At 68.1% G+C, this 115,343-nt stretch carries 100 protein-coding genes, 4 tRNA genes and 3 pseudogenes (2 of these 107 only partly in view); 74 read left to right on the top strand and 33 right to left on the bottom strand.

What is annotated here, in order from left to right:
- Positions 1-723, top strand: partial view of a cytochrome c biogenesis protein ResB gene (resB, locus tag CPY97_RS12755; protein WP_231923957.1) — the 3' portion only. It extends 957 nt beyond the left edge of the window; 723 of the gene's 1,680 nt are visible here — the last part of the coding sequence; the start codon falls outside the window, past its left edge; the stop codon is at positions 721-723.
- A 23-nt stretch (positions 724-746) separates the two neighbouring features.
- Positions 747-1,739, top strand: a complete 993-nt coding sequence (gene ccsB, locus CPY97_RS12750; RefSeq protein ID WP_231924102.1) for a c-type cytochrome biogenesis protein CcsB — start codon at positions 747-749, stop codon at positions 1,737-1,739.
- Here ccsB and CPY97_RS12745 read toward each other — a convergent pair.
- Positions 1,736-2,758: an o-succinylbenzoate synthase gene (locus CPY97_RS12745; protein ID WP_096423152.1), complete on the bottom strand. Its 1,023-nt coding sequence runs from the start codon at positions 2,756-2,758 to the stop codon at positions 1,736-1,738. The genes ccsB and CPY97_RS12745 overlap by 4 nt on opposite strands.
- Positions 2,759-2,800: 42 nt before the next feature.
- On the opposite strand from CPY97_RS12745, the gene CPY97_RS12740 reads away from it, so the two are divergent.
- From CPY97_RS12740 to CPY97_RS12730, 3 genes are read left to right on the top strand one after another with little or no spacing between them, the layout of a single operon-like run.
- On the top strand, positions 2,801-3,718 hold the full coding sequence (locus tag CPY97_RS12740; protein ID WP_096423151.1) for a 1,4-dihydroxy-2-naphthoyl-CoA synthase: 918 nt from the start codon (positions 2,801-2,803) through the stop codon (positions 3,716-3,718).
- 57 nt (positions 3,719-3,775) lie between these two features.
- Complete coding sequence (locus tag CPY97_RS12735) at positions 3,776-4,930, top strand: AMP-binding protein (protein ID WP_096423150.1); 1,155 nt, start codon at positions 3,776-3,778, stop codon at positions 4,928-4,930.
- 9 nt (positions 4,931-4,939) lie between these two features.
- Positions 4,940-5,923 carry a 1,4-dihydroxy-2-naphthoate polyprenyltransferase gene (locus CPY97_RS12730; protein WP_096423149.1) on the top strand — a complete coding sequence of 328 codons (984 nt, stop codon included), beginning with the start codon at positions 4,940-4,942 and terminating at the stop codon, positions 5,921-5,923.
- A 14-nt stretch (positions 5,924-5,937) separates the two neighbouring features.
- Here the strand turns inward: CPY97_RS12730 and CPY97_RS12725 are convergent, their stop codons facing one another.
- Positions 5,938-6,264 (bottom strand): DUF4229 domain-containing protein, encoded by a 327-nt coding sequence (locus tag CPY97_RS12725; RefSeq protein ID WP_096423148.1) that lies wholly within the window; start codon positions 6,262-6,264, stop codon positions 5,938-5,940.
- A 91-nt stretch (positions 6,265-6,355) separates the two neighbouring features.
- Between CPY97_RS12725 and CPY97_RS12720 the strand changes: the two genes are divergently transcribed.
- The 3 genes from CPY97_RS12720 (at position 6,356) to CPY97_RS12710 (ending at position 8,882) form a co-directional block, all read left to right on the top strand.
- Positions 6,356-6,736 carry a PLD nuclease N-terminal domain-containing protein gene (locus CPY97_RS12720; protein WP_096423147.1) on the top strand — a complete coding sequence of 127 codons (381 nt, stop codon included), beginning with the start codon at positions 6,356-6,358 and terminating at the stop codon, positions 6,734-6,736.
- Positions 6,699-8,438 (top strand): 2-succinyl-5-enolpyruvyl-6-hydroxy-3-cyclohexene-1-carboxylic-acid synthase, encoded by a 1,740-nt coding sequence (gene menD / locus CPY97_RS12715; protein WP_096423146.1) that lies wholly within the window; start codon positions 6,699-6,701, stop codon positions 8,436-8,438. The genes CPY97_RS12720 and menD overlap by 38 nt, the downstream gene beginning before the upstream one ends.
- Before the next feature lie 156 nt (positions 8,439-8,594).
- Positions 8,595-8,882 carry a hypothetical protein gene (locus CPY97_RS12710; protein WP_096423145.1) on the top strand — a complete coding sequence of 96 codons (288 nt, stop codon included), beginning with the start codon at positions 8,595-8,597 and terminating at the stop codon, positions 8,880-8,882.
- On the opposite strand, the gene CPY97_RS12705 is transcribed toward CPY97_RS12710, so the two are convergent.
- Positions 8,879-9,355: a hypothetical protein gene (locus CPY97_RS12705; protein WP_150129274.1), complete on the bottom strand. Its 477-nt coding sequence runs from the start codon at positions 9,353-9,355 to the stop codon at positions 8,879-8,881. The two genes, CPY97_RS12710 and CPY97_RS12705, sit on opposite strands and share 4 nt — an antisense overlap.
- Before the next feature lie 316 nt (positions 9,356-9,671).
- Between CPY97_RS12705 and CPY97_RS13335 the strand changes: the two genes are divergently transcribed.
- Both CPY97_RS13335 and CPY97_RS12700 read left to right on the top strand, forming a co-directional pair.
- Complete coding sequence (locus tag CPY97_RS13335; protein ID WP_150129273.1) at positions 9,672-10,202, top strand: hypothetical protein; 531 nt, start codon at positions 9,672-9,674, stop codon at positions 10,200-10,202.
- A gap of 402 nt (positions 10,203-10,604) precedes the next feature.
- Entirely contained in the window at positions 10,605-11,429 is an 825-nt protein-coding gene (locus tag CPY97_RS12700; protein ID WP_096423143.1) for a PPK2 family polyphosphate kinase, read from the top strand.
- An 8-nt stretch (positions 11,430-11,437) separates the two neighbouring features.
- Here CPY97_RS12700 and CPY97_RS12695 read toward each other — a convergent pair whose 3' ends face one another.
- Positions 11,438-12,643, bottom strand: coding sequence for an isochorismate synthase (locus tag CPY97_RS12695; RefSeq protein WP_096423698.1), 1,206 nt, complete (start codon positions 12,641-12,643; stop codon positions 11,438-11,440).
- Between the two features lie 152 nt (positions 12,644-12,795).
- On the opposite strand from CPY97_RS12695, the gene CPY97_RS12690 reads away from it, so the two are divergent.
- From CPY97_RS12690 to CPY97_RS12680, 3 genes are read left to right on the top strand one after another with little or no spacing between them, the layout of a single operon-like run.
- Positions 12,796-13,563: a demethylmenaquinone methyltransferase gene (locus CPY97_RS12690; protein ID WP_096423142.1), complete on the top strand. Its 768-nt coding sequence runs from the start codon at positions 12,796-12,798 to the stop codon at positions 13,561-13,563.
- 29 nt (positions 13,564-13,592) lie between these two features.
- Positions 13,593-14,675: a polyprenyl synthetase family protein gene (locus tag CPY97_RS12685; RefSeq protein WP_096423141.1), complete on the top strand. Its 1,083-nt coding sequence runs from the start codon at positions 13,593-13,595 to the stop codon at positions 14,673-14,675.
- Positions 14,676-14,723: 48 nt separating this feature from the next.
- The gene (locus CPY97_RS12680) at positions 14,724-16,073 is read left to right on the top strand and encodes an FAD-dependent oxidoreductase (RefSeq protein ID WP_096423140.1); all 1,350 of its coding nucleotides are present in this window, start codon (positions 14,724-14,726) and stop codon (positions 16,071-16,073) included.
- Here the strand turns inward: CPY97_RS12680 and CPY97_RS12675 are convergent.
- The 5 genes from CPY97_RS12675 to CPY97_RS12655 form a co-directional block, all read right to left on the bottom strand.
- Positions 16,060-16,593: a hypothetical protein gene (locus tag CPY97_RS12675; protein ID WP_096423139.1), complete on the bottom strand. Its 534-nt coding sequence runs from the start codon at positions 16,591-16,593 to the stop codon at positions 16,060-16,062. The two genes, CPY97_RS12680 and CPY97_RS12675, sit on opposite strands and share 14 nt — an antisense overlap.
- A gap of 412 nt (positions 16,594-17,005) precedes the next feature.
- Positions 17,006-17,410, bottom strand: a complete 405-nt coding sequence (locus CPY97_RS12670) for a DUF1801 domain-containing protein (protein WP_096423138.1) — start codon at positions 17,408-17,410, stop codon at positions 17,006-17,008.
- 14 nt (positions 17,411-17,424) lie between these two features.
- Positions 17,425-18,903: a cardiolipin synthase gene (gene cls / locus CPY97_RS12665; protein ID WP_231923955.1), complete on the bottom strand. Its 1,479-nt coding sequence runs from the start codon at positions 18,901-18,903 to the stop codon at positions 17,425-17,427.
- A 42-nt stretch (positions 18,904-18,945) separates the two neighbouring features.
- Entirely contained in the window at positions 18,946-19,434 is a 489-nt protein-coding gene (locus CPY97_RS12660) for a YajQ family cyclic di-GMP-binding protein (RefSeq protein ID WP_096423137.1), read from the bottom strand.
- Positions 19,427-20,479 carry a LacI family DNA-binding transcriptional regulator gene (locus tag CPY97_RS12655; RefSeq protein ID WP_096423136.1) on the bottom strand — a complete coding sequence of 351 codons (1,053 nt, stop codon included), beginning with the start codon at positions 20,477-20,479 and terminating at the stop codon, positions 19,427-19,429. The genes CPY97_RS12660 and CPY97_RS12655 overlap by 8 nt, the downstream gene beginning before the upstream one ends.
- A gap of 151 nt (positions 20,480-20,630) precedes the next feature.
- Here CPY97_RS12655 and CPY97_RS12650 point away from each other — a divergent pair.
- The 3 genes from CPY97_RS12650 (at position 20,631) to CPY97_RS12640 (ending at position 22,884) form a co-directional block, all read left to right on the top strand.
- Positions 20,631-20,715 (top strand) — tRNA-Tyr (locus CPY97_RS12650).
- 86 nt (positions 20,716-20,801) lie between these two features.
- Positions 20,802-21,626, top strand: coding sequence for an inositol monophosphatase family protein (locus CPY97_RS12645; RefSeq protein ID WP_197702233.1), 825 nt, complete (start codon positions 20,802-20,804; stop codon positions 21,624-21,626).
- A gap of 193 nt (positions 21,627-21,819) precedes the next feature.
- Complete coding sequence (locus tag CPY97_RS12640; protein ID WP_096423135.1) at positions 21,820-22,884, top strand: M23 family metallopeptidase; 1,065 nt, start codon at positions 21,820-21,822, stop codon at positions 22,882-22,884.
- Between the two features lie 75 nt (positions 22,885-22,959).
- On the opposite strand, the gene CPY97_RS12635 is transcribed toward CPY97_RS12640, so the two are convergent.
- Complete coding sequence (locus CPY97_RS12635; protein WP_096423134.1) at positions 22,960-24,672, bottom strand: glycoside hydrolase family 13 protein; 1,713 nt, start codon at positions 24,670-24,672, stop codon at positions 22,960-22,962.
- A 275-nt stretch (positions 24,673-24,947) separates the two neighbouring features.
- Here CPY97_RS12635 and CPY97_RS12630 point away from each other — a divergent pair, with 275 nt between their 5' ends.
- The 6 genes from CPY97_RS12630 to CPY97_RS12605 all read left to right on the top strand — a co-directional run bounded on the left by CPY97_RS12630 (position 24,948) and on the right by CPY97_RS12605 (position 31,190).
- A complete protein-coding gene (locus tag CPY97_RS12630; protein WP_096423133.1) occupies positions 24,948-26,195 on the top strand; it encodes a sugar ABC transporter substrate-binding protein in 1,248 nt (415 codons plus the stop codon).
- Positions 26,196-26,326: 131 nt separating this feature from the next.
- Positions 26,327-27,958: an ABC transporter permease subunit gene (locus CPY97_RS12625; protein WP_173826892.1), complete on the top strand. Its 1,632-nt coding sequence runs from the start codon at positions 26,327-26,329 to the stop codon at positions 27,956-27,958.
- A 1-nt stretch (position 27,959) separates the two neighbouring features.
- A complete protein-coding gene (locus CPY97_RS12620; protein ID WP_096423131.1) occupies positions 27,960-28,952 on the top strand; it encodes a sugar ABC transporter permease in 993 nt (330 codons plus the stop codon).
- Between the two features lie 37 nt (positions 28,953-28,989).
- Entirely contained in the window at positions 28,990-30,933 is a 1,944-nt protein-coding gene (locus CPY97_RS12615; RefSeq protein ID WP_231923954.1) for a glycoside hydrolase family 13 protein, read from the top strand.
- 77 nt (positions 30,934-31,010) lie between these two features.
- Positions 31,011-31,082, top strand: a tRNA-Thr gene (locus CPY97_RS12610).
- 31 nt (positions 31,083-31,113) lie between these two features.
- Positions 31,114-31,190: transfer RNA gene (locus CPY97_RS12605), tRNA-Met, on the top strand.
- A gap of 404 nt (positions 31,191-31,594) precedes the next feature.
- On the opposite strand, the gene CPY97_RS12600 is transcribed toward CPY97_RS12605, so the two are convergent.
- The gene (locus CPY97_RS12600) at positions 31,595-32,278 is read right to left on the bottom strand and encodes a hypothetical protein (RefSeq protein ID WP_096423130.1); all 684 of its coding nucleotides are present in this window, start codon (positions 32,276-32,278) and stop codon (positions 31,595-31,597) included.
- 379 nt (positions 32,279-32,657) lie between these two features.
- Here CPY97_RS12600 and CPY97_RS12590 point away from each other — a divergent pair, with 379 nt between their 5' ends.
- Genes CPY97_RS12590 through CPY97_RS12575 form a run of 4 tightly spaced genes read left to right on the top strand, consistent with a single transcriptional unit; the run spans position 32,658 to position 35,606 of the window.
- The gene (locus CPY97_RS12590; protein WP_096423129.1) at positions 32,658-33,575 is read left to right on the top strand and encodes a hypothetical protein; all 918 of its coding nucleotides are present in this window, start codon (positions 32,658-32,660) and stop codon (positions 33,573-33,575) included.
- A 32-nt stretch (positions 33,576-33,607) separates the two neighbouring features.
- Positions 33,608-34,057: an FAS1-like dehydratase domain-containing protein gene (locus CPY97_RS12585; RefSeq protein WP_096423128.1), complete on the top strand. Its 450-nt coding sequence runs from the start codon at positions 33,608-33,610 to the stop codon at positions 34,055-34,057.
- Positions 34,054-34,473, top strand: a complete 420-nt coding sequence (locus CPY97_RS12580) for a MaoC/PaaZ C-terminal domain-containing protein (protein ID WP_096423127.1) — start codon at positions 34,054-34,056, stop codon at positions 34,471-34,473. The genes CPY97_RS12585 and CPY97_RS12580 overlap by 4 nt, the downstream gene beginning before the upstream one ends.
- Positions 34,470-35,606, top strand: a complete 1,137-nt coding sequence (locus CPY97_RS12575) for a UDP-N-acetylmuramate dehydrogenase (protein ID WP_096423126.1) — start codon at positions 34,470-34,472, stop codon at positions 35,604-35,606. Before CPY97_RS12580 ends, CPY97_RS12575 begins: the two co-directional genes overlap by 4 nt.
- A 3-nt stretch (positions 35,607-35,609) precedes the next feature.
- On the opposite strand, the gene CPY97_RS12570 is transcribed toward CPY97_RS12575, so the two are convergent.
- The 3 genes from CPY97_RS12570 to CPY97_RS12560 are packed head-to-tail and all read right to left on the bottom strand — an operon-like array spanning position 35,610 to position 38,511.
- Positions 35,610-36,419: an ABC transporter permease gene (locus CPY97_RS12570; RefSeq protein WP_096423125.1), complete on the bottom strand. Its 810-nt coding sequence runs from the start codon at positions 36,417-36,419 to the stop codon at positions 35,610-35,612.
- Positions 36,416-37,297 carry an ABC transporter ATP-binding protein gene (locus CPY97_RS12565; protein WP_161494136.1) on the bottom strand — a complete coding sequence of 294 codons (882 nt, stop codon included), beginning with the start codon at positions 37,295-37,297 and terminating at the stop codon, positions 36,416-36,418. Before CPY97_RS12565 ends, CPY97_RS12570 begins: the two co-directional genes overlap by 4 nt.
- A gap of 5 nt (positions 37,298-37,302) precedes the next feature.
- Positions 37,303-38,511 carry a pyridoxal phosphate-dependent aminotransferase gene (locus tag CPY97_RS12560; RefSeq protein WP_096423123.1) on the bottom strand — a complete coding sequence of 403 codons (1,209 nt, stop codon included), beginning with the start codon at positions 38,509-38,511 and terminating at the stop codon, positions 37,303-37,305.
- Between the two features lie 151 nt (positions 38,512-38,662).
- On the opposite strand from CPY97_RS12560, the gene CPY97_RS12555 reads away from it, so the two are divergent.
- The 5 genes from CPY97_RS12555 to rplA all read left to right on the top strand — a co-directional run bounded on the left by CPY97_RS12555 (position 38,663) and on the right by rplA (position 41,328).
- Positions 38,663-38,735, top strand: a tRNA-Trp gene (locus CPY97_RS12555).
- 44 nt (positions 38,736-38,779) lie between these two features.
- Positions 38,780-39,052, top strand: a complete 273-nt coding sequence (secE, locus tag CPY97_RS12550) for a preprotein translocase subunit SecE (protein WP_096423122.1) — start codon at positions 38,780-38,782, stop codon at positions 39,050-39,052.
- Between the two features lie 43 nt (positions 39,053-39,095).
- On the top strand, positions 39,096-40,031 hold the full coding sequence (gene nusG / locus CPY97_RS12545) for a transcription termination/antitermination protein NusG (RefSeq protein ID WP_096423121.1): 936 nt from the start codon (positions 39,096-39,098) through the stop codon (positions 40,029-40,031).
- Positions 40,032-40,130: 99 nt separating this feature from the next.
- Positions 40,131-40,559: a 50S ribosomal protein L11 gene (rplK, locus tag CPY97_RS12540; RefSeq protein ID WP_096423120.1), complete on the top strand. Its 429-nt coding sequence runs from the start codon at positions 40,131-40,133 to the stop codon at positions 40,557-40,559.
- Between the two features lie 79 nt (positions 40,560-40,638).
- On the top strand, positions 40,639-41,328 hold the full coding sequence (gene rplA / locus CPY97_RS12535; protein ID WP_096423119.1) for a 50S ribosomal protein L1: 690 nt from the start codon (positions 40,639-40,641) through the stop codon (positions 41,326-41,328).
- 105 nt (positions 41,329-41,433) lie between these two features.
- On the opposite strand, the gene CPY97_RS12530 is transcribed toward rplA, so the two are convergent.
- Positions 41,434-42,396 carry an NADP-dependent oxidoreductase gene (locus tag CPY97_RS12530; protein ID WP_331716213.1) on the bottom strand — a complete coding sequence of 321 codons (963 nt, stop codon included), beginning with the start codon at positions 42,394-42,396 and terminating at the stop codon, positions 41,434-41,436.
- Between the two features lie 327 nt (positions 42,397-42,723).
- Complete coding sequence (locus tag CPY97_RS12525) at positions 42,724-43,905, bottom strand: ROK family transcriptional regulator (RefSeq protein WP_096423687.1); 1,182 nt, start codon at positions 43,903-43,905, stop codon at positions 42,724-42,726.
- Between the two features lie 191 nt (positions 43,906-44,096).
- Here CPY97_RS12525 and CPY97_RS12520 point away from each other — a divergent pair, with 191 nt between their 5' ends.
- The 11 genes and pseudogenes from CPY97_RS12520 to CPY97_RS12470 form a co-directional block, all read left to right on the top strand.
- Positions 44,097-45,140 (top strand): zinc-dependent alcohol dehydrogenase family protein, encoded by a 1,044-nt coding sequence (locus CPY97_RS12520; protein ID WP_096423118.1) that lies wholly within the window; start codon positions 44,097-44,099, stop codon positions 45,138-45,140.
- 88 nt (positions 45,141-45,228) lie between these two features.
- Positions 45,229-46,584 (top strand): ABC transporter substrate-binding protein, encoded by a 1,356-nt coding sequence (locus CPY97_RS12515; protein WP_161494135.1) that lies wholly within the window; start codon positions 45,229-45,231, stop codon positions 46,582-46,584.
- A gap of 101 nt (positions 46,585-46,685) precedes the next feature.
- Positions 46,686-47,516, top strand: coding sequence for a carbohydrate ABC transporter permease (locus CPY97_RS12510; RefSeq protein ID WP_161494134.1), 831 nt, complete (start codon positions 46,686-46,688; stop codon positions 47,514-47,516).
- A 68-nt stretch (positions 47,517-47,584) separates the two neighbouring features.
- A complete protein-coding gene (locus CPY97_RS12505) occupies positions 47,585-48,373 on the top strand; it encodes a carbohydrate ABC transporter permease (RefSeq protein ID WP_161494133.1) in 789 nt (262 codons plus the stop codon).
- 29 nt (positions 48,374-48,402) lie between these two features.
- On the top strand, positions 48,403-49,266 hold the full coding sequence (locus CPY97_RS12500; RefSeq protein ID WP_096423114.1) for a sugar phosphate isomerase/epimerase family protein: 864 nt from the start codon (positions 48,403-48,405) through the stop codon (positions 49,264-49,266).
- Positions 49,247-50,116, top strand: a complete 870-nt coding sequence (locus CPY97_RS12495; protein ID WP_096423685.1) for a sugar phosphate isomerase/epimerase family protein — start codon at positions 49,247-49,249, stop codon at positions 50,114-50,116. Before CPY97_RS12500 ends, CPY97_RS12495 begins: the two co-directional genes overlap by 20 nt.
- Positions 50,113-51,240: a Gfo/Idh/MocA family protein gene (locus tag CPY97_RS12490; RefSeq protein WP_231923953.1), complete on the top strand. Its 1,128-nt coding sequence runs from the start codon at positions 50,113-50,115 to the stop codon at positions 51,238-51,240. Before CPY97_RS12495 ends, CPY97_RS12490 begins: the two co-directional genes overlap by 4 nt.
- Positions 51,241-51,253: 13 nt before the next feature.
- A complete protein-coding gene (locus tag CPY97_RS12485) occupies positions 51,254-52,264 on the top strand; it encodes a sugar phosphate isomerase/epimerase family protein (RefSeq protein ID WP_096423112.1) in 1,011 nt (336 codons plus the stop codon).
- A 226-nt stretch (positions 52,265-52,490) separates the two neighbouring features.
- Positions 52,491-53,234: a response regulator transcription factor gene (locus tag CPY97_RS12480; RefSeq protein ID WP_096423111.1), complete on the top strand. Its 744-nt coding sequence runs from the start codon at positions 52,491-52,493 to the stop codon at positions 53,232-53,234.
- Positions 53,234-54,661 (top strand): sensor histidine kinase, encoded by a 1,428-nt coding sequence (locus CPY97_RS12475; RefSeq protein WP_096423110.1) that lies wholly within the window; start codon positions 53,234-53,236, stop codon positions 54,659-54,661. The genes CPY97_RS12480 and CPY97_RS12475 overlap by 1 nt, the downstream gene beginning before the upstream one ends.
- A 30-nt stretch (positions 54,662-54,691) precedes the next feature.
- A pseudogene (locus CPY97_RS12470) lies at positions 54,692-55,327 on the top strand (NAD-dependent epimerase/dehydratase family protein); the annotation flags it as partial.
- Here the strand turns inward: CPY97_RS12470 and CPY97_RS12465 are convergent.
- Positions 55,302-56,738: an NADP-dependent isocitrate dehydrogenase gene (locus tag CPY97_RS12465; RefSeq protein ID WP_197702232.1), complete on the bottom strand. Its 1,437-nt coding sequence runs from the start codon at positions 56,736-56,738 to the stop codon at positions 55,302-55,304. The pseudogene CPY97_RS12470 and the gene CPY97_RS12465 overlap by 26 nt on opposite strands.
- A 347-nt stretch (positions 56,739-57,085) precedes the next feature.
- Here CPY97_RS12465 and rplJ point away from each other — a divergent pair, with 347 nt between their 5' ends.
- Complete coding sequence (rplJ, locus tag CPY97_RS12460) at positions 57,086-57,601, top strand: 50S ribosomal protein L10 (protein ID WP_096423107.1); 516 nt, start codon at positions 57,086-57,088, stop codon at positions 57,599-57,601.
- Between the two features lie 52 nt (positions 57,602-57,653).
- Positions 57,654-58,046: a 50S ribosomal protein L7/L12 gene (gene rplL / locus CPY97_RS12455; protein WP_096423106.1), complete on the top strand. Its 393-nt coding sequence runs from the start codon at positions 57,654-57,656 to the stop codon at positions 58,044-58,046.
- A gap of 152 nt (positions 58,047-58,198) precedes the next feature.
- On the opposite strand, the gene CPY97_RS12450 is transcribed toward rplL, so the two are convergent.
- A complete protein-coding gene (locus CPY97_RS12450; RefSeq protein WP_096423105.1) occupies positions 58,199-59,215 on the bottom strand; it encodes a LacI family DNA-binding transcriptional regulator in 1,017 nt (338 codons plus the stop codon).
- Between the two features lie 358 nt (positions 59,216-59,573).
- Here CPY97_RS12450 and CPY97_RS12445 point away from each other — a divergent pair, with 358 nt between their 5' ends.
- The 4 genes from CPY97_RS12445 to CPY97_RS12430 all read left to right on the top strand — a co-directional run bounded on the left by CPY97_RS12445 (position 59,574) and on the right by CPY97_RS12430 (position 64,909).
- Positions 59,574-60,950, top strand: coding sequence for an ABC transporter substrate-binding protein (locus tag CPY97_RS12445; RefSeq protein ID WP_096423104.1), 1,377 nt, complete (start codon positions 59,574-59,576; stop codon positions 60,948-60,950).
- Between the two features lie 104 nt (positions 60,951-61,054).
- The gene (locus tag CPY97_RS12440) at positions 61,055-62,038 is read left to right on the top strand and encodes a carbohydrate ABC transporter permease (RefSeq protein WP_096423103.1); all 984 of its coding nucleotides are present in this window, start codon (positions 61,055-61,057) and stop codon (positions 62,036-62,038) included.
- Positions 62,035-62,991, top strand: a complete 957-nt coding sequence (locus CPY97_RS12435) for a carbohydrate ABC transporter permease (protein ID WP_096423102.1) — start codon at positions 62,035-62,037, stop codon at positions 62,989-62,991. The genes CPY97_RS12440 and CPY97_RS12435 overlap by 4 nt, the downstream gene beginning before the upstream one ends.
- Before the next feature lie 46 nt (positions 62,992-63,037).
- On the top strand, positions 63,038-64,909 hold the full coding sequence (locus CPY97_RS12430) for an ABC transporter ATP-binding protein (protein WP_096423101.1): 1,872 nt from the start codon (positions 63,038-63,040) through the stop codon (positions 64,907-64,909).
- Here the strand turns inward: CPY97_RS12430 and CPY97_RS12425 are convergent.
- Together CPY97_RS12425 and CPY97_RS12420 are read right to left on the bottom strand one after the other, a co-directional pair.
- Positions 64,906-65,604, bottom strand: coding sequence for a DUF305 domain-containing protein (locus CPY97_RS12425; RefSeq protein ID WP_096423100.1), 699 nt, complete (start codon positions 65,602-65,604; stop codon positions 64,906-64,908). The two genes, CPY97_RS12430 and CPY97_RS12425, sit on opposite strands and share 4 nt — an antisense overlap.
- 2 nt (positions 65,605-65,606) lie before the next feature.
- Positions 65,607-66,353, bottom strand: a complete 747-nt coding sequence (locus CPY97_RS12420; protein ID WP_096423099.1) for a DUF3105 domain-containing protein — start codon at positions 66,351-66,353, stop codon at positions 65,607-65,609.
- 77 nt (positions 66,354-66,430) lie between these two features.
- On the opposite strand from CPY97_RS12420, the gene CPY97_RS12415 reads away from it, so the two are divergent.
- The 18 genes and pseudogenes from CPY97_RS12415 to CPY97_RS13765 all read left to right on the top strand — a co-directional run bounded on the left by CPY97_RS12415 (position 66,431) and on the right by CPY97_RS13765 (position 87,590).
- Entirely contained in the window at positions 66,431-67,819 is a 1,389-nt protein-coding gene (locus CPY97_RS12415) for a cystathionine beta-synthase (protein ID WP_096423098.1), read from the top strand.
- 8 nt (positions 67,820-67,827) lie between these two features.
- Positions 67,828-68,988, top strand: a complete 1,161-nt coding sequence (locus tag CPY97_RS12410; RefSeq protein ID WP_096423097.1) for a cystathionine gamma-synthase — start codon at positions 67,828-67,830, stop codon at positions 68,986-68,988.
- Between the two features lie 112 nt (positions 68,989-69,100).
- A complete protein-coding gene (locus CPY97_RS12405; protein WP_096423096.1) occupies positions 69,101-70,135 on the top strand; it encodes a LacI family DNA-binding transcriptional regulator in 1,035 nt (344 codons plus the stop codon).
- Between the two features lie 193 nt (positions 70,136-70,328).
- Positions 70,329-71,042 carry an L-ribulose-5-phosphate 4-epimerase gene (locus CPY97_RS12400; protein WP_096423095.1) on the top strand — a complete coding sequence of 238 codons (714 nt, stop codon included), beginning with the start codon at positions 70,329-70,331 and terminating at the stop codon, positions 71,040-71,042.
- Positions 71,039-72,670 carry an FGGY-family carbohydrate kinase gene (locus tag CPY97_RS12395; RefSeq protein ID WP_096423094.1) on the top strand — a complete coding sequence of 544 codons (1,632 nt, stop codon included), beginning with the start codon at positions 71,039-71,041 and terminating at the stop codon, positions 72,668-72,670. Before CPY97_RS12400 ends, CPY97_RS12395 begins: the two co-directional genes overlap by 4 nt.
- Before the next feature lie 3 nt (positions 72,671-72,673).
- On the top strand, positions 72,674-74,209 hold the full coding sequence (gene araA, locus CPY97_RS12390; protein ID WP_096423093.1) for an L-arabinose isomerase: 1,536 nt from the start codon (positions 72,674-72,676) through the stop codon (positions 74,207-74,209).
- A gap of 160 nt (positions 74,210-74,369) precedes the next feature.
- Positions 74,370-75,437, top strand: a complete 1,068-nt coding sequence (gene chvE, locus CPY97_RS12385) for a multiple monosaccharide ABC transporter substrate-binding protein (protein ID WP_096423683.1) — start codon at positions 74,370-74,372, stop codon at positions 75,435-75,437.
- Between the two features lie 112 nt (positions 75,438-75,549).
- On the top strand, positions 75,550-77,079 hold the full coding sequence (gene mmsA, locus CPY97_RS12380) for a multiple monosaccharide ABC transporter ATP-binding protein (protein WP_096423681.1): 1,530 nt from the start codon (positions 75,550-75,552) through the stop codon (positions 77,077-77,079).
- 71 nt (positions 77,080-77,150) lie between these two features.
- Positions 77,151-78,326, top strand: coding sequence for a multiple monosaccharide ABC transporter permease (gene mmsB, locus CPY97_RS12375; protein ID WP_173826914.1), 1,176 nt, complete (start codon positions 77,151-77,153; stop codon positions 78,324-78,326).
- 107 nt (positions 78,327-78,433) lie between these two features.
- Positions 78,434-79,852 (top strand): GH1 family beta-glucosidase, encoded by a 1,419-nt coding sequence (locus CPY97_RS12370; RefSeq protein ID WP_096423091.1) that lies wholly within the window; start codon positions 78,434-78,436, stop codon positions 79,850-79,852.
- Positions 79,853-80,024: 172 nt separating this feature from the next.
- Complete coding sequence (locus tag CPY97_RS12365) at positions 80,025-80,534, top strand: hypothetical protein (RefSeq protein WP_096423090.1); 510 nt, start codon at positions 80,025-80,027, stop codon at positions 80,532-80,534.
- A gap of 98 nt (positions 80,535-80,632) precedes the next feature.
- Positions 80,633-81,211, top strand: a complete 579-nt coding sequence (locus CPY97_RS12360; protein ID WP_096423089.1) for an HhH-GPD-type base excision DNA repair protein — start codon at positions 80,633-80,635, stop codon at positions 81,209-81,211.
- 214 nt (positions 81,212-81,425) lie between these two features.
- Complete coding sequence (locus CPY97_RS12355; RefSeq protein WP_096423088.1) at positions 81,426-82,655, top strand: multidrug effflux MFS transporter; 1,230 nt, start codon at positions 81,426-81,428, stop codon at positions 82,653-82,655.
- A 43-nt stretch (positions 82,656-82,698) separates the two neighbouring features.
- A complete protein-coding gene (locus tag CPY97_RS12350; protein WP_096423087.1) occupies positions 82,699-83,364 on the top strand; it encodes a phosphatase PAP2 family protein in 666 nt (221 codons plus the stop codon).
- Between the two features lie 96 nt (positions 83,365-83,460).
- A complete protein-coding gene (locus tag CPY97_RS12345; protein WP_096423679.1) occupies positions 83,461-84,741 on the top strand; it encodes a saccharopine dehydrogenase family protein in 1,281 nt (426 codons plus the stop codon).
- Between the two features lie 10 nt (positions 84,742-84,751).
- A complete protein-coding gene (locus CPY97_RS12340) occupies positions 84,752-86,005 on the top strand; it encodes a D-arabinono-1,4-lactone oxidase (protein ID WP_096423086.1) in 1,254 nt (417 codons plus the stop codon).
- A 78-nt stretch (positions 86,006-86,083) separates the two neighbouring features.
- Positions 86,084-86,893: pseudogene (locus CPY97_RS13770) on the top strand (ABC transporter transmembrane domain-containing protein); the annotation flags it as partial.
- A gap of 76 nt (positions 86,894-86,969) precedes the next feature.
- A complete protein-coding gene (locus tag CPY97_RS13765) occupies positions 86,970-87,590 on the top strand; it encodes an ABC transporter ATP-binding protein (RefSeq protein ID WP_331716234.1) in 621 nt (206 codons plus the stop codon).
- Positions 87,591-87,612: 22 nt separating this feature from the next.
- On the opposite strand, the gene CPY97_RS12330 is transcribed toward CPY97_RS13765, so the two are convergent.
- From CPY97_RS12330 to CPY97_RS12310, 5 genes are all read right to left on the bottom strand, one after another.
- Positions 87,613-89,670 carry a beta-galactosidase gene (locus CPY97_RS12330; protein WP_161494132.1) on the bottom strand — a complete coding sequence of 686 codons (2,058 nt, stop codon included), beginning with the start codon at positions 89,668-89,670 and terminating at the stop codon, positions 87,613-87,615.
- A 41-nt stretch (positions 89,671-89,711) separates the two neighbouring features.
- Positions 89,712-91,226 carry an alpha-N-arabinofuranosidase gene (locus CPY97_RS12325; protein ID WP_096423084.1) on the bottom strand — a complete coding sequence of 505 codons (1,515 nt, stop codon included), beginning with the start codon at positions 91,224-91,226 and terminating at the stop codon, positions 89,712-89,714.
- A gap of 73 nt (positions 91,227-91,299) precedes the next feature.
- The gene (locus CPY97_RS12320) at positions 91,300-92,178 is read right to left on the bottom strand and encodes a sugar phosphate isomerase/epimerase family protein (RefSeq protein ID WP_096423083.1); all 879 of its coding nucleotides are present in this window, start codon (positions 92,176-92,178) and stop codon (positions 91,300-91,302) included.
- A complete protein-coding gene (locus CPY97_RS12315) occupies positions 92,175-93,386 on the bottom strand; it encodes a dihydrodipicolinate synthase family protein (RefSeq protein ID WP_096423082.1) in 1,212 nt (403 codons plus the stop codon). Before CPY97_RS12315 ends, CPY97_RS12320 begins: the two co-directional genes overlap by 4 nt.
- Before the next feature lie 9 nt (positions 93,387-93,395).
- Entirely contained in the window at positions 93,396-94,535 is a 1,140-nt protein-coding gene (locus tag CPY97_RS12310; RefSeq protein WP_096423677.1) for a Gfo/Idh/MocA family protein, read from the bottom strand.
- Between the two features lie 388 nt (positions 94,536-94,923).
- On the opposite strand from CPY97_RS12310, the gene CPY97_RS13850 reads away from it, so the two are divergent.
- Positions 94,924-99,054: a hypothetical protein gene (locus CPY97_RS13850; RefSeq protein ID WP_096423081.1), complete on the top strand. Its 4,131-nt coding sequence runs from the start codon at positions 94,924-94,926 to the stop codon at positions 99,052-99,054.
- Positions 99,055-99,153: 99 nt separating this feature from the next.
- On the opposite strand, the gene CPY97_RS12300 is transcribed toward CPY97_RS13850, so the two are convergent.
- On the bottom strand, positions 99,154-100,197 hold the full coding sequence (locus tag CPY97_RS12300) for a LacI family DNA-binding transcriptional regulator (RefSeq protein WP_096423080.1): 1,044 nt from the start codon (positions 100,195-100,197) through the stop codon (positions 99,154-99,156).
- 159 nt (positions 100,198-100,356) lie between these two features.
- On the opposite strand from CPY97_RS12300, the gene CPY97_RS12295 reads away from it, so the two are divergent.
- The 6 genes and pseudogenes from CPY97_RS12295 to CPY97_RS12270 all read left to right on the top strand — a co-directional run bounded on the left by CPY97_RS12295 (position 100,357) and on the right by CPY97_RS12270 (position 106,563).
- Entirely contained in the window at positions 100,357-101,439 is a 1,083-nt protein-coding gene (locus CPY97_RS12295; protein ID WP_096423079.1) for a Gfo/Idh/MocA family protein, read from the top strand.
- Positions 101,424-102,155, top strand: a pseudogene (locus CPY97_RS12290) (PmoA family protein); the annotation flags it as partial. The gene CPY97_RS12295 and the pseudogene CPY97_RS12290, both read left to right, overlap by 16 nt.
- A gap of 94 nt (positions 102,156-102,249) precedes the next feature.
- Complete coding sequence (locus tag CPY97_RS12285) at positions 102,250-104,199, top strand: beta-galactosidase (RefSeq protein ID WP_231924100.1); 1,950 nt, start codon at positions 102,250-102,252, stop codon at positions 104,197-104,199.
- A 166-nt stretch (positions 104,200-104,365) separates the two neighbouring features.
- A complete protein-coding gene (locus CPY97_RS12280; RefSeq protein WP_096423078.1) occupies positions 104,366-105,463 on the top strand; it encodes a glycerate kinase in 1,098 nt (365 codons plus the stop codon).
- Positions 105,464-105,548: 85 nt separating this feature from the next.
- Positions 105,549-106,184 carry an FMN reductase gene (msuE, locus tag CPY97_RS12275; RefSeq protein ID WP_096423077.1) on the top strand — a complete coding sequence of 212 codons (636 nt, stop codon included), beginning with the start codon at positions 105,549-105,551 and terminating at the stop codon, positions 106,182-106,184.
- 13 nt (positions 106,185-106,197) lie between these two features.
- A complete protein-coding gene (locus CPY97_RS12270; RefSeq protein ID WP_161494131.1) occupies positions 106,198-106,563 on the top strand; it encodes a winged helix-turn-helix domain-containing protein in 366 nt (121 codons plus the stop codon).
- 16 nt (positions 106,564-106,579) lie between these two features.
- On the opposite strand, the gene CPY97_RS12265 is transcribed toward CPY97_RS12270, so the two are convergent.
- From CPY97_RS12265 to CPY97_RS12235, 7 genes are all read right to left on the bottom strand, one after another.
- The gene (locus CPY97_RS12265; RefSeq protein ID WP_096423075.1) at positions 106,580-107,950 is read right to left on the bottom strand and encodes an NtaA/DmoA family FMN-dependent monooxygenase; all 1,371 of its coding nucleotides are present in this window, start codon (positions 107,948-107,950) and stop codon (positions 106,580-106,582) included.
- Between the two features lie 51 nt (positions 107,951-108,001).
- Positions 108,002-109,174 carry an acyl-CoA dehydrogenase family protein gene (locus CPY97_RS12260; RefSeq protein WP_096423074.1) on the bottom strand — a complete coding sequence of 391 codons (1,173 nt, stop codon included), beginning with the start codon at positions 109,172-109,174 and terminating at the stop codon, positions 108,002-108,004.
- The gene (locus CPY97_RS12255; RefSeq protein ID WP_096423073.1) at positions 109,171-110,181 is read right to left on the bottom strand and encodes an aldo/keto reductase; all 1,011 of its coding nucleotides are present in this window, start codon (positions 110,179-110,181) and stop codon (positions 109,171-109,173) included. Before CPY97_RS12255 ends, CPY97_RS12260 begins: the two co-directional genes overlap by 4 nt.
- Complete coding sequence (locus CPY97_RS12250; protein WP_096423072.1) at positions 110,178-111,329, bottom strand: acyl-CoA dehydrogenase family protein; 1,152 nt, start codon at positions 111,327-111,329, stop codon at positions 110,178-110,180. The genes CPY97_RS12255 and CPY97_RS12250 overlap by 4 nt, the downstream gene beginning before the upstream one ends.
- The gene (locus CPY97_RS12245) at positions 111,326-111,991 is read right to left on the bottom strand and encodes a methionine ABC transporter permease (RefSeq protein ID WP_096423071.1); all 666 of its coding nucleotides are present in this window, start codon (positions 111,989-111,991) and stop codon (positions 111,326-111,328) included. Before CPY97_RS12245 ends, CPY97_RS12250 begins: the two co-directional genes overlap by 4 nt.
- Complete coding sequence (locus CPY97_RS12240; RefSeq protein WP_096423675.1) at positions 111,984-113,012, bottom strand: methionine ABC transporter ATP-binding protein; 1,029 nt, start codon at positions 113,010-113,012, stop codon at positions 111,984-111,986. Before CPY97_RS12240 ends, CPY97_RS12245 begins: the two co-directional genes overlap by 8 nt.
- Positions 113,013-113,103: 91 nt before the next feature.
- A complete protein-coding gene (locus CPY97_RS12235) occupies positions 113,104-114,105 on the bottom strand; it encodes a MetQ/NlpA family ABC transporter substrate-binding protein (protein ID WP_096423070.1) in 1,002 nt (333 codons plus the stop codon).
- A gap of 206 nt (positions 114,106-114,311) precedes the next feature.
- Between CPY97_RS12235 and CPY97_RS12230 the strand changes: the two genes are divergently transcribed.
- On the top strand, positions 114,312-115,343 hold the 5' portion of the coding sequence (locus tag CPY97_RS12230) for a sodium/glutamate symporter (protein ID WP_096423069.1). 189 nt of this gene lie beyond the right edge of the window; the window shows 1,032 of its 1,221 coding nt (coding positions 1-1,032); its start codon is at positions 114,312-114,314; its stop codon lies beyond the right edge, outside the window.

Raw genomic sequence — 115,343 nt, 5'->3', positions numbered from 1 at the left:
GGCAACGGCTTCGCCCCGGTGATCACGGTGCGCAATGCGGACGGCGATGTCGTCTTCGACGAGTCGGTGGCGTTCCTTCCGCAGGACAGCAACCTCACGAGCCTCGGCATCATCAAGCTGCCCGATGGTTTGCCCGACCAGGTTGGCATGATCGGCTTCTTCTACCCGTCGGCGATCCAGCTCGACAGCGGAGCCCTGGCGAGCATTTGGCCGCAGCCCGACAACCCCGTGGTCACCCTGAACCTGTTCGTCGGCGACCTCGGCCTCGACGATGGCGTGCCCCGCAACGCCTACGCGCTCGATGTCGACGATCTCGAGCAGTTGACGGGCGGCGAGACGGGCAACGACTCGATCATCCTGGGTCTCGGGCAGAGCGCCGAGCTGCCGAACGGCTGGGGCACGGTCGAGTTCACCGCGCTGCCGCGCTTCGTCTCGATTGACTTCCACCATGACCCGACGCAGGCGGGGGTGCTCATCTCGAGCGTGCTGGCTATCGCCGGACTCATCGTGAGCCTGTTCGTGCCGCGTCGACGCATGTGGATCGCCGCGGAGCAGGGGGCAGACGGCCAGGGCGTGCGCCTGCGGTACGCCGGGCTCGCGCACGGGGACGACCCGAATCTCGATGACGCGGTCGACCGCCTCGCCACCGAGCACCTTAGCGGTCTCGGCGGAGCACTCAGCCCCGTCGACGAGCGCGCTCTCGCCCCGGCATCGTCCCAGTAACCGCGAATTACCATGGAGTCGTGATGGAAAACCTCGCCAGCCTGTCGCTCGTCGCCGTCTATTCGGCCATGGGCGTCTACACCCTCGCCTTCATCGCCTTCACGCTCGACCTCGCGAGGCGCTCGGCCGAGGCCCCCGTGCCGGCTGCCGCCCGCGTGGCCGCCCGCGCCACCCAGACCTCGTCGGTCGCCGCGGGTTCCGGCGGAACCGCCGTTCTCGATCGTGAGGATGCTCTGCTCCCCGAGGCGAGGGACGGCTCGCGCGGCGGGGCCACCGTCTACCAGCGCGTCGCCTTCGCTCTCGCGATCATCGGGTGGGTTCTCCACCTCGCTGCCACGCTGACGCGCGGCCTGGCGGCCGACCGCGTGCCGTGGGCGAACATGTTCGAGTTCGGCCTGACGGCGACCGTCGTCGGCATGGGAACGTTCCTCGGCGTGCAGTTGTGGAAAGACGTGCGCTACCTCGGCGCCTACATGACCGGCTTCACCGTGCTCTCGCTCGGCATCGTCACCGTCAACTTCTACGTCGACGTCGTACCGACACACCCGGCACTCCAGTCGGCCTGGCTTGTCATCCACGTGCTCGTTGCCGTGCTGGCGACTGCCTTCTTCGCGATGGGTGCGGGGCTTTCGGTCATGCAGCTGCTGCGTCACCAGCGCGAGGTGCGGAAGTCCGCGGGCCTGAGGTTCCTCGACACCCTGCCCGGCGCATCCACGCTCGAATCGCTCGCGTACCGCATCAACGTCGTCGGCTTCGTGTTCTGGACCTTCACCCTCGTCGCCGGTGCCATCTGGGCCGAGCGTGCGTGGGGACGATACTGGGGCTGGGACACGAAGGAAGTCTGGACCTTCATCATCTGGGTGCTGTTCGCGGGCTACATTCACGCCCGGGCAACGCGCGGCTGGCGTGGCAACCGCTCGGCGTGGCTGGCGATCATCGGCTTCAGCTCGGTGATCTTCAACTACACGATCGTGAACCTCTACTTCGAGGGCCTGCACAGCTACAGCGGCCTCTAGGTCGCACCGACGGCGAGCAGCTCGCGGCACCGGGCGATGCGGGCGCGCCACCATGCGGCGCGGCCGTCGGGAGCGGCGAGGCGGGCAAGAGCATCCTCGTCGATGTCGATGGGCGCGACCGGAATCGTGCCGTCCGTCGGAATGAGCGGCGTGCGCGTGACGTCGCTCAGCAGCAGCGCCGCGGTGCCGAGCCCGCAGTCGAACGGCAGCTCGGGTAGGCGGGCCGCCAGGGCGGCGCCCATCGCGAGGCCGACGCTCGTGTCGAGGGCGCTCGAGACGACGGCCGGCAGCCCCGCCTCGGCCACGATCGCGAGGGCGCGGTCGATACCGCCGAGCGGCGCCGCCTTGATCACGACGAGGTCGACCGCCTCGGCACGGGCCACGGCGATCGGGTCGCTCGCCTTGCGCACGCTCTCGTCGGCGGCGATGGGCACGTCGATGCGGCGGATGCGGCGGCGCAGCTCGGCGAGCTCGGCGACGCTCGCGCAGGGCTGCTCGACGTACTCGAGGTCGAAATGCTCCAGTTCGCGGATCGCGTGCTCGGCCTCGTCGACGTTCCAGGCACCGTTCGCGTCGAGGCGGATCCGACCCGCGGGGCCCAGCAGCCGACGCGTCTCGCGCACCCGGTCGATGTCGTCGGCGAGCGTCTGCCCGCGCTCGGCAACCTTGATCTTCACGGTGCGGCACTCGCCGAACCGGCTGAGCACGGCCGGGACGCGGTCGAGCGGTACCGCAGGCAGGGTCGCGTTCACGGGAATCCGCTCGCGCAGAGCGGGGGCCGACGGCGATGACCAGCCGGTCGCGATCGCGGCGGCGAGCCACGTGGCGGCCTCCGCGTCGTCGTACTCGACGAAGGGGCTGAACTCGGCCCAGCCCTGAGGTCCGCGAAGCAGCACCGCCTCGCGGTGGTCGAGCCCGCGGAACCGCGTCGCGAGCGGGATACGCACGACGTGGGCGTCGGCGAGAAGGGCGTCGACCGTCGGGAGCTCGTGCCCGTCATCCCGCGTCGGTGCGTCCATCTGCTCAGTCTGGCACTCGGGTGGCGGTCGTAGGCTTGCGGCATGGCCGACGCTGCGCAGGTATCTGAGACGTTCGACCCGTCGCGCTGGGTGGTCGCGCCCGGCTTCGACGACCTGACCGACCTGACGTACCACCACGACACGTCCGGACGTATCGCCCGCGTCGCGTTCGACCGGCCCGAGGTGCGCAACGCCTTCCGCCCGCACACGGTCGACGAGCTGTACCGGGCACTCGACGATGCGCGGCAGAACCCCCGCATCGGCGTCGTGCTGCTGACCGGCAACGGCCCGAGCCCGAAGGACGGCGGGTGGGCCTTCTGTTCCGGTGGTGACCAGCGCATCCGCGGGCGGGCCGGCTATCAGTACGCCGAGGGGGAGACGGCCGACACGGTCGACACCGCGCGCGCCAGCAGGCTGCACATCCTCGAGGTGCAGCGGCTGATCCGCTTCATGCCGAAGGTCGTCATCGCGCTCGTCCCCGGCTGGGCCGCCGGCGGCGGACACTCGTTGCACGTCGTGTGCGACATGACGATCGCGAGCCGCGAGCACGCCCGCTTCAAGCAGACCGACGCCGACGTCGGATCCTTCGACGCCGGCTACGGCAGCGCGTACCTGGCCAAGCAGGTCGGCCAGAAGGTGGCGCGCGAGATCTTCTTCCTCGCTCGTGAGTACGACGCCGAGCGGGCGTACGAGATGGGCACCGTCAACGCCGTCGTGCCGCACGCCGAGCTGGAGGCCGTCGGGCTCGAGTGGGCAGAGACGATCCTCACCAAGTCGCCGACGGCGATCCGCATGCTGAAGTACGCGATGAACCTCACCGACGACGGGCTCGTCGGCCAGCAGCTGTTCGCGGGGGAGGCGACGCGGCTGGCGTACGGCACCGACGAGGCGGTCGAGGGGCGCGACTCGTTCCTTGAGAAGCGAGCGCCTGACTGGTCGCCGTTCCCCTGGCAGTACTGACGCGCATCCCCAGCCGCCCGCGAGCGACCGACCAGCGGCGCGCGCTAGCGTGACCGTGTGACTCGCCCGCTCGCCGTCGTCGACTCGGCCGACCCACTCGCCTGCCTTGCGGCCCTGCGCCACGCGCTCGCGGGCGACGGGCCCGCCGTGCTGTTCCGCGGCGGCGGGGTGAACCCCGTGCACACGGCCCCGCTCGAGGTCGAACAGCGCATCGCGCTCGTGGTTGAGACGAGCGGCACGACGGGCCGCCCGAAGCGCGTCGCGCTCAGCGCCGACGCCGTGCTCGCGAGCGCCGCCGCGTCGACCGGCGCGCTCGGCGAACCCGGTCAGTGGATGCTCGCCCTCCCCGTCCACTACATCGCCGGCAGCAACGTGCTCGCCCGCTCGCTGGCCTCCGGGGTCGACCCCGTGCCGATCGCGCCGGGCCGAATGGGCGCGGCTGACGTGCTCACCGCCATCGGCCGCTTCACCGAGAAGCACCGCTACACGGCGCTCGTTCCCGCGCAGCTCAGTCGGCTGCTCGACGAGGCCGACGAGAACGCCGAGGTGGCGGCGGCGCTCGCCGGATTCGACCGCATCCTGGTCGGCGGCCAGGCCACCCCCGCGGCGCTCATCGACCGGGCCCGCGCGCACGGATGGGCGATCACGCGCACGTACGGCTCGAGCGAGACCTGCGGCGGCGTCGTCTACGACGGAGTGCCGATCGGCCAGACCGAGGTGCGCATCGCCGACGGCCGGGTCGAGCTCGGCGGGCCGACCCTCGCCGAGTACTACCTCGGCGACCCCGAGCGCACGGCCGACGCCTTCGTTGAACATGACCAGCAGCGCTGGTACCGCACCGACGACGCTGGCGAGGTCGTCGACGGCGTGCTGCGCGTCACGGGCCGCATCGACGACGTGATCGTCTCCGGTGGCGTGAAGGTGCGTCTCGCCGCGGTGGAGCGCCTGGTGCGGGAACAGCCGGGCCTCGCCGACGCGGTCGTTGTCGCCGGTCACCACGTCGAGTGGGGCGAGGTGCCGGTGGTCGTCACGGCGGCGCGCCCCGATCGGGATGCACTCCGTCGCGTCGTCGGCGCAGCGCTCGGCCCCGAGGCTCGCCCCGACCGCATCGTCACGGTCGGCGCCCTGCCGCTGCTGCCGAGCGGCAAGCCCGACCGGCTGGCGGCGGCGCGCCTCGTGGCGGGGGCGGGCGCCGGTTCGTCCGGCTCCTAGAATCGGCCCGTGGCGAAGAGCACCCCGAAGAAGCGCGCGGCGAAGGCAGTCTCCCGGAACTCGGCGGCGTCGACGCGCCGGAAGACCGACCCCTCGCGCAGCGGCAACCCCGCGGCGGTGCGCCCGGCGACGGCCCGCGACTGGGTCGGCGGTGCGCGCCCGCGCACGCTGACCCTGGCGCTCGCCCCGGTCATCCTGGGCTCGGCGGTCGCGCACTGGTTTTCTGCCTTCGATCCGGTGTTGGCGGGCCTGGCGCTCGCCGTCGCCGTGTTTTTGCAGGTCGGCGTGAATTACGCCAACGACTACAGCGACGGGGTGCGCGGCACCGACGCGGTGCGCGTCGGCCCGAGCCGGCTCACCGGATCCGGCGCGGCGAAGCCCCGCACGGCACTGACCGTCGCGCTCGTGTTCTTTGGCCTCGCGGCGGTCGCCGGCCTCGCGATCGTCGTGCTCACCCAGCTGTGGTGGCTGATCGCCGTGGGTGCCGTCGCGATCGTCGCCGCCTGGTTCTACACGGGCGGGACGCGCCCGTACGGCTACGCGGGCCTCGGCGAGCTGGTCGCGTTCCTGTTCTTCGGGCCGGTCGCGGTTGTCGGCACCACGTTCATCCAGACCGGTACCGCCCCGCTCGAGTCGTGGATCGCCGGCGTGCAGCTAGGCCTGTTCGCGGCCGCGATTCTGCTCGTCAACAACATCCGCGACATCGACCAGGATGCCCAGGTCGGCAAGCGCACGTTGGCGGTGCGTTTCGGGTCGGTGCGCTCCCGCATCGTGTTCGTCGTGCTGCTGGCGCTGCCCTTCGCGGGGCTGGCGTGGTTCCTCATCCTGTTCCCGGCGGCCCCACTGGCGTTCTTCACGCTGCTGATCACGATGCCGGTGAGCCTCATCGTGGTGACGGCGCGCACCCCGCGGGAGTTGATCCTCGCCCTGCAGTTGACGAGCCTCGCGGCGCTCGTGTTCGCGGCAGCACTCGGCGCGGCGATCGCGTTCTAGGCCGCAGCGCTCACTCAGCGGGGCGTTTCGGCGGGGCCCGCACCGGGCGTCTCACCGTCGAGCAGCGCATCCTCTTTGGCCGTGTCGTCGTCGACCTCACCTCGGTTCGCGCGGGCGCGCCGCTCGGCGATGTCACTCGCGACGGCCGCGCGCAGCTTCGCGAAGAAAATGTAGGAGGTCGCCAGCGAGATGAGCGCGGCCGCGAGCGCGGCAATCATGTAGTGCGCGAACCCGGCAATGCCCATTGATTGCAGGGGCAGCCGCAAGAAGACCGCGAGGAGCGCGAACAGGGCGGCGAAGATGCCGAAGCGAAGCAGGCTGTAGACGATCCAGGGGCGCACGCGACTAGTCTACGGACGCGCCCCCGAGCATCCACCGGGCGCCGAGGGCGCACTCACGATGCATCCAGCGCTCGTGCGTACACTCCAGAGCATGGTCAGGTTCATCATCATCGGCGGTGTGGTCGCGGTCGCGTTCACTATCTACGCGCTCGTCGATGTGCTGATGACGGAGCGGTCGCGTGTGCGCGGTGTGGCGAAGCCCGCGTGGGCGCTGATCACGGTGTTGCTGCCGGTGATCGGTGGCGTGCTGTGGCTCACGATCGGCAAGGCGAAGCGCGGCCCGCGACGCATGGCCCCACCCACGGCGCCCGATGACGACCCCACGTTCCTGAGCTCGCTCAGTGCGGAGGAGATACAGCGCCGCGCCGAGCAGGACGAGCGTCTGCGCCGCCTCGAGCAAGAGCTGGCCGACCTGGAGGCGGAGGACGACGACGATGACGACGACACCCCCCGCGCCGGAACAGCCAGCTAAGGCCCCCGCCAGCCCGGCCGCAGACGCGGCCGTGGCGCTCCTTCACGGGATGCACGCCCTCGGCCTCGAGCATGTGGTCGTGAGCCCCGGGTCGCGCTCTCAGGCGCTCGCGCTCGCCGCCGCGGCGCTGGATCGCGCCGGGCTCATCACCGTGCACGTGCGCATCGACGAGCGGGTGGCGGGCTTCACCGCCCTCGGCCTCGCCGTCGAGACCGGCAGGCCGGTCGCCGTGATCTGCACCTCGGGCACGGCGGTCGCGAACCTGCACCCCGCCGTCCTGGAGGCGCACCATTCCGGCGTGCCCCTCATCCTGCTGACGGCCGACCGGCCGGCCGAGCTGCGCGGCATCGGCGCCAACCAGACGACAAACCAGGTCGGCATCTTCGGCGACATGGTCGCCGCCGACTGGGACATTCCCGCCCCGACCGGTGCCCCCGGAGAACTCGACGAGGTGCGCGACCTCGCCGAGCTGGCCCTGCGCGCGGCCGCCGACGGCCCCGTGCACCTGAACCTCGCGTACCGCGAGCCGCTGAGCGGAAGCGAGCCGAGCATCCCCGAGACTGTGGCGACCCTCGGCGACGATGACGTCGACGGGGATGCTCACCCGCTCTGGCGGCGCACCCTCGGCCCCGAGGTGGTCGATCTCGAACCCGACGACGCGACCATCGTCGTCGCCGGGCACGGCGCCGGCCCCCGCGCCGAGGAGCTCGCCGTGGCGCTCGGCGCCCCGCTCATCGCCGAGGTCTCGAGCGGTGCCCGCTTCGGCCGGCACGCCGTTGTCGCCTACCGCGAGGTGTTGCGCGGCCCGCACGGCGAGGCGGTAGGACGCGCCGTCGTGCTCGGCCACCCGACGCTGAGCCGCGAGGTTCCGCAGTTGCTCGAACGCGACGACGTCGAGGTGATCGTCGTGCGCGCACCCGGCGCCGACGCCTACAACCCCGGCCACCGCGCCCGCGTCGTCGACGACGTGCGGGTCATCGGGAAGCCCGACCCGCAGGCGGTGCGCCGCTGGGTGGGCGGCTGGGTCGCGATGAGCCGCGCCGTGCTCGAGTCGACGGCGCCCGACGACCCGGCGCCCGACCTCGAGCAGTCCGCCTCGACCGACATGAGCGTGCGCCTCGCCTTCGCGAAGGCGGAGGCCGCGATTCTGCGCCAACGCGTCGACCGGCGGATGCTCGCGAAAGCCGTGTGGGCATCCACCTGGCCGCATGACCGCCTCGTCATCGCCGCGTCGCGCCTCATTCGCGAGGCCGACCGGCTGGTGCCGGGCAAGAACATTCGCGTTCACGCGAACCGCGGCCTCGCCGGCATCGACGGCACGATCGCGACGGCGACGGGCATCGCCCTCGCCGCCCGCGACGCCGCGCCCCAGACCGGCACGACCCGCGTGCTGCTGGGCGACCTCGCGCTCATCCACGACGCCGGCGCCCTGCTCGTGCCCCTCCCCGAGGGGGTACGCGTGCACCTGTTCGTCGGCAACGACCGCGGCGGCACGATCTTCGACCAGCTCGAGGTGGCCGCGACCGCGAACCCCGACGACTACGAGCGCGTCATGCGCACCCCCCACGCGATCGACATCGCCGCACTCGCGGCGGCCGGCGGCTGGGCCTACCGGAAGGCCGCCACCCGCGCCGATCTCGACGACGCCCTCACCGCCCCCGAGCCCCTGCTCGTCGTCGAGGTGCCCTTCGACGATGAGTGAGGCCGTAAGCACGCTCTTCGACGCAGCCCGCTTTGCCTAAGCCGCGACGCGAGCCCGGCTCCGCCCGCAGTCGCCGACGACGCTGTAATCTCCTTGCTGAGCGAAAGTCGACAGACGATCAATGAAGTTGTCCATACCGATTCGAAGTGCGGGCCAATGACGAAACTCCTTGCAGGCACTGCGGTGCTCTTCGGCTTATCGGTCTTGGGCTACACGATGGTCGTGGTTGTCACCGGCATTTTCCGGGCGAACGGCATGGACTTCTGGCCAGGCACTAGTGCTGACAACAACTGGCCGGCAGCCGTGGGATACGCGTCTCTCGCCGCCATGCCGCTCACCGCGGCGCTGTGCGTGCTGCTGCTGATCAGCATCGGCATCCGGGCCGCACTTCGTCATCGGCACGACCAGGACCGTGACGACCGCGCGCCCGCGGGCCGCGGCTAGAGCGGCGCCGTCGCCGCCCACCCAATGGCGGCGAGCAACGCAATAAGCGAGGCCGTCGCGACCTGATTGCGCACGTAGACGCGGTCATCGCTGCGGCGGAGCAGGTCAACCTCGTTCCACTCGATCGCGCTCGCGATGGCGATTGCGATCACGCCGAGCAGCGGAAGCGTAGCGGCGATGACCCCGAGGCCGAGCCCGGACATGGCGAACCCCACGCTCGCCGCTTCCAATGTCGTTCCCGACAGACCGGTCACTGATCCGGAGCCTGTGATTCCGAGCGCCTGACGGTATCGCACGACACGGGCGATATCGGTCGATGACAGCTTCCGCCTGCTCGCGTGCGAGGCGAGGAGAGCCGAGTGCAAGAGCTGTTCATTCACCGACACGGTCAGTTGCTCGGCCGTGACGGGCCTAAACGCGGCGAGCATCACGATGGTTTCCTCGCCATCAGCAAGGGCGGAATCGATCGACAAGAAGCCAACGCGAAGGTTCCAGCCTCGCATCCGTGGCCGCAAGCTCTCTAACAGCAGCTGCTCCCCCCGATGATCGCCATCTGTTCCCGAGGGAGCTTCACGGGCGGAAGCGACCGTAGAGATCGAGGGTGGAGGCGCGGGCCTGAGCGGCCCGGGCGGAAGCTTCACTATCCGATTTGCAGCCGACGCGCAATCTTCTCGCCTCGTTGCGCCCAGTCCGGACCCGCAAATCGTTGACGATGGCGCGACCCTTCTCACGACGACCACCCTCCTCGACGGAGATGTTGCGACCTACGAACTCGAGCTATCCGAGGACGTGCAAGGTGCAACGATTCGTGGCGCCACTGACACCACAACTGTTCTGCTCACCGGTGAACACGGCCAGCTTGTGGGCGGCGTTGTCGATGGCGGTTCGACTGATGCAGAAGGCAACCCAGTGGCGACCGAGATCGTCATCGATGGCACAACGATCACCCAGATGGTGGCTCCGGGTCAGTCACCGACTTACCCTGTGTATGCGGTCGCCGCCGCAAGTACGGTTTGGTACTCCTGGGTTAACGTCGTCACAAATCTTCCGCGTGGGTACAGAGTAGACGCGAATCCTACGGCGGCCGGCCGCAAGCAGATTGCCTGGAACCTGCACTCGCCTCACGTGGACCACGTGCGTGCTCACCTTACTTCACAGGGAAAGATCGGATTTTGGAACTGGAACATTGAGCAACAATTCGTATGTCACGTCGTGGGTGCATACTTCCCGCCTGGGGTCTACAACATGGAGTCATGGCAACCAGCGCTTTCATGGCAGTCGATCGCAAACCCCTGGGACCGCTGCAACAGAATCAAGTAGGCACGAGATGAAAAAGCTACTAGTTGGATGTTTGGGAATTCTTGGTTTGTCGGTGTTGACATTCGCCATCGTAGCGGGCCTCACCAGCATCTATCGAGCAAACGGCACTGAATTTTGGCCGGGAACAGACACTGACACAAACTGGCCAGCAATAGTGGGATTTGCTTCCCTAAATGTAATGGCGGTTAGCGGCGGCCTCAGTGTGCTGTTGCTGATCGTCATCGGTATCCGCGCGGCACTTCGTACCCGGCACCATAAGACCTAAGCCACCGTCTCGTACTGCGTGGGCGAGAAGCGCATGTACCTCGCCCACGTTGCGGGTTGCGTTTTCCCGGCGCCAAGAGGAGCGTGCCGCCGACAACGCCCTCGACGCGAGCCACCCGGCCGCGTAGCGTCGCACGCATGATCGAACTGCTGCGCGCCGACGCCCTGACCCGCCTCGCCGACCGCGACCCGAACGCGACGCCCGGCTTCGACGGTGACAAGGCTGCGGGGCAGGAGGCACTCGCGGCCGGCGTTGACCACCTCAGCAATCTGCAAGAGCGCCTGTTCGCGGCCAGCACCGCGGGCGAGCGACGCCGCGTGCTGCTCGTGTTGCAGGGCATGGACTCGGCCGGCAAGGGCGGCATCGTGCGCCACGTCGTCGGCTCCGTCGACCCGCAGGGCGTGCACCTCGCCACCTTCAAGAAGCCGACCGAGAAGGAGCTCAGCCACCACTTTCTCTGGCGCATCGAGCGTGAGTTGCCACCCGTCGGCCGCATCGGGGTCTTCGACCGCTCGCACTACGAAGACGTGCTGATCGGGCGGGTGCGCGAGCTCGCGCCGGCCGCCGAGATCGAGCAGCGCTACGACGACATCGTCGAGTTCGAGCGACGCCTCGAGCGCACGGGCATCAGCGTCGTGAAGGTCATGCTGCACATCTCGGCCGACGAGCAGAAGGCGCGGCTCACCGAGCGCCTCGAGCGCCCCGACAAGCACTGGAAGTACACGACCAACGACATCGCCGAACGGATGCTGTGGGACGACTACCAGCGTGCCTACGAGCTTGCGATCCAGCGCACCTCGACCGAGGAGGCGCCCTGGTACGTCATCCCGGGCAACCGCAAGTGGTACGCCCGCCTCGCCGTGCAGGCGCTGCTCACCGACGCGCTCGAACGCATCGACCCGCAGTGGCCGATAGCGAGCTACGACGTCGACGCCGAAAAGCAGCGGCTCGCCGCGACCTGAGGCCCGTGCTACCGCAGCGCGTCGGCGATGGGCCGGAACTTCATCCGCGTCTCCGCGAGCTCGGCGACGGGGTCGGAGTCGATGACGATGCCGGCGCCGGCGTGCGCCACGAGCATCCCGTCGTCATCGATGCGCGCGCAGCGCAGCGCGATGACCCACTCGCCGTCGCCGTCCTGGTCGATCCAGCCGACGGGGCCGGCGTAGCGGCCGCGGTCGAACGGCTCGAGTTCGGCGATCAGGGCGAGCGCCGCGTCCGTGGGAGAGCCCGCGACGGCGGCCGTCGGGTGCAGGGCCGCGACCAGGTCGAGCCCGCTCGAGTCTTCGGCGAGCTCGAGCTCGACGTCGGTCGCGAGGTGCCACAGGTTCGGCAGCTTCAGCGTGAACGGAGCCTCACTCGCGGTCACCGCCGTCACGTGCGGGCGCACGGCCTTCAGTACGCTCTGCACGGCGAACTCGTGCTCGTCGAGGTCCTTCTGACTCGTCGCGAGCTGGGTGGCGGCCGCAGCGTCCTCGGCGGCGTCGGCCCCGCGGGCGGTCGAGCCCGCCAGCACGCGCGCGCTCGCCTCGCGGGCGTGCACGCTCACGAGCGTCTCCGGGCTCGCGCCGATCAGCCCGTCGACGGCGAAGGCGAGCGTGTCGGGGTAGGCCTCGGCAAGCTCCGTCACGATGGCGCGGCGGTCGGCATCGGCCGGGATGCTCGCGGTCGCGTCCCGCGCGATCACCACCTTCTCGACGTCGCCGGCCCGAATGCGCTCGATCGCGCGGCCGACCGTCGCCACGAAGTCGTCGCGGCTGAGGGTTGCGGCGGCGAGGGTGGCCCGGGGGCGCTCGCCGATCGGTGTCTCGGCCGGAAGGCGCCCAGCGCCCGGCACTGGCTCGGCGTCGGCCGACTGCTCGCCCGTGCCGGTCACCGAGATGCGCGTCACCCACGCCACCCCATCGCGCCGTCCGACGATCGTCTCGGGTACCACGAGAACGCTCGCCGCGCCCGAGTCGTCGGCGAACGCGAAGCTGCCGAACGCGACGAGCCCCGAGCCCGCGCGGTGCACCGGGTCAGCCACCTCGGCGGCGTCAGCGAGCGTGCGCCAGGTGCGGGCAGCATCCGCGAATCTGCTCGCCCCACGGAACTCGCCGCGCCACACCTCGCCGATGCCGACGATCCCGTCGCCGCGGCGCAGCGCGACCAGGGGATGCGCGGGGTCGGCAAACCCCATCAACGGTCCGTCGAGTGCAACCACCGTCGTCACGGCCCGCAGACGCACCGCGGGAGGGGGGCTCGACGTCACCCTCCGAGGCTACTCCGCACACCGGGGCTCCCCAGGCCGCTCACGGCGAACCTCGGGCGAGCACTCACTAGACTCGGGCTGTGACGAAGGCCGATTTGAGCAAGCAGCCGAGCGCCGTCGCCGCCATGTTCGACGACGTGGCGCCGCGCTACGACCGGGCAAACGCGGTGCTCTCCGTCGGCAATTCGGCCCTCTGGCGCATCGCCACGGTGCGTGCCGTCGACCCGCAACCGGGCGAGCGCATCCTCGACATCGCCGCCGGCACCGGCACCAGTTCTGCCGCCTTCGCGAAGACCGGCGCGACCGTCGTCGGCGTCGACTTCTCGGAGGGCATGGTCGCCGAGGGGCGCCGCCGCCACCCGCAGCTCGAGTTCGTCGTCGGCGACGCCGAGCAGTTGCCCTTCGGTGACGACGAGTTCGACGCCGTCACCATCAGCTTCGGGTTGCGCAACGTGCAGCACCCGCAGAAGGCGCTCGCCGAGATGTATCGGGTGACGAAGCCAGGCGGTCGCATCGTCATCACCGAGTTCTCGCGCCCGCCCATCGGCGTGCTGCGCGCCGGCTACCACGCCTACCTGAAGCACGTGATGCCGCACATCGCGAAGGTCGCCAGCTCCAACGCCGACGCCTACGAGTACCTGTTCGAGTCGATCGCCGACTGGCCCGACCAGGCCACCCTCTGCCAGTGGATGCGCGCGGCCGGCTTCACGCGCGTCGCCTACCGCAACCTCACCGCCGGCGTCGTCGCCATGCACCGCGGCCGCAAGCCGCTCGACGCGGCGATCCGTGCATCCGTGGCCAAGCGCCGCCGCGCGCGTTCCTCCTCGTCCTCGGCCGCCGCCGAGTGACCCCGACCACTTTCAACGATCGGCCGACCGTGACACCGAGTACCCCGCTCGCACGCCGCAGCAAGACGCTCTCGGCGTCGCTCGGCCTCGGCGAAAAGCTGTTCGCGTCCAGTGAAGAGCGCCGCTTCGCCGACGCCATCGAGCAGGGGCTTGAGAAGGTGGAAGCTGGCCTGCTGCGCGAGGTCAGCTTCGCCGACGACATGGCCGACGTCACCTCGCGCTATCTGCTGGAGGCCGGCGGCAAGCGCATCCGCCCCGTGCTGACGCTGCTCACCGCGCAGCTCGGCGACGGTGCCATCGACGACGTGATCACCGCCGCCCAGGCCATCGAGATCACCCACCTCGCGTCGCTGTACCACGACGACGTCATGGACGAGGCCGAGATGCGCCGGGGCGTGCCGAGCGCGCAGAGCGTGTGGGGCAACTCGGTGGCGATCCTCACCGGCGACCTGCTGTTCGCCCGGGCGTCGAAGCTCGTCGCGAGCCTCGGCGAGCGCTCCATCAAGCTGCAGGCCGACACCTTCGAGCGGCTGTGCCTCGGCCAGCTGCACGAGACCCTCGGCCCGCGGCCCGACGACGACGCCGTCGAGCACTACCTGCAGGTGCTCGCCGACAAGACCGGCTCGCTCATCGCCGCGGCCGCTCAGATGGGCGTCATCTTCTCGAACGCGTGCGACGAGTACGTCGAGCCTGTCGTCGCCTTCGGCGAGAAGATCGGCGTCGCCTTCCAGCTGGTCGACGACGTGATCGACCTCTCCGAGCCCGACGCCGACACCGGTAAGCCGCAGGGCACCGACCTGCGCTCCGGCGTCGCCACCTTGCCGCTGCTCTATCTGCGCCGCGAGGCGATGACCGACGCCGACGCGGCGGCGCTGCTGTTGCGCATCGAGCAGAGCGTCAACGGTGCCGACGACGAGTCCGACCCGGTGCGCGAGGCAGAGTTCGCCGCCGCCGTCGCTGAACTGCGCGCGCACCCCGTCACCGAGCGCACCTACGACGAGGCGCGCCGCTGGGCGTCCGACGCGGTCGCCGCACTCGACACCCTGCCCGCCGGGCCGGTGAAGAAGGCGCTGACGAAGTTCGCCGAGGCCGTCGTCGATCGCAGCCGGTAGAGTCAGCCGCATTTTGCCCACCGATCAGTTGAAGGAACCCCCTCGAGCATGAGCAAGCTGCGTCTCGCCATCGTCGGAGCCGGACCCGCCGGCATTTACGCCGCCGACATCCTGCTGAAGCACGAGCGCTCGTTTGAGGTGTCGATCGATCTGTTCGACCGCCTGCCCGCGCCCTACGGCCTGGTGCGTTACGGCGTCGCGCCCGACCACCCGCGCATCAAGGGCATCATCAACGCTCTGCGCGAGGTGCTCGATTCGGGTGACATCCGCGTCTTCGGCAACGTCAACTACGGCACCGATATCACGCTCGACGACCTGAAGCGCCACTACAACGCGGTCATCTTCGCGACCGGCGCGATCAAGGATGCTGATCTCACCATCCCGGGGATCGACCTGGATGGCTCGTACGGCGCCGCCGACTTCGTCAGCTGGTACGACGGGCACCCGGATGTTCCGCGCGAGTGGCCGCTGGAGGCCCGCTCGGTTGCGGTCATTGGCAATGGGAACGTCGCGTTGGATGTGGCGCGCATCTTGGCGAAGCACCCGCAGGACCTGCTGCCGACGGAGATCCCCGACAACGTGCACGCGGGTCTCGAGGCATCGCCGGTGACGGACGTGCATGTGTTTGGTCGCCGAGGTCCCATGCAGGTGAAGTTCACGCCGCTCGAGTTGCGCGAGCTGGGCGAGCTGAACGATGTCGACATGATCGTGTACGACGAGGACTTCGACTACGACGATGCGTCGCGGGCGGCGATCCAGTCGAACAAGCAGCTGTTTGTGATCGACAAGGTGTTTTCGCAGTGGCGGGCGCGCGAGACCGGTTCTGCGTCTCGGCGTCTGCACCTGCACTTCTACGCGAAGCCGGTGGAGGTGCTCGGCTCGGATGGCCGGGTGTCGGCGTTCCGGTACGAGCGCACCCGCCCGGACGGTGCCGGTGGCGTGGTGGGTACGGGCGAGTTCCGCGAGGTTCCGGTGCAGGCGGTGTACCGCGCGGTGGGCTACTTCGGCTCGCCGTTGGATGGGATTCCGTACGACGAGCGCCACGGTCTGATTCCGAATCACGAGGGTCAGGTGTTGGCTGACGATAACGCGGTGATGCCGGGTGTGTACGCCACCGGGTGGATCAAGCGTGGCCCGGTCGGCCTGATCGGTCACACGAAGTCGGACGCGATGGAGACGATCAAGCACCTGGTGAAGGATCAGGGCTCGTGGTGGCAGCCGGCCGAGCCGGACGAGCAGGCGGTGCTGGATCTGCTGCAGTCGCGAGGCGTGCTCTTCACGGACCTCGAGGGCTGGCACCGCCTGGACGCGCACGAGCGCGAGTTGGGTGATGCCCGGGGTCGCGAGCGCATCAAGGTCGTGCCGCGCGACGAGATGGTGCGCATCAGCCGCGACTGAGTCTGGCGAGTTCGTCGCGCCGGGCGGCCGCACAGGTCGCTGCCTGACGGTGTGCGAGCTCGAGCGGCACCGCCCAGGCGTTTTCTGCGGCGTCATCGGCGTCGTGCCAGTGGATGACGGGGGCCGCGAATGCCGCGGCTTGTGAGTGTCCGTGCGCGTGCGCGTGCCGGTGGCGCGGGTGCCGATGGTCGTGCATTGCGATGTGGATTGTGTCTCCGATTGGCTCGCCCGCGTACCACCGGATGGCGCTGATGCATGCGAGCGGTCCGCCTGCTTTCCACGCGCGGCGGACGTCGTCAGGTAGCTCGGGCACGCAATACCAGCCGTGGCGCAGGCGCTCTGGGCGACCCCAGTAGCCGTAGGCGATGCGGAGTTCGTCGTCCGTCCATCCCGCCTGCAGCAGGTCGGATCGTCTGACAATCCCACCTCTGTGGCGGATGAACGCGTCGAACCCGTCGAAGCCACCCGCGTAGCGCGGATTCCATCCCGCGCTCGCCCGCGCGTCTCGCTCCCGTGACATGGATGCAGTGTGCCGAGAGGCGCCGGCTCGCCCTGCCCGCCTTGGCCAACCCGGGGACTGCCGTGCCGAGGTGCTCCGCGGGAGGAGCGACCGGTGACCCACCCCCGTGAACTTGCCTACCCCCTCCAGCACCTTCCAAAGACGCGGAAACCTGAACCGACTCCCCGTCCGACCCCTTCCAAAATCTCGGGAACGCGAAACGCATTTCATTCCGCGCTTCCGAAACGGCGGAGATGCGAAGGCGTCTCCGTACCGGGATGGTGATGGAGATTCGTTCTACCGCGTCTTTGGAAGGCGGTGGAGGGGGTAGGGGTTGGTCCGAGCCGAGCCGAGCCGAGCCGAGCCGAGCCGAGCCGAGCCGAGCCGAGCCGAGCCGAGCCGAGCCGAGCCGAGCCGAGCCGAGCCGAGCCGCCTAGTGGCTGCTGTAGTGCTTCCAGGAGAGGGCGACGAGCTCGCGCAGCACGTCTTGGTCAACGGCGTCGAGCCGGCGCACGTACACGCAGTCAACCCCGCGGCGATGCGGGCCCAACCGGTCGAGCAGCTCGCTCGCTCCCTCAGCGGTCTGCAACCCGTACAGAGACAACTCCGCCTTGCGGGGCGAGAATCCCGCCTTCGGCCACACCCCCGAGTGCCCGCTCGCATACGTGTACTCGTACTCGCCGAAGCCGATGATGCTCGGCCCCCACATCACCGGCTCCTCGCCCGTGACGTCGCGGAAGAGCGCGACCAGTTCGCCGCCCTCGGACGCGCGCCGAGCATCCAAGCCCGCCAGGAAATCCTCGACAGGAACATCCGTCGGCAACGTCTTCTGCGCCATAGAGCGATGATGCCCTACTGAACGGTCGCCGTCACCCGAGCGAGCGTGTCAAACGCCGCCATGTGTCGCGGCCGCTTCTGCCACTCATCCAGCGTCAGCTCGTGCGAGTTCTCGCGGTAGAGCTGCTCGACCCGGCGCAGATCCGCGATGATCTGCGCACCGCGCACCATCACCGACACCTCCAGGTTCAGACTGAACGAGCGCATATCCATGTTGCTCGACCCGATCACCGCGACCTGGTCGTCGATCGTCACGTGCTTGGCGTGCAACACGGTCGGCGCGCGGTACAGCCAAATGCGCACGCCCGCCTTCAACAGCGCCTCGTAGTACGAGCGCTGCGCGTGAAACACCATCGGCTGGTCGCCGATCTCCGAGACAAACAACTGCACGTCCAGGCCGCTCTGCGCCGCCGTCGTAATCGCGTACAGCATCGACTCGTCGGGCACGAAATACGGCGAACAGATCTGAATCTGGTGCTGTGCGGCGTAGACCAGCGAGTTGAACAGGCGGAGATTGTTCTCACCCTCGAACGCCGGACCGCTCGGCACCACCTGCGCGTCGACGTCGTCCTCCGGCAACTCTTTCGGAATCGACGCCGTCTCGCGCAGCAGCAGCTCGTCCGTCTCCGAATACCAGTCCGTCGCAAACAGCGCGTCGATGCCCGTCACGATCGGACCCTCGAAGCGCACCATCAGCTCGCGCCACTCGAGCGTTCCCGCCCAGTGCTTCTTGCGCTTGTAGCCGCGCTCGATCAGGTTCTGTGACCCCGTGAACGCGACCCGACCATCCACGATCAAGAACTTGCGGTGGTTGCGCAGATCGGGGCGTTGCCACTGGCCGCGCCACGGGCGCACCGGCAGCATGGCGTGGAACTCGGCGCCCGTCTCGCGCAGGCGCGCAAGAGTGCGTCGGTATCCGGGCACGCGCAGCGTCGCAATGTGGTCGAACAGGATGCGGACGGTCACACCGCGCCGGACGGCAGCCTCCACCGCGGCAAAGAAGGGCTCCGTCTCGTGGTCGAACGACACGATGTAGAACTCGACGTGCACGGTCTTCGTCGCGGCGTCGACCTCCGCCGTCATCGTCTCGAACGAAGCGCTGTAGTCGGTGATGATCTCGGCCGAATTGTCTCCGACGAGCGGCATCGCCCCGAGCGCCCGGTTCAGCTCGACGATCGGCTCCAGCCACGGCGGCCACGGGTTGTCGCGCGAAACGCGATCCATTCCCTCGGTGGTCTCGATGATGTACTCGTTGATTTCGCGCTGCTTCTCGCGTCGCGACTTCGGCAGACGTCGCGAGCCGAACAGCAGGAAGAGAATGAACCCGACGTAGGGCAGAAAGAAGATCGCCAACAGCCACGCCATCGCGGTCTGCGGGCGTCGGTTCCGCGGCACGACGAACAGCGCCACGATGCGGATCGTGATGTCGACGGCGATCAAGATCACCGTCACCACGAGCGCGATCGTCGACATGTTGTCGACTGCCTCAGCCATGCGCGGAGTCTAGCGACGCGCGCGCGGCGTGGGCCCGGGGGCTCAGCGGAAGTTCACGAACTGAAGGTCGACGTCGAGGTCGGCCTTCTTCAACAGCGCGATCGTCGCCTGCAGGTCGTCGCGGCTCTTCGACTGCACCCGCAACTCGTCGCCCTGAATCTGCGCCTTCACGCTCTTCGGCGCCTCCTCACGGATCATCTTGGCGACCTTCTTGGCGTTCTCGCTCGAGATGCCGTTCTTCAGGCTCGCCTCGATGCGGTACTCCTTGCCGCTCGCGTACGGCTCGCCGACGTCGAGGCTCTTCAAGGAAATGCCGCGCTTGATCATCTTCGACTGCAGCACGTCGAGCACCGCGTTCACGCGCTCCTCTGTGCTGGCCTTCAACAGAAGCTTCTCGCCGCTCCAGTCGACCGAGGCGCCGACACCCTTGAAGTCGTAGCGCTGCGCGATCTCTTTCTGGGCCTGGTGGAGAGCGTTGTCCGCCTCCATCTTGTCGACCTTGCTGACGATGTCGAACGAGGAATCAGCCATGCGCCGATCCTACTGCGGCCGGCTGGAGGGGCACTCTGGCGGTCGAGTCGCGCACGATCAGATCGAACGGCAACGGCTGGTCGACGGCCGGAACCGAGTCCGCGCCGCCCGACGGTTGCAGCGCCTCCATCAGCAGCTCGACGGCGCGTTCGCCCTGCAGCCCGGGGTGCTGGTCGACGGTCGACAGTCCGAAGAACGGAGCGAGTTCGTGATTGTCGATGCCGATGACAGACAGGTCGCCAGGCACGCGCAACCCCATGTCGCGCGCGGCCAGCATCGCCCCGATCGCCATCTCGTCGCTCGCGGCCACGAGCGCGGTCGGGCGGATGCGCGGCTCACCCAGCAACTGCTTGGCTGCCTGATACCCGCTCTCCATCGTGAACACGGCCGGATAGTAGAGCGCGGGGTCGGGTTCGATGCCCGCTTCGCGCAGGGCGAGTTCGTAGCCGTGCCGACGGTTCGTCGGCAGGTGGAACGACAGCTCGCGTTCGACGTCACCTCCGATGTGGCCGATGACGCGGTGCCCGAGCGACAGCAGGTGCTCGGTGGCGAGCTTCGTCACGGCGACATCGTCGATGCTGAACGTGGGCACCCCGGGGATCGGCCCGCCCACGCCGACGAGCGGCCGGCCGAGCGCGTGCAGCGAGTCGACCTCCTGCTCGGTGAGTTCCAGGCTGACGGCGAGCACGGCGTCGACTCGTTTGCGCAGCAGGAAGTGCTCGAACACGCTCGAACGCTCGTCGTCGTGGCCCGACAGGTTGTACAGGGTGAGGTCGTAGCCGTACTGCATGAGCCGGCGCTGCGCCCCCTCGATCACGGAGGTGTAGAACCACCGATTGAGAAAGGGCACGACGACACCGACGTTGCGGGTGCGCCCCGTGGCGAGGCTCGAGGCGTCGGCGTTGACGACGTACCCCAGCTGACCGGCCGCGGCTGCGACCTTCTCGCGCGTGCGGGGCGCGACGTGCCCGCGGCCGCTGAGCGCGCGTGACACCGTGGCCGTGGACACGCCTGCGAGCTTGGCGACGTCGTCGATACCGGTCATGACTACGCTCTTTTCGAAAGTTTGGGCCCAGACTAACGCGCCCACCCCAGTTTGCAAGCGCTTGCACTCAACTGGTCGTCGCGGACCCTCGCGACCGTATAAACTCGTTGCGCGCACCCGGTCGCTGAATACAGCGGGCGGGCGCGCGCACGGCGAGTTACCCAAGCGGCCAAAGGGATCTGACTGTAAATCAGCCGGCGTAGCCTTCGGGGGTTCGAATCCCTCACTCGCCACCATGGGACGGCCCCGCCGCTCGAGACGATCGAGCGCGGGGCCGTTTTCTTGGTGATCGACGTCGCGCGGCGCCTGGAAGACTGGACGCATGATGTCGCCCGCTCCCGCCCGCCCGTCCGACAGCGACCTGCTTGCACTCGCGCTCGACATCGCTTCGGAGGCAGGGCGGATGATCGCCACGGCCCGCGAGGGCACGGTCACCGTCGCCGAGCGCAAGTCGTCGTCGACCGACGTCGTCACCCAGGTCGATCGTGACGCCGAGGCGCTCATCCGCCGCCGCATCGCGGAGGCGCGACCCGATGACGCGTTCTTCGGTGAGGAGAGCGGCGGGGGCGAGGGGTCCAGCGGCCTGACCTGGGTCGTCGATCCGATCGACGGCACCGTTAACTATCTGTACGGCATCCCGCACTACGCGGTGAGCATCGCCGTCGTCGAGGGCCCGGCTGATCCGGCGCACTGGATCGAGCGCGTTGGTGTCGTGCTGAACCCTGCCGCCGGCGAGATCTTTACGGCGGTGCGCGGGGGCGGCGCTTTCCTCGGTGACCGGGCCCTCCGCATCCCTGCGCCACCGGCGCTCGATCAGGCGCTCATCGCGACCGGCTTTGCGTATGACGCGGAGTTGCGCGGTCGGCAGGGGGCCGCCGTGGCCGCCATGTTGCCGCGCGTGCGCGACATTCGTCGCCTGGGCACGGCGTCGCTCGACCTGTGCAACCTGGCTGCGGGTCGGGTCGATGCGTACTTCGAGCGCACCCTGAACCCCTGGGATCACGCGGCCGGAGGTCTCGTCGTCCAGGAGGCCGGTGGGGTCGTGGTCGGCCGCGGAGGGGCTGCGCCGAGTCGCGATTTTTTGATCGCCGTGCACCCCGACCTGCGTGATTCTGTGGAGAAGCTGCTCGACGAGATCGGGGCCTGATGTTTACTGTCCGGACCCCCACGTCGCTTCGTAGACAACCTATGAATCCGGTTCGCGGACTTTTCGTTTCCCGCACAAGCGGTTAGCCTTTACCAGTTCGTGATAAACGGAGGCGGTTCCCCGCGTCACAAACGAGCGCCCAGACCCGATCGACACTGACCCGAACGACGCAGAGAAACACCCCACCACCCTTATGACCGATGACCTCACGCGGCTGACCGCCTCTCTTGGCGACCCCGCGGCCACATCGGACGGCGGTTCGGCGCAGCCGTCGACGCGTCGTGAAGCGCGCGCCGCCGAGGGGCACCAGTCGCGTCGGGCACTGCGTGAGGCCGAGGCCGCACAGGCCGCGTCGCGTCGTTCGCGTCGCGCAAGCACGAGCCCCTCTCCGGCGGTGTCGGCATCGAGCCGCCGAGGCGTCGTCCCGCGACCGCCGGCTGGCCCCGTCGCCACGACGAACTCGGCCGTCGCCGCCGCGCCCACAGTGCCGCTGCGCAAGCGCGTGGCCCGCAAGGTCTTCCCGCCGATCGTCATGGCAGCGGCCGCGGCACTCATCATCGGCACGTCGGTTCCTTCCAGCGTTCTCGGTGACCCGAACGCCCCCGCGGCGACCGCGTCGCTCGGAGAGGTCGCGAGCGCCCTCGACGCCGGTGCCGTTATCGAGACGGGTGCCAGCCGTGCCGCCACCGACGCCCCCGAGGCTCAGGTGCTCTCGGCCGCGGCCGAGGACGCCAGCGCACTTCCCGTCGCCAGCCGCGACGACTGGAGCGTCACCTCGTACGCCGAGATGATGCGCCTGCGCTACGGCAACCGCACCTTCGCCTACGCGACCACCGGTGCGGGCGCCGTGCGCTGGCCCTTCCCGTTCGCCGCCCCGATCAGCTCGGGCTTCGGCAGCCGCGCGGCTCCCTGCTGGGGCTGCTCGAGCTACCACCAGGGCCTCGACTTCGTTCCCGGCTACGGCACGCCCATCCAGGCGATCGCCGGTGGCACGGTCACCCTCGCGCAGCAGGGCGGCGGCTTCGGCAACCACGTACACATCGACCACGTGATCAACGGCCAACGCGTCACGAGCGTCTACGCCCACATGGTGTGGGACTCCTCCCCGCTGCGCGTCGGCGACACCATCGAGGCGGGCGACTTCGTCGGCCTCGTCGGATCGAGCGGCATGTCGACCGCTCCGCACCTGCACTTCGAGCTGCACCTCGACGGCGTCCCGGTCGACCCGTACGCCTGGCTCATCACCAACGCCTCGTAGGCCCAGACCTTAACGAACGAGCCCCGGATGCGCGCTCAGCGCGTCCGGGGCTCGTTGCGTCGCGGTGCGGTCGCGTCAGCTCGCCGCCCGCAGCCAGACGGTGGTGTCGGTCGGCACGGCACGGCCGTCGAGCGGACCGCTCGCGAGGAGGACCTCGCCGGCCGGAAGCTCGATCGCGCCCTCGCCGAGGTTGGCGATCACGATGATGTCGCCCGTGCGGAACGCCACTGCGTCGTCGCCGAGATCGATCCACGAGACGGATCCTTCGCCGAGGCGCAGTTCCGCCCGCAGGGCCAGAGCGCGACGGTACAGCTCGAGCGTCGAGCTGGGGTCGCCCTCCTGCGCGTCGCGCGCGATCGCGCTCCACTCGGCGGGCTGGGGCAGCCAGCTCTCGCCGGTTGCGTTGAAGCCGAACGCGGGGGCGTCGGCCTCCCACGGCAGCGGTACGCGGCACCCGTCACGGCCGTAGACCTCGCCGTTCGTGCGGTGGAACGTCGGGTCTTCGCGCACGTGGTCGTCCAGCTCGATGACCTCGGGCAGGCCCAGCTCCTCACCCTGGTACAGGTACGCGCTGCCGGGCAGGCTCAGCATGAGCGCCGTCGCGGCACGCGCTCGCTTGAGGCCGAGCACCTCGTCGGGCTTGTCCTCCGACGCCGGGCCGATGCCGCTCGCAGGGGCGGCCGCGTGCACGGTCAGGCCGAGGCGGCTCGCGTGGCGCACGACGTCGTGGTTGGACAGCACCCACGTGCTCGGCGCGCCGACATCACCGAACGCGACAATCGACTCGTCGATGACGGTGCGAAGCTTCGGAGCCTCCCACGGCGTCGAGAGGTAGCTGAAGTTGAATGCCTGGTGCATCTCGTCGTCGCGCACCCACAGGGCGGCACGGCTGAGCGGCTCGACCCACGCCTCGGCGCACAGAACGCGATCGCCGTCGTACTCGGCGAGAACCTTGTGCCAGTCGCGATAGACGTCGTGCACGGGAGGCTGCGCCCAGTAGGGCACCTCGTCGGGCTTCATCATGGCCTCGGCGAGGCTCTCGCCCTCCTCCGGCTCTGGCACGTCGGGCAGTCCGTCCGCCTTCATGAGGCCGTGGGCGACGTCCACGCGGAAGCCGTCGGCCCCGCGGTCAAGCCAGAACCGCAGAATCTCGCGGAAGCGCTCCCAAACCCACTCGTTCTTCCAATTGAAGTCGGGCTGAGTCGAGTCGAACAGGTGGAGGTACCACTGACCGGGCTCGCCGTTCGCTTCGGTCACCCGCGTCCAGGCGGGGCCGCCGAAGATCGACTGCCAGTTGTTCGGGGGCAGCTCGCCGTTCTCACCTTTGCCCTCGCGGAACATGAAGCGGTCGCGCTCGACGGAACCGGGGCCGGCGGCCAGTGCCTCCTGGAACCACACGTGCTCGCTCGAACAGTGGTTCGGAACGAGGTCGACGATGACCCGAAGGCCGAGCTCGTGAGCCCGCTCGCGCATCCGATCGAAGTCAGCGAGGGTGCCGAACAGTGGGTCAACGTCGCAGTAGTCGCTGACGTCGTACCCCGCGTCGTTTTGCGGCGACCGGAAGAACGGAGATAGCCAGACGGCGTCGACGCCGAGAGCGGCGAGCGAGTCGAGACGCTCGGTGATTCCGGCGAGGTCGCCGATGCCGTCGCCGTTCGCATCGGCGAACGAGCGCGGATAGATCTGGTAGATGACGGCGGTGCGCCACCACTCTTTACCCGGCTGGGATGCACGGGTGTGCGAGACACGCTCGGGCGCGCCAGTAGGGCTCAAGGTTTCATTGGGCATGCGGCCACGATACGCGAAAAGGCTGACTGTGGAAACGGTTCCACGTGGTGGAAGCGTTTCCAGGCTTCCAGCACTCTTTCAGCGAGTGGTCGCGGAGCATCCGGCAAAAATCCATGGTTGTGGGGATTCAGCGGAAGCGCTATAACTGTAAGCGCTTGCAATCCGCGAGCGCATCAAGAGAATGGCCTCTTGGCGACGGTGACCGTCTGCCACGGGCAGACAGCACCGGCAGCGCGCCGGCGACGAGGCCGTCCGCACACGAAAGGTACCCACCGATGAAGGTGACCCGCAGCCTGTTGACCACAGGAGCGATGGCGGCCTCCGCCGCACTGCTCCTCGGCGCCTGCGCCGGCGAGGCCGAGCCAGTCGACCCTACGACCGCCCCCGAGACCCCCGCGGCGTCGAGCACGCTGACCGTGTGGGTCGACGCTGACCGCGCCGGAGTCCTGGAGGACATCGCCGCTCAGTTCGAAGCCGACCGCGGTGTTGCGGTCGAGCTCGTGACGAAGGACTTCGGAGCCATCCGCGACGACTTCATCACGCAGGCCCCGACCGGCAACGGCCCAGACGTGATCGTCGGCGCGCACGACTGGCTCGGCAAGCTCGTTCAGAACGGTGTTGTTGCGCCGCTCGAGCTCGGTGACGCCGCCAGCGACTTCCAGGACGTCGCGATCACGGCCATGAGCTACGAGGGCCAGACGTACGGTCTGCCCTACTCGGTCGAGAACATCGCGATGATTCGCAACACCGACCTGGTCGCCGAGGCGCCCGCCACCTTCGACGAGCTCATCGCCGCCGGCCAGGCCGCCGGTACCGAGTACGCCTTCCTCGTCGGCCTCGACCCGGCAGCGTCTGACCCGTACCACCTGTACCCGCTGCAGGCCTCGTTCGGCGCCCCGGTCTTCGAGATCACTGCCGACGGCACCTACGACCCGACGACGCTCGCCCTTGGCAACGAGGGTGGCGAGCAGTTCGCCACGAAACTTGCCGAGTGGGGCTCACAGGGCATCCTGAACACCAACATCACGGGCGACATCGCCCGCGAGGAGTTCATCGCCGGCAAGTCGCCGTTCTTCCTCACCGGCCCGTGGAACCTGCCGGCCATCAAGGAAGGCGGCATCAACTACGCCATCGACCCGATCCCGACCGCCGGTGGAGAGACCGCCTCGCCGTTCGTCGGTGTGCAGGGCTTCTTCGTGTCGTCGCGCAGCGAGAACCCCATCGCCGCCACCGAGTTCCTCGTGAACTACATCGGTAGCGAAGAGGTGCAGACCGCACTGTACGAGGTCGGTGGCCGCGCCCCGGCGCTGCTGAGCGCCTTCGAGGCCGCGCAGGGCGACGCTGACGTCGCCGCCTTCGGCGCGGTCGGCGCGACCGGAGTCCCGATGCCGAACGTTCCCGCGATGGACGTCGTGTGGAGTGACTGGGGCTCGACCCAGGTCGCCATCATCAACGGCCAAGGTGACCCGGTCGAGCTGTGGCGCGCGATGGTTGCGAGCATCCAGGAGAAGGTCGACGGCTAAGCCTCGAGACCGCAGGTGACAAGCGAGGCCCTTCGCGAGCATCCGCATCGCGGAGGGCCTCGCTGCACCGTCACGGTGCCGACCGCGCTCGGCGCCGCACCACACCCTCCTGTGCAGTGAGACGAGGAACGATGAGCAACACCACTCCAGGGACGGACCAGCCGGTCGTCACGCCCCCACCCCGTACCCGCGGCGGCGGAATCCCCGCCCGCGTCATGGCGACCAACTCGAGCAACAGCCTGCGCGGCTGGGCGTTCAAGATCGTGTTGCTCGGCCTCGTCGACTCGCTCGCCGTGTTCGCCATGTTCGTCCTGTTCATGCAGGAGTCGTGGCTCATCTTCGGCATCACGCTCGCCGTGACCCTCGTCATCAACTGGATCTACCTGCGGCCTGGGGGCCTGCCCGCCAAGTACCTGGCGCCGGGCCTGCTGTTCCTCGCCGTGTTCCAGATCTTCGTCGTCGTGTACTCGGGCTACATCGCCTTCACGAACTACGGCGACGGGCGGAACGGCACGAAAGAGGATGCGATCGCAAACATCCAGCTCACGTCGCTGAACCGCGTGCCCGACTCTCCGACCTTCCGCCTCCAGGTGCTGGAGCAGGGCGGCGACTACGCCTTCCTTGTGACCACCCCGACCGGCGAGGTGCTCCTCGGCAGCCCCGATGAGCCGCTCGCACCGGCCGGCGGCGCCGAACTCGACTCGACCGGCAAGGCCGTCGCCGTCGACGGCTACACCTCGCTGAGCTTTGCCGACCTGCTCGCCAACCAACGCGCCATCACGAACCTCTCGGTGCCGTTCAGCGATGACCCGGCCGACGGGGCGCTACGCACCCCGGACGGTTCGAACGCCTACCTCTATCTGTCGGCCCTCGAATACGACGAGGCCACCGACACCTTCACCGACGCGGCGGGAACCATCTACCGAGACGGTGGCAACGGCGCCTTCGTTAGCGACGATGGTCGCGAGCTGATCCCCGGCTGGACGATCAATGTCGGTTTCGACAACTTCGTGAAGGCGTTCACGAGTGACAACATTCGCGGGCCGCTCATCAGCGTCACCATCTGGACCTTCGCCTTCGCGATCCTCTCCGTCGCGACCACGTTCGCGCTCGGACTGTTCCTCGCGATCGTGTTCAACAAGCCCGGCATGAAGGGCAAGAAGGCCTACCGGCTCATCATGATCCTCCCGTACGCCTTCCCCGGCTTCCTCTCGGGGCTCGTCTGGCTCGGGTTGTTCAACCAGGACTTCGGGTACATCAACCAGGTCTTGTTTGGTGGGGCGAGCATCCCGTGGCTGACCGATCCGTGGCTGGCGAAGATCAGCGTCTTGACGGTGAACCTGTGGCTCGGCTTCCCCTACATGTTCCTCATCTGCACGGGGGCGCTGCAGTCGATTCCGGAGGAGCTGACGGAGGCCGCCACCGTCGACGGCGCCAAACCCTGGGCCGTGTTCCGACTCATCAAGTTCCCGCTGCTGCTCGTGTCGGTCGCGCCGCTGCTCATCTCGAGCTTCGCGTTCAACTTCAACAACTTCAACATCATCTACATGCTGACGGGAGGCGGTCCGCGCGACGTCACCGCCGGCGTGGATGCGGGTGCCACCGACATCCTCATCACGCTCGTCTACAAGGTGGCGTTCGGCGCCGGAACCGGCCGCGACTACGGCCTCGCGAGCGCCTTCGCGATCCTGATCTTCATCATCGTCGCGACGGTGTCGATCATCAGCTTCCGCCAGACCAAGGCCCTCGAGGAGTTGAACTGACATGACGAACCCCTTCAACCCGTCCGACGGCCAACAGATCGGCGCGCGCCTCAACCCGGCGGTCGCCGGGGCGGCGACCACCGTCGCGACCGCGCCGTCCGCTGACCGGCCGCACACGAGCATCCCGGAGCGCCGCAAGCGCGGCTTCCTCTTCTGGGCCCGTGACACCGGGTGGCGGCACCTCATCGGCATCGTCATGCTCGTCTTCGCGGCGTTCCCGCTGCTGTACGTGCTGTCGGCCTCGCTCAACCCCACGGGAACGCTGGTCGGATCGAACGTGCTGTTCCGCACGATCGACTTCGGCAACTACGTCGAGCTGTTCCAGCTGCCGCAGCAGCCGTACGCGGCGTGGTTCCTGAACACGATGATCATCGGGCTCACGACCGCGGTCGGCACCGTCTTCCTCGGGGCGCTCGCCGCGTACGCCTTCTCGCGGATGCGCTTCACCGGCCGCCGGGTTGGCCTGCTGACCCTGCTGCTCGTGCAGATGTTCCCGCAGTTGCTCGGCGTCGTCGCTATCTTCTTGCTGCTGAGTGGAATCGGCGACATCTTCCCGCAGATCGGAATTGGCACCCAGGCCGGCCTGATTCTCGTCTACCTCGGCGGCGCGCTCGGCGTGAACACGTACCTCATGTACGGGTTCTTCAACACCGTGCCTGTCTCGATCGACGAAGCGGCGAAGATCGACGGCGCGAGCCACGCGCGCATCTTCTTCACGATCATCCTGCGCCTCGTCGCGCCGATCCTCGCCGTGGTCGGGCTACTGTCGTTCATCGCGACCACCAGCGAGTTCGTCATCGCCTCGGTCGTGCTCACGAGCCCGCAGACGCAGACCCTCGCGGTCGGGCTGTATCAGTTCATCAGTCAGGAGACGTCCACGAACTGGACGATCTTCTCGGCGGGAGCGGTGCTCGCGGCGATCCCCGTGATGGCGCTGTTCCTCTACCTGCAGAAGTACATCATCGGCGGGCTCACCGCCGGCAGCGTCAAGTAAGACGACGCGCGCGTCACCGCGAAGGACCACCCCGCCCGTGCTGCCTGAAATCGATGCCCGTCCGCACCATGACGGGTCGCCCCTCTACGTCTCGACCCAGGAGCCCGCGCTCGGCGATGCCGTGCGCGTGCGCCTGCGCGTTCCCCACCGCTACGGCCACGTAGCCGGGGTGAAGACGCGCTCGAACCCCAACCATGAGCCGCGGTTCACCCCGGCGGTCATCGTGCATCACGACGACGATGCGAGCTGGTGGGAGGCCGAGCTGCTGATCGAGAACCCGATCCACGGCTACCGCTTCATCATCACCCGGGCGAGCGGCGAGACGCACTTCCTCTCGCAGGCCGGCCTCAGCGACATCGAGACGCGCGACGACGACGACTTCCGCCTCGTGACCTTCGCGCCGCCGCCGGCGTGGGGGGCGGAGGCAGTCATGTACCAGGTGTTCCCCGATCGCTTCGCCCGATCATCCGCCGCCGACGGCCGCGACCTGCCCGAGTGGGCAGAGCCGGCCGAGTGGCACGACGAGCCGATCTACCAGGGTCCGTCGACGCCGCGGCAGTTCTACGGGGGAGACCTCGACGGAATCACCCAGCATCTCGACCACCTCGAGCGGCTCGGCGCGACCGTGCTGTACCTGACCCCGGTGTTCCCCGGCCGGTCGAATCACCGCTACGACGCCCACAGCTTCGACCAGGTCGACCCGCTTCTCGGCGGGGACGAGGCGCTTGTGCGGCTCGTTGAGGCGGCGCACGCGCGCGGAATCAAAGTGATGGGCGACCTGACGCTCAACCACTCGGGCGACGCCCACGAGTGGTTCGTCGCGGCCCGGGCGAGCGCCGACGCGCCCGAGCGCGCCTTCTACTACCTCGACGACGACGGCGGCTACGTGTCGTGGCTCGGCGTCGAAAGCCTGCCGAAGCTCAACTGGGCAAGCGACGAGCTGCGCCGCCGCTTCATCGACGGCCCCGACTCCGTCGTCGGCCGCTGGCTGCAGCAGCCGTACGGCCTCGACGGCTGGCGCATCGACGTCGCCAACATGACCGGCCGCCTCGACGACCACGACCTCAACGCCGAGGTGCGACAGCTCACCCAGGCGACCATGCGCAGCGTCAACCCCGACACCCTGCTCCTCGCCGAGAGCACCAACGACGCGCAGAGCGACATGCAGGGTGACGGCTGGCACGGCGCCATGACCTACGTCAGCTTCACCCGACCCGTCTGGGCGTGGCTCAGCGAGCCTGGCCCCATCAGCTGGTTCTTCGGCCTGCCGTACCCGGTCATGCCCCAGTACACGGGTCACCAGGTCGCCGACGCGAACACCCGCTTCACCGCGGCGATGCCCTGGCGCTCGCGCTTGAACTCGATGAACGCCCTCGACACGCACGACACCTCCCGCTTCGTCACGCGGGCCCGCCCCGGCGCCGTGCCGGTGGCGCTCGGCCTGTCCCTGTCGCTACCGGGAATCCCCGTCGTCTTCGCCGGCGACGAGTTCGGCTTCACCGGCGAAAACGGCGAACACTCGCGCACACCGATCCCCTGGGACCGCCTCGACGACTACGCCCCCACCATCGACCTCTACGCCGACCACCTGCGCCTGCGGCGCGAGCACCCTGCTCTCGGCACCGGCTCGCTGCGCTGGCTGCACGTCGGCGACGATGCGCTCGTCTTCGTGCGCGAACTCGCCGACGAGACCGTGCTCGTACTCGCGGCGCGCGACGACGCCGACATCGCGCTCGACGGCATCGACGCGGGCGCAGCCGTGCGGCTCATCGGAGACGGCGAACTCGCGGTGGATGCACGGGGCGAGACCGTCGCGGACGGCACCCGCCAGACCGGGCCCGCCGCGCGCATCCGGTCGACAGGGATGTCCTTCACCGCGTGGGCGCTACCCGGAATCGACGCCCCCGCCTTCCCCGGACACGGGGTGCCCGCGGCCGCCGACAGCCCCCAATGGAGCGTCGTCTCGCGCTCCGACGCGTGAGCAGAACGGCGGTCTGACACGCCACGCGACAGGTGCTAATCTTCTCTGGTGCCGAAATCGGGTAACCGATCGGTCGCGCCCCGATAGCTCAGTGGTAGAGCACTTCCATGGTAAGGAAGGGGTCGTCAGTTCAATCCTGACTCGGGGCTCTGAAGCGGGGGTGTAACCCCGGTTTCGCCCGGCGGGGTAGCTCAGGTGGTTAGAGCACACGGCTCATAATCGTGGTGTCGCGGGTTCGAGTCCCGCCCTCGCTACCAATCTCGAGACGGCTGGCCCTGGCTGGCGCCGCAGACGCTGGTTCGCGTCTGCGGGGTTCGAGTCCCGCCCTCGCTACCAATTCTCGAGACGGCTGGCCCTGGCTGGCGCCGCGAACGCTGGTTCGCGTTCGCGGGGTTCGAGTCCCGCATTCCGAGACAACGCATCCCCTGACACCCTTGCCTACAGTCGTGACCGCAACGCGTGTCCGCGACGTCAGCAGGGGTGCGCGACACGCCGCTGACGGCGACTGGAGTTCGGCGTGTCACGGTGGCGGGCTGACGTCGCGGACACCGGGGTGGCTCACCCGGCCACCTTCGATGGTCGAATGCGCACCACGTCACGCGCAGGTGCGTCGCATTTCAGCGCCAGCGCCGCGAGACGGCTGGCCCAGGCCGACGCTTGCTCAGCGGGTCTGGCGCAGGCGCTTCCACCACGGGCGACCCGGCGTACCCGACGCGCTCCGGGCGCCGCTCGCGCCGACGACCAGGGGTCGACCCTCCGCCTTGGCGAGCATCACCTGCAGCTCGTCCTCGATGGCGCGGATCGCGCGGCGCTGCTGCTCGGGGTCGAGCGAGTCATCCGACCGCGGCTCGAACGGCAGGGGAGCCGCCGAGACGATTTCCATCAGGTTGTCGTGCTTGACGCCGGCCCCCACGGCGTCGACGGCCGCGTCGTCGTCACCCAGCTCGATGAGTTTCTGCGCCACGGCGCGGTTCGTGTTCTCGCGCTGCCGCAAAAGGTACACGTCTTCCTGGCCGTAGTCGTGCTGGTGCCGCGAGCGGCCGATGCGGCGGGCCGCCTTCGGACGCAGCGCCGCGAGGCGCTCCGCCTCGCGTTCCAGCTCGTCGGCAAGCCCTGCCAACTCTTCGCGCACCATGGTGCGTACGACAGCGTCGTCCCACGGCTTGCCGTCGCGCAGCATCCACACGATCGTGCGGTTCTTCACCTTCATGCGCAGTGCCGCCATCGAGACGAGGATGCCCTCCTCGATCAGCTCATCGCGGCGCTTCTCAGCGCGGGTGCGTGTGTCGGTTTCGGGCTCGGGTGCGGGCGCCTCTTCGCCCGTCTCGCCCCGTTCATCCGCCACGGATGCAGTCTATTGAGGCCCCCCTCACAGCCGCCCCAGAAAAAATCGCGCGACACGCCGAACCACTACATCTGGGGGAATGACACGAGTGTCATTCCGTGTATATAGTGGAGCTCCACCGCCGGACGGCGGGATTCCATCAGACACAGGAGGCCCGACATGGACAACGAAAACGACACCGTCGGTGGCTACGCAGTGCCCGTCGACCCGATGGACCTGCTGCAGTGCGAGAGCTGCCAGTAGTCCCCACATGACTTCCGTCTCGGCGCTGCATCGCTGAGACCTCACCCGAAACCCCGGCTTCCACCGCAGGAAGACCGGGGTTTCGTGGTCCAATGGCGACACACCCGCACCCTCTGGCCGGAAGGGGAGCATCGCGATGACCGCAATTGCTGGCGCCGATGCGCCCGAGACGCGCCCCGCCGCGCGGATCGCGAGCGATGCCGAAGTGCTCGACCGCGTGCACCGCACCCTCGGTCCCGTCGATGTCGTCGTCGAGCACTGGGGCAGGCACAAGACCTCCCGCGTGCTGCACGTCGTCACCCGCGGCGGCGAACAGGCGGTCGTCAAATGGCATCGCGATGACGGCCCCTACCGCCGCGAGAGCGAGTCGCTGCAGCAGTACGCGGTGGCGCTCGGCGGGGATGCGCCGCGCATCGTCACGCTCGACGACGGGCTGCGGCTGCTCGTTCTCTCACGCCTGCTCGGCGAACCCGCCGCGGGCACGCCCCACGAGACCGACCCCGACATCCACTACCGGCTCGGCGAACTGGTGCGAAAGCTTCACGACGCAGAACCGCCGCGACGTCACGACCGGTTCGGCCGACTCATCGCCGCCGAGTTCGAGCGCTGGAGCCTCGAGGCCGAGCGCGTCTTCGGCGTCGGCGATGACCCCGCCGACGAGCGCCACCTGGCGCGGCAGCACGTCGCCACCGCCCTCGACCTCGGCGTCTTCGACCACGTGCCCGCCCACCGAGCGCTGCGCCCTGAGCACTGGATCATCGACCCGGGCGGCCACGTGCGCCTCATCGACTTCTCGCAGGCCGAGCACGAGCCGCGGATCGTCGACCTGCTGTGGCTCGAGTACGGACCCTGGCGCGATGCCCCGTGGCTGCGTGCAGCGTTTCTGCACGGCTACGGGCGCACGCCGACCGATCGCGACCAGTCCGCACTGAACGCGGTGGCGGCGACACGCGGTCTCGAGTTGCTGGTGCGCGGCACGCGCACGCGCAACGCCGCCGAGAAGCGGCTCGGCCGGGCGATGCTCGACCGGCTGCTCGGCGCCACGCTCTTCTGACCGGGTCTGCCGCCCCGTCCTAGACTGGCCGGGTGCCCGTGAATCCTGACCTGCCCGAGCGCACCTTTCCGCCCGTCGCCCCGTATCTCGTGGGGCGCGAGAAGGTGCGCGAATTCGCCCGCGCGACCCGAGCATCCGCCGCCGTGCACCACGACGTCGAGGCCGCGCGCTCCGCGGGCTTCGCCGATGTGGTGGCGCCCCCGACCTTTCCGATCGTCGTGGCCGAGGCTACGCTGCAGCAGTTGCTGGCCGAGCCCGACGCCGGCATCGACTTCAGCCGCGTCGTGCACGGCGACCAGCGCTTCACCTACTCGCGGCCGGTCGTCGCCGGCGAGGAGCTCACGGCGACGCTGCGCGTGACGGGCGTGAAGACGCTCGGCGGCAACGCGATGGTCACGAGCGAAACCGACATGGTCGACGCCGCCGGCCAGCACGTCGTCACGAGCGTGTCGACCCTCGTCGTGCGGGGGGACGACGCATGAGCATCGCCGAAACACTGGGCATCGAGCTCGGCCAGGTCGTCGCCGACCAGACCCTCACCCTTACCCGCGACTCGCTCGTGCGCTACGCCGGCGCGAGCGGCGACTTCAACCCGATCCACTACCGCGACGACGTCGCCGCCCGGGTCGGGCTGCCGGGCGTGCTCGCCCACGGCATGCTGACAATGGGCGTCGCGATCGGCGCCGTCACCGACTGGCTGGATGCCCGGGGCTGGGTTTCCGACTACCAGGTGCGCTTCACGCGCCCCGTCGTCGTCGACCCGGTCGACGGTGCCGAGGTGCAGCTCGTGGCGACGGTCGGCGCCCTCGACGACGATGAGGCCCGTATCGACCTGACCGTCTCGTACGGCGGCCAGACGGTGCTCGGCAAGGCGCAGGCGCGCATCCGCACGCTGTGAGTTCCCACGCCGAGGGTACAGCCGACGCCGGGACGGCGCTCGCCGAGCTGACGACGCTGCGCGTCGGCGGGCCCGCCGCGCGGCTGGTCGAGGCGACGACGGTCGACGAGCTGGTCGACGCGGTGCTCGACGCGCAGGCCCACGACGACGAGTGGCTGGTGCTCGGTGGCGGGTCGAACGTGCTCGTCGGCGACGCGGGCGTCGACGGCACGGTGATTCGGGTGGCCACGCGCGGCATCGAGCGCCTGCCCGACGCCGAAAGCTCCCGCCGCCCGGTGCGGCTGCGGGTCGCGGCGGGTGAAGCGTGGGACGAGCTCGTTGCGCACACGGTCGCCGCGGGCTTCGCGGGGCTCGAGGCCTTGAGTGGCATTCCCGGTTCCACCGGCGCCGCCCCCATTCAAAACATCGGCGCCTACGGCCAGGAGCTGTCGGAGAGCCTTGTCGCCGTCGAGATCCTCGACCTCACGACGGGTGAGCGCCGCCGCGTGCCCGCCCCCGAGTTGGAGCTCGGCTACCGCGCGAGCGTCATCAAGGCCGGTCGCCCCTGGATCGTCCTCTCGGTCGACCTCGCCCTGGAACGCAACGAGGATGCCCGCAGCCGGCCGGTCGCGTACGCCCAGCTCGCCGACGCGCTCGGCGTGAGCGTCGGCGAGCGTGCCCCCGTCGCCGGCGTGCGATCCGCTGTCCTGCGGTTGCGCGCATCCAAGGGGATGGTGCTCGACGAGAACGATCCCGATTCGGTGAGCGCCGGCTCGTTCTTCACGAACCCGATCGTGAGCGCCTCCTTCGCGCGCACCCTGCCGTCGGATGCGCCGCGCTGGTCGACGGCGCCCGAGCCGCCCGCCATGGCGGTGCCGCTCGGTCACGAGCCCGTGCCGCCGCCCGAACCGGTCGACGCCCCGGTGAAGCTCAGCGCCGCCTGGCTGATCGAGCACGCGGGCATCACGCGCGGTTTCCGGCTGGGCGCCTCGCGCGCCGCGGTGTCGAAGAAGCACACGCTGGCGCTCACGAACACGGGCGGGGCGACGGCGGCCGAGATCGCCGAGTTGGCGCGGTATATCCAGACCCGGGTGCTCAGCGAGTTCGGCGTCATGCTGCACCCCGAGCCGGTGTTCGTCGGCGTCGCGTTGTAGCGACTACTGGTTCTTCCGCACCCAGCGGAACGTGAGGGCGGTCAACACGAGGCCGACGACGAACCAGATGCCGAGCGCGAGCGCGATGCCGGGCAGGTTCCACGTCTCGTTCGGTTCGAGCACGACCAATTCGTCGGGCAGGAAGACGCTGCGCATGCCCTGCGCCATCCACTTGACGGGGAAGAAGCCGGCCACCTGCTGCAGCCACTCGGGCAGGTCGCTGAAGCGCAGGAAGATGCCCGAAATGAACTGCAGCACGAGCACGATCGGGATCACGACCGCCGTCGCGGAGGCGCCGCTGCGGGGCACGCTCGACAGCGCGATGCCGAGGATCGCCGACGTGGTCACGCCGAGCAGGAAGATCCACGCGAACTGGCCCCACAGTGCCGGATCCTCGGGCAGCGGCACCCGGAAGACGGTGAACGCGAGGACGAGCAGCACGATCGCCTGCAGGATTCCCGTGGTGAGCGCCTGCCCGATCTTGCCGATGAAGTAGCTCATGACCGGCAGCGGCGAGCCGGCAAGGCGCTTCAGGGTGCCGTTCGACTTCTCGACCGCGATGTCGATCGCGAGATTCTGGAGGCCGCTCAGCAGCACTCCCGCCGCGAGCATCGCGGGCAGGAAGAACCAGGCGGCCGTGATCTCGTCGCCGTCGGCGGTCTGGCCGAAGTTCGCCTCGCTGAACGAGACCGAGAAGATCGTCAGCAGCACGACGGGGAAGAGGAACGTGAAGAACACCGTGTCGCCCTGGCGGAAGTACGCCCGCACCTCGTAGCCGACGCGCAGCGCGCCGAGCCGCAGCGCCCGGGTCATGACGCCACCTCCTGGCCGAGGTCGGCGGCGTGCTCGTGGCCGACGAGGTCGAGGTAGACGTCCTCCAGGCTCGGGCGGATCACCTCGAGGCTCTCCGGCTCCGGCCCCAGCCGGTCGATGAGCGACGCGACGAGCGCGCCCGGCGTCGCCGTGCGCTCCTCGCGGGTCTCGCCGTTCTCGACCCACCGCACGATCGGGATGCGCGCATCCGCTCCGCCGAGGGAATCGATCGGCGCGATGTCCACCATTCCTCCACCGGCGATCACGCCGGCCCGGTCGCCGAGCTGGGCCGCCTCGTCGAGGTAGTGGGTGGTGAGCACGATGGTCGTGCCCTCCGACTGCAGGGTGCGCACGAGCTGCCAGAAGCTGCGGCGCGCTTCGGGATCGAAGCCGGTGGTCGGTTCGTCCAAGAACAGCAGTTCGGGGCGGCCAATGATGCCGACCGCGACGTCGACGCGGCGGCGCTGGCCGCCCGACAGCTTGCGAATGAGCGAGTCCGCCTTGTGCTCGAGCCCGACCGCCGCGATCACCTCGTCGACGTCGCGGGGGTTCGGGTACAGGGCGGCGAAGTGGGTGAGCTGCTCGCGCACCGTGACGGCGCCCGTCTCGCCGCTCGACTGCAGCACGATGCCGAGCCGCGCCTTCCAGTCGAGGCTCGCCCGCCACGGGTCGGTGCCGAGCACGCGCACCTCGCCGGAAGTGCGCTCCCGGTAGCCCTCGAGAATCTCGATCGTGGTCGACTTGCCGGCGCCGTTCGGGCCGAGCAGGGCGAAGGTCTCGCCGCGGTGGATGTCGAAGCTGATGCCGTCAACGGCTGCGACGTGGCCGTAGGTCTTGCGCAGCTCGCGCACCTCGATGACGTTCTCGTGCGCGGACACGATGCCTACTCTGCGCCGAACAGGCGCTGCAGGCGCTGGATACCCTCGAGCAGCTCGGCGTCGCCGAGCGCGTAGCTGAAGCGCAGGTAGCCGCTCGGGCCGAACGCCTCTCCGGGAACCGCCGCGACCTCGGCCTTCTCGAGAATCAGGTCGGCGAGCTCGAGCGAGGTCGTCGGTGTGACGCCCTCCCACTCGCGGTTCAGCAGCCCCGTCACGTCGGGGTACACGTAGAAGGCGCCGGTCGGCGTGGGGGTGACCATGCCCGGGATGCGGTTCAGCTCCGCAACCGCCACCTTCCGTCGCCGGTCGAATGCCTCGCGCATGGTCGCCACCGCATCCTGCGGGCCGGTCAGGGCCGCAATCGCCGCGCGCTGCGACACGTTCGCGACGTTCGACGACAGGTGCGACTGCAGGTTCGCGGCGGCCGCGATCGCATCCTGCGGGCCGACCATCCAGCCCACTCGCCATCCGGTCATCGCGTACGTCTTCGCGACCCCGTTGACGAGGATGCACGTGTCGGCAAGCGCGGGAACCGCCTCGACGATCGACACCGCCTTCTCGCCGTCGTAGGTCAGCGCCTGGTAGATCTCGTCGGTGATGACCCAGATGCCGTGTTCGAGCGCCCACTCGCCGATGGCGCGGGTCTGCTCGGGGCTGTAGACCGAACCGGTGGGGTTCGAGGGGCTGACGAACAGCAGCACCTTGGTGCGCTCGGTGCGCGCGGCCTCGAGTTGCTCGACCGTGACGAGGTAGTTCTGGTCGGCGCCCGCGAACACCTCCACGGGTACGCCGCCGGCCAGCCGAACGACCTCGGGGTAGGTGGTCCAGTACGGCGCGGGCAGCAGCACCTCGTCGCCATCGTCGACGATGGTCTGGAAGGCCTGGTAGACGGCCTGCTTGCCACCGTTCGTGACGATCACCTGGCCGGGGCTGACCTCCAGGCCGGAGTCGCGGAGCGTCTTCTGGGCGATCGCCTCGCGCAGATCGGGGAGGCCCGCGGCCGGCGTATAGCGGTGGTTCTTGACGTCGTGCGTCGCGGCGGCGGCGGCCTCGACGATGTGCTCGGGGGTGGCGAAGTCGGGCTCCCCCGCCGCGTAGCTGATGACGGGGCGGCCGGCGGCCTTCAGCGCCTTGGCCTTCGCATCGACCTTGAGAGTGGCCGATTCGCTGATGGCGGCGATACGACGGGCGATGCGGGAGTGGGTCGGAGCCATGACGGAAGTCTAGTGAGCGGTCGGTTGGACGCGCCCCGATCGGTCGCCTACACTGGGGCGCGGTAGTTGAACTCTGCCATGCTTTGTCGTGCCGTCGACCGAATCCCCGGTCGGGTCGCATGCAGACCAGGTTCAGGTTCAACCCCCGCAAAGGGCGGTGGCTCAATTGGTAGAGCAGCGGTCTCCAAAACCGCAGGTTGCAGGTTCGAGTCCTGTCCGCCCTGCAAAGCACGAATGTCGTGCACACCGAGGAAGGGTGAACTAACACGTGGCCAGGAACGCCGTCGACGAACCCAATGAGGACATCGTCGCCAATGCCAAGAAGGAGCGCGCCGAAAAGCGCGGCCCCTTCGGCCGTCTGGCGCTGTTCATCCGCCAGGTCTTCAACGAACTGAGCAAGGTCGTCACCCCGACCCGCCGCGAGCTGATCACGTTCACGCTCGTCGTGCTCGTGTTCGTCATCATCATGATGGCGATCGTCTCCGGCCTCGACATTGTCTTCGGTACCCTCGTGGGCTTTGTGTTCGGTGGCGCGGTCTAGCACCGCCCCGACCACCACCCACCCGCAAACGGAAAGAGAACTTGTGAGCGACAAACTGCCGCGCGACATCGACCTCGCGACCGCAGCCGAGCAGTCGAGCGAGGAAGACGAGGCCCAGGAGGGCAACGTCCTCGACTCGCAGATTCACTCGGCTGACCCGGCCGAGCACAACGCGATGCACATCGTCGATGAGTCGGCCGAGCCCGACCTCGATGGCCTGCTCGACGCTCTCGAGAACGCCGCCGACCCTGAGGCCGACGCCGTCGTCAACGACGCCCTCGACATCGACTCGGCCCAGGAGGCCGACGCCGCCTACGAGGCAACGCACGACGAGTCGGAAGAGGACGAGGCAGAGGCCGAGGTCGACCCCTACGAAGACTTCAAGCTTGAGCTGCGCATGAAGCCCGGCAAGTGGTACGTCGTGCACTCGTACGCCGGGTTCGAAAAGCGCGTGAAGTCGAACATCGAGTCGCGCCGCATCTCGATGAACATGGAGGAGAGCATCTACGAGGTGCAGGTCCCCATGGAGGACGTCGTCGAGATCAAGAACGGTCAGCGCAAGCTCGTCAACCGCGTGCGCATCCCCAGCTACGTGCTCGTGCGCATGGACCTGAACGAAGACAGCTGGTCGGTCGTTCGCCACACGCCGGGCGTCACCGGGTTCGTCGGCAACGCCCACAACCCGACCCCGCTGCGCTTCGACGAGGCGTTCAACATGCTGAAGTCGACCGTGCAGGTTGCGGAGGCCCCGGCCAAGCCCGGCGCGCAGAAGACCGGCGGTCAGGCCGCCCGCGTCATCCCCGCCGAGGTCGACTTCGAGATCGGCGAGACCATCACGATCAAGGAGGGCTCGTTCGCCGGGCTCCCCGGCACGATCAACGAGATCAAGCCCGAGAGCGGCAAGCTCACCGTGCTCGTCTCACTCTTCGAGCGCGAAACCCCGGTCGAGCTCTCGTTCGACCAGGTCACCAAGCTCTAGCGACACAGAAACCACCGCGGCGCGCAACGGGCGCGTATGCGGGAGCGCAGCATCCATCGAATCATTCGGGGGATGCGGCACGACAGTAAGGAAAGAAACATGGCACCGAAGAAGAAGGTTTCGGGTCTCATCAAGCTGCAGATCCAGGCCGGCGCCGCCAACCCCGCCCCGCCGATTGGTCCGGCGCTCGGTCAGCACGGCGTCAACATCATGGAGTTCTGCAAGGCGTACAACGCGGCGACCGAGTCGCAGCGCGGCAACGTCATTCCGGTTGAGATCACCGTGTACGAGGACCGCTCGTTCACGTTCATCCTGAAGACCCCGCCGGCGGCGGAGCTCATCAAGAAGGCGGCGGGCGTGAACAAGGGCTCGTCGACCCCCCACACCGTGAAGGTGGCCAAGATCACCCGCGACCAGGTTCGCGCGATCGCCGAGCAGAAGCAGGCTGACCTCAACGCGAACGACATCGACGCGGCCGAGAAGATCATCGCCGGCACCGCCCGCAGCATGGGCATCACCGTCGAGTAATCGGCGCCTCACACACCTTCACTCAGCGGGAGAGCCAGCCAGGCTCGTCAACCGCGAACTCACGTACAGGAGACACAACATGGCACAAAAGTCCAAGGCTTACCGGGCCGCGGCCGAGAAGATCGAGCCCGGCAAGTACTACACCCCGGCCGAAGCCGTCGCGGTTGCCCGCGAAACCGGCTCGAAGAAGATGGATTCGACCGTCGAGGTCGCGCTGAAGCTCGGCGTCGACCCCCGCAAGGCCGACCAGATGGTGCGGGGCACCGTCAACCTGCCCCACGGCACCGGCAAGACCGCCCGCGTCATCGTGTTCGCCACCGGCCCCGCGGCCGAAGCGGCGATCGCGGCCGGCGCTGACGAGGTCGGCGGCGCCGAACTCATCGAGAAGGTCGCCGGCGGCTACACCGCCTTCGACTCGGCCGTCTCGACGCCCGAGCTCATGGGCCAGGTCGGACGCCTCGGTAAGGTTCTCGGCCCCCGTGGCCTCATGCCGAACCCCAAGACCGGCACCGTGACCCCCGACGTCGCGAAGGCCGTGACCGACATCAAGGGCGGAAAGATCGAGTTTCGCGTCGACAAGCACGCCAACGTGCACTTCGTCGTGGGCAAGACCGGCTTCACCACCGAGCAGCTGCAGGAGAACATCCAGGCCGCGCTCGACGAGGTCGTTCGCCTGAAGCCGTCGAGTTCGAAGGGCCGCTACATCCAGAAGGGGTCGGTTTCGACCACCTTCGGCCCGGGCATCCCGCTCGACGTCAACGTTTTCTAGTCGAGCGCGCGGGTGACCGCGCTGCACGATCCGCGAGGGCCCCGCTTCGGCGGGGCCCTCGTCGTTTTCGGGAGGGCGCGGGGTCGCTCGGCCGGGCGACCGCGGCTACTCGGCGACGGTGAGGACGAGCTTTCCGCGCACGTGGCCGCCTTCCAGCAGCCGGTGGGCGTCGGCCGCCTCGGTTAGCGGGAAGGTGCGGTCGACGTGCACGCGCAGGTCGCCCGAGTCGATGAGTCGCGCGATGACGGCGAGCGTCGACCCGGAGGGGGCGACGCGGTACCCCGTGGCGCGCACGCCGGCGGCCGCGGCTTCCTCCTCCATCGTTGACCAGCTGCCCGTCGGCGCGTTGACCAGCAGCCCGCCCGGCCGGAGGACGCGCAGCGACCGCGACCCCGTGTCGTCGTGCACGTTGCCGATGAGGTCGATGACGACGTCGACCTCGTCGATCGCGTCCTCGAACCGCTCGGCGGTGTAGTCGATGACCCGTGAGGCCCCAAGTTCGTGCAGCCAGCCGACGTTGCGTTGCGACGCGGTGGCGGTGACGCGCGCGCCGAAGTAGGCGGCGAGCTGCACCGCGAAGTGACCGACGCCTCCGGCGCCCGCGTGGATGAGCATCCGTTGCCCGTCGTGGGCGCGCGCGACATCGACGACCATGCCCCAGGCGGTGAGCGCGGCGAGTGGCACGGCGGCTGCCTCGACGTGGCTCAGTGTTGTCGGCGCCGGGGTGAGGAACGCCTCGGGCACGACGGCGTACTCGGCGTACGTTCCGTCGAACCGGGGCACCATGGTCATGCCGTACACGCGCCGCCCCGGCTGGAGGGGGTGCGCCTGATAGGGCGATTCGACGACCTCGCCGCACAGGTCGTAGCCGAGGATCGCCGGGTACTGGCGGATCGCCGCCGACACTCCGCGCCCTGACCGCGTCTTCGCGTCGATCGGGTTGACCCCGGCAGCGAGCACCTTCACGAGCACTTCGGCGTTGGCGCGCACCGGCATCGGTGCGTCGATTGACTGCAGCACCTCCGGCCCGCCGATCTCGGTCATCGCCACCGCGCGCATCGTGGTCATCCCCGCACCTGCCGTTCCTGGTCGCCGCGTCATTGCATTCCCATTGTGTCGTGCACGTGTTTCGCGCGTGTCACGGCCGCGCGGCCCGGGGGTGAACGGGGGAGGGCCCGAGGGCGACGTCCGTCGTGATCGCGGGCCAGCATCCCATCAAGGAACGTAGGTGGCAGTTTGCGCCAAGGGGTAGCTCACGTAGAGGGCAAACAAGTCGTTTATGAAAGGATCCGAGCCTTACCTCCTACACCGTGGCTGTCCCGCATACGGGAGGAGTCTTGTGATCGCACCCACTCGTGAGTACGAACGGTCAGAGTCCGCCCGGAGTCGGAGGCATCACGCGCGGGGAGAGTCCGATTCCAGGGCTCCGTTGGCGAGGGCGTATTCGATAGCAAGGATGCCCGCTCCGACAATCCCGGCGTCCGCGCCTGTGCGCGATTGGACGATCGTCAAGTGTTCAGTCGCGAGCGGAATCGACCGGCTGTAGACAACTTCCCGCACGCCGGCCAAGAGGTGCTCGCCAGCTTGAGCCATGAGGCCCCCGATCGCAACGACAGAGGGGTTGACGATGCTGACGCACGTCGCCAGGACCTCTCCAATGTCGCGTCCCGCTTGACGGACTGCTTGGATTGCCTCAACGTCGCCTGATCGCACGAGTTCGACGACATCGCCGCCGGTCTTTGTGCTTCGACCGGTCGCATGCAGCCTTCTCGCGATCGCGGGGCCTGAAGCCACGGCTTCAAGACACCCGACGTTGCCGCAGTGGCAAGGTATCCCCGCTCCGCTGTTGACAGGAATATGGCCTATGTCACCGGCGATTCCATTGGCACCGCGTTGTAGCTTGCCGCTGGCGATGATGCCCGCGCCAATGCCGGTGGCGACCTTCACAAACACCAGGTCTTGCACGTCTTTCCATTGAGCGCTCTGCTCTCCCAGAGCCATCATGTTGACGTCGTTGTCAACGAGTACGGGAACGTCGATAGTCTCGCTAACCCATCCGGGCACGTCGAAGCCGTCCCAACCCGGCATGATCGGGGGTGTGGATGGTCGGCCGGTGTCGTGCTCGACGGGACCCGGTAGCCCGATGCCAACTCCCAGAAGGTCCTCAGGCCCTCGTCCAATCGAAGTGAGGAGCTGGAGTCCCGCATTCACAACGCTGCCCAGCACGTCCTGAGGGCCACTTGAAATCGCAATCTGATGTCGATCTTGGACAACGACTCCTCCGGAGAGGTCGCCGATGGCGATGGTCGCGTGGCTCGCGCCGAGGTCTATCCCTATGACCAGGCGAGCATCCGGTACCAGAGCGAACTGGGATGGAGGACGGCCGCCGGTCGATTGCGCGTCAGCGATCGGTGCGACTAGACCTAGTGCCATGAGCGCTTCGACTCGCGTGGCGACGGTCGAGCGTGCGAGCCCCGTGATGGCGGCAAGTTCCGCCCGTGTTCGAGGCTTTCCGTCCCGAATGATGTCGAACAGCACACTCAAGTCACGGCTCGCGAAAGGACCCCCGTTTTGCATTTTGACCACGAGTTAATTCTACGGGCCAGATCAAGTGTGGCCAATATCAGCGTCTTCAGCAGGCGAGCATGCGACTTTTACCGAAACACTTGCAAAAGATGACCAAGACGTGTCACCATGATCCTGACCCCAGCCACTACGGCGCGCGATGATGCGAGTCATCTCCGTCGCCTGTTGACGTCAGGAGAGAGATGACACTCACGATGAAGGCTGTTCGGCTGCACGGCCCCGGTGACCTTCGACTCGACGACGTGCCGGTGCCTTTTCCGGGCCACGGCGAAGTCCGTATCGCGGTCTGGAGAAGCGGCATCTGCGGCACAGACCTGCACATCGCCAAAGGGACCTTTCCGGCTCCTAACCTTCCGTTGACGCTGGGCCACGAGTTTTCCGGAGTCGTTGATGCCGTGGGGCCTGGTGTGGACGGCATTCACGAAGGTGCGCAGGTGGTGGCCGACATCAACGTGTCTTGCGGGCACTGCTACTACTGCACGCGAGGACAGAAGCTCTTCTGTCCCGCGGTCGCCCAATTGGGTGTTCATCGTGCGGGCGGGCTCGCCGAATATGTCCTGGCGCCCGCGACGAACATTCATGTTCTTCCGAACGGAATTGACCTCGACGCGGCAGCCTATGTCGAACCCCTGGCATGTGCGATCCACGGACAGGATCGAATCGGCATCAATGTAGGGGAGACCGTACTGGTAATCGGTGGAGGACCCATGGGCCTTGCGCACATCGTCCTAGCCCGGCTCAATGGCGCGAGCCGCGTCATTGTCTCCGAGCCTGATGCAACTCGCCGAGCGCTCGCAGCTGACTTGGGAGCAGACGACGTCATCAATCCTCTTGCCTCTGACATCGAACTCTCGCTCCCCGAACTGACCAGCGGGGTGGGACCCGATGTGGTCATCGAAGCGGTCGGAAGCGTGCGCACCTACGAGACAGCTGTGGCTCTCGTTCGCCGGGGGGGTCGAATACTCGCTTATGGTGCCGCGCCCCAGGACGCATCCATGACTCTGCGCCCGTTTGACATCTATTCAAAAGAACTCACGATCGTTGGATCCTACGCAGGTACCTACGACACGTGGCCCCGAGCAATCGCTCTCATCGCCCAAGGCCGATTCGCCCCCGCCAAGATCGTGGATTCGATTCGTCCTCTCAGCGAAGCCGTCGACGCCATCAAGGCACTTGAGCATGATCGCTCCACGATCAAGGTCCACATTTCCATCGCCGACCGATGAAGGCACGTCTGCTTCCATTTCTCGGCTTCTCGTTTACTCCATTTCGCATCCACCCATCACCAACAGTCAGAACATAAGGAGGCACCACATGAAGAAACCTCTGAGTCGTCCGGCCAGGACTCGCGCCATCGTCGGCGTGACTCTGGCGTCGGCCCTCATCGCAACCGGCTGCGCAGCCGGCACTCCGGAATCAAGTGGCGATCAGGTAACCCTGAACGCAATCTTTCTTCCCGCCACGTGGGGCACAGTTGTCGCTGAACAACTCGCTCCCCAATACGAGGAGGAGACCGGTGTGCGCGTCAATGTCGAACTCATTGGTCGCGATGCGATTTACGAGCGAATGGCCACCTTGTTCGCGAGTCAGGACTCGAGCTATGACATCTTCAACCTCGACTACAACTGGATTCCGGACTTTGGAACCGGCGGGCACCTAGTAGCTCTCGACAGTGCGCTGACACCGGAAGATCGAGAGGACTTCCTTCCCCTGGCCCTCGACGTTTCGACGTGGGACGGGGAGCTGCTCGGTATTCCTCAGACGGTCCACCCTGCAGTGCTGTGGTACAACTCCGCGCTGTATGCAGACGAGGAGACCCGAGATGACTACCTTGCGGAGACAGGCGTCGAGTTGGCACCACCCGCCACTATGGACGAGTGGCTGCAGCAAGTCGTGTTTTTCGATGGCCGCGTCTTCGAGGGTCAGGAACTCTCCGGTTGGGCGGCGCAAGCGGCCCGCGGGTTTGGGAACGTGCACACCTGGCTCAGTTTCGCATTCAGCTATGACTGCAAACCCTTTAACGACGACTACACCGAGTCGACCCTGAGCACCCCGGAGTGTATCGAAGCGACCGAGCGCTGGGCAGAGATGATGCAGTACATGCCCGCGGGCGCCAATGAGTTCACGTATGACAACGTGACAGCTGCCGCACAGCAAGGCACCATTGCCACTGCCGTTCAGTGGTCATGGGGTCAGTTCGCTGTGGATGACCCGTCGAACTCCCAGACGGTTGGTCAATGGGATGTCGTTGAGATGCCGGAGGGGCCTCGCGGAACGAGTGCTGGACACCTTGCCGCCTGGACAATTTCGGTGTCGAAGTATTCTGAGAACATCGACGAAGCGATCAAGTTCGTTACCTGGCTCCAGACACAAGAGAACGATGTGTTCCAGGCATCGAATGGTGCGGGAGATCCTGTTCGCATCTCGAGCTACTCGAGTCCAGAACTGCTAGACCAGACGCTCGAAGGCACCGATGTGTTGCGGTTCCGCCGTCTGCCGGTCGTGCTCGACGCTATGCAGACCGCCCAGCCACGACCTCTCTTCCCCGGTCAGGAAAGCTGGGAAACAGTGCTCAGCACGGAACTGAGCGCGATCTCGCTGGGACAGCGGTCTGTCGAAGAGGGCTTGGCCCGAGCGGACGAGACCCAAAATCGGGCCTTCTCCCAGTGATGTCAATAGCCTCGCGCTCCACACGCGGTGCCCGACCTGCAAGGCAGGTCGGGCACCGCCCGGGGGGTCGCCAGACGTTCCATTGGGGCCGCTGGCTCGCGATGTCGCCTGGCCTGCTTTTTCTCGCGGCGATCGCGATCTATCCGACGATCTATTCTCTGGTGCTCTCGTTCACGCAGTGGAGGATCACAACCGGGGACGCGCCAAGATTTGTCGGCTTCGACAACTACTCGCAAATCCTCGCGGACCCGGCCTTCTGGAACTCGGTACGGGTTACTTTCACCTTCGTGGTCTTCTCAGTAGCGATCGAGTTCGCCCTGGCTTTCCTCCTGGCACTTGTCTTCTTCCGTGGTTTGCCGGGTGAAAAGATCATGCGATCCCTCATCCTTTTGCCGATGTTGTGCGCTCCCGTCGTCATCGGACTCCTCGCACGTTTCTCGCTAGAGCCCAACTTCGGCATCGTCAATCAGCTGATGCGCTCAGTCGGTCTGCCTACCACGGAATTCCTTGGGAGCCCCGATTTGGCGCTGCCTACACTGATTGCTATCGACATCTGGCAGTGGACGCCCTTCCTATTTCTCATATTTCTTGCAGCGATGCAGGGCATACCCGAGGACATTATTGAGGCGTCGAAGCTGGATGGGGCCACCTGGCCGCGTATCGTCTGGCATCAGTTTTTGCCCCTGCTCAAGTACCCGATCATGGTGGGCCTTCTTCTGCGCCTAATTGACACGTTCCGTGTCTATGACATCGTCTTCATGACGACCCGGGGCGGCCCGATTGACGTGACGTCGACCATGTCCTGGCAGATATACGACGTCGGGTTCCGGTCCTTCACTATTTCCTATGCGGCGGCATATTCATGGCTCATGCTCATCATCGTCCTCACGATGATGAACTTCCTGATTCGACGAATGGCGGTGAGAGCATGACTGCCCTGAGCAGTGTGGAGTCCCGTAGACGTCGTTTGCGGGGACGCCGAGCGGCCGTTGGCATAAGAATGGCAATCGCGATCAGCGCCACCATGGTTTTCATCGCTCCGATTTTGTGGATGGTCACGACCGCGTTCAAGACCGGCAATCAGGCGTTCAGTGCCGACGTTCAGTGGTTCTTCATTCCGACTTTGGACAACTTCGCTCGGGTGCTAACCGGCTCGAACTTCTCCTTTGCTCTGGTGAACAGCCTGCAGGTCTCGATATTTTCATCATTTATTGCCATCGTTCTCGCGTCCGGTATCGCGTACCCACTCGCTCGCTTTGATATTCGGGGCAAAGCGGGAATCGCTGGAACAATTCTCTCCTTTCGTATCATCCCACCGATTGTCACGATCATTCCGCTCTTCTTGGTAATGAGGACTATTGGGCTGAATGGAACGCTTGCTTCTATAATCATTCTTCATGTATTCATGAACCTTCCGCTCGCGGTCTGGCTGCTGAGGGGCTTCTTCGAGGATGTTCCGAAGGAAATTGAGGAGGCCGCGCACATCGACGGGCTAGGACACGTCCAGACATTCGTTCGAATCGTCGTGCCGCTAGCTATGCCAGGCATCGCGGCGACAGCGCTTCTCTGCTTTGTCTTCTCATGGAATGAGTTCTTGTTTGCCAGCATCCTTTCCAGCGCGGGCAGCCAGACAGTCACGGTTGCGCTTACTCAGTATGTGACGCCAGTCGGAACTCAATGGACGCAGATCATGGCGGCTGGAACTCTCGTCGCGATTCCGGTTTGGATCGCCGCGTTGAGCGCACAGAAGTACCTGGTTCGTGGGTTGACTTTCGGTGCTGTGAAGTAATTCCGGGAATACAGAAAAGGGGATTCACCGTGTTTCGCTATACATACAACACGCTCGTCTATGGTGACGAGCCGCTCGCAAAGAGTATTGAGCGAGTCGCTCACGACGGTTACGACGGCGTTGAGATCGTGGGAGAGCCGGCGGTGATGTCTTTGCCGGACATCACCGCCGCCTTGGAGGCCAACGGGATTGCGGCATCCTCCATCGTGAGCATCTATACATCCGAGCGAGACATTGTCAGCTCCTCGCCTAGTGTGCGCCGAGCGGCCGTCGACTACGTAAAGGCCAACATCGAATTCGCCTCGGCGCTCTCCGCGAATACTGTGACATTCACACCCACCGCGTGCATGAAGATCTCGCCGGAAGCTGACGTGGAACAGGAATGGGAGTGGGCGCGATCGGCGGCAATTGAGCTCGCTTCATTCGCCGGGCAGGCTGGGGTCACCCTGGCGCTCGAGCCCTGGAACCGCTACGAGACCTACCTGATCAATCGGACGGAGCAAGCCCTTCGTCTCATCGACGAAGTGGATAGCCCTCATTTCAAGTACATGGCGGACACTTTCCACATGTCGATCGAGGAAGCAGATATCGCCGACTCATTGCGTGCCGCTGGGAGCGCGCTCGGTCATGTGCATCTCGCCGATAGCAATCGCGCCGCACCAGGTTATGGGCACACAGATTTCGTGCCCATCATGAGGGCGATTCTCGACATCGGTTACACCGGGTGGATTTCATACGAGTTGCTTCCTGCCGCTGGCGATGTCTGGGGCGTGCTTTCAGGGTCGGGTGCTCCCGAGTTCAAGGAGCCATACACTCGCGAGTCGATCCGTCATACGAAGGCGATCGTCGAGAGCCTGATGGGTGGGCAGTCTCATGACGACGGTCGGGCTTAGCAGCTTTGTCTTGGCGTCGCCGTTCTCCTCTCACGACGCTGAGTCCTTCGATTTGGTGAGGGATATGGGTTACGACCTCATCGAGGTATGTATCGAGGACCCGAGCCTTATCTCTGCTGACTGGATCGCACGGCAAGCCGAGCGCACGCAGCTCCGTGTGAGCATCTGCGGCGCGTTCGGTTTCGATCGTGACGCTTCGTCCCCTGATCAGTCACGTCGCGACTTGGCGACCGACTATCTTCGACTATGTATCGACATTGCCGCAGAGGTTGGCTCGCCCCACGTGGCTGGGCCGATGTATGCCGAGACCGGTCGCACTCAGCTGCTACCCGAGGCCGAGCGAGCAAAGCAGCGCTTGCGAGCCGCGGAGACGCTGCGTGGAGTTGCCGACTATGGTGCCGAGAAGGGCGTCCGTCTCGCGATCGAACCGTTGAATAGGTTCGAGACCGACCTCATCAACACCCTTGATCAGGCTGCGGAGCTGTGCGCGTTGATTGACCGACCCAACGTCGGGATCATGATCGATTCGTTTCACATGAACATCGAAGAGAAGAAACTCGGAGATGCCATTCGACGACATCGGGAATTGATCTTCCACGTGCAAGCCTCAGAGAACGACCGTGGCGCGCCCGGCAGCGGCCATATCGACTGGGAGGAATTCTTCTCCGCGCTCCACGACATCGAATACGAGGGGGCGGTCGTCGTGGAGTCATTCTTGCCAACCGTCGATTCGATTGCTCGCGCCGTGTCGTTATGGCGGCCGGTGGCCGACTCGATGGACCAGCTCGCTCGCGACGGGCTGTCGTTCGTCACGTCCCAGCTTGCTTTGCGAAAGGGGCGGCGGACGTGAGGGCGGGAATCATCGGCGGCGGGTTCATGGCGCTCGTTCACGCGAGAGCACTGCGCGCGCTGGGCGTTGAGGTCGCGGGCGTCGCAAGTTCGTCTCAAGCCAGTGCTGTCATGGCTGCGGAGCGCATAGGCGCTACTCGAGCCTTTCCCACGGTGGGCGAACTCATCGCGTCGTCCGACGTCGAGGTCGTCCACGTCTGCTCGCCGAACTCTACTCACGCCACCTTCGCAGCACAGGCTGTGGCGGCGGGCAAGGCCGTCGTGTGCGAAAAACCACTTGCGACGACCGTCGAGGACGCTCTTCGCTTGGCACGCGCTGCGTCGGAAGCTGGCGTTCCCACGGCGGTCCCTTTCGTCTATCGTTTTTACCCAGTGGTTCGCGAAATTCGAGCCCGGGTCATGCGAGGCGACATCGGTCGTCCGCTTCTGCTGCATGGCTCGTATTTGCAGGATTGGCTGGCAGACCCCGCTGAGACCGATTGGCGCGTGAGTTCCACGCTCGGTGGAGCATCTCGTGCTTTCGCCGACATCGGGGTTCATTGGTGTGACGTGGTCGAGTTTGTGACTGGCCAGAGGATCACCCGCTTGAACGCAAAGATGACCACGGCCTTCGGTAGTCGAGGTAACGAGCCTGAGAGCGTCGAGACAGAGGACATCGTGACCATGATGTTCGAGACCGATGGGCAGGCGTCGGGCTCACTCATGGTTAGCCAAGTGTCATCCGGTCGCAAGAACCGACTCGCTTTCTCGATCGACGGCGAGGCTGGAGCCCTCGCGTTTAACCAAGAAGAACCCAACACACTTTGGGCAGGTTCCACGACCGAGAACCGCATCATCCACACTGGATCCAGTGCAATGTCTCTTGGGGATGTGCAGAGGCTCACATTGCTCCCTCCCGGCCACCCGCAGGGATATCAAGACGCTTTCAACGCTTTTCTCGCAGATGCGTATGGTCGCTTCGAAGGTTTGCCTGTCCGTGACGTTCCGACGTTTGAAGATGGCCTTCGGGCCGCGCTTCTCACGGATGCGGTGACTCGCTCGTCTCAGCTTGAGTCGTGGGTCGACGTGAGTTCGTTGACGCGGGTGGCAGCGCCGGTGTCATCTGTTCAAGCGCCAGTCTCCTGAAGAGGAAGTTCACATGAACACGCATCCCGTTACCTTATTCACGGGCCAATGGGCTGACCTAAGTCTCGACGAGGTCGCGAAGCACGCGAGCGATTGGGGCTATGACGGGCTCGAGATCGCGGCCTCAGGTGAGCACCTCGATGTGCAGCGTGCTGTCGAGGACGACGCCTACTTGCAAGGGCGGCTAGACATCCTTGACCGCCACGGGCTGAAGCTCTACGCGATCTCGCATCACTTGGCAGGGCAGGCCGTCTGTGACGATCCGATCGACTTCCGCCACGAGGCCATCCTGTCCAGTCGAGTATGGGGAAACGGCGAGCCGGAGGAAGTCAGGCAGCGCGCCGCGGAGGAGCTGAAGCTCACCGCCCGTGCCGCCCGTCGACTGGGCGTCAATACGGTTGTCGGCTTCACGGGCTCCAGCATTTGGCCTTACGTGGCAATGTTTCCGCCGGTGCCAGCCAGCGTGATCGATGCCGGTTACGAGGACTTCGCGCGCCGCTGGAACCCCATCCTGGACGTATTCGATAGCGAGGGTGTGCGCTTCGCGCATGAGGTGCATCCCGGCGAGATCGCATACGACTACTGGACGAGCGTGCGGAGTCTCGACGCGATCGATCGTCGCGAGGCCTTCGGCTTCAATTGGGATCCGAGTCACATGATGTGGCAAAACATCGATCCCGTGGGTTTCATCGTCGACTTCGCCGACCGCATTTACCACGTGGATTGTAAGGACACGCGGCTACACCCGCGCAACGGCCGTGCCGGCGTCCTTGGTTCTCATCTGGCCTGGGGCGATCCGAAGCGTGCTTGGGATTTCGTCTCGACTGGGCACGGCGACGTTCCATGGGAGGACTCATTCCGCGCTCTGAAGGCAATCGGCTACACCGGACCGATTTCGATTGAGTGGGAGGACGCCGGAATGAGTCGTCTGCACGGCGCCGCGCAGGCGGTGAAGTTCGTGCGATCACTCCTGTGGGACTTGCCTGAGCAATCGTTCGACGCGGCCTTCTCGAACCAAGACTGACGGCTTCGCGCCGGCCCGGAATCCGCCAAAGGATAATCGGAAGCCTCGTATATAGGAGCATCGTCACAAGCGATGAATGACACGCCAAGCACTCTTTGCGGTGCCCTGGTCAGAATGATCCATCCCGAGCTGCCCACAGGGAAAACGTGCGCGCATCCTTCGGCGGCGGATGGCGGGCTTGGCAAGTTCCAAGCACGCTCATAGGCTTGTCGGGCTGACTGATGTCATGACCGAGACAGACACTCTCCCTGAACCGCCGCGCCTGACCCGCCCTGACGGCTCGCCCGTGCGCGCGCTCGTCGTCGACGACGAACCCTCGCTCGCGGACCTCGTCTCGATGGCGCTGCGCTACGAAGGCTGGGATGTTCGCACCGCGTTGACGGGGGAGGACGCGGTCACCGAGGGGCACACCTTCGCCCCCGACATCGTCGTGCTCGACATCATGCTGCCCGACATCGACGGCCTCGAGGTGATGAAGCGGATGCGCACCGACGGCCGCGACGTGCCCGTGCTGTTCCTCACGGCGAAGGACGCGGTCGACGACCGGGTCGCCGGCCTCACCGCGGGCGGCGACGACTACGTCACAAAGCCGTTCAGCCTCGAAGAGCTGGTGGCCCGCCTGCGCGGGCTCATCCGCCGCAGCGCGAGCGTCGTGAGCGAGAAGGCCGACCCCGAGATTCGCGTCGGCGACCTCGTCCTGAACGAGGAGAGCTATGAGGTGCGCCGCGGCGACACCGAGATCGAGCTCACCGCCACCGAGTTCGAGCTGCTGCGCTACCTCATGCGTAACCCGCGCCGCGTGCTGTCGAAGGCGCAGATCCTCGATCGGGTGTGGAGCTACGACTTCGGCGGCCGCTCCAGCATCGTCGAGATCTACATCTCGTACCTCCGCAAGAAGATCGACACGCTCGGCCCGGCGATGATCCACACGGTGCGCGGCGTCGGCTACCTGATCAAGCCGGTCTCGTAATGGTCGGCCGGTGGTCGCTGCAGCGCCGGCTCATCGCGGGGATCCTCGCGCTGCTCGCGCTCGCCACCCTCGGCATCGGCCTCATCAGCACGGTCGCCGTGCGTTCCGCCCTCGTCGCCCAGCTCGACGACGAGCTGCGCGAGGTGTCGAGCCGTGTGCAGTTCGTCGTCGGCACCCGCCCCGCCGACCCCCGCCTGGGCTTCACGCCGGGTCTCCCGGTCGGCAGCCTCATCGCGTTCGTGTCGCCGGGCGGACGGGTGAGCGCCGCCTACCTCGACGAGGCGGCGACCGTGCAAGAACTCTCGCCGCTGCAGCTGCGCGTGCTCGCCGACACGAGCCTCGACCGGCCCCGCACCGTCCGGTTCCCGGGCATCAGCGGAGAGTTCCGCGTGCTCGCGACGGAACTGCCGAGCGGTTCGACGCTGCTCGTCGGCCTGTCGACGAGCGAGGTGGTGAAGACGACCAGCCGTCTCGGCGCCGTCATCACGATCATCCTCGTGGGAACCCTCACCGTGGCCGCCGTCTTGGGGCGCGAGGTGGTGCGTTTGGGGCTCGGGCCGCTGACGCGCATCCGCGAGACGGCCACGCAGATCTCCCGTCAACCGCTCGATAGGGGCGCCGTCGATTTGCGCGACCGGATCGCCCAGATCGACACCGACCCCGACACCGAGGTCGGCCAACTCGGCGTCGCATTCGCACGGATGCTCGTGCACGTTCAGCGCTCGCTGGACGCCCGCGAGGCGAGCGAGCAGAAGGTGCGCCGCTTCGTTGCCGACGCGAGCCACGAGTTGCGCACGCCGCTCGCCGCGATCCGCGGCTACAGCGAGCTGACGCGCCGCGGGGGCCACGAGCTGCCCGAGGACGTGCGCCACGCGCTCAGCCGCATCGAGAGCGAGTCAGTGCGCATGTCGGGGCTGGTCGACGACCTGCTGCTACTGGCCCGCCTGGACGAGGGGCGCCAGCTCGCCCGAGAGCCCGTCGATCTCGGACGCGTCCTCGTCGACGCCGTGGCGGATGCGCGGGCCACGTCCCCCGATCACGCCTGGGTCGTGCGCGTGCCCGAGCAGCCGGTGACGGTGCTCGGAGATCAGCCGCGCCTGCACCAGGCGGTCGCAAATCTGCTCGCCAACGCGCGCGTGCACACGCCTCCCGGCACCGAGGTGACGGCCGCGCTCGGCACGCTCGAGGGCCGCGCGATCGTCACGGTGACGGACACGGGCCCCGGCATCCCGGAGGAGGTGCAGCCGGTGCTGTTTGAACGCTTCGCGCGCGCCGATACCTCGCGCTCTCGTGCCACCGGATCCACGGGGCTGGGCCTCGCCATTACGGCCGCTATCGTGCGCGCTCACGACGGCGTCGTCGATGCCGTCTCGGAGCCGGGCCAGACCGTGTTCCGCGTACGGCTGCCTCTCGCGCCGGACGCCTAGGCTCGAGCGCATGCAGATCATCGTCACCGGTTCTCGCGGCACGCCGGCGTCGACGCCGTGGTGCACCTCGCCGCGGTACCCGCGCCTGGAATCGTGCCCGACACGGCGCTCATCACCCAGAACCTGACGATGACGATCAACGTCTTCCAGGCCGCCAGGCGGGCGGGCGTGAGGCGCATCGTGCACGCCTCGAGCGAGACCCTGCTCGGCATCCCGATGGCGATCGACCCGCCGTACGTGCCGCTCGATGAGGCCGCGCCGACGCGCCCGGAGTTCATGTACGCGGTCGGCAAGCACCTCGAGGAGGAACTCGCCCGCAAGCTCGTGCGGTGGGACCCTGCGCTGCGCATCACCGGCCTGCGCTTCAGCAACGTCATGGCGGAAGAGGATTACGCCGAGTTCCCGTCATGGCAGCACGACACGAGCGTCAGACGCTGGAACCTGTTCGGCTACATCGACCGCCGAGATGGCGGGCAAGCCGTGCTGCGCGCGCTGGAGAACGCGGCCCCTGGCTATGACACCTTCATCATCGCGGCGGCCGACACCGTGATGGAGCGCCCGTCGGTCGAACTCCTCGACGCCGAATTCCCGACCGTGTCGCGCTCACGCGACATCGTCGGCCGCGTGACGTCGAGTCAGCTCAGTCTTCGCCCTGCGCCTTCGTGAACGACGGCTCGCCGTCGAATTCCTGAAGCAGTTCGACGTGCATCCAATTGACGCGTGATTCGACCCGCGCGAGCAGGTCGCGAATGGCCGCTCGATCGAGGTCGCCGTCACCGCGCTGCATGAACCGGCACCGGTAGTGATCGACCATGTCGATGTTGGTGTTGCCGTCGGGGTACACCTTGGTGCCGCGGTTGGAGATCATCTTTAGGTACACGGCAGCGTCGCTCGTGGCGGCCTCCAGCTCGGGTCCGAGCTCGTGGGGGAGCATGCCCGACTCGATGAAGACGTCGACGCCCACGACGCGGCGCGACGTCGGGGTGACCGTGACGGGGTTCTCGACCGGGCTCGGCAGCGCGAGCGGCCGACCACGTCGAACGGGGTAGCCCTCGGCCGATCGGCCGAAGTTGTCGATGATCGCCGAGGCGAAGTCGGTCGTCGAGACTCCCGAGTCGTAGCCGACGACGTCGCCGGTCAGAGTGCCGGCGGCGACCGTTGCGAACAGGGCGTTCTCGATGGTCTCGGCCTCGTCCACGTGCCCCAGGTGCTTCAGCATCATGACGGAGGACAGAATCACCGCGGTCGGGTTGATCACGTTCTGACCGGCGTACTTCGGCGCCGATCCGTGCACGGCCTCGAAGATCGCGACGCCCGAGCCGAGGTTGGCCGACGGCGCGAAGCCCAGCCCGCCGACGAGGGCGGAGGTGAGGTCGCTCAGGATGTCGCCGTTCATGTTGGTCGTGACGATGACATCGAACTGCTCGGGACGCTTCACCAGCTGGTGAGCGGCGTTGTCGATGATGATGTGACGTGCCTCGATGTCGGGATACTCGGGGGCGATGCGCTCGAAGGTGCGCTTGAGCTCACCCTCGGTGAGCTTCATGATGTTCGACTTGGTCGCGCAGGCGACCGAGCGGCGACCCTCGCTGCGCGCGTACTCGAACGCGGTACGCACGATCTTCTCGGAGCCCTTGCGCGAGATCAGCTTCAGACACTGGGCGACGCCCGGCGTCTGCATGTGCTCGATGCCCGCGTACAGGTCTTCAACGTTCTCGCGCACGACGACGAGATCGATGCCTGAGCCGGAGTACCGGGTCGTCACCCCGGGCAACTCGCGCACGGGGCGAATGTTGGCGTAGGTCTCGAACAGCTTGCGCAGGGTCACGTTCGCCGACTTCTCGCCGAAGCCCACCGGCGTGCCCAGCGGGCCCTTCAGGACTGTGCGGGTGCGGGTGATTGAGTCGATCGTCTCCTGGGGCACGCCGCTGGCGATGCCGCGCCGGAAGACGGTTTCTCCCGCTTCCTGCTCGTCCCACTCGATGGGGGCGCCGCTGGCGTCGATGATTCGACGTGCCGCGGCGACGCATTCGGGTCCGACACCATCGCCGGGGATCAGGGTGACCTGCGAGGCCATGAATTCTCCTTTACGGGGGATGAACGACGACAACAATAGAAGCATATTGCATGTATCGCAAATCCTCAATAGGGGGTGGTGACGAGAATTTGGTCGCCGGGGGGTGCATCCCGTAGGCTGATCGAGCCCAAGACCGCTGGTCATCGGCGTGTCCGCGTGCGGACACAGCGATTGAAAGCTCGCAGACGCTCCCCGGAGCGCGTGCGACGGCCCGCGCAGGTGATTCGAAACCTTCCACACTCACGTTCGCGTGCGTGTGACCACTAAGGCTCCGAGCGCTTGCGCCGGAGCCTTCGCCATTTCTGCGGTGCGGTCGGCGGGCGCAAACCCACGACACAAGGAGCACCATGGCGAACAAGGAAGCAACGGTCGCCGAGCTGAAGGAGATCATCTCCGGCTCGTCCGCCGTCCTGCTCACCGAGTACCGCGGCCTCACGGTGGCGCAGCTGAAGACGCTACGCAACACCCTCCGTGAGAACGCGTCCTACGCCGTGGTGAAGAACACGCTGACCAAGATCGCGGCCAACGAGGCTGGCATCGACTCGCTCGATGACATGCTCGCCGGACCCACCGCGATCGCGTTCGTTCACGGGGACCCCGTGACGGTCGCCAAGGCTCTGCGCGACTTCGCCAAGGCCAACCCGGCCCTGGTGGTGAAGGGCGGTTACTTCGACGGTAACCCGCTCACCGCCGCCGAGGTCACCAAGCTGGCCGAGCTCGAGACCCGAGAGGTGCTGCTGGCGAAGTTCGCCGGTGCCGCCAAGGCCTCGCTGTTCGGTGCTGCATACATGTTCAACGCGCCGCTCGCGCAGGCCGCTCGCGCGGTCGACGCCCTGCGGCAGAAGCAGGAATCGGCCGGCTAAGAACGCCGCTCGACCCACGATCCACACACACCCCGCATAACAAGGAGAAATCATGGCCAAGCTCACCACTGACGAGCTCATCGAGGCGTTCAAGGAGCTGTCGCTCATCGAGCTCAGCGAGTTCGTGAAGAAGTTCGAAGAGGTCTTCGAGGTCACCGCTGCTGCCCCCGTCGCCGTTGCCGCCGCTCCGGCCGCCGGTGGTGCCGGTGGCGCCGCCGAGGAGGTCGAGGAGAAGGACTCGTTCGACGTCGTTCTCGAGGCCGCTGGCGACAAGAAGATCCAGGTCATCAAGGAGGTCCGCGCGCTCACGAGCCTCGGCCTCGGCGAGGCCAAGGCCGTTGTCGACGGTGCGCCCAGCACCGTCCTCGAGGGCGCCAACAAGGAGACCGCCGAGAAGGCCAAGGCTCAGCTCGAAGAGGCTGGCGCCACCGTCACGCTCAAGTAGTCGCCTCCCCCGCATCGGGGGATTCGCCACGACGCCCCGCATCGACTTCGGTCGGCGCGGGGCGTCGTGCTGTGTGCGGCGGGATGCTCGCGGCCGGGCGCCCAGGACGGCTCGCGCGGCTGCGCGCTCCGCCTCGCAGCTGCGGCTGCGTGCTACGCGTCGCGGCGCGCCGCCGTCGACTGGCGCACGATCAGCCGCGTCGGAAGCACGACGTGCTCGTCGGGGGTCGGGGCGTCGAGGTTTTCGATCTGGTGGATGAGGAACTCGACGGCGCGGTCGCCCTGTGAACCGGGTTGCTGGGCGAGCGTCGTCAGCCCGAACATCTCGGCCATGGGGTGGTTGTCGATGCCGATGATCGAGAGATCCTGCGGAACGGAGATGCCGAGTTGGCGCGCCGCGATCATGATGCCGATGGCGATCTCGTCGCAGCCGGCGAAGATCGCTGTGGGGCGCTGGCGGGGGTCGCCGAGCAGCGACAGCCCCACCTGGTAGCCGCCCGGCACCGAGAACTCGGCCTCGCGGAAGTCGTCATCGAGGGTCAGCCCGGCGTCGGCGACGGCGCGCTTGAAGCCGTCGTACCGGCTGCTGTGCACCCGGAAGTCCATCTGCTCGCTCTGATCGCCGCCCACGTGCATGATGCGGGTGTGACCGAGGCTGATGAGGTGCTCGGTCGCGAGCCGCGCGGTCTCGACGTCGTCGATCGAGAGCGACGGGATGCCGGCGATGCGGCCGCCGATCCCGGCGAGCGGCTTGCCGAGCGCCTGCAGCATCTGCACCTCGTGCGTGCTCAGGGCGATGGTCACGGCGATGACGGCGTCGACGCGCTTGCGCACGAGGAAGTAGTCGAACACGCGCCGGCGCAGCTCGGTGTCCATGCTGAGGCGGTACAGGGTCAGGTCGTAGCCCGAGCGAATGAGCGCCTTCTCGATGCCCTCGAGCACCTCGGCGAAGTACCAGCGGTTGATGTACGGGATGACCACACCGACGTTGCGCGTACGCCCCGTGACGAGGCTCGCCGCGGTGGACGAGACGACGTAACCGAGCTCGGCCGCGGCCGTTTCGACCCGCCGACGGGTCTCGGTCGAGACGTAGCCGCGCCCGCTGAGCGCGCGAGACGCCGTCGACTTCGACACCCCCGCGATGCGGGCCACGTCGGCCAGGATGCTCATGCCTCGTCAGTCCTCCATTGGACGCTGTATGCGCGCGGCCGAGATCGCCGCGCGACGTATGCAACCGGAGTGTAGCCAAAATTTCGGACCTCTGGAACCGGTGCCAGAAATTCCGGCGCGTGTCGGGGGCTCAGCCCCGTGCATCCATCTGGATGCGCGATGAGCGTTCCACAACGGATCGATAACGGCGCGCGAATAGGCGGTTGCGCGGCCGCGGTTGCTGACGTAACGTTCCACCTGGAACCGGTTCCCTACGACGACGTGAAACGGCGAATAGGGGGCCTGGGCCCGTCACCTGCACCAACCCACGTGCGGCGCACTCGACGCCGACGTCCGACCCTCAATGAGGAGGAAACACATGAGTTCCACCCTCCGACGCCGGCTCCTTCTGCCGGCAGCGGCGATCGGCGCCTTCAGCCTGGTTCTTGCCGGCTGTGCCGCCGACTCCGAGACCCCGGCGCCCGGCGGCAACGGCGGCACCGGTGGCGGCGACGCCAACTGTGCCGAGTACGAGCAGTACGGCGAGTTCTCGGGCCAGACGGTCGAGATCTACGCGACCATCATCGACGTCGAGGCCGACAACCTCGTGACGAGCTGGTCCGACTTCGAAGACTGCACCGGCATCACGATCAACTACGTCGGAACGCAGGAGGCCGAGACGCAGATCAACGTGCGTGCGGCCGCCGGCGACGCGCCCGACCTGATGATCATCCCGCAGCCGGGCCTCCTGCAGCGCCTGATCGAAGACGGCTACGTCGTGCCGGCCCCCGAGGCCGTCGAGGCGAACGTCGACGAGTTCTGGAGCGAGTCGTGGAAGGGCTACGGCACCATCGACGGCACCTTCTACGCCGCCCCCCTCATGGCGAGCGTCAAGGGCTATGTCTGGTACTCGCCGAGCGACTTCGCCGAGAACGGCTACGAAGTTCCCACCACGTGGGACGAGATGGTCGCCCTGACCGAGCAGATGACCGAGCGCAACGAGGGCGCATACCGCCCCTGGTGTGTTGGCTTCGGCTCGGGTGACGCGACCGGCTGGGTCGGCACCGACTGGGTCGAGGACGCCGTGCTGCGTCTCGCCGGCCCCGAGACCTACGACGCGTGGGTCGCCGGTGACACCCTGTTCGCCGACCCTGAGATCGTCGACTCGATCAACCTCGTGGGCGACATCATGCTCAACCCCGAGTTCGTCAACGGCGGTTTCGGTGGCGTGAGCTCGATCGTCTCGACCACCTTCCAGGACGCTGGTCTCCAGATCCTCGACGGTAACTGCTCGCTGCACCGCCAGGCATCGTTCTACGAGGCCCAGTGGGGTGACGACGTGACCGTCGCGCCGGATGGTGACGTCTGGGCCTTCCTGACCCCGCCGATCAACGCCGAGGACGGCTTCGCCGTCACCGGTGGTGGCGAGTTCGTGGCCGCCTTCAACAGCGACGACGCAACGGCGGCCGTGCAGGCCTACCTGTCGAGCGACACCTGGGCGAACAACCGCATTGCCCTCGGCGGTGTGATCTCGGCAAACCAGGGTCTTGACCCGCAGCTCGCCAGCTCGCCGCTCGCGGTGCAGTCGATCGAGATCCTGCAGGACCCGAACACGGTGTTCCGCTTCGACGCCTCTGACCTCATGCCCGCCGCCGTCGGCACCAGCTCGTTCTGGACCGGCATGACGGACTGGGTGCTCGGAGAGCTCACCACCGACCAGCTTGTCACCTTCATCGACGGGACTTTCCCCCGCTGATCTGACCCGCTGATCACCACCTGAACTCGGCCCACCGGGAAACACTTCTCGGTGGGCCGAGTCGTCAGGTAGCGTGGCCTCAAACCAATGGAGGTTTACCCGGCATGACTGCTTTCTGGGCTGACTTATTCGACAAATTCGGCGTCATGGTCGTCGGCCTTGTGGCCTTCGCCGCAGTCGTCGGAATCGTCCTCTTCCTCGCCGACCGGGCCCCGAAGAAGGGCCGAGACTTCTGGCAGCTTCTCGCCTTCGTGTCGCCGGCGATGATCCTGCTCGCGATCGGTCTCATCTACCCCGCGATCCGCACGATCTATCTCTCGTTCACGAACCGCTCCGGTCGTGAGTGGGTGGGCCTCACGAACTACGAGTGGATGTTCACGCAGCCCGAGATCATCACGGTGCTCGTCAACACCCTCATCTGGGTGGCCCTCGTACCGACTCTGTCGACCATTTTCGGCCTCGCCTACGCAATCTTCATCGACAAGTCGCACGGCGAAAAGATCCTGAAGTCGCTCGTGTTCATGCCGATGGCGATCTCGTTCGTCGGTGCCGGCATCATCTGGCGCTTCGTGTACGAGTACCGCGAGCTGGGCTTCGGTGAGCAGATCGGCATCCTGAACCAGCTCATCGTCTGGTTCGGCGGCGAACCGCAGCAGTTCTTGCAGAACTCGCCGTGGAACACGTTCTTCCTGATCGTCGTGATGGTCTGGATTCAGACCGGTTTCGCGATGGTGCTCCTCTCGGCCGCGATCAAGGGCGTTCCGGTCGAGATCATCGAGGCGGCCCGTCTCGACGGCGCCAACGCGTGGCAGCAGTTCCTCAACGTGACGCTCCCGGGTATCCGCGGCACCCTCGTGGTCGTCATCACGACGATTTCGATCGCAACCCTGAAGGTGTTCGACATCGTCCGGGCGATGACGGGTGGCCAGTTCGGCACCTCGGTCGTCGCCAACGAGATGTACACGCAGGCGTTCAACCGCGGTGAGATCGGTCAGGGCTCGGCGCTCGCGGTGATCCTGTTCGTGATGGTCCTCCCGATCGTCATCTACAACGTTCGCGTCATGCGCAAGCAGAAGGAGATCCGATGACCGAGGCAGTGGAGAAGGCTGAGGCGAAGCTCGACCGTCCGCTCGGTCAGCGCAACGAGTACACCGCCGAGGGCGCGGTCGCTCGCCAGTTCCGCAAGTCGAAAGAGAAGCTGACGAGCCCCTGGGCGACGGCGGCGGCGATCGTCATCGCGGTGATCTGGACGATCCCGACGTTCGGCCTCCTGGTCTCGTCGATTCGTACCCCGACCGAGATCCGCACGACCGGCTGGTGGACCTGGTTCGTGAACCCGTCGTTCACGTTCGACAACTACGCCGACGTGCTGTTCGCATCCGGAGCATCCAGCGCAAACCTTGGGCAGTACTTCGTGAACTCGCTCGTGATCGCCATCCCGGCTGCGATCTTCCCGATCGCCATCGCGACGATGGCCGCCTACGCGTTCGCGTGGATCAAGTTCCGGGGGGCCGGCGCGATGTTCGTGCTCGTCTTCGCGCTGCAGATCGTTCCCCTGCAGATGGCGCTCGTGCCGCTGCTGCAGATCTTCTCGCAGGTGCTCGGCATCTCGGGTACCTTCCCGGCGGTGTGGATCGCGCACACGATCTTCGGTCTGCCGTTGTGCATCTTCCTGCTGCACAACTTCATCTCCGAGATCCCCGGCGAGGTGATCGAGGCGGCGCGCGTGGACGGTGCGAACCACACGCAGATCTTCTTCCGCATCATCATCCCGCTGTCGCTTCCGGCGCTCGCGTCGATCGGCATCTTCCAGTTCCTCTGGGTCTGGAACGACCTGCTCGTGGCGCTCGTGTTCTCGGGCGGCACGGTCGATGTCGCGCCATTGACGCAACGCCTGGCTGAGCTGGTCGGCAACTTCGGCCGCAACCAGGAGCGTCTGCCCGCCGCGGCATTCATCTCTCTGGTGGTGCCGTTGATCGTGTTCTTCAGCCTGCAGCGCTACTTCGTGCGCGGCCTGCTGGCGGGCTCGACGAAGGGCTAGTTCTAACCTCAGCAGAAACCCCCGCGGCCCCACTTAGGCTCAGCGCATGAGCATGGGTGGTGGCCGCCGGGGTTTCCGTGTGTCGAGCGGCGACGTCGACGCGCAGCGGGCCGAGAACGCGGCCGCCCCGCGCATCCCGAACCTGCTCGGGCGGATCGCTGAGCTGTTTCGCCCGCACCGGGTGACGCTCGCCGTCACGATCGCGCTCGTGCTCGTCAGCGCGGGGCTCAGCGTGCTGCCGCCGCTGCTCACCCAGCGCGCCTTCGACGAGGGGCTGTTCCCTCCGGAGGGCGCGCCGAACATCCCTCTGCTCGTGCAGTTGGTCGGCCTCATGGTGCTGTTGTGGATGCTCAGCGCCGGTCTCGGAATCGGCCAGACGTATCTGACGGCGACCGTCGGCAACAGCGTCATGGCCGAACTGCGCGTGAAGCTGTTCGCACACCTGCAGCAGATGGAACTCGCGTTCTTCACCCGCACGAAGACGGGCGTCATCCAGTCGCGGCTACAGAACGACGTGGGCGGTGTTGCGAGCGTGTTGTCGAACACGGTCTCGAGCGTCATCGGCAACACCGTGACCGTGATTGCGGCGTTCGTGGCGATGCTGCTTTTGTCGTGGCAGCTCACCCTCGTCGCGGTCGTGCTGCTGCCCGCGCTCGTCGCCGCCCAGCGCCGCGTCGGCATCGTGCGCGCCAAGATCGCGGGGAGGACGCAGGAGTCGCTGAGCGACATGACCGCGATCACGCAGGAGGCCCTGAGCGTCTCGGGCATCCTGCTCGCCAAGAGCTTCGACCGGCAGGAGGCCGAGGTCGACCGCTACCGCGACGAGAACGCCGTGCAGCGTCGTCTGCAGGTGCAGCTGCAGATGTCGGGGCAGTGGTTCTTCGCGCTCGTCAACGTCTTTCTGAGCGTGATCCCCGCGGTCGTGTACCTCGCGGCGGCGTTCCTCATCGAGGCGGATGTCGCCGTCACCGCCGGCACACTTGTCGCCTTCACGACGGTGCAGGCCCGCCTCGCGTTCCCGCTGCTCGGCCTCATGCGGGTCGCGCTCGACCTGCAGACCTCGGCCGCGCTGTTCGCCCGCATCTTCGAGTACCTCGACCTGGTTCCGTCGATCACGGAGAAGGACGGCGCGGTGGATGCTCCGCGCGATTCCGTCGGGAGCATCCGATTCGAGTCGGTCACCTTCCGCTACCCCGACGCCGAGGCCGGCGACGGGCCGCCCACGCTCGACGATGTGTCCTTCGCCGTTGAGCCCGGGCAGTTCGTGGCGTTCGTCGGCCCGTCGGGGGCCGGCAAGACCACCATCTCGTACCTGATCCCGCGGCTGTACGAGGCGAGCGAGGGGAGGGTGCTGTTCGCCGGTGTCGACGTGCGGGAGCTGCGCCGCGCATCCCTGATTGCGGAGGTGGGCATCGTGAGCCAGGAGACCTACCTGTTCCACGCCTCCATCGCCGAGAACCTGCGCTACGCGAAGCCGGAGGCGAGCGAGGCGGAGCTGGAGGCGGCCTGCCGTGCGGCGAACATCCACGACACGATCGCGTCCTTTCCCGAGGGGTATGACACGGTCGTCGGCGAGCGCGGCTACCGGCTGTCGGGCGGCGAGAAGCAGCGCATCGCCATCGCGCGCGTGCTGTTGAAGGACCCGCCGGTGCTGGTGCTCGACGAGGCGACGAGCGCGCTCGACTCGACGTCGGAGCGCATCGTGCAGCGGGCGCTGGATGCCGCCGCGCGCGGCCGCACGACCGTCGCGATCGCGCACCGGCTGTCGACCGTGGTGGGGGCCGACGTGATCCACGTGCTCGACGCGGGGCGCATCGTCGAGAGCGGCACGCACGCCGAACTGTTGGCGCTGGGCGGGCTCTACGCCACCCTCGTCGAGCAGCAGCGCACCGACCAGGCGCCGCTCACCGAGGTTTAGCGGCGCGCCTCGAGCAGCTCGGTCATGTAGTCGAGCTCGCTCTGCTGCACGCGCACCATTCCGCCCGCCAGGTCGAGAACGACGGGATGCTCGCTGCGCTCGATCACGGCGGCCGCCATCTCGACGCCCCCCTGGTGGTGGGCGATCATGAGCTCGAGGAAGAGGCGCTCGGCATCGACGCCGTCGGCGTCGCGCAGCTGCTGCATCTGCTCGGGGGTCGCAAGCCCCGGCATCGGCTCGCCGGGCACGTGCGAGTGCTCGGCCGTGCCGTCGTGCGACTCGTGGCTGCCGCCGTCGAGGGCGGGGCGGGTCATCCACGTCATGCTCGGCTCGGGCGGAGCGGCCGGCAGACCCCACAGCTGCAGCCACGCGGCCATCTGGCCGATTTGTTGCATCTGCGCGGTCGCCATGTCGAGCGCGAGGAGGCGAATGTCGTCGCTGTCGGAACGGTCGCGCACGAGCAGCGCCATTTCGACGGCCTGCGTGTGGTGCGTCTGCATGTCGCGCGAGAAGCCCGCCTCGGCGCTCGTGTTTGATGGGATCGGCCCGCCCGCGGTCGGCGCCGTCACGCGGCCGAGCAGCACGCCCGCCACGAGCGCGACCAGCACCAATACGGCGCCGCCCAGCAGCAGCCGCAGCCGTGCCGACTGACCGCCGTTCGCGGTCGTCGCGCCTGACACGCCCGCCTCACTCATGGCTAACTGACCCGCCCGGGCCCGTCGAGGGCGTTCGAGCACAGCGCGCCCGGCTCGGGGGCGGCGGGCGACAGCCAGTACTTGTCGATGAACTGGCCGATGCGCTCGTCGCCCGGCTCGTCGACCTGCACGCGCGCACCCCAGGCGCTCGCGATGATCGGCGACTCGAGGCCCGCGATCGGCGAGACGATCGCGTGGCGGTCCGGGGCGAGGCGGCGCAGTTCGGTCAACTGCTCGTCCGAGATCTGGTCGGGGTCGTAGGCGAGCCACACGGCGCCGTGCTCGAGCGAGTGCACGGCGTACTCGACGGGCTGCTCCTCCTCGTAGACGCCGCAGTTCAGCCACGACGGGTTGTGCGGTCCGCCGGCGGGCGGCATGACGTCGTACTGCACCGGGTCGGTGGTGTGCCTCGGGTCGAGGCCGGGGAACAGCTCTTCACCCTCGATCTCGATCGCCGCGCGCTCGGCCGCGGTCAACGGAACCTGCGGCTCGGGCCGCGTGGCGTTCGACACGACGACGGTGATGACGATGCCGAGGACGGCCACGACGGCGGTGGCCGAGAGCACGATGGCGATCAGCCGCCCGCGCTTCTCTTTCTTCTGCTTCGCCTTCAGGGCGGCCACCTTCTCGGCACGGCGCTTCTCGCGCTGCTGCTTGACGGTGAGGTTCTCGTCGTTCGTCACGGACGTCTCCAACGGGTACAGGATGCTCGGGGCGGGGTGCTGCGCGCACCACGCGATGGCACGCACTCTCTTATTCTCCCACCAGACGTTGGCAGACGCTGGGACGGGCCGCGTGCATCCGGGCCGCCGGTAGGCTCGTGTGCATGAAATACGCCGCCGCGATCACCGACCTGATCGGCGACACGCCCCTCCTCCGCCTCAACAGGGTCACCGAGGGAATCAGCGCCACCGTGCTCGCGAAGGTCGAGTATCTGAACCCCGGAGGGTCGTCGAAAGACCGCATCGCGACCCGCATCATCGACGCGGCCGAGCGCGAGGGGCTGTTGAAGCCCGGCGGCACGATCGTCGAGCCGACGAGCGGCAACACGGGCGTCGGCCTTGCCCTTGTCGCTCAGCAGCGCGGGTATAAGTGCGTGTTCGTGCTGCCTGACAAGGTGGGCGAAGACAAGCGCAACGTCTTGACCGCGTACGGCGCCGAGATCGTCGTGACGCCGACGGCCGTCGCACCCGACGACCCCGAGTCGTACTACTCGGTGAGCGACCGGCTCGCGCGCGAGATTCCGGGCGCCTTCAAGCCGAACCAGTACGCGAACCCCAACGGGCCGCGCAGCCACTACGAGACCACCGGCCCCGAGATCTGGCGCGACACCGAGGGCCGGGTGACGCACTTCGTCACCGGCGTCGGCACGGGCGGCACCATCACCGGCACCGGGCGCTACCTGCGCGAGATCAGCGCCGACCGCGAGGGCGGCCGCGTTCAGATCGTCGGCGTCGACCCCGTCGGCAGTGTCTACTCGGGCGGCACCGGCCGGCCCTACCTCGTCGAGGGCGTCGGCGAAGACTTCTGGCCGGGCGCCTACGACCCGTCCGTCACCGACCGCATCGTGGCCGTCAGCGACCAGGACTCGTTCGACATGACCGTGCGCCTCGCCCGCGAAGAGGGGCTGCTCGTCGGCGGTTCGTGCGGCATGGCGGCCGTCGGCGCCCTCGAGGTCGCCCGCGAGCTCGGCCCCGACGACGTGGTCGTCGTGCTGCTTCCCGACGGCGGGCGCGGCTACCTCGGCAAGATCTTCAACGACCGGTGGATGCGCGCGCACGGCTTCGCGGCGCCCGCAGGCTCGCCGACGGTGCGCGATCTGCTCGGCGAGCCGCTGCGCGCGCTCGCCCACGTGCGGCGCGAGCACACCGTCGCCGACGCGGTCGCGGCGCTCGAATCGCACGGCGGTGCGGTGACGCTGCCCGTGCTCACGGGCGAGCTGCCGCCCGTGCTCGGCGAGGTTGCGGGCTCGGTGTCGACGGCCGGGCTGTTGCGTGCGCTCGCCTCGGGCGACGTGACGCCGGGCGACCCGGTCACCGCGGCCATGGGTCCGGTGATGCCCGTCATCGGAGCCGGCGAGAGCCTCGAGAAGGCGCGCGAACGCTTCGGCGAGCGCGGCGCAGGAGGTCTTCCGCCCGAGACCCTGCTCGTGCTCGACGGGGGCAACCCGATCGGGCTCGTGACCCGCGTCGACCTGCTGCACGCGCTCGCCTGAGGACATCGATGACCACGAACGACAATCACGGATTCTCGACCCGCGCGATTCACGCGGGGCAAACCCCCGACGAGACGACGGGTGCGGTCATCCCTCCCGTGCACTTCTCGACGACGTATGCCCAAGACGGCATCGGGGGCTTGCGCAACGGCTACGAGTACGGCCGCGGCACCAACCCCACCCGCGACGCGCTGCAGCAGCAGCTCGCCGCGCTCGAGGGTGGCGCCCACGCGCTCAGCTTCGCCTCGGGGCTCGCGGCCGAAGACGCCCTGTTGCGGGCGGTGCTCGAGCCCGGCGACCACGTGCTGATGGGCGACGACGTCTACGGCGGAACCCACCGGCTCGTGCGCCGTATCTTCGGGCAGTGGGGCATCGGCCTCACCACGATGGACTTCAGCGACCTCGACGGCGTGCGCACCATGATCGGCCAGCTCGCGCCGAAGGTGCTCTGGCTCGAGACCCCATCGAACCCCCTCATGAAGGTGACCGACGTCGCGGCGCTCGCCGAGATCGCGCACGACGCGGGCATCCTCGTCGTCGTCGACAACACGTTCGCCACCCCCTACCTGCAGACCCCGCTCGCGCTCGGCGCCGACGTGGTCGTGCACTCGACGACCAAGTACCTGGGCGGCCACTCCGACGTCGTCGGTGGCGCCCTCGTCCTGAACGACGACGAGCTCGCGTCTCGCGTTGGCTTTCAGCAGTTCGCGGCCGGCGCCGTCTCCGGCCCCATGGATGCGTGGCTCACCACCCGGGGAATCAAGACGCTCGCCGTGCGCATGGACCGCCACTGCCACAACGCCCAGGCCGTCGCCGAGGCGATGGTGGGGCACGCCGGGGTCGCGCGGGTGCTCTACCCGGGGCTCGATTCGCACCCGGGGCACGCGTTGGCGGCGCGACAGATGCGTGGTTTCGGCGGCATGGTGTCGCTCGACCTCACGGGCGGAGAGGGCGCTGCGCGTCGCTTCTGCGAGAGCCTCGAGGTGTTCACGCTCGCCGAATCGCTCGGCGGTGTCGAGTCGCTCGTCAACTACCCGAGCGAGATGACGCACGCCTCGGTTCGGGGCACGGCGCTCGAGGTGCCCGCGTCGATCGTCCGGCTGTCGGTCGGCATCGAGGATGCGGCCGACCTCGTCGCCGACGTCGAGCAGGCGCTCGCGCGGCTGTAGGTCGGCGAAACACGGCCGTGCCCGCGCATCCGACCCCCGAGAAACGTTCGGGGTGCATAATGGCGCCAGCGAAATGTGAACGTACACATCTCGCGCACCCGAACGGACGACGATGACCACCGACATCACCACGGCGGAACCGGAGCGCACGCGCGCGCCCAACATCCGTGACGTGGCCCGCGTGGCCGGGGTGTCGTACCAGACCGTCTCGCGGGTACTCAACGACAGCCCCAACATTCGTCCCGAGACGCTGGCGCGGGTGCGCGCGGCCATCGACGAGTTGGGGTACCGCCCCAACCAGGCTGCACGCGCGCTCGTCACCAGTCGCTCGCGCACCATCGGGGTGCTCGCATCGCAGACGGTGCATTATGGGCCGGCCACGAGCATCCAGGCGATTGAGACGGCGGCACGCGAAGCGGGCTATCGCCTGTCGATCACGAACATCAGCTCGAGCGAGTACGCGTCGATCAAGTCGGGGCTCGACTACCTGATGTCGCAGTCGGTCGAGGCGCTCATCGTGATCGCCCCGCAGGTGCACGTGTTCGAGGCGATCACCGACCTGCAGGTGGGCGTGCCGTACGTCACCCTCGAGTCGACCGGGTCAAACGCCAAGCACTCGCTCTGGGTCGACCAGGTCACCGGCGCGCGCATGGCGACGAGGCATCTCATCGACCTCGGGCACGAAGAAATCATGCACATCTCGGGCCCGCAGGACTGGATCGAGGCCGAGGCGCGCATGCAGGGATTCCTGCGTGAGCTAGACGACGCCGACCTGCGAACGCGGGCGCCGATCCTCGGCGACTGGACGGCGCACTTCGGGTACTACGCCGGACTCGAATTGCTGCGGTACCGCGACTTCACGGCCGTGTTCTGCGGCAACGACCAGATGGCGCTCGGCTTCATCCACGCGTGCCGCGAGTCGGGGCTCGACGTGCCGGGCGACATCTCGGTGGTCGGGTTTGACGACATTCCGGAGGCAGCGCACTTCGCGCCGCCGCTGACGACGGTGCGGCAGAACTTCGCCGAGATCGGGCGGCGGTCCATCGAGCTCCTGCTCGGGGAACTGCGCGGCGACACCGACCTCAGCCACGAGCCGGTGCGGCCCGAGCTGATCGTTCGCCACTCGACGGCGGCGCGGCGCTCGTAACGCGAGGTACGCGCCCGTGCGTGCCGTGCCCACCGCGCATCCGCCCTGTTATCGAAATGTGACCGTTTCGCACGGGCGTCCCACTTGACAGATGTGACCGTTTCGTCTGTAGAGTGCACGCACGAGATGTGAACGGTCACATCGGCTTGCCACATCGCCGCCCACCCCCGTACCGCCCCGACAACGGAGTCACATGAGCCCCGCCCCCCTGAGCCCTGAGGTGCAGGTCGCCATCGCCCGCGTGCGCGAAGACGTCGCTGCCCTGCACAGCGAGCTGGTGCGGTACGGCCTTGTGGTGTGGACGGGCGGCAACGTCTCGGGTCGGGTTCCCGGCGCCGACCTCTTCGTCATCAAGCCTTCGGGCATCGACTACGACGACCTCGACCCGGCGAACATGATCCTCTGCACGCTCGACGGCGAGGTCGTGCCGAACACCCCGGGCAGCGACCGCAGCCCCTCAAGCGACACGGCGGCGCACGCCTACGTGTACCGGAACATGCCCGAAGTTGGCGGCGTCGTGCACACCCACTCGACCTACGCGACGGCGTGGGCCGCCCGCGGCGAGGCGATCCCCTGTGTCATCACGGCGATGGCCGACGAGTTCGGCGGGGAGATCCCCGTCGGCCCCTTCGCGATCATCGGCGACGACTCGATCGGCCGCGGCATCGTCGAGACGCTGACCGGCCACCGTTCGCGCGCGGTGCTCATGCAGAACCACGGCCCGTTCACGATCGGCAAGGATGCACGCGACGCGGTCAAGGCCGCCGTGATGCTCGAAGACGTCGCCCGCACCATCCACATCGCCCGCCAGCTCGGCGAGCCGCTGCCCATCGCGCCCGACGCGATCGACTCTCTCTTCGACCGCTACCAGAACGTGTACGGCCAGCCCGCCGGAGCCACCCGATGAGCGCGGACGTGATCGCCGCTGGCCGCGCGGCGCTCGGCATCGAGCTCGGCTCGACCCGCATCAAGGCCTGCCTGGTCGACGCCGACAACCCTGCCCACGTGCTCGCCACCGGCAGCCACGAGTGGGAGAACCAGCTCGTCGACGGTCTCTGGACCTACGCGCTCGAGGCCGTGCACGAGGGCCTCGCGGCCGCCTATTCCGCCCTCCTCGACGAGACCCGCGCGCGGTTCGGCACCGCGCCGACGACGCTCGCGGGCGTCGGCGTCTCGGCGATGATGCACGGCTACCTCGCGTTCGACGCCGACGGCGCGCTGCTGACGAACTTCCGCACGTGGCGCAACACGAACACAGGCCCCGCCGCCGCCGAGCTGTCGACCCTGTTCGGCACGAACATCCCGCTGCGCTGGTCGATCGCGCACCTGCACCAGGCGATCACCGACGCCGAGGCCCACGTGCCGCACATCGCCCACATCACGACGCTCGCCGGCTACGTGCACGAGCAGCTCACCGAGGCACGGATGCTCGGAGTCGGCGACGCGTCCGGCATGTTCCCGGTCTCCCGCGACTCCGCCGGTCGGCCCCAGTACGACCCGGAGCTCGTGGCCCGCTACGACGCCCTGCTGGCTGAGCGCTTCCCGGCCGCGCGCGCCGCCCTGCCGGGCCTTGGGGAGCTGCTGCCGAGCATCCGGGTGGCGGGCGAGACCGCCGGTCACCTCACCGAAGCGGGCGCTCGCCTGCTTGACCCCTCGGGCACCCTCGCCGCGGGCGCACCCGCCGCGCCGCCGGAGGGCGACGCCGGCACGGGCATGGTCGCGACGAACGCCGTCGCCCCGCGCACGGGCAACGTGAGCGTCGGCACGAGCATCTTCGCGATGGTGGTGCTCGACCGCCCGCTCGCCTCGCAGCACGCCGAGCTCGACCTCGTCACCACCCCGGCCGGCGACCCGGTCGCGATGGTGCACTGCAACAACGGCACGAGCGAGCTGAACGCCTGGGTGGGAACGTACCGCCGCTTCGCCGAGCTCGCCGGCACCCCCATCGACTCCGACGCCGCCTACGCGCTGCTGTTCGCCGAGGCCCTGGAGGGCGCGGCCGACGCCGACGGCGTGCTCGCTTACAACCAGCTGTCCGGTGAGCCCGTTGCCCACCTCGACGCCGGGCGCCCCGCCGTCGTACGCACCCCCGACAGCCGGCTGACGCTCGCCAACGTCATGCGCGCGCAGGTCTACGGCGTCTTCGCGACGCTCGCGATCGGGATGCGCGCCCTCCACTCCGAAAACGTCGCCATCGACGCGCTCTATGCACACGGCGGCATGTTCCGCACGCCGGGCGTCGCCCAGCGCTTCCTCGGCGCCGCGCTGGATGCCCCCGTCGGCGTCGCCGCGAGCGCCGCCGAGGGTGGGGCGTGGGGCATCGCCGTGCTGGCCGCGTTCACCGCGCAGCGCGGCGCAAACAGCGCCACCGGTGGCGCCTCCGACCTCGGCGCCTACCTCGACTCCGCCGTGTTCGCCGGCGCCGACGCCCACCTGACCGCCCCGCTCGCCGACGACGTCGCGGGCTTCACCGCCTACCTCGACCGCTACGAGCCGGGCCTCGCCATCGAGCGCACGGCAGCCGAGGTGATCTGACCCATGACGAGGAGTTCCGTGTCCCGCAGCATCGTTCCCGATCTCAGCACGTACGAAGTCTGGTTCCTGACCGGCAGCCAGAACCTGTACGGAGACGAGACGCTGCGGCAGGTCGCCGAGCAGTCGAAGGAGGTCGTGGCGGGCCTCGAGGCGGCCGCGAGCATCCCGGTTCGCGTGGTCTGGAAGCCGACGCTCGTCGACCCGGCGAGCATCGCGCGCGTCATGCGCGAGGCGAACGCTGCCGAGAACGTCATCGGCGTCATCACCTGGATGCACACCTTCAGCCCCGCGAAGATGTGGATCTCAGGGCTCGACCAGCTCACGAAGCCGCTGCTGCACCTGCACACGCAGGCCAACGTCGAGCTGCCGTGGGCCGACATCGACTTCGACTTCATGAACCTGAACCAGGCCGCCCACGGCGACCGCGAGTTCGGGTACATCGCCTCGCGCCTGTCGGTCGCCCGCACGACGGTCGTCGGCCACGTGTCGAACCCGGCCGTCACCGACCGCATTGGAGTGTGGGCCCGCGCCGCGGCCGGACGCCACGCCACCCAGAACCTGAAGCTCGCGCGCTTCGGCGACAACATGCGCTTCGTCGCCGTCACCGAGGGCGACAAGACCGAGGCCGAGCTGCGCTTCGGCGTGCAGGTCAACACGTGGGGTGTCACCGAGCTCGCCGACGCCGTGCACGCCGTCTCCGACAGCGACGTGGATGCTCTGGTCGCCGAATACGCGGACCTCTACGACGTCGACGCGGCCCTCCTACCGGGCGGCGACCGGGCCGACTCGCTGCGCTATGGCGCAGCGATCGAGTTGGGCCTGCGCTCGTTCCTGGAGGCCGGCGACTTCGGCGCCTTCACGACGAGCTTCGAAGACCTCGGAAGCTTGCGCCAGCTGCCCGGCCTCGCCGTACAGCGCCTCATGGCCGACGGCTACGGCTTCGGGGCGGAGGGCGACTGGAAGACCGCCGTGATGGTGCGTGCCGCGGCCGTCATGGGCGCGGGTCTTCCCGGCGGCGCGAGCCTCATGGAGGACTACACCTACCACCTGGTCCCCGGTGAGGAATTGATTCTCGGAGCGCACATGCTCGAGGTCAGCCCGTCGCTGACGAGCCAGAAGCCGCGCCTTGAGGTGCACCCGCTCGGCATCGGCGGCAAGGAAGACCCGGTGCGCCTCGTCTTCACCGCCGACGCCGGCCCCGCCGTCGTCTGCGCGCTGAGCGACATGCGCGATCGCTTCCGCCTCGTCGCGAACGTCGTCGAGAACGTCGAACTGCCGGCCCCCATGCCGAAGCTGCCCGTCGGGCACGCGGTCTGGAAGCCCGCGCCCGACTTCGCCACCTCGGCCGCCGCATGGCTCACGGCGGGGGCCGCCCACCACACCGTCATGTCGACCCAGATCGGCGTCGACGTGCTGCGCGACTTCGCTGCGATGAGCGGCGTCGAACTGCTGGTGATCGACCACGACACGACGCTGCCCGCCTTCGAGCAGCAGCTGCGGTCGAACGCGGCGTACTACCGACTGGCGCAGGGGTTGTAAATATACCGCCCCGAGCATCCACAAGCTTCCCGGGTTTCCCCGGGATCCGTCCGAGCCTCTCAGCGATGAGAGACGCGGTCGACTGCACCACCCCCATTCCCACTCGAAAGGACACACAGTGAAGAAGAGGACTCTTCTCTCGATCGTGGCCGCCGGCGCGATGACCCTCGGTCTCGGCGCCTGCGCCGCGGACGCTGGCGGCGACGGCGAGGGCGGCCTCATCGGCGTTGCCATGCCGACCCGCTCGTCGGAGCGCTGGATCGCCGACGGAAACGCCGTTCAGGCCGAGCTGGAGGCCGCGGGCTACCGCGTCGACCTGCAGTACGCCGAAGACGACATCCCCACCCAGGTCAACCAGATTGAGAACATGATCACCCAGGGCGCCGAGGCCCTGATCATCGCCTCGATCGACGGCACGACCCTCACTCAGGTTCTGCAGGACGCGGCCGACGCGGGAATCCCCGTCATCGCGTACGACCGACTGATCCGCGACAGCGAGAACGTCGACTACTACGCCACGTTCGACAACTTCCTCGTCGGCCAGCAGCAGGCCTGGACCCTTCTGCACGGCCTGGGGCTCACCGACCTCGAGGGCAACCCCGTCGACGGCGCCCCCGAGGGTCCGTTCAACATCGAGCTGTTCGCCGGCTCGCTCGACGACAACAACGCGTTCTTCTTCTGGGATGGCGCGATGGATGTCCTCCAGCCGCTGATCGACGACGGCACGCTCGTCGTTCGCTCGGGCCAGACGAGTATCGAGCAGGCCGCCACGCTGCGCTGGGACGGCCAGGTCGCCCAGAGCCGCATGGAGAACCTCCTGACGGCGAACTACTCGGACGGCACCACGGTTGACGCCGTGCTCTCGCCGTACGACGGCCTGAGCCGCGGCATCATCTCGGCCCTGACCGACGCTGGCTACACCGTGGGCAGCGACTTCCCGATCATCTCGGGTCAGGACGCGGAGCTCGACTCGGTGCGCGCCATCCTCGCGGGTGAGCAGCACGCGACGATCTTCAAGGACACCCGTGAGCTGGCGAAGGTTGCCGCGGGCATGGCGCAGGCCCTGCTCGAGGGCGGCGAGCCGCAGATCAACGACACCGAGACGTACGACAACGGCGTGAAGATCGTGTCGTCGTTCCTGCTCGCCCCGGTGCCCGTGATCGCCGACAACGTGCAGTCGGCTCTGATCGACACCGGCTACTGGACGGCGGAGGACGTCGGCCTGTAACAGGTCGACACCTCTGACCGATTCGGTCGCCACATCGGCCGGTGGTGGGGTTATGCTCCCCACCACCGGCCACCCCCAGAACAACGACGTACGAAAGGGATCGGGTACTGACGTGACCCAGAACATCCTCGAGATGCGCGGCATCACGAAGACCTTCCCGGGTGTGAAGGCCCTGTCTGACGTGACCCTGCAGGTGCAGCGCGGCGAAGTCCACGCGATCTGCGGCGAGAACGGCGCGGGCAAGTCCACCCTCATGAAGGTGCTCTCGGGCGTGTACCCGCACGGCACCTACGACGGTGAGATCGTCTTCGAAAATGAGACGGTCGAGTTCTCCGACATCCGCGACAGCGAGTCGAAGGGCATCGTCATCATTCACCAGGAGCTGGCCCTCAGCCAGTACTTGTCGATCGCCGAGAACATCTTCCTCGGCAACGAGGTCAAGGGACCCTTCGGCCTCATCGACTGGAACAAGACGAACTTCGAGGCCGCGAAGCTTCTCGCCCGCGTGGGCTTGAGCGAAAAGCCGACCACGAAGGTCATGGACATCGGTGTCGGCAAGCAGCAACTGGTCGAGATCGCGAAGGCGCTGTCGAAGGAAGTGAAGCTTCTCATCCTCGACGAGCCGACCGCCGCGCTCAACGACGCCGACTCCGACCACCTGCTCGACCTGATCCTGCACCTGAAGCAACAGGGCATCACGTCGATCATCATCAGCCACAAGCTCAACGAGATTCGCAAGATCGCCGACAACGTCACCGTCATCCGCGACGGCAAGACGATCGAGACGATCACCCGCACCGAGGTCAGCGAAGACCGCATCATTAAGGGGATGGTCGGCCGCGACCTCGAGCACCGGTACCCCGACCACACGTCGCACATCGGTGAGGAGGTCCTGCGCGTCGAGAACTGGACGGCACACCACCCGCAGGACAACCAGCGCGTCATCGTCGACAACGTGTCGATCACCGCCAATGCGGGCGAGATCGTCGGCATCGCGGGCCTCATGGGCGCCGGTCGCACCGAGTTCGCGATGAGCCTGTTCGGGCGCGCGTACGGCTCGCGCATCTCCGGCACGGTCTACAAGCGCGGTAAAGAGATCAAGGTGCGCTCTGTCGCCGAGGCGATCCAGAACGGGCTCGCCTACGCGACAGAGGACCGCAAGACGTACGGCCTCAACCTCATCGAAGACGTGAAGCGCAACATCTCCGTCGCCTCGCTCGACAAGCTCGTGACGATGGGCCTCGTGAACGACAACGAGGAGTACCGCATCGCGAACGAGTACAAGAAGTCGATGAACATCAAGACGCCGAGCGTCATGAATAAGACCGGCCAGCTATCGGGCGGCAACCAGCAGAAGGTTGTTCTGTCGAAGTGGATCCAGTCGGACCCCGATGTGCTCATCCTCGATGAGCCCACCCGCGGCATCGACGTCGGGGCGAAGTACGAGATCTACACGATCATCAACCGCCTCGCCGACGAGGGGAAGGCGATCATCGTCATCTCCTCCGAGCTGCCCGAGCTGCTCGGTATCTGCGATCGCATTTACACCCTGTCCGAAGGTCGCATCACCGGCGAGCTGCCGACCGAAGACGCCACCCCTGAAGCTCTGCTCAAGCTCATGACCCTGGAGAAGCAGCGATAATGACCAGCCAGACCACGAACCCCGCTCCGCTCGGGCCCGCTGACACCGGCCGCCAGAACAAGATCACGGCGATGCTGTCGCACGCCGCGGCCGACCTCGGCAAGAACGGCATCTTCCTGGCCCTGCTCGCCGTCGTTGTGTTCTTCTCGATCACGACCAACGGCATCCTGCTGCGACCGCAGAACATCTCGAACCTGATCGTGCAGAACGGGTACATCCTCGTCCTTGCGATCGGCATGGTGCTCGTGATCGTCGCCGGTCACATCGACCTCTCTGTCGGGTCGGTCGCGGCCTTCATCGGCGCCGTGTCCGGAGTCTTTGCGGTCACCTGGGGCCTGCCATGGTGGCTCGCGATCATCCTCTCGCTCGCCGTCGGCGCGCTCGTCGGCGCGTGGCAGGGCTTCTGGATCGCCTACGTCGGCATACCCGCGTTCATCGTGACCTTGGCGGGCATGCTGATCTTCCGCGGGCTCGCGCTCATCACCCTCGGTAACTCGAACATCGGCTCGTTCCCGCAGGAGTACCGCAACCTCGGCAACGGCTTCATCAACTTCCCCGTGCAGGTGGGGGGACAACTGATCGATCCGGTGACCATGGCCATCGGAGCGGTCGCGATCATCGCGCTCGTCGTGCAGCAGCTGCGCACCCGCGCGGGACGCATGAAGTACGGCCAGGACGTCGAGCCCATGCCGTGGTTCGTCGGCAAGCTCGCGCTGTTCGTCGTTGGTATCGGCGCCGTGACGCTCGCGCTCAGCTCGTTCAAGGGCATCCCGGTGACCCTGGTCGTGCTCGCGGCCCTCGTGCTCACCTACACGGTGGTCGCGAACCGCACGACGTTCGGTCGTCACATCTACGCGATCGGTGGCAACCGTCGCGCGGCCGAGCTGTCGGGCATCAAGACCCGCTGGGTCGACTTCTACCTGTTCGTCAACATGGGCGTGCTCGCCGCGCTCGCCGGTCTTATCTTCACCGCCCGTCTGAACCTCGCGGGCCCGAAGGCCGGTGAGGGTTTCGAGCTCGAGGCCATTTCGGCGGCGTTCATCGGCGGTGCCGCAGTGCAAGGCGGCATCGGCACGGTCACCGGTGCGATCATCGGAGGCTTCATCATCGGTGTGCTGAACAACGGCATGTCGATCATGGGCATCGGCATCGAGTGGCAGCAGGCGGTGAAGGGACTCGTGCTCCTCCTGGCGGTCGCCTTCGACGTCTACAACAAGAACCGGGCCGGGGTGCGCACCCGCCGGTAAGAATTCCGAGAACCCGGATGCGCGCATCCGGCCCATAAGGGAAACGAGCGTCACGACGGCCCCGCGGATCCACCGCTGCGGGGCCGTCGCGCGTCTAGGCTCGAGGCATGGACGACGACTACCGCGGCAGCGGACTCACCTTCCCCGACGGCTTCCTCTTCGGCTCGGCAACGGCCAGCTACCAGATCGAGGGGGCGGCGACCGAGGATGGGCGAGGAGCGTCGATCTGGGACACCTTCAGCCGCCAGCCGGGCGCCGTGCTGCACGGCCACACCGGCGACGTCGCCTGCGACCACTACCACCGCCTCGACGACGACCTCGACCTCATGAAGTCGCTGGGACTTCAGGCGTACCGGTTCTCGATCGCGTGGCCGCGCATCCAGGCCGACGGAACGGGGCCCGCGAACCCGAAGGGCGTCGCGTTCTACAACCGCCTCGTCGACGGGCTGCTCGCGCGCGGCATCACGCCCATTGCGACGCTCTACCACTGGGACCTGCCGCAGGCGCTCGAAGACCAGGGCGGATGGACGGCCCGCGACACCGCGCTGCGCTTCGGCGACTACGCGCACCACATGGGCGAGGCGCTCGGCGACCGGGTCGCCGTGTGGACGACGCTCAACGAGCCGTGGTGCAGCGCCTACCTTGGCTACGGCGCCGGAGTGCATGCCCCCGGGGTGACCGACCGGCTCGCGACGCTGCGCGCCGTGCACCACCTGAACCTCGCGCACGGTCTCGGCATTCAGGCGTTGCGGGCGAGCGTCACGAAGCCCGACGTGCAGTACTCGGCGACCCTCAACCCGCAGGTCGCGCGCGGCGTCGACGACACGTCGGCCGAAGCAATTCGGCGCATCGACGCGCTCGGCAACCGCGCCTTCACCGGCCCAATGCTGCGGGGCGAGTACCCCGCCGACCTGCTCGCCGACACCGCGTCGATCACCGACTGGTCGTTCGTCGAACCGGGCGACCTCGAGCAGATCCACCAGCCGCTCGACGTGCTCGGCGTCAACTACTACTCGACCATGCGGGTGCGACTGTGGAACGGGGTCGGCGAGCGCTCGTCAGCCGACGGGCACGGGGAGTCGCGCGGCACCGCCTGGCCAGGCGCAGCCGAAGAGATCGAGTTTCTGCCGACCGACGGACCGCACACTGACATGGGGTGGAACATCGACCCCGCCGCGTTCGAAGACCTGCTCGTCGAGCTGCACGAGTCGTACGGGCTGCCGCTCATGATCACCGAGAACGGGGCGGCGTTCCCCGACGTCGCCGACGAGTCGGAGCGGGTGCGCGACGCCGACCGCATCGACTATTTGCGCCAGCACCTCACCGCCGTGCACCGCGCGATGGGTCGGGGCGCCGACATCGTCGGCTACCAGGTGTGGAGCCTCATGGACAACTACGAGTGGGCCTACGGCTACACGAAGCGCTTCGGCATCGTGCGTGTCAACTACGAGACGCTCGAGCGCACGCCGAAAGACTCGGCGCACTGGTACGCGCAGCTGATCCGCGAGCGGGCGATCCCGGCGTAGGGGGTTTGCGGGCCGCTCTACTCAATACCGCGCGTTTGGTGCAACACCGAGCGTTCGAACGTGCGGTGTTGCACCATTTGGCCAGTGTTGCGGCCCGCGCGGCGGCTGCGGCGGCGCCCCACCTGTGGGCGGCCGCCCCGGTGACCCGCGCGCCTTCGGCAAGCTGGAGGGCATGGCTCGCGAGACGGTGCTGACGGTTCCTCTCTCCACGCCCGTTCGCGCCCTCTACGTGGGGGTGATGCTCGCCGCTGTCGCGTTCTTCCTCACTCTCGGGCTGACGGCAGCCGTGGACCCGGCGACGTCCGCGGCTCGCACGGTCGGGCCGCTGATTGCCGCAGTGGGCGCGGTCGTCGCCGCCGTCGTCTTCTGGCGGGCCGGGGCGGTCGTCGCCCTCGACGGGGAGTCAGTGCGCCTCGCGCTGCGCCCGCTGTGGCGGCGGCGCATCCCCCTCGGCGAGATTCGGGATGCGCGCCCCGCCGCCATTAGGGAGCTTCCGCGCGAGTGGGGTGCCGTGGGTGCGGCCGACTCGGAGCGAGGCACCGTCGTCGGCATCGGAGGCCTGACCACGGCGGTGCGGGTCGACCTGCACGATGGACGCAGCTACTCGGTCACCACCCGCGACGCCGCGGATGCCGAGCGTGCGGCGACCGCTGTGCGCGGAGCGGCGGGCCTCGACGACTGACGGCCCTGCGCCGCACGGCGCGGGGCGCGCACGAGGCGCGGTCCGCGCGGGCTGGATGCGCGCATCCGGTTTGCAGGGATACTCGCGAGAATGGGGGCATGGCTCTGAACATCACGGGGGATGCCCGCGCCGACCAACTGCTCACCGATGACCCGTTCGCTCTGCTCGTCGGCATGTTGCTCGACCAGCAGGTCACGATGGAGACCGCGTTCGCGGGCCCTGCGAAGATCGCCGACCGGATGGGCTCGCTCACGCCGGCCGCCGTCGCGGCTGCCGACCCGGAGGAGTTCGTCGAGGTGTTTCGGCAGACTCCGGCGGTGCACCGGTTCCCCGGTTCGATGGCGGGCCGGGTGCAGGCGCTCGCCGAGGTGGTGCGCGACGAGTGGGGCGGCGACGCGGCCGCGATCTGGACCGCGCCTACCGACGACGGTCACGCGCCGACGGGGGTCGACGTGCTGCGCCGGCTGAAGGGGTTGCCCGGCTTCGGCGAGCAGAAGGCGAAGATCTTCCTCGCGCTGCTGGGCAAGCAGTGCGGACTCGAGGCCGACGGCTGGCGCGAGGCCGCCGGCGACTACGGGGTCGAGGGGTCGCACCGATCGGTCGCCGACATCGTCGACGCCGACTCGCTCGCCCGCGTGCGCGAGGCCAAGAAGGCCGCGAAGGCCAAGGCGAAGTAGACCACTCGAATCGATTCGACACAGGGGCCGCCGCAGGCGTAGGCTGGCCTCGCTCGAGTGCGGAGGCCGGGGGTTGTGAACGGCGATCCGTCCCGCCCGCGCGAGTAGAGCATCCGCCCGCCGTGGCGAGCGCGGATGCTGCCCGATCCACCACCGCATCTCGCACTGACGTGTCGACGCCCCGCGCGCCGACGCGCCCGGAAAGGCCACCCGCGTGACGACTGTCGTGCATCCCGGAGACTCGCTGACCCGCCGTCAGCGCCTCGTCTACGTGATCGTGTTGGGCGCACTCACCGCGCTCGGGCCGTTCACGGTCGACCTGTACCTGCCGGCGTTCCCCGCGATCGAGGCCGAGCTCGACGTCAGCACGGCGACGATCCAATTGACGCTGACGGCCACGATGATGGGCTTCGCCCTCGGGCAGTTGCTCGTCGGGCCCTGGAGCGACAAGGTCGGCCGCCGCCTGCCCCTGCTCATCGCCACGAGCGTGCACGTGATCGCGAGTATCGGCGTCGTGCTCGCCCCCGACATCACCTGGCTCATGGTCGCCCGCGTGCTGCAGGGCGCGGGGGCAGCGGCCGGTGCCGTCGTCGCGATGGCGACCGTGCGCGACCTGTTCGGCGGCTACCCGCTTGTGCGCATGCTGTCACGCCTCGCGCTCGTGAACGGCCTTGCGCCGATCGCCGCGCCGATCATCGGCTCGCAGCTCCTGCTGGTGACCGAGTGGCGGGGGCTCTTCGTCTTCCTCGCCATCTACGGCGTCGTCATCGTGCTGGCGTCGTGGCTGTTCATCGTTGAGACGCTACCGCCGGCACGCCGCGTCGACCCCGGCCACTCGACGATGGGCCAGCGCTACCGCTCGCTATTCAGCGACCGCATCTTCGTCGGCATCGCGCTCGTGGGCGGCTTCTCCTTCTCGGGGCTGTTCGTCTACCTGTCGGCATCGTCATTCCTGTTCCAAGACGTCTACGGCCTGGATGCACAGGGCTACGGCCTCCTGTTCGCGATCAACTCGGTCGGCGTCGTCGCGGGCGTGCAGATCGCCTCGAGGCTGGCGAAGTTCGTCGGCCCGCAGTGGATTCTCGGCGTCTCGACGGCCGTGCTCGTGATCAGCGCGACCGCGATCGTCGTGCTCGACTCGGCCGGCGCTGGCCTCTTCGGCACGATCGTGCCGCTGTGGTTCTTCATCACGGCGTGCGGCTTCGGCTTCCCCTGCGTGCAGGTGCTGGCCCTCGCGAACCACGGCAAGGAGGCCGGCACCGCCGCGTCCCTGCTCGGCGCCCTCAACTTCGGACTCGCCGGCACGCTCTCACCGATCGTCGGCCTTTTCGGCATCACGAACTCGGTGCCGATGGGCGCGATGATGGCCGTCTGCGGAGCCCTCGCGGTCGTGTCGCTCTGGGCGGTCGTGCGCCCGCGGACGGTTCCGCCGCTCAGTCGCTGAGCGTTTCCGCGGTCGACAGGGATGCTGCGCTAGCGTCGCGCGCATGTCTTCTGTTCGCGAGGCCCGAAAGATTCGTCGCCGCTGGCCGGTGATCAGCGCTGCCGTCGGCATGGGGGTGGCCGTGCTGCTCGGCGCCTTGATCGCACTGCGTGGCTCGCCGCTCGCGGCCGACGAGGAGTTCATGAACGAGCTGCTCGAGGAGCGCGCCCCCTGGTTCGACCTGCCCGCGCTCTTCCTCGACTGGGTGGGTGGCCACCTCGTCGGCATCGTGATCGTGCCGATCGCGATGGTGATCTGGCTGCTCGCTCTGCGGCGCCCGTGGGCGGCGGGGTTCTCGATCGTGGCGGCGGCCGTCAGTGCCGGGCTCGTGCAGCTGCTGAAGGCGCTGTTCGATCGTGCTCGACCCGAGTTCATGCTGGTGGCGAGCGACGAGGGCTCGTTCCCGTCGGGTCACGTGGCGAACGCGGCGACGATCGCCGTGGTGCTCGCCCTCGTCTTCGGTCTCGAGCGCTCGCGCTGGTGGGTGTGGGTCGTGGGGGCGGCGTACATCGTCGCGATGGCGCTCGCGCGCACCTACCTCGGCGTGCACTGGGTCACCGACACGATCGGCGGCGCCCTTCTCGGGGCGGGGGTCGCGGTGATGCTGTGGGCGCCGATCGCCGACCGGCTGGCGGCTGAGCCGCGGGAGCGCACGCCGCGCGGTGGCTGACGCGAGGGGAGTGCCCACGCGCGATGGGCATCCGTCGAGTATTCGGGATGGGCATCCCTCTTGCGCGTTATTGTCCATCTGGATAACATGGCCCGCATGAAGATTCTCCTCGTCGGCGCGGGAGGCGTCGGAGACGCCATCGCCAAGATCGCCGCCCGCCGCTCATTCTTCGAGCAGATGATCGTGAGCGACTACGACATCACCCGCGCCGAACGCACCATCGCGTGGATCACTGACAAACACGGTGACCAGGGCGAGCGCTTCGTCGCCGCGCAGATCGACGCATCCGACGCGGCCGTCGTCGAGCGTGTGGCGCGCGAGCACGGCGCCACCCACGTGATGAACGCGGTCGAGCCGAAGTTCGTCATGCCGATCTTCCGCGGTGCGATCGCCGCCGGTGCCGACTACCTGGACATGGCGATGAGCCTGTCAGTGCCGCACCCGTCGAACCCCTACGCCGAGACCGGCGTGAAGCTCGGCGATGAGCAGTTCGAGGTCGCCGACGAGTGGCAGAGCGCCGGCCGCCTGGCGCTCGTCGGCATGGGCGTCGAGCCCGGCCTCAGCGACGTATTTGCCCGCTACGCCGTCGACCACCTGTTCAGCGAGGTCGACGAGCTCGGCACGCGCGATGGCGCGAACTTGGTCGTGCGCAACGACGACGGCAACGAGATCTTCGCCCCGTCGTTCAGCATCTGGACGACCATCGAGGAGTGCCTCAACCCGCCCGTCATCTACGAGGAGGGCCGCGGCTGGTACACGACCCCGCCGTTCAGCGAGCCGGAGGTGTTCGACTTCCCCGAGGGCATCGGCCCGGTCGAGTGCGTCAACGTCGAGCACGAAGAGGTGCTGCTCATGCCGCGCTGGCTCGACGCGAAGCGCGTCACCTTCAAGTACGGGCTGGGCGACGAGTTCATCGGCATCCTGAAGACGCTGAACCAGCTGGGCCTCGACAAGACGACGCCGATCCGCGTGCGCAGCGCGAACGGGCCCGTCGAGGTGAGCCCCCGCGACGTGGTGGCCGCCGGCCTGCCCGACCCGGCGACGCTCGGCCCCCGCATGACGGGCAAGACCTGCGCCGGCCTCTGGGTGACGGGCACGGGGAAAGACGGCCAGCCGCGCGAGGTGTACCTCTACCACGTGAGCGACAACGAGTGGACGATGGCCGAGTACGAGGCCCAGTGCGTCGTCTGGCAGACCGCGCTCAACCCGGTCGTCGCGCTCGAGCTGCTCGCGACTGGCGCCTGGACCGGCGCCGGCGTGCTCGGCCCGGAGGCGTTCGACGCCAAGCCCTTCCTCGACCTCATGGCGAAGCCTGAGAGCGAGGGCGGCTACGGCCAGGCGTGGGGGCTCGAGGAGCGGCAGCCGAGCCACGCGTAGTCTTGCGCGGGTGAGCGCACCGACATCCGCGGGCCGTAATTGGGCGGGCAACATATCCTTCACCGCTCCCCGCATCGCGCATCCGACGAGCGTTGATGAGCTCGCCGACCTTGTCCGCACGGCCACCTCGGTGCGCGCCGTGGGCTCGCGACACACCTTTACGGCGCTCGCCGACAGCGCCGAGTTGATGGTGTCGACGGAGGCGCTTCCCGCCGAGGTGACGGTCGACGAGAACGCGCGCACCGCATCCGTGTCTGGCGGCATGCGCTACGCGGAGGTGGCGCGCGCACTCGACGCGGTGGGCTGGGCGCTCGGCGCGATGGCGTCGCTTCCGCACATCACGGTGGCCGGCGCGATCGCGACCGGAACCCACGGCTCGGGGGATGCTGCGGGCTCGCTTGCGAGCGCCGTCACCGCTCTCGACGTGGTGCGGGCCGACGGGTCTCTCGTCACGCTGCGCCGCGCAGACGCCGACTTCGCCGGCGCGGTCGTCGCACTCGGAGCGCTCGGGGTCGTGACGCGCGTCGAACTGGAGGTGGAGCCGAGCTACACCATGACCCAGGTGGTCGACCGGGGCCTGCCGTGGGAGACGGCGCTCGACAACCTCGACGCCGTCATGGGGTCGGCCGACAGCGTCAGCATGTTCACGACGTGGGTCGACCCGGCACGAATCGACCAGGTGTGGCGGAAGACTCGCGGGTCGCTCGCGCCGCCCGCTCTCGACGGCGCGACGCGGGCGGGGGTTCCCGGCCACCCGCTCGACGGCGAACCCGCCGAGAACTGCACCGACCAGACGGGAGCGCCGGGGCCGTGGCACGAGCGCTTGCCGCACTTTCGCGCCGAGTTCACCCCGTCGAACGGCGATGAGTTGCAGTCGGAGTACTTCGTTCCGCGTGACCGTGCCGTCGACGCGTTGAGGGCCATGCGGGCGATCGGCCCGGAGCTCGCGAGCTTGCTCTTCGTCAGCGAGATTCGCAGCATCCACGCCGACGACCTGTGGCTGTCGGGCGCGTACGGGCGCGACACCATCGGCATCCACTTCACGTGGCGCCCCGACATGGCGGGCGTGCGCGCTGTGCTGCCGCGGATCGAGGCGGCCCTCGCGCCATTCGATGCACGCCCGCACTGGGGGAAGGTCTTCACACTGGATGCGCACACGCTCGCGTCACGGTGGCCACGGTTCGCCGACGCCGCCGCTCTGCGCAGGCAGTTCGACCCTGACCGCGTCTTCCGCAACGCGCAGCTCGCCGCCTGGGGCATATAGAGCCCGGGTCGGGCTCGGGAGGCTCGCGCATCGCCGGGCGACGCGCGCTGCGCGGGCCGCATAGGGCAGACTGTACCCATGCGGCAAGCGTTTTCCCACGTGCGAGAGGTGCGCCCCGAGATCGTCGATGGCGCGCATCCCGTGCGCAGTGTCCTGCGCCTGCTCGGCCTGCATCGCTGGCGCATGGTGGGGGCCGTCGCCGCCTTCGCGGTCAAAGAGACGCCCGTATGGATGCTGCCGGTCGTCACCGCGCAGATCATCGACATCGTCGTCGCGGGCGGCCCCGCGACCTCGCTGTGGCTCTGGGCCGGCATCGCCCTCGCCACTCTGGCCCAGCACTACCCGAACCACGTGCTGTACACGAAGCTGTTCATGGGGGCCGTGCGCTCACTGGGCGCCGGCCTGCGCAACGCCCTGGCGCACCGGCTGCAGCAACTCTCGATCGGCTTCCACACGCGCGCGAACTCGTCGATCGTGCAGACGAAGGTGGTGCGCGACGTCGAGAACGTCGAGGTCATGCTGCAGCAGGTCACCCACCCGCTGCTGTCGGCGACCATGGTGCTGATCGGCGCGATCGTCATGACGGCGATCGAGGTTCCGCAGTTCTTGCCGGTGTACGCGCTCGCGATTCCTCTCGCCGTGCTGCTGCGCGCGATCCTCATGCGGCGCAGCCGCGAACGCAACGAGCTGTTTCGTCGCGAGGTCGAGCACTTTTCGGCCCGCGTCGGCGAAATGGCGAGCCTCATGCCGATCACCCGCGCGCACGGTCTCGAGCACGTCGCGACCGACCGCGTCGCGGCGGGGGCGGAGGGCGTGCGCACGGCCGGCTACCGCCTCGACCTGCTGAACGGCCGCTTCGCCTCCCTGTCGTGGGTCACCCTGCAACTGCTCGGCGTCGCCTGCCTCGTGCTCGCCGCCTACCTCGCGATCTCGGGGCTTCTGCCGATCTCGCCCGAGCGGCGCGATCGCCCTCGACGCGGTCACCTTCCGCTACCCCGACGCGGATGCACCAGGCGACCCGCCGACATCGGCCCCCGCCCTCGACGGGCTCACCCTCTCGATCGCCCCGGGCGAGACGGTTGCCTTCGTCGGACCATCGGGCTCGGGCAAGTCCACTCTGCTGAACCTCGTGCTGGGTTTCGTGCGACCCACCGACGGCCGCGTGCTCATCGACGGCGTTGACGCGTCGACGCTCGACCTGCGCGCCGTGCGGCGACACGTGTCGGTCGTACCGCAAGAGTCGGTGCTGTTCGAAGGATCGATCCGCGACAACATCACGTACGGCCTCGGCGACGTTCACGACGCGACGGTCGAACAAGCCCTGCGCGACGCGAACGCGCTCGACATCGTGACGGCGCTGCCCGAGGGCTGGCACACGCGCGTCGGCGAGCGGGGGGCACGCCTGTCGGGAGGGCAGCGCCAGCGCCTGTCGATCGCGCGGGCGCTCGTGCGCGACCCGAGCATCCTGCTGCTTGATGAGGCGACGAGCGCGCTCGACAGCGAGTCGGAGGCCGTGATCGCCGACGCGCTGTCGCGGCTCATGCGCGGCCGCTACGCGCAGCTGCACCGGGTGCAGGCCGGTTGACGACCGGCTGACGGTTTACTGACTACTGCGTCTCGACCGCGACACCGAGGGTTGCGCACGTGACGGCATCCAGCGCCACGAGCGGCTCGCTTCCTGCAGTTGGCCGGCGCGCGGCGGCGTCGCGGGGAAGGTGCACGGCCGCCGCGGCGTGCAGCGGAACCACGCGCACCTCGAGCGCCGACCCCGGCCGCCACCCGTGGTCGCGCAGCCGGACAATCCACGGCGAGCCGTCCCAGAAGCGGTCGAGCACCACGCGGCCGTCGACCGTCAGCTCGGCGACGTCACCCGCCCAGTCGACGGTGAGCACGGGGTCATCGTCGGGGCCGAGCGCGTCAAGCCCGCTCAGCACCCACCGGTGGGCATGCCGTTCGCGCTCGTCGGCGGAGGGCGCCGCCGCCCGCCGCTCGCGCGCTCCGTACCCCGCGGGGACGGGGGCGCCAGTGTCGGCGGCGATCGCCGACACCGCGACGGGGCGCCCGACCGCGCCGCTCAGCGGCAGGGCAACCCACGCACCCGCCCGCGCGTCGAACCGTCGCGCTGACGGCGTGCCGCCGAGTGAGCGCACGACGATCCGGCCCGCGGCGTCGCCCTCGGTGACGTCGAGGAGGCGCGATGAGCGCGCGTCGACCCGCCAGACCCCGGGATGCCCGCAGACGGCATCGACGCCATCTCCGGTCAAGGCGACACCCGCCGCGACCTCGAGCATCACGGGCACCCCGTCGTGCGCAGCGAGCACCGTGACGGGCGAGGGGCCGGGCAGTTCGGTGACGAGCGACGCCGACGCGGAGCCCAGGGTGAGCGCGCCGAGCGGCCACCGCACCGGCCAGTGGGCGAGGGTTCCGGCGGGGAGGTCGACGGGCAGCGCGGGCACCCGGGTGACGATCGGCTCGGTGCCGGCGGCTCCCTCGTCGCCGCCCGGCACTTCCAACTGCACGCCGACCAGAGTCGGCAGCGGCTCGTGCGGCTGATGCCACGAGATGACGAGCAGCGCCGCCTCGCCGTCGGTGCGGGTCGCCCAGCGCACCGTCGTCGTGTCGTCGAGGCCCGTCGGCATCACCTCCGGCAGTCGCGAACTCATGCGGGTGAGGCGCTCGCCGAACGCCTCGAGCAGGGCGTGCTGACGGCGCAGCGCGGCGTGGGTCGGTGTGGCGAGGCCGGCCGCACCGATGGGCGCGTGGAAGTCGTAGTCGTACCGGGGCAGGTCGTTGGGGTACCCGGTGCGCTGGCTCTCCTCCAGCGTGTCGGCGGCCAGTACGGGTACGGGGTTCGCCCCGCCGAGCTCGCACGTGGCAACGGGATAGTGGGCGCCGGGGGCGGGCATGTCCGCGGGCGGCGCGGGGCGTGCATCCTGCGCGGTGACGTCGGCACCGATGCCGGGGTCGTCCCAGACGTGGCTGAAGAAGAAGTGCTCGCGGAAGGTGTCGTGCCAGGGCGCGTCGTGGTCGACCCAGAAGCCGTCGCTGTAGCCGCCGTAGAGCGGCATGACGTCGTCGACGGGCAGCCGAGCGCCCAACCACGCGGTGGCGGTCGTGATCGCGGCGCGCAGTCCGAGGCGCCGGGCGAGCGCGGCGAGGGTGGCGATGTGGGCGGGGTCGTCGACGAGCTCGTTCTCGATCTGGATGCCCACCACCGGTCCGTCGGGGCCGAGCACCGCCTCGAGGTGGCTGGCGAGCGCCCCCCACCAGGCCTCGACCTGAGCGAGGTAGCGCGGGTCGTCGGTGCGAACGGGGTGCGCCGCCGTCGCGACCTCATCGGGGAGTCCGCCGTACCGTGCCTCGCCGTGGCACCACGGCCCGATGCGCAGGATCACGAACAGCCCGGCGTCGGCGGCGGCGCGCACGAAGGCGGCGACGTCGAGCCGGTCGTCGAAGTCGGGTTCCGCGTCAAGCCGCGGCTGGTGGTGGTTCCAGAACACGTAGCTCGAGACGATCGTGACGCCGCCCGAGCGCAGCAGGCGCAGTCGTTCCTCCCACCGCTCGCGGGGCACCCGGCTGTAGTGCAGCTCACCCGAGACGGGCAGGGCGGGTGCTCCGTCGACGAGTACGGCCTCACGGGTCAGCGCGACGCGGGAGTGCGTCACCCCGTGGCGAGCCTGCGGCGTCGGCGTGGCCGCCGCGCCCGTCATGCGGATGCGCGGGCGGCGATCCGCAGGAAGCTCCAGCTTTCGGCGGGCACCGTCAGCGTGGTCGCGGCGTCGTGGACGCTCACCCCGTCGAGCGGCTGCGGCTCAGCGGCGCGCGCCGACTCAGCGGTGTGGCGGGGCCCCTCGTGGTCGGCGACGATGACGCGCGCGTCGGAGAGTGACGCATCGACGAATCCCACGTGATCGATCGTGACCTCGACCGGCTCGGTCGAGCGGTTGGTGAGGCCGACGACGAGCTCACCGGCGTCGGCGTTCCAGGTGACGACGGTCGAGACCGCGTCGACCTCGCCGTGCTTGGCCGTGACGAGCGTGGGGGAGTCGCTGCGCGCATCCAGGGCGACGCCGGTGGCGTGCTGCGCGAGCAGCGCGATCGGGTAGAAGGTCGTCTGGCGCCACGCTTCTCCGCCGGGCTCGGTCATGATCGGCGCGATCACGTTGACGAGCTGCGCGAGGCAGGCGATTGCGACGCGGTCGGCATTGCGCAGCAGGGTGCCCAGCAGGTCACCGACGACGACGGCGTCGATCGTCGAATACACGTCTTCGATGAGGCGCGGCTGCTCGAGCAGGGCGAGGTTGTCTTCCCCGGCGAAGTTGTCGATGTACCAGACGTTCCATTCGTCGACGGACAGACGGATGCGCTTGTCCGAGTGGCGACGGGCGGCCACGGCGTCGGCCGTCGCGATGACCTCGTGCATGAACGCCTCGAAACTGGCGCCGCTCGCGAGGAAGCTCTGCCGGTCGCCGTCGCGTTCTTGGTAGTAGGCGTGCACCGAGATGTAGTCGACGTCGTCGAAGGTGTGCTCGAGCACGACGCGCTCCCACTCGCCGAACGTGTCCATCTCGCGCGACGAGCTGCCGCAGGCGACGAACTCGATCGTGGGGTCGACCCGGCGCATCGCCTGGGCGGCTTGGCTCGCGATCTTGCCGTAGTCGTCGGCCGTCTTGTGGCCGATCTGCCACGGCCCGTCCATTTCGTTGCCGAGGCACCACAGGCGAATCGCGTGCGGTTCGTCGTAGCCGTTGCGGCGGCGCAGCTCCGACCACGTGGTGCCGCCCGGAGTGTTGCAGTACTCGACGAGCGCGGCCGCTTCGGCCGCGCCGCGGGTGCCCAGGTTCACGGCCATCATCGGCTCCGTGCCGGTCTTCCTCGTCCACGCCACGAACTCGTCGGTGCCGATCTCGTTCGGCTCGATCGTGCGCCAGGCGAGGTCGATGCGGCTCGGGCGGTCGTCCCGGGGCCCGACGCCGTCCTCCCAGATGTAGTTGCTGACGAAGTTGCCGCCGGGGTAGCGCACGACGGTCGTGCCGAGTTCGCGCGTCAGTTCGGCGACGTCCCCGCGAAAGCCGTCGGCATCGGCGGTGGGGTGGCCGGGCTCGTAGATGCCGGTGTAGACAGCGCGACCGAGGTGTTCCACGAACGAGCCGAAGATGCGTCGGTCGATGTGTCCCCGCACGAAGGAGGGGTGGACGGTGATGCGGGCGGTGGAGGTCATGAAGGCTTCCCTGTCGGCGGTGACGGGGCAGGGGCGTGAGCGGCGACCGTGACGGCCGCCGTGCATCCGCCTGCTATTTTGCGGTTGTAGACAACATATAGGGCGTGACGGCCTCGGCGAAGCTCTCGCGGGTGCGTCGAGCGACCTCGGCGAACGGCGTCGCCCAGATGTCGGCGTTGAAGAGTTCGACCTCGATATCGCCGCGGTAGCCGGCCTGTTCGACCTCGCGGGTCATGCTGCCGAAGTCAATCACCCCGTCGCCCGGATAGTGGCGGGCGAGCAGGGCGTCGGCGGGCAGCGGCGTCGCCCAGTCGCACACCTGGTAGCTGGCGATGCGACGGCCGCGCCCGGCCCGACGAATCTGCGGCAGGAGCTGCGGGTCCCAGAACACGTGGAAGCTGTCGATCACGACGCCGACGACGTCCGGATCGAACGCTTCGGCGAGGTCGAGGGCCTGCCCGAGCGTCGAGACGACGGCGCGGTCAGAGACATACATCGGGTGCAGCGCCTCGATCGCCAGTTGAACACCGGATGCTCGTGCATGCGGCGCGACGGCGGCGATCGCCTCCGAGACGCGCGCGCGGGCACCGGCGAGATCGCGCGACCCCTCGGGCAGGCCGCCGGCAACGATCACGAGCACGGGGGCCGAGCCCTCGGCGCCCGCCGCGTGCAGCGCCGCCGTCTCGTCGATCGCGCGACGCACCTCGTCGAGGGCGTCACGCCGGGACGGCTCCTTCTCGACGGTGAAGAAGCCGCCCCGACACAGGGAGGAGAAGCGCAGGCCCGAGTCGGCGAGCATGCGGCAGGCCACCTCGAGACCGACCTCGGCGACCGGTTCGCGCCACAAGCCAATGCTCTCGATGCCGGCCTCGCGCGTGACGGTCAGCGCCGTCTCGAGGTCGGCGTGCTTGATCGTGGCCTGGTTCAGCGACAGGCGCGACGTCGTGCTCATACGGCGGCGCTCGCGAGGGTGTGGACGGGAGGCGACGACGGCGAGGCGAGCGTCGCGATGCCGTTCAGCGCCAGCATGGCGTGCCAGCGTTCGGCCGCCAGCTCGGGCTGAGTGAGAGCCCCGGCGGCGTTGGCCAGCTCGACGATGCGCGACAGGTGCGGCAGGCTGCGCGCCGCGTGGAGGCCGCCGACCATTCGGAAGGCGCTCTGGTGACCATTCAGCCACGACATGAACGCGATCCCCGTCTTGTAGTAGAAGGTGGGGGCCGCGAAGATGTGCCGAGATAGCTCTTCGGTCGGCCCGAGCACGCGGCGGTATGTGGCCGTGTCTCCGGCATCGAGGGCCTGGATGGCGGTGGACGCGAGGGGCGCGAGGGCCGCGAAGGCGCCGAGCAGGGCATCTGAGTAGCCGTGCTCGTCGCCCTCGATGAGCGAGACGTAGTTGAAGTCGTCGCCGGTGAACATGCGAGCGCTGTCGGGCAGCCGTCGGCGCACCGCGATCTCGGCGTCAGCGTCGAGCAGGCTCATCTTGACGCCGGCCACGACGTCAACGTTGTCGGCGATGATCGCGAGCATCGTGCCCGCAGCCTGGGTCTGGTCGCTCGACCCGAAGTACCCCTCGAGCTGCGGGTCGAAGGCGGTGCCGAGCCAGTGCAACACCACCGGGGTGGTGGCCGACTCGAGCACGGCGTTGTAGACGCGACGGTAGTCGTCGGGGCCCTCGGCGACGCGCGCGAGGTGCCGGCTCGCCATGAGCACCGCACCCGCGCCGGTCTGCTCGACGAACGCGAGCTGCTCGCGATAGGCGTCGATCACGGCGGGGAGAGAAATCACCTCGTCGCCGATGTGGTCGGTGTTGACACCAACGACGAGGGAACCGTTCACTGACGCTGCCTCGGTGGCGCTGCGGCCGATCAGCTCGCGGGTGGCCGCAGCGTCGAGGCCCATGTTGCGCTGAGCCGTGTCCATGGCGTCGGCGACGCCGAGACCCCACGACCACACCTCGTGCCGGAAGGCGAGCGTCGCGTCCCAGTCGATGTCGGCGGGATGCCCGGGCACCGTTTCCGATGCGGTCTTCGGAACGACGTGGGCGGCCGCGTAGGCGACGCGCGAGCGGAGCGGCGCCGAGGGTCGCGCCGTGGCGAGGGTCTCTCGCAACTCGGTCGTACGCGCCGATCCGTCGGCGGCCAGAAGGGTGAGGTGGGACATCGGCGATACCTAGACGCGCGCGCCCGAGACGCTGATGGTGGGCAGGTCGACGCGACGACCCGAGCGCGACGACTCGAGGCCTTTCTCGGCCAGCAGCATGCCGCGCGCACCGGCGAGGAAGTCGTAGTGGTGGGGAGCGTCGTTGACGACGTGGCGGATGAAATCTTCCCACTGCGTCTTGAAGCCGTTCTCGAACACCTCGTTCGTCGGCACGTCGAGCCAGGTCGAGGCGTAGTCGATCTCGTCGACGAGGTCGGGGTTCCATACCGGCTTCGGCGTCGCGTTGCGCGGTTGAATCTTGCAGCCGAAGAGGCCGACGACCGCGGAGCCGTGCGTGCCGTCGACCTGGAACTCGACGAGCTCGTCGCGGTTGACCCGCACGGCCCAACTCGAGTTGAGTTGCGCGACGATGCCGCCCTCAAGCTCGAAGATCGCGTACGCCGCGTCGTCGGCGGTGGCCGGGTAGGGGCGACCCTGTTCATCGACGCGTGCCTGGATGTGCGTGACGGCTCGGGCATAGACGGACTCGACGCGACCGAAGATGTTCTCGAGTACGTAGCTCCAGTGCGGGAACATGTCGACGGTGATGCCGCCACCGTCCTCCGCGCGGTAATTCCAGCTCGGCCGCTGCGCGGGGTGCCAGTCGCCCTCGAACACCCAATAGCCGAACTCACCCCGCACGCTGAGGATCTGACCGAAGAAGCCGGAGTCGACAAGGCGCTTCAACTTCTGCAGGCCGGGCAGATACAGCTTGTCGTGCACGACGCCGTTCTTGACGCCCGCCTCGGAGGCGAGTCGGGCGAGCTCGAGCGCGTCGTCGTAGTTTTCGGCGGTCGGCTTCTCGGTATAGATCGCCTTTCCCGCGGCGATGGCCTTCTTGATGGCGGCGGCGCGGGCCTTGGTCACGAGAAAGTCGCCGTAGATCTGCCAGGTGGGGTCGGCGAGAGCCTCGTCGAGGCTGGTCGTGTAGTCAGGAATGTCGTGACGCTTCGCCAGCTCGGCGAGCTTCTCTTCACTGCGCCCCACGAGGAGGGGGCGCACCTGCACGCGGCGTCCGTCGGCGAGTTCGACACCGCCCTGCTCGCGAATCGCGAGGATCGAGCGCACCAGATGCTGGCGGTAGCCCATGCGCCCGCTGGCGCCGTTCATGATGATTCCGATTGTCGACTCTGACACGTGTGGCTCTTTCTGGTGCGGCCGGGAGGGTGTGAGCACCACCCGGATGGGAAAGCGTTTACCGCAGTGTAGGGCAGGTGCGTCACCGGCGCAACACCCCGGCGTGGCGCGCCCGTGGCCGCCGCGCGACACGGCCAGGCATTGCGGCGAGGGGGCGCGTGGGGTTGCGCAATCACGCCGCGGGTGTAACGATCATTCCGTAGTGGAATGCGTTTTCCCACTCTGTCACGGTTCCGGCCCGACATCGACGGCGGCTGGCGCGGCAGAGTGTCGACGGGGAACGCGGATCCCGCCACGCCGTCCTTAGTCAACGACGTCTCAAGGAGTTTTTTCGTGGATTCCCCCGTTTCCCGCCCCCCGCGTGGCACCGCCCGTCGCACCCGGCTTCCAGCCGCTCGATCGCACGATGGCGTACACCGCTGAGCGCGGCTATGGATTCGTGACGACCACCGGCCTCGACGACCGAAACCGCGGCGTACAGCCGGGCGAACTCGGTGCCATGACCGGTGACTTCGTCATTTCGGGCGCGCCCTTCGAGGTTCGCATTGACCTTCCCGACGGTTCCTACGACCTGCGCACCTGGAGCGGCGACACCATCGCCTCGAGCAACACGAGCTTCGAGGTCGACGGTGTTTCGCTCGGCGGAGGACAGGTCGCATCCGGCCTCGTCGCGGAGGTCAGTCGCGGGTCGATTGTCGCCGAGGGCGGACATGTGATCGTGCGCATCTCCGGCAATTCGATCCGGCTCAACGGGCTCGAATTCGTTCCGACCGCACCGCCTGCCGATGACGACAGCGAGTTCAGCGGCATCCTCCTCGACGCCGGCCCCGTCGGCGCGCCCGTGGCGCCGGGATGGACAGCGCTCGACCGGTCCATGACGTATACGCCCGAGCGCGGTTTCGGCTTCGCGAATGTCTCGGGCCTCAACGATCGACTCCGCGGTGCCGAACCGGGCGAGCTCGGCGACATGATCCGCGACTTCGTGATCTCGGGGGCGCCGTTCGAACTGCTCGTCGACGTGCCCAACGGCACCTACGACGTTCGTACCTGGAGCGGCGACACCATCGCCTCCAGTCAGACGACCTTCGCCTTCGAAGGACAGCCCAGCAGCAACGGCAATGCCGCCTCGGGTTTCGTCACCGAGGTCGACCACGGTTCCATCACCGTGACCGACGGGCAGTTGAATGTGCTCATCGGCGGCAACTCGTCACGCTTCAACGGCATCTCGATCATCCCGACCCTGCTCGCGCCGACGGGCCTCGCCGTGACAAGTCTCGATCTCAGCACCGACCCATCGAGCGTCACGCTTGCGTGGGATCCGGCCGAGGACGTCACCTACAGGGTGCTGCGCACGGGTGAGGGTGACGCGCGCGCGACAGTGCTCGGCGAGACGGCCGAGTCGAGCTTCACCGATTCCACCGCCCGGCTCGGTCGCGACTATCGCTACGCGGTGGTGGCCCTCGCTGACGACGGCCGCCAGTCGGTCCCGTCCGACGAGCTGCCGGTCGGCCTGATCAACCCCGACGTGGATGCTCCCGAGGCCCCGAGCGGGCTTGCCGTCACCGACATCGACAAGAACCTTGTCGAGCTGTCATGGGCGCCGGTCGAGGGGGCGCGTTACTACCTCGTGCAGCGTGCGCCGCGCGTGGACGGGCCGTTCCTGACCGTCGGCGAGAGTGCATCCGCCTCGTATTCCGACACCGACATCTTGACGGCGCTGTCGTTCTTCTACCGCGTGATCGCGGTCAACGAGGGCGGATCGTCCGAGGCGTCAGCGGTGCTGCAGTCAGAGGCGGCAACGGTGCTTCAGCGCCAGACCGAGTACCTCGATCGCTCGCCGGCGGCCCTGCCCGTGGACGAGGGCGTCCTCGTCTCGTGGCGACTGCTCGGCACCGACGATCCGGACCTCGGCTTCCACGTCTACCGAGACGGTGTGAAGATCACGGATGCGCCGATCACCGCGTCGACAAACCTGCTGGACGCTGCGGGGGACACCACCTCCACGTATCTCGTCACGAGCATCCAGGGGGATCGCGAGGTCACCGCAACCGAGACGTTCGGCGTGTGGGACGAGACCTACTTCCCGATCCCGCTGAACAAGCCCGAGGGGGGAACGGTGCCCGGCGGGCAGCAGTTCACCTACTCGGCGGGTGACGCCACCGTTGCCGACCTGACGGGCGACGGGCAGTACGAGTTCATCCTCATCTGGGCGCCGTCGAACCAGCGCGATAACTCGCAGAGCGGGTACACGGGCAACATGCTCATCGACGCCTACACGATGGAGGGCGAGCAACTGTGGCGCATTGACATGGGTCGCAACATCCGCGCCGGTGCGCACTACACGATGCTGCAGGCATTCGACTACGACGGCGACGGCAAGGCCGAGCTGGTGTTGAAGACCGCCGACGCGACCGTCGACGGGCAGGGTGTCGTCATCGGCAACCCCGACGCCGACTTCCGCAACAGCGGTGGGTACATCCTGAGCGGCCCCGAGTTCCTCACCCTGTTCGACGGTGAGACCGGTGGCGCGCTGCACACGATCGACTACACGCCGCCGCGCGGCAACGTCGGCTCGTGGGGTGACACCTACGGTAACCGGGTCGACCGGTTCCTTGCCGGAACCGCGTACCTCGACGGAGAGACGCCCAGCGTCATCTTCAGCCGCGGTTACTACACGCGCACGGTGCTCGCCGCCTACGACGTGGTCGACAAGCAACTGGTCGAGCGCTGGGTCATCGACTCGGACACCACGCCGGGCGCTGGAGCGCTGTACGGGCAGGGCAACCACCAGCTGTCAATCGCCGACGTTGACGGCGACGGACGCGACGAGATCATCTTTGGCCAGGCCACCGTCAACCACGACGGCACCCTGCTGTACAGCACGGGCCTCGGCCACGGCGACGCCCTGCACGTCGGAAATCTGATTCCCGACCGCGCGGGCCTCGAGGTCTTCGGCGCGCACGAGAGCATGGGGGAGTCGGGCAACCGCGGCGCCACCATGCGCGACGCCGAGACCGGCGAGATCATCTGGTCGATCCCCGCCACCCGTGACACGGGCCGCGCAGCGGCCGCCGACATCGACCCGCGGTTCCCCGGAGCCGAGGGTTGGGCAATCGGCGGTGACGGCGCGTTCAACAGTCCCGTGGGGCAGCTGCGTGCATCCGATGGTTCACTGATCTCGACCACCATCCCGGCCGCGAACTTTGTGGCGTGGTGGGATGGCGATCCGCTGCGCGAGATTGTCGACCACGATTGGGATGGCTCGATCAGCCGCGGCCAGCCGACGATCACGAAGTGGAATTGGGAGACCGAATCCATCGATGAGGTGTTCCGCCCCGACGGTGTGATGTCGATCAATGGCACGAAGGGCACCCCGGTGCTGCAGGCCGACCTGTTCGGCGACTGGCGCGAAGAGATCGTCTGGCCGACGATCGATTCGACGGAGCTGCGCATCTACGCGACGCCGCACGTCACCGACACGCGCATCCACACCCTCATGCACGATTCGCAGTACCGTCTGGCGGTGGCCTGGCAGAACGTCAGCTACAACCAGCCGCCGCACCCGAGCTTCTTCATCGGGCACGACATGGAGCGCCCGGCGATGCCGCCGGTCGCGATCGTGGGCGGGCCGACGGCGGAGGCCGATGAGTCGGCGCCGGTCATCACGGGCGTGCAGGATGCTCTGCTCGCCGAGTCGGCGGCGCTCGATCTCGACGTGGTCGCCACGGACCCGGAGTCTGGCGTGCGGACCGTCGAGGTCACCTTCGACGGCGAGCGTGTCGCTGCCGATGCGAGCATTGCGCTGGACGGCCTCGTCGGCGAGCGCGCGCTGGTGGTCACTGCGGTGAACAACGAGGGGCTCACGTCGACCGTGTCGGCGACGATCACGGTCTTCGCCGACGAGGGCGCGACGGTCGCCCCGGCGCGCGGAAACCTGTCGACGACGAGCGGCTGGGACTACGGCCTCGCCGACGGTCACTTCGCCGTGATGATGAACCTGTGGTGGGGCGAGAACGGCAGCGTGTATCGCCTCTATCAGGATGGCGAGCTCATCGATCAGCAACTGCTGACGCCGAATTCGCCGAATGCGCAGCTCGCGTCGACCTGCATCAGCGGATTGCCGAACGGGCGCTACGTGTTCACGGGCGAGCTGATCAATGCCGCGGGGGTGACGGCCACCACCTCGGTCACCGTCGTCGTTCGTGACGCTGCGCCGGGCGTGCCCGTCGTCAGTCACACGAACCACAACGGCAAGGCATCGACGTACACGGTGACGACGAACCTGTGGTGGGGAACCAACGCGACGTCGTACCGGCTGCTCGAGAACGGCGATGTCGTTGACGAGCAGGAGCTCGTCGCGCAGACGCCGCTCGCACAGAGCGTCTCGTTCGTCGCGGAAGATCGCGCGCCCGGCACGTACACATACGTCGCCGAGTTCGTGAACGCGGCGGGGGTCACCGAGAGCCGACCGGTCACCGTGCGCGTGCGGTAGCCATCGACTCGGGATGCGCGGGGCGCGGTCGTTTTCGAACGGTCGCGCCCCGTTCGCTGCCGCCCCCGCATCGCGGCGGCGTGCACCGCGTGTCGGCCGCTACGCGCGGCGCGGCGTGGAGGCGCGCAGGACGACGTCGCCACCGATCGTGACGGTGGCGACGCTCGTGCGCTGGTCGGCGGTCAGCGCCAGGTGGATCGCTTCTGCTCCGACGTCGGCGAGCGGTAGGCGCACCGTCGTGAGCGCGGGGGTGACGTCGCGTGCGGTGTCGATGTCATCGAAACCCGCGATGGCGATGTCGTCGGGGACGCTCACCCCTCGATCGCGCAGGCGCGAGAGGGCGCCGATCGCCATGACGTCGTTGACCGCGAAGACACAGTCGATGTCGTCGATTCCGTCGTCGAGCATGGCGTCGACGGCGGCGATTCCGCCGTCACGGGTGAAGTCGGTGCGGTAGACGCGGTCGTCATCGAGCGCGAGCCCGAACTCGCCGAGCCCGTCGCGAAAGCCCTGCAGGCGGTCGCTCGACGTCAGCAGCGAGCTGACGCCGGTGAAGGCCGCGAACCGGCGGTATCCCTGGTCGACGAGGGCGCGGGCGAGGTCCCGAGCGCCCGCAAGGTTGTCGATCTGCACCGTGTCGAAGGGCAGCGAGCGCTGCGACACGATGACGACCGTGCCGCCGGTTTCTTCGTAGGCGGTGAGTTCTTTGACGAGGGAGGCTTCCAGTTCGGTGCCGGCGAATCGTGAGCCGGTCAGCACGAGCACCCGGGGGCGTCCACCGCGCAGGGCGCGGACGAGCTCGAGTTCGCGCTCGGCGCTGCGCTCGGTCATCGCCATCGTGACCAGCAGTCGCGCCTCTTCGGCACCGCGAATGACGCCGGAGGCCATGCTTGAGAAGTAGGGGTCGGCGATGTCGCTGACCACGAGGGCGACGGTTGACGCGCTGCCCTTCGCGATGGCCTGCGCCGACTGGTTCGCGACGTAGCCGAGCTTGTCGGCGGCCAGCAGGACGCGCTGGCGCAGTTCCTCGTTGACCTTGCGTGTACTGCCGTTGATCGAGCGCGAGGCGGTGGCGAGCGACACCCCTGCCTCGCGCGCGACATCGTGCAGTGTCGCGGCACTGGTGCGCGTCGCCTCGGTCACGGGGTGCCCTTTCGTTCGGGAAAAGTTTTCCCGTCGGGGCAGACTTTACACAGCCGGTGGCGGGCAGGCGGGGCAGGCTTGCCTTGACGGTGCGTCTTGGATAACGTTTTCCCAGCGCGCCAGGCGAGCGCCGACGCCCCCAACGACGAGAGTGAACGAATGCGATACCGCACGACGATCATCGGCACTGGCGCGATCGCCCACGCCCACGCCGACGCGGTGGCGGCCCATGCCGAGCGATTCGAGCTGGTCGCCGTGTGCGACCTCGACGCCGAGCGCGGGCGAGAATTCGCCGACCGGCACCGCGCATCCGCCGTCTTCGACGACGCCGAGCGGATGATCGCGGAGACGCGCCCCGATTTCGTGCAGATCTGCACGCCCCCCGGCTCGCACGTGCCGCTCATGATCGCGGCGCTGCGGGCGGGCGCGGTGCCGATCGTCGAGAAGCCGCCGGCACTCAGCCTCGCCGAGCTCGACGAGGTCATCGCGGTCGAGCGTGAGACCGGGCTGGCCGCGATCGGCGTCTTCCAGCAGCGCTTCGGGTCGGGCGCCGACACGCTCGCGGCGATGATGGCCGACGGCGTGCTGGGTCGGCCGCTCGTCGCCACCTGCGAAACCCTCTGGTATCGAGACGCTGACTACTTCGCCGTTCCCTGGCGCGGTACCTGGCAGAGCGAGGGCGGCGGGCCGACGATGGGGCACGGTATCCACCAGCTGTCGACCCTGCTGGGGCTGCTCGGCCCCTGGAGCGACGTGCGGGCGGTGGCCCGGCGGCAGTCGCGCCCGACCGAGACCGAAGACGTGTCGGCGGCGCTCGTCACGTTCGCGTCGGGAGCCGTCGCGACGGTGGTCAACTCGCTCGTCTCTCCCCGGGAAACCAGCAGGGTGCGCATCGACTTCGAGCACGCGACCGCCGAACTCGAGCACCTCTACGGGTACACGCGTGACGCGTGGCGTTTCACCCCGGCGCCGGACTCGCCGCACCTCGCCGAGCGGTGGGCCGCCGACACCACGCACCACGAGAGCAGCCACACGGCGCAATTCGCCGACGTGCTCGATGCCCTCGACGCCGGTCGGCCCGCGCCGGTCACGATGGCCGACGCGCGCGAGCTGCTCGACCTCGCGGCGGCGACGTACAAGTCGGCCTTCACCGGAGCGACCGTCGCGGCCGGCGAGATCGGCCCCGGCGACCCGTTCTACACGTCGATGCGCGGAACCGGCGCCCCGTGGGAGACTCCGTGAGCTTTACCCTCGCTTCCACCGCCGAAGCGCTGACGATCACGCACTCCGCAGCGCCCGCGCCGCTGGCCACCTACGTGTACGCGCCCACGACACCGGCCCTCGAGTCGCCGAAGCCATACCTGCATCCGCTGCGCACCCTCGCCGGGCGGGAGGTCACCCTCTTTCGCCCGCACGACCATGTCTGGCACAAGGGCATCGCGTGGGCGCTGCCGAACGTCGGCGAGTTGAACTTCTGGGGCGGGCCCACCTACGTGCACGGCCGCGGCTACGTGCAGCTCGACAACAACGGTCGGGCCGAGCACGCCGGGTTCCACTCGGCGGCCGTCTCGCCGTCGCGCGACGGAGTCGACATCGACGAATCGCTGCACTGGTCGGCGCCCTCCGGCGTGCCCGTCATCGACGAGCGGCGCCGTCTGCGGGCCGCCCTCGGCGACGACTGCTGGATGCTCGTCATCGACACCGAGATGACGAACGTCTCAGACGCCCCACTCGCCTTCGGCTCGCCGACGACGAAGGGGCGCGAGAACGCCGGCTACGGCGGCCTGTTCTGGCGCGGGCCGCGCTCGTTCACCGACGGTGTGGTGCGCTCGGCGGCGGGCGACGGTGGTGACGAGGTGCGCGGCAGCCGCCACCCCTGGCTCGGCTTCACGGGTCGATTCGACGAGGTCGACGCGTCCGCCACGGTTCTGATCGTCGACGACCGCGACAACCCGCGCCACCCGCCCCAGTGGTTCGCGCGGTCCGAGCAGTTCGCGTGCCTCAACCCCGCACTACGGAGCCGACTACAACCCCGAGCAGTGGCCGGAAGAGATCTGGCCGGAGGACGTCGCGCGCATGCGGGAGGCGGGCGTGACGATGGTGAGCGTCGGCATCTTCTCGTGGGCGCGCATCCAGCCTGCCGAGGGCGTGTTCGATTTCGAGTGGCTCGATCGCGTCATCGGCCTGCTGCACGAGGCGGGTATTCGCGTCGACCTCGCGACCGCGACAGCGTCACCCCCGCCGTGGGCGGGGCTCGCGTACCCGGGGCTGCTGGCCGCCGACGAGAACGGCGCGCCGTACTGGCACGGCAGCCGACAGCATTACGCGCCCTCCTCGCCCGACTACCGGCGACTGGCGGGCGAACTCGTCCGACGCCTCGCAGAACGCTACGCCGAGCATCCGGCGATCGAACTGTGGCACGTCAATAACGAGTACGGCTGCCACCTGCCGGTCGACTACTCCGATGCCGCGCGCGACGCGTTTCGACGCTGGCTGCGCGGGCGCTACGACGACATCGACGCGCTGAACGCTGCGTGGGGAACGATGTTCTGGGCGCAGGCCTACGCGTCGTTCGACGAGGTCATGCCGCCGAAGAAAGCGCCGTACAGCCACAACCCCGGTCAGCTGCTCGACTACCAGCGCTTCACGAGCGACATGTGGCTCGAGTGCTACCTCATGGAACGCGACATCATTCGCGCCGCCGGCGCCACCCAGCCGATCACGACGAACTTCATGGGCCCGTTCAAGCCCGCCAACTACGCGCAGTGGGCACCCCACCTCGACGTCATCAGCGACGACAGCTACCCCGACCCGAACGACCCCGACAGCTTCCGCGCCGCCGCCTTCCAGCGTGATCTCGTGCGCTCCCTGAAGCCCGATGTGCCGTGGATCCTCATGGAGCAGGCCACGAACGCGGTCAACTGGCGCCCGTCAAACGCCCCGAAGCAGCCCGGTCAGATGGCGGCCCTCAGCTGGCAGTGCGTCGGCCGCGGGGCTGACGGCGTGATGTTCTTCCAGTGGCGTCAGTCTCGCGCCGGCGCCGAGAAGTTTCACGCGGCGATGCTGCCGCAGGCCGGCACCGACACGCGGGTGTGGCGAGAGGTCACCGCCCTCGGCGAGGCGTTCGCGCAGCTTCCTGCGCTGTCGGCCGGCCCCACGGATGCGCGGGTCGCGCTCGTCATGGACTGGGAGAACTGGTGGGCGCTGGAGGCCCCCGACCATCCGGTCGCCCTCGAGTACCTGCCGGTGCTGCACCGGTGGCACGCGGCTCTGCACCGTCGCCACGTTCAGGTCGACGTCGTGCCGCCGTCGGGCGTGCGCGACCATCACGCGCTCGCGATCGCCCCGCTGCTGTACCTGTTGCGCGACGACGATGCGACGCACCTCGCCGGCTGGGTCGAGCGCGGAGGCCACCTGCTCACGGGCCCCTTCACCGACGTGGTCGATGAGCACGACCGCTTCCGCCCCGGCGGGTTCACCACTCAGTGGCGCGACATGCTCGGCGCTGAGGTGCTCGAGTTCAATGCCCTCGTCGATCCCGGGGCCGCCGAGGGCGAGCCGGGCCCGCGCGAGGCCGGCTATGCCGGGGCCGACGCGCTGACTCTCGCCGGCGCCGGCCACTACGTCGCCGAAGAGTTGCGCGTGCACGACGCGAGCGTCGAGGCGCGCTTCATCGACGGGCACGTCGCGGGCGGACCGGCGCTCACGGCGCGGCAGCACGGTGCCGGGGTCGCGCGCTACCTCGCGACCGTGCCCGACGATGCGGGGGTGCGGGCGGTCGTTGACCACGTCCTCGCGGAGGCGGGCGTGCATCCTGTCGTTGCGGGCCTGCCCGCCTATGTCGAGGTGATGCGCCGCGGCGATCTTGTGACGGTGATCAACCAGTCGTCGATCGGGGTCGCCGTCGAGCTGCCCGGCCGCGACTTTCTCACCGACGAGCCGGTGGGTGCCGTCGAGCTGCCCGGCTTCGGCGTGCAGCTGCTGCGCCACCCCGCGCGGTGAGGCCTGCTGCGCCACCCCGCCGCGCGCTGGCCGGGCGTGAGTTGCGTGTTGTGGTTGCCTCAGTCGCCGCGACACCGCCACAACGCGCAACTCACCACTGCGCGGCGCCGCCGCACGCTCGTAGGGGCGGGTCGACGGGGGCGCGGCGGGCGGAGGTGGTGACGCGATGACCCGCATCGTCATCGCGCCCGACTCGTTCAAGGGCACGATCGACGCGGCGGACGCGGCCGCGGCGCTCGCCGCCGGCTGGCGCAGCGTGCGCGCCGACGACACGGTGGTCGCGACGCCGATGGCCGACGGCGGCGAGGGCACCCTGGAGGCGATTGCGGCCGCAACGCCCGGGGCGTCGCGCGTGCCCCTGACGGTCACCGGCCCCGACGACCGCCCCGTCGACACCCACTGGCTGCTGCTGCCCGACGGCTCGGGAGTCGTCGAGCTCGCCCTCACCTCGGGCCTCCCCCTGCTCGACGAACTCGCGCCGCTCAGCGCGCACACGATCGGTTTCGGCGAGGCCATCGCCGCCGCGCTCGACCACGGCGTCACGCGCATGCTGGTCGCGATCGGCGGAAGCGCGTCCACCGACGGCGGCGCCGGGATGCTCGCAGCGCTCGGCGCCCGCTTCGCACCCTTCGCAGGCGGTCACCCTCGCGGCCCCGCCGCCGTTTCTCTCATCGAGGGCGTTGACCCCTCTGAGCTGCGGGCGCTGCCACCTGGCGGGGTCGTCGCGCTGACCGACGTCGACTCGCCGCTCACGGGCGAGCGCGGCGCGGCTGCGGTGTTCGGCCCGCAGAAGGGGCTCGCCCCCGTCGACGTGTCGTGGGTCGACGCGGCGCTCGCACGATTTGCCGGGCTGCTCGGCGCCGACCCGGCCACGCCGGGTGCGGGGGCCGCCGGCGGAACCGGGTTCGCATTGCTCGCCTGGGGCGCATCCCTGCAGTCGGGTGCCGTGGCCGTCGCCGACGCGATCGGGCTCGACGTGGCGCTCGCCGGCGCCGACCTGGTCATCACGGGCGAGGGCCGCTTCGACGGCCAGACGGCGGCGGGCAAGGTCGCCCACGAGGTGGCGCGCCGCGCCGACACGGTCGGCACGCCCCGCGCCCTCGTCGCGGGGGCGATCGCGGCCGAGCCGCGCGGCTTCGCCGCCGCGGTGTCGCTGACCGACCTGGCCGGCGCCGCGCAGGCGGCGATGGCCGACCCGGCCCGCTGGCTGCACGCGGCCGGCGCCCAGCTCGCTCAGAGTGTCACGCCGCATGACGCTCGGTAACGGCTCGTGTCACGACGTGTCGTATCTGGTCGCGGTGTGACAGGCCCGGTGGCGGTAGCGAGCGGAGTCCCCAAAAACTGGTCTCATGACCATCAGCTCACCGCACACCGTGATCGCGTCCACCGCCAACCCGGCCGCGGCCCGAGCCCCTCGCATCGTTGGCGTGAGCGGCAGCCCGACCAGCCCGTCGCGCACGACAGCGCTGGTCGACCACGTGGCGAGGGTCTTGGCCGACACCGTCGGCGGTGAGGTTGAGGTCATCGCGCTTGGTCCACTACTCGGAGAGCTCGGCGAGCACCCATACCGCGACGGACTCGGAGTAAACGCTCGGGCTGCCCTAGACACCGTTGAGGCAGCCGACATTCTCATCGTCGGCTCACCGGCCTACCGCGCTACTTTTACCGGCTTGTTCAAGCTTTTCTTTGATCACGTCGCTCAGTACGCGCTCGTGGACACGCCGGTCGTCCTCACCGCCACGGGAGGAAGCGAACGTCACGCTCTGCTCGTCGAACACCAGATGCGCCCGCTATTCGGGTTCTTTCAGGCGCTCACTCTTCCCCTGGGCATCTACGCGAGCGAGGCCGACTTCACCGACTATCGGGTCAGCTCACACGAACTCGATGAACGCATCGAGATGGCCGTCCGCCGAGCAACGCCCCTCTTGCGCTCGCAACTCGGACTCGAGGTTTCCCGCGATGTCTCTCGGCCCGCCTGGGCGTAGTACGCAACCCCGCGTGCGCGAGGGCTTCGACTCAGCGGCCACGATCACGATGTCGGCGGTCGAGCCGCCGACGCCCGTTCGACTCGATCTCAGTCGACACGCCGTCGTGCGGGGCCACACGGTGATCCCGTTGTCGGTTCGTGAGGTCGAAGCTCTGGCTTTGCTCGCCGCGGAGCCTGGTCGGGTCGTCCGACGGTCAGAACTGACCACCGCAATTTGGGGTGATGATCCGCCTTCCGGTGCCCGGGCCCTCGACATGGTGATTCGCCGCATTCGCGAGAAGCTCGGGCCCGGGGGCGATGCCATCCGTTCCGTTCGTGGCGCCGGCTTTGTTCTCGTCTCTCACCCTTCGCTCGAGGTGACGGCGCGTCCGGCCTAACGGCGACACGCGAATGTCAGAGGTTCGCGCCGCCTCGGTACCGCGCGGCAGTGTGCGCCTCGGGAATGCGGTCCCCAGCGCCGAACAACACGTCGCGAAGACTGCGCGGCTCAGCGGGTCGCTCGAGGACCCGCCCACGCTTTCTCAGTTCGGGCACCACGAGCTCGGCGAAATCTCGCGCCGTATCGAAGGAGTGGTACTGCCGGAGGTTGATTCCGTCGACGCCGTCCTCATCGAGCCAGCGCTCGATCTCGTCGGCGACGACGGACGGCGTTCCTGCCACAAAGAAGCGCCCTTCGCGGCCACCGCGGAGGGCGTCGAGCGCCTCGCCGACCGTGCTCGTCGGGTTCGCGTACGGGATGGTGGTCGACGGCACACCCGCGGCTGCCGCGGCACGCTCCACCGTCCACTCGCGTGGGTAGGCGGTGAGGTCGATCGGCGAACTCGCGTGCGCCAGTATTCCTCGCACACTCGTCCGTTCCTGGTAGAGCCGCCATTTGTCCGCCGCCTCTTCTTCCGTCCGGCCAACGACGACGCCCGCCTGAACGAGGAATCGAACGGCGTCCTCGCCCCGTCCTTCAGTGTGCGCGGCATCGCGAATGGCGCCGGCCGTGCGTCGGAAGTCATCGGCAGTGCGGCCGCCAGTGAAGACCACCTCGGCATGCTTTCCCGCAAACGCGACGCCAGCGGGCGATCCGGTCGCCTGGTAGAGAACAGGAGTGCGCTGTCGCGACGGTGCAGCGAGGTGCGGCCCGGCGACGCTGTGGCGCGGCCCGTCGTGGTTGATGTAGCGAACCTTCGTGGGGTCGGCGAACACGCCGGTATCCCGGTCGGCGACGATCGCGTCATCGTCCCACGAACCCTCCCAGAGCTTGTAGACGACGTCGAGGAACTCGTGGGCGATCGCGTACCGCTCGTCGTGCGGAATCTCGTCGCGAAGGCCGAAGTTGCGAGCCGCGTTGGGCAGGTATGAGGTGACGATGTTCCACCCGATTCGCCCATTCGTGAGGTGGTCGAGAGTCGACATCCGGCGGGCAAAAGGGAACGGGGGCTCGTAGGTCGTGGCGAAGGTGACGCCGAACCCGAGGTGGCGAGTCGCCGCGGCCATCACCGGCACCACGAGAAGCGGGTCGTTTGACGGTAGCTGGAGGCCTTCCTCTGCCGCCGCGCTGACATCGCCGCCGAAGACATCGTATGCACCGATCACGTCGGCAAGGAACACGCCGTCGAACCCGCCGTCTTCGAGAAGCTCAGCCAATTCGGTCCAGTAGCCGATGTCTGCGTACCGTTCGCGATTGTTGCCCGGCAGTGTCCAGAGCCCGTGGGTGATGTGGCTCACCGTATTCATCTCGAAGAGGTTGAGGATGAGCTTCTTGCGTTCGGTCATGACTTCTTTCCGGTGAGGGTGACGGGTAGCGGCGTCGTCGACGAGCCGCGGCTACGCATCGCCGCTCGTCCACCATCCGACCAGATCGGATCCGGTGAGGAGGTGAGCGCCGAGAGCGCGCGCCTTGTAGCGTGCGGGATTGTGGGAGGCGAGTGTGCGCGCATTCCGCCAGTGTCGATCGAGGCCACGGTCACGATCGAGGGCGGATGCCCCTCCCACCTCGAACAGGCGGCTCGCAGCATCGAGAACCGCGGGGACGATCACGAGCTGCGCCTTCGTGACATGCGTCTCAGAGGCGCAGATGGCCGCGTCGCGGTCGGCCTCGCCTGAGTCACTCGACAACGATGATGCGCTCGCCTCGAGGACGCTCGCCGCGAGGGCGAGCGCCGCATCCGCCCGATAGGAGAGCGCCGATAGCTCGCCGACCACCTCCTGCACGAGCGGATCATCGGCAGCGCGAGGCGCGCTTGCGTGGCTGTAGGTGCGGGTGCGCGCCGTCACATAGGCAACGGCGTCGTCAACGACGGCTCGCCCGATTCCGACCAGCGTTGCGAGAAGAACGAGTTGAACGAACGCCGGCCCGTCGGTGGGCGCCTCCCTCACCCCGCTGACCCGCTCTGGCTCGACGACCACGTCGGTGAAGACAGTCGTTCCGCTGCCCGTCACGCGTTGACCGAAGCCGTTCCAGTCGTCGACACGCTCGACGCCCGATCGCGTGGTCGGCACGAGCACGCTCACCGGCTGCCCGTCACGTTCGGCCAGCACCGAAACGAGATCGGCGAAGAGTGTGCCCGTGCTGTAGAACTTGCGCCCCGACAATCGCGGGCCAGCCGCGGTGTCGCTGAGTGTCGTCTTCTCGGCATCCGGCCCGCCACGGTCGAAGGTGGCATTGCCGTGGATCGCCCCGTCAGCGACGAGACGAAGTCGCTCGGCCTTGGTCGCGCCGTCGGGCATCAGCAGGGTGCGGTCGATAAACGAAAAGTGGGAACGGAACAGCTGTGCGAGATTCGAGTCGCTGCGCGCCAGCTCGGCGAGTGTCTCGAACAGCTCACTTCTGCTCGCTCCGCGACCGCCGTACTCTCTCGGCAGAGTGAGGCGTGTGAAGCCGACGTCGCGGAGGGCGTCGACCTCCGCGAAGGGCAAGATGCGGTCCCGATCGCGCCGCGCGGCGTCTCGCCCGATCGCATCGAACACCTCGCGCAGTGCGGGTGACACGGCGCTCATGGGCGACCGCCGACCCTCTCACGGCCCTGTGAAATGGCGGAGACGTCGCGTGCACGATCGCCGCGCGATCGTTCAGCCAGTGCGTCGAGGTTCGCCCGCACGGTGGGGGGAATCTCGACGGTGAGACTGGCAAGGTTCTCGCCTAGCCGGTCGATTCGGCGCGTGCCCGGGATCGGCGTGACGGGAATCGCGAGCTCTCGCGCGCGCTCGCGCACCCAGGCCAGTGCGAGTTGACTCGGAGTGACCGACAGTCGCGCGGCAAGCTCGGCCACCGTTCGCGCGAGGCCCTGGTTGGTGGGTAGCGCGTCGTCATCGAAGCGCGGGAATGCTCGTCGTAGGTCATCGTCAGGAATGTCGACGTCGGCGTTCGCGAGGAGTCCGCGACCGAGCGGTGCGTAGGCGACGAAGCCCACGCCGAGCTCTCGGGCGGTGGGAATCACCTGTACCTCGACATCTCGGCTGATCAGCGACCACTCGCTCTGTACGGCGGCGATGGGATGCACGGCGTGTGCGCGGCGCAGCTCATCGCCCGTGACCTCACTAACCCCCAGGTGTCGCACGAGTCCCTGTCGCACCAGCTCAGCCATGGCGCCGATCGTGTCCTCAATCGGCACCGTGGGGTCAAGCCGGTGGTAGTAGTACAGGTCGATGTGATCGACGCCGAGTCGCCCGAGGCTCGCTCGCGCCGCGGTGGCGACGTACTCCGGGTCTCCGATGAATCGTCGCTCGTCGACGGAGCCGGGCGGCGCGAAACCGAACTTCGTCGCCAGCTCGACCTCGTGGTGGCGCCTGCGCACGGTGCGCCCGACGAGCAATTCGTTGTGGCCGGCTCCGTACACATCCGCCGTGTCGATGAGGCGCACGCCCGCATCGATCGCCGCGTCGAGAACGTGTTCCGATTCCTCGTCGTCTGCCGGGCCGTAGGTGCCCGACAGCGACATACATCCGAATCCGAGCGCGGAGGTGATGAGGCCATCGCCGAGGGCGACCATGGGCACTGTGCTCATCGGCCGGGTGCCTTCCAGTCGGGGCGGGTGCCCGTCAGTTCCCACTGCCCGATCGCCCGGGTTCGCTGCGCCACCGGATTGTGCGACGCGATCGTGCGCACGTTCCTCCAATGCCGGTCGAGGGCGTACCGAACGCTGACAGCGGATGCGCCTCCCACTTCAAAGAGCCGCGTCGTCGCGTCCAAGACGATGTCGGGAACAACGCGTTGCAGCCGGTAGACGTCCCACTGCAGCTCCTGGAGCGCGTCGCGGTCGTATCCCGCATCGATGATCTCGTCGAGGTCACCGACAGCCGACAGCACAAGTCGGCGGGCGGCGCTGGCGGCGCCGCTCACCTCGCCCACCACGTGCTGCACGAGCGGGTCCTCACGCGGGAGGGTCTCGCCGGCGAAGCCGAAGGTCCGGCGACGGGGCACGACGTACGCGACGAGGTCATCGTGCGCGCGTTGGGCGATGCCCGCAATTGTCGCCAGCAGTGAGAGTTGAAACACGCTTCCCAGAAGGGGCCACAGTGCTGCGTCGTCATCCTCACGGTGCACCTCGTCGCCGTCAACGACGGCGTTTTCGAAGCGGGTCGTTCCGCTTCCTGTCAACAATTGACCGAAGCCATCCCAGTCGTCGACGGACTCGACGCCGTCTTGGGATGCGGCGACGGTCACCGCGACGCGTTCGTCACCGTCGAGGGCCGCGAGATGAATCCAGTCGGCGTAGATGCTGCCCGTCGTGTAGTACTTCGTCCCGCTCAGGGTGAGGGTCGAGCCCTGTCGGGCGAGAACCGTGTCGAGCCGTGCCGTGTCGTGGCGCTCGGACTGGGCGTTGCCGATCACATCACCCGCGACGAGGCGCGGGTACCAGCGGGCGACTTCGAGCCCGCGGTAGCGGAGTTTCTCGACGAATGCGATATGCCCGCGCCACAGGTGCCCGAGGCTGGCGTCGGCACGAGCGATGTCGATCTGGTGCGCGATCACTTGGTGAAGGCGCGCCCCCGCGCCCCCGAATTCGACGGGCACACGGAGACTGCCGAATCCTGCATCGGCGAGCGCCCGAACCTCGCGGTGGAGAAGGCGGCGTTCGCGTTCGCGTTCGGGCTGTGCGTCGCGCAGTGCGGCGAGCGTCGCAGCCAGGTCGGTGGCCGTCGTAATGGTCATGCGTGCATCACCCGACGAGAGATCCAGTTTCCAAGCAACTGCGCCGACTGCACGAGCACGATCAGGATGAGCACGATGATGCCGACGACGAACCAGTCGAAACGCTGGTAGCCGTAGGTGATGGCGAGGTGTCCGAGACCGCCGCCCCCGACGACGCCCGCAACGGCAGTCGCATCGACGAGCGCGACGAAGATGTAGGTCAGCCCAAGCACGAGAGGGCCGAGCGCCTCGGGTATCACGATGGTGAAGAGCACTCGCGCGGGGCTGGCACCCATGGCCGCCCCCGCTTCGACCGCACCCGGATCGACCGCAACGAGGTTCGACTCCGATATGCGCGCAATCGCCACACTGGCGACGAGGACGAGCGGCACGGTCGCTGCGAGCGGCCCGATGCTCGTTCCCACGATGAGTCGGGTGAACGGGATGATCGACACCGCCACGATCAGGAACGGCACCGGTCGGATGATGTTGATGACTGCATTCAGGACGCCGAACACGACCCGATTCTCCAGCAGGTTGCCAGGCCTCGACGCGTAGAGGAGCAGGCCCAGCCCGACGCCGAGGATTCCAGCCAGCAGGAAGGACACACTGACCATCAACCCGGTCTCGGCGAGCGCCTGCCAGATGCGAGGGATGAGTGCGTTGAAGTAGGCCTCATCCATGCGGCACCTCCGTCACGGACACCGTGCGTGCGAGGTCCCGAATCGCTGCATCCACGGCACGGTCGTCCCCCGAAAGCTCGACGATCAAGCTTCCGAAGAGTTTCGCCGCGATCTCGCTCACCCCGCCGAATACGACCGTTGCGTTGACGCCGTGCTCGCGTGAGATGCGTGAGAGGTAGGGGTCGCTCGCGTCGGGGTTGTCGATGGCAATCTGCACGAGGCGGCCGGAGTGGGTCCGGCGTATCCGGTCGAGAGTTTCGTCACTCGGCACGTGCTGAAGCACGGACGAGACGAACCGGCGCGTCGTCGGATGCTCGGGCCGGGAGAAGACGCGATACGCCGTTCCATGCTCCACAACTTCACCACGCTCCATGACGGCGACGCGGTCGGCGATGGACCGCACGACGTCGATCTCGTGGGTGACGAGCGCGATGGTGATGCCGTATTCGGCGTTCGTTCGCTTCAAGAGCTCGAGCACCTCCGCGGTGGTGTCGGGGTCGAGAGCGCTCGTCGCTTCATCGGAGATGAGAACGTCCGGCCGATTTGCCAGTGCGCGGGCGATTCCGACCCGCTGCTTCTGGCCGCCAGACAGGCGCGACGGATAGGCGAAAGCTTTGTCGGAGAGACCGACGAACTCGAGCAGTTCCTCGACTCGGTCGACGACCTCGGGTTTGGCGACGCCGGCAAGCGCGAGCGGGTACGCGATGTTTGCGAAGACGGTGCGGGACTGTAGGAGGTTGAACTGCTGGAAGATCATTCCGATGCGCTGGCGGGCCTGGTAGAGCGCGCGGCCGCGCAGGGCAGAGATCTCGTGGCCGTTCACGAACACGCTTCCCGAGGTGGGGCGTTCGAGAGCGTTCACGGTACGCAGCAGCGTGGACTTGCCGGCGCCCGAGTAGCCCACGATTCCGAAGATGTCGCCGCGGGGGATACTGAGCGACACATTCGTCAGTGCTGAGAAAGACGTGCGACGGGTCACGAAGGTTTTTGACACGTCGCGGAACTCGATTGCTGTGGTCACGGCAGGTGCCTTCACGGTGGCCGTGGCTGGGAGACGTGAGGTCTCCCAGCCACGGATGAGGATGCTCGTCATTGGTATGTGGATCCTGGTGCTAGAGGTTCGCGCGGGCGAGTTCTTCGAGGTCGGCGAGCTTCGAGCGCAGGGTGTCGGTGGGCACCTGGACGAGCGTCGTCGCCCCGGCACTCTCGATCTGCAGCGCCTCGGCGACACGCGGGTCGGCATAGGCCTCGCGGAGGATCTCCCATGCCGGATCATCCTTGTTCTCGTCACGCGTGGCGATCACGTTGATGTAGGGCAGGTTCGCCTCGTCGAGCGAGTTGTCGAGGTAGAGCGCGTCGTCACTCGTGATGTTCTGCGACGGGTCGAAGTACGCGGTTCCGACAACGACGGCCGACAGGCTCGGGTCGTCAAACTGCTGCGGGATCGTCGTCGCCTGAATGGCCACGAGTTCGAGGTTCAGCGGGTTGCTGGTGACGTCGTCGAGCGTCGGGAACTCTCCCGAGTCATCGGCGATCTCGAGAAGGCCGGCGGCCTCGAGGATGAACAGGGCGCGACCACCGTTCGACGGGTCGTCGGGAATCGCGATGCGTGCACCGGCCTCCAACTCGTCAAGGCTGTCGAGCGTGGCCGAGAAGATTCCCCACTGCGTGATGACGGTCGAGAAGACCGGCGTGAGGCTTTCATCGTTCTGCACGTTGAAGTTGCTGAGGTACAGGATGTGCTGAAAGGCGTTGGCGTCGACGGAACCGGCGGCGAGCTCAGTGTTCGGCAGCACCCAGTCCGAGAGGTTCACCCACTCGACGATCAGGCCCTTCTCGCGGGCGACCTCGGCGATTGCTGTCTGGAAGTCGGAGTCCTGGCTCGTGGCGATGCGGACGGTTAGGGGCTCGCTCGGGGTGTCTTCCGGTGCTGCGGCGCCCTCGGCGCCGGCAGTGTTTCCGCCGAGTGCTGAGGCCGCGAACACGACTCCCGCGGCGAGAAGGCCGGCAGCGGCAATCCCGCCGGCAATGAAGCCGAATCGGCGACGGCCGGCTGAGCGCTCGTCGAGCGTCGCTCTGAGGTCGCTCTGCTGTGGTGCGTCTGGGGTGGACATGATGGTTCCTTTCGGGGTGAAACGATGGCTGTGTCCGTCAGTTATGGCAGGCCGGAATCGATTCCCCAAGCGGCGATGTCACGGGTGGAAACGGCGGTTCATGGGCCGTAGCGTGCGGTGACTGAACGTCACGGAGGGCAACATGAGTGGGCGCGATCGGCCTAGTTTTTGCGAGCCCTCCGGCGCGGTTTGTTTGACTAGATGCTATGAGCTTTGATCTGAGCGACGCGCAGTGGGCCGGCTTCTCGATCGTGGTGCTCGGCATCGTGCTGTTGCTGGCGACCGTCGTCAGACGCTACGTTCCGCTGTTCGCGTCCCTGTTCATCCCGACGTCGGTGATCGCGGGGTTCGTGATCCTGCTGATCGGGCCGCAGATACTCGGGGTGTGGACGGACACTGACGGAGCGATCCCGGGCGAGGTGCTGGCGATTTGGGCAACGCTGCCCGGGCTCTTGATCAACGTCGTGTTCGCGGCGGTGATGCTCGGCAACAAGCTGCCGAAGCCCGCGCAGATCTGGAGAGCCTCGGCGCCGCACGTGATCTTCGGTAGCGCGCTGTCCTTCGGCCAGTTCGCGCTCGGGGCGCTTGCGGTCGCGCTCATCTTGACACCCTTCTTCGGCGTGACCGACCTCGCCGGATCAATCATCGAGATGTCGTTCGCGGGCGGCCACGGCACGATCGCGGGCATGGGTCCGCTGCTCGCAGAGGCTGGCGCGAGCGATCTCATTGACCTCGGCCTGGGGCTTGCGACCATCTCGATGGTGACGGGCATCGTCTTTGGCTCGCTGCTCGTGCGCTGGGCGGTGAGGAACCCGAGAATTCAGCTCGCCCGCACGACCCCGTTGACGGGTAAAGAGGTGCACGACCTGAACAACGCGGGCGTCGACCCGAGTGAGCGCGACGCAGAGCCCGACAACCGTGGCATGGGCCCGGTGACGGTCGCCCTCATGTGTATCGCGCTCGCCATCGCCGCCGCGATCGGCACCATGAGCCTCGCCACCCTCGGCGCGAACGTGCCGGTGCTGATCGTGTTCACGGTGATCGCCGTCGCCTGGAGCGTCACCGCCCTGCTGTTCTTCGGCCCTCGCATTCACGGCCGCGACTGGTTCGAGCACGCCATCGCCGACTTCGGGCAGTCGCAGGGCAACGTCGCGACGGGATTCGTGCTCGCCGACATGGTCGACCCCCAGCGCCGCACGAATGCTGCGAACGCCTACGGATACAAGCAGCTCGGCTAC

This window comes from Microcella alkaliphila (assembly GCF_002355395.1).
In the GTDB taxonomy this organism is placed as follows: Bacteria; Actinomycetota; Actinomycetes; order Actinomycetales; family Microbacteriaceae; genus Microcella; species Microcella alkaliphila_A.
Note: the sequence above shows the minus strand (reverse complement) of the source record. Positions and strands in the feature narration are given on the sequence as shown.

Bases quoted from the DNA above. Each gene is read 5' to 3' on its own strand.
- ccsB (WP_231924102.1), top strand. From the start codon at position 747: ATGGAAAACCTCGCCAGCCTGTCGCTCGTCGCCGTCTATTCGGCCATG.
- CPY97_RS12745 (WP_096423152.1), bottom strand. From the start codon at position 2,758: ATGGACGCACCGACGCGGGATGACGGGCACGAGCTCCCGACGGTCGAC.
- CPY97_RS12740 (WP_096423151.1), top strand. From the start codon at position 2,801: ATGGCCGACGCTGCGCAGGTATCTGAGACGTTCGACCCGTCGCGCTGG.
- CPY97_RS12720 (WP_096423147.1), top strand. From the start codon at position 6,356: ATGGTCAGGTTCATCATCATCGGCGGTGTGGTCGCGGTCGCGTTCACT.
- menD (WP_096423146.1), top strand. From the start codon at position 6,699: ATGACGACGACACCCCCCGCGCCGGAACAGCCAGCTAAGGCCCCCGCC.
- CPY97_RS12710 (WP_096423145.1), top strand. From the start codon at position 8,595: ATGACGAAACTCCTTGCAGGCACTGCGGTGCTCTTCGGCTTATCGGTC.
- CPY97_RS12700 (WP_096423143.1), top strand. From the start codon at position 10,605: ATGATCGAACTGCTGCGCGCCGACGCCCTGACCCGCCTCGCCGACCGC.
- CPY97_RS12695 (WP_096423698.1), bottom strand. From the start codon at position 12,643: ATGGGGTTTGCCGACCCCGCGCATCCCCTGGTCGCGCTGCGCCGCGGC.
- CPY97_RS12680 (WP_096423140.1), top strand. From the start codon at position 14,724: ATGAGCAAGCTGCGTCTCGCCATCGTCGGAGCCGGACCCGCCGGCATT.
- CPY97_RS12675 (WP_096423139.1), bottom strand. From the start codon at position 16,593: ATGTCACGGGAGCGAGACGCGCGGGCGAGCGCGGGATGGAATCCGCGC.
- CPY97_RS12670 (WP_096423138.1), bottom strand. From the start codon at position 17,410: ATGGCGCAGAAGACGTTGCCGACGGATGTTCCTGTCGAGGATTTCCTG.
- cls (WP_231923955.1), bottom strand. From the start codon at position 18,903: ATGGCTGAGGCAGTCGACAACATGTCGACGATCGCGCTCGTGGTGACG.
- CPY97_RS12660 (WP_096423137.1), bottom strand. From the start codon at position 19,434: ATGGCTGATTCCTCGTTCGACATCGTCAGCAAGGTCGACAAGATGGAG.
- CPY97_RS12655 (WP_096423136.1), bottom strand. From the start codon at position 20,479: ATGACCGGTATCGACGACGTCGCCAAGCTCGCAGGCGTGTCCACGGCC.
- CPY97_RS12645 (WP_197702233.1), top strand. From the start codon at position 20,802: ATGATGTCGCCCGCTCCCGCCCGCCCGTCCGACAGCGACCTGCTTGCA.
- CPY97_RS12640 (WP_096423135.1), top strand. From the start codon at position 21,820: ATGACCGATGACCTCACGCGGCTGACCGCCTCTCTTGGCGACCCCGCG.
- CPY97_RS12635 (WP_096423134.1), bottom strand. From the start codon at position 24,672: ATGCCCAATGAAACCTTGAGCCCTACTGGCGCGCCCGAGCGTGTCTCG.
- CPY97_RS12630 (WP_096423133.1), top strand. From the start codon at position 24,948: ATGAAGGTGACCCGCAGCCTGTTGACCACAGGAGCGATGGCGGCCTCC.
- CPY97_RS12625 (WP_173826892.1), top strand. From the start codon at position 26,327: ATGAGCAACACCACTCCAGGGACGGACCAGCCGGTCGTCACGCCCCCA.
- CPY97_RS12620 (WP_096423131.1), top strand. From the start codon at position 27,960: ATGACGAACCCCTTCAACCCGTCCGACGGCCAACAGATCGGCGCGCGC.
- CPY97_RS12590 (WP_096423129.1), top strand. From the start codon at position 32,658: ATGACCGCAATTGCTGGCGCCGATGCGCCCGAGACGCGCCCCGCCGCG.
- CPY97_RS12580 (WP_096423127.1), top strand. From the start codon at position 34,054: ATGAGCATCGCCGAAACACTGGGCATCGAGCTCGGCCAGGTCGTCGCC.
- CPY97_RS12570 (WP_096423125.1), bottom strand. From the start codon at position 36,419: ATGACCCGGGCGCTGCGGCTCGGCGCGCTGCGCGTCGGCTACGAGGTG.
- CPY97_RS12560 (WP_096423123.1), bottom strand. From the start codon at position 38,511: ATGGCTCCGACCCACTCCCGCATCGCCCGTCGTATCGCCGCCATCAGC.
- rplK (WP_096423120.1), top strand. From the start codon at position 40,131: ATGGCACCGAAGAAGAAGGTTTCGGGTCTCATCAAGCTGCAGATCCAG.
- rplA (WP_096423119.1), top strand. From the start codon at position 40,639: ATGGCACAAAAGTCCAAGGCTTACCGGGCCGCGGCCGAGAAGATCGAG.
- CPY97_RS12530 (WP_331716213.1), bottom strand. From the start codon at position 42,396: ATGACCACGATGCGCGCGGTGGCGATGACCGAGATCGGCGGGCCGGAG.
- CPY97_RS12525 (WP_096423687.1), bottom strand. From the start codon at position 43,905: ATGCAAAACGGGGGTCCTTTCGCGAGCCGTGACTTGAGTGTGCTGTTC.
- CPY97_RS12520 (WP_096423118.1), top strand. From the start codon at position 44,097: ATGACACTCACGATGAAGGCTGTTCGGCTGCACGGCCCCGGTGACCTT.
- CPY97_RS12515 (WP_161494135.1), top strand. From the start codon at position 45,229: ATGAAGAAACCTCTGAGTCGTCCGGCCAGGACTCGCGCCATCGTCGGC.
- CPY97_RS12510 (WP_161494134.1), top strand. From the start codon at position 46,686: ATGTCGCCTGGCCTGCTTTTTCTCGCGGCGATCGCGATCTATCCGACG.
- CPY97_RS12505 (WP_161494133.1), top strand. From the start codon at position 47,585: ATGGCAATCGCGATCAGCGCCACCATGGTTTTCATCGCTCCGATTTTG.
- CPY97_RS12495 (WP_096423685.1), top strand. From the start codon at position 49,247: ATGACGACGGTCGGGCTTAGCAGCTTTGTCTTGGCGTCGCCGTTCTCC.
- CPY97_RS12485 (WP_096423112.1), top strand. From the start codon at position 51,254: ATGAACACGCATCCCGTTACCTTATTCACGGGCCAATGGGCTGACCTA.
- CPY97_RS12480 (WP_096423111.1), top strand. From the start codon at position 52,491: ATGACCGAGACAGACACTCTCCCTGAACCGCCGCGCCTGACCCGCCCT.
- CPY97_RS12475 (WP_096423110.1), top strand. From the start codon at position 53,234: ATGGTCGGCCGGTGGTCGCTGCAGCGCCGGCTCATCGCGGGGATCCTC.
- CPY97_RS12465 (WP_197702232.1), bottom strand. From the start codon at position 56,738: ATGGCCTCGCAGGTCACCCTGATCCCCGGCGATGGTGTCGGACCCGAA.
- rplJ (WP_096423107.1), top strand. From the start codon at position 57,086: ATGGCGAACAAGGAAGCAACGGTCGCCGAGCTGAAGGAGATCATCTCC.
- rplL (WP_096423106.1), top strand. From the start codon at position 57,654: ATGGCCAAGCTCACCACTGACGAGCTCATCGAGGCGTTCAAGGAGCTG.
- CPY97_RS12450 (WP_096423105.1), bottom strand. From the start codon at position 59,215: ATGAGCATCCTGGCCGACGTGGCCCGCATCGCGGGGGTGTCGAAGTCG.
- CPY97_RS12445 (WP_096423104.1), top strand. From the start codon at position 59,574: ATGAGTTCCACCCTCCGACGCCGGCTCCTTCTGCCGGCAGCGGCGATC.
- CPY97_RS12440 (WP_096423103.1), top strand. From the start codon at position 61,055: ATGACTGCTTTCTGGGCTGACTTATTCGACAAATTCGGCGTCATGGTC.
- CPY97_RS12435 (WP_096423102.1), top strand. From the start codon at position 62,035: ATGACCGAGGCAGTGGAGAAGGCTGAGGCGAAGCTCGACCGTCCGCTC.
- CPY97_RS12430 (WP_096423101.1), top strand. From the start codon at position 63,038: ATGAGCATGGGTGGTGGCCGCCGGGGTTTCCGTGTGTCGAGCGGCGAC.
- CPY97_RS12425 (WP_096423100.1), bottom strand. From the start codon at position 65,604: ATGAGTGAGGCGGGCGTGTCAGGCGCGACGACCGCGAACGGCGGTCAG.
- CPY97_RS12415 (WP_096423098.1), top strand. From the start codon at position 66,431: ATGAAATACGCCGCCGCGATCACCGACCTGATCGGCGACACGCCCCTC.
- CPY97_RS12410 (WP_096423097.1), top strand. From the start codon at position 67,828: ATGACCACGAACGACAATCACGGATTCTCGACCCGCGCGATTCACGCG.
- CPY97_RS12405 (WP_096423096.1), top strand. From the start codon at position 69,101: ATGACCACCGACATCACCACGGCGGAACCGGAGCGCACGCGCGCGCCC.
- CPY97_RS12400 (WP_096423095.1), top strand. From the start codon at position 70,329: ATGAGCCCCGCCCCCCTGAGCCCTGAGGTGCAGGTCGCCATCGCCCGC.
- CPY97_RS12395 (WP_096423094.1), top strand. From the start codon at position 71,039: ATGAGCGCGGACGTGATCGCCGCTGGCCGCGCGGCGCTCGGCATCGAG.
- araA (WP_096423093.1), top strand. From the start codon at position 72,674: ATGACGAGGAGTTCCGTGTCCCGCAGCATCGTTCCCGATCTCAGCACG.
- chvE (WP_096423683.1), top strand. From the start codon at position 74,370: ATGACCCTCGGTCTCGGCGCCTGCGCCGCGGACGCTGGCGGCGACGGC.
- mmsB (WP_173826914.1), top strand. From the start codon at position 77,151: ATGCTGTCGCACGCCGCGGCCGACCTCGGCAAGAACGGCATCTTCCTG.
- CPY97_RS12370 (WP_096423091.1), top strand. From the start codon at position 78,434: ATGGACGACGACTACCGCGGCAGCGGACTCACCTTCCCCGACGGCTTC.
- CPY97_RS12365 (WP_096423090.1), top strand. From the start codon at position 80,025: ATGGCTCGCGAGACGGTGCTGACGGTTCCTCTCTCCACGCCCGTTCGC.
- CPY97_RS12360 (WP_096423089.1), top strand. From the start codon at position 80,633: ATGGCTCTGAACATCACGGGGGATGCCCGCGCCGACCAACTGCTCACC.
- CPY97_RS12350 (WP_096423087.1), top strand. From the start codon at position 82,699: ATGTCTTCTGTTCGCGAGGCCCGAAAGATTCGTCGCCGCTGGCCGGTG.
- CPY97_RS12345 (WP_096423679.1), top strand. From the start codon at position 83,461: ATGAAGATTCTCCTCGTCGGCGCGGGAGGCGTCGGAGACGCCATCGCC.
- CPY97_RS12325 (WP_096423084.1), bottom strand. From the start codon at position 91,226: ATGACCTCCACCGCCCGCATCACCGTCCACCCCTCCTTCGTGCGGGGA.
- CPY97_RS12320 (WP_096423083.1), bottom strand. From the start codon at position 92,178: ATGAGCACGACGTCGCGCCTGTCGCTGAACCAGGCCACGATCAAGCAC.
- CPY97_RS12315 (WP_096423082.1), bottom strand. From the start codon at position 93,386: ATGTCCCACCTCACCCTTCTGGCCGCCGACGGATCGGCGCGTACGACC.
- CPY97_RS12310 (WP_096423677.1), bottom strand. From the start codon at position 94,535: ATGAACGGCGCCAGCGGGCGCATGGGCTACCGCCAGCATCTGGTGCGC.
- CPY97_RS12295 (WP_096423079.1), top strand. From the start codon at position 100,357: ATGCGATACCGCACGACGATCATCGGCACTGGCGCGATCGCCCACGCC.
- CPY97_RS12280 (WP_096423078.1), top strand. From the start codon at position 104,366: ATGACCCGCATCGTCATCGCGCCCGACTCGTTCAAGGGCACGATCGAC.
- msuE (WP_096423077.1), top strand. From the start codon at position 105,549: ATGACCATCAGCTCACCGCACACCGTGATCGCGTCCACCGCCAACCCG.
- CPY97_RS12265 (WP_096423075.1), bottom strand. From the start codon at position 107,950: ATGACCGAACGCAAGAAGCTCATCCTCAACCTCTTCGAGATGAATACG.
- CPY97_RS12260 (WP_096423074.1), bottom strand. From the start codon at position 109,174: ATGAGCGCCGTGTCACCCGCACTGCGCGAGGTGTTCGATGCGATCGGG.
- CPY97_RS12255 (WP_096423073.1), bottom strand. From the start codon at position 110,181: ATGAGCACAGTGCCCATGGTCGCCCTCGGCGATGGCCTCATCACCTCC.
- CPY97_RS12250 (WP_096423072.1), bottom strand. From the start codon at position 111,329: ATGACCATTACGACGGCCACCGACCTGGCTGCGACGCTCGCCGCACTG.
- CPY97_RS12245 (WP_096423071.1), bottom strand. From the start codon at position 111,991: ATGGATGAGGCCTACTTCAACGCACTCATCCCTCGCATCTGGCAGGCG.
- CPY97_RS12235 (WP_096423070.1), bottom strand. From the start codon at position 114,105: ATGTCCACCCCAGACGCACCACAGCAGAGCGACCTCAGAGCGACGCTC.